The following is a 115343-nucleotide window of genomic DNA, read 5'->3' as shown; positions in this document are numbered from 1 at the left end:
CCGCCAGAAGCTCGGTGCGGCCTTTGGTTCCGGTTCGGGTGGTGGATCGGGCGAGGACAAGGCACTCAACCGCGCAATTGCAGGCCTGATCGTCCTGGTTCTGGCCAGCTTGTGGTTATACGCAGGCATCAACGTGCTCGATGCGCAGGAGCGCGCAGTGGTGCTTCGCTTCGGGCGTTTTCACGAGGTGCTCGAACCGGGCTTCAACTGGAATCCGAAGTGGGTCGATCAGGTGTTTCCGGTCAACGTCACGGCGGAGCGGCAATACAATTCCACGGGGGTGATGCTCACCCAGGACGAGAATATCGTCGAGCTGCCGATTGCGGTGCAGTACAACATCGCCGATATCAAGGCTTTCGTGCTCAACGTGAACAATCCGGAGAACAGTCTGCAACAGGCGACCGACAGTGCGCTGCGCCACGTTGTGGGCAGCAGCAAGCTCGATCAGGTCCTGTCCGAGGGGCGTGGGCAGATCGGTGACGATGTGCGCTTCAAATTGCAGAGCTATCTCGACAATTACGGCACCGGTATCCAGGTCGTGAAAGTTACGATCCAGGGTGCCAAGCCTCCCGGCGAGGTCAAGGCCGCTTTCGATGACGTGATCAAGGCCAAGGAAGACGAGGAGCGGCTGAAGAACGAGGCCAGTGCCTATGCGTTCAGCGTGGTGCCGGAGGCGCGTGGCCGGGCCCAGCGCGTGTTCGAGGAGGCAGCAGCGTACCGCGGCAAGGTGGTTGCGGAAGCGCAGGGTGAAGCGCAGCGTTTCGAGAAATTGCTTGGCCAGTACGAGAAGGCGCCGGAGGTGACCCGTGAGCGTCTTTACCTGGATGCGGTGCAGCGCGTCATGAGCAACAGCTCCAAGGTGCTGGTCGATGTGCCGGGCAGCAATAACGTGATGTACCTGCCGATCGACCGCCTTGGCCGGCAGCAGCCGGAGGCGGCGCCGCCAGTGGTGCGCAGCCCGCAGGTCGAGAATGACGATGCGGCGCGCGATGCGCTGGACCGGGCGCGCCGCGATCCTGGCAACCTGCGGCAAAGGGAGCGACGCTGATGAACGGACGCATGCTGGCATTTCTCGCCGCGCTGGGCCTTGCGCTGGTGGCGCTGCTCAATACGCTGTATGTGATCAAGGCAACCGAGTGCGCCGTGGTGTTGCGCTTCGGACGTCTGCTCGATGTCGACAGCGAGCCAGGGCTCCATTTCAAGATCCCGCTGGTCGACGAGGTGCGCAAATTCAATTCCCGGATCCTGACGCTCGACTCGGAGCCCGAGAGTTTCTACACGCTCGAGAAGAAACGGTTGATCGTGGATTCATTCACGAAATGGCGTATCGAGGATGTGAAGACCTATTACCGTGCGACGGGCGGGGTGCAGTCGATAGCCGAGACGCGCCTTGCACAACGGGCCAACGACGGCTTGCGCAACCAGTTCGGCAAACGACGTCTGCACGAGGTGGTGTCGGGCCAGCGCGAGGAGCTGATGTCCGAGATCACGGATGACCTGAACAGTGCCGTAACCCAATCTCTCGGCATCCGGGTGGTCGATGTGCGGGTCAAGAAAATCGATCTTCCCGAAGAAGTGAGTGATGCGGTATTCAAGCGCATGTCCGCGGAGCGTGAGAAACTTGCGCGCGAGTACCGTGCGCAGGGCAAGGAGCAGGCAGAGAAGATCCGTGCCGATGCTGACCGACAGGTCACCATCCTCGAGGCTGAGGCCTATCGTGACGCCGAGCTGGTGCGTGGTGACGGCGATGCCGAGGCGGCTGCGATCTACGCGGTTGCGTTCAACAAGGCACCCGAGTTCTATTCGTTCACCCGTAGTCTGCGCGCCTACGAGGAATCGTTCGCGAGTCCCCAGGACATGCTGGTGCTCGATCCGAAGAGTGATTTCTTTCGTTATCTGAACCAGTCAAAACCCGGTCGTTGAGCGGCGCAAACGCCTGGGTCGGGGCGCCGCGCTTGTGGTAGGATGCGCCGCGCCTGTCGCGGCGTTTTCACCGGGTTATAAAGCAGATGTGGCACGATCTGGCAGTCGCTTTCTGTCTCATGCTGGTTATCGAAGGGCTGACGCCGTTCCTGTCTCCGCGGGCCTGGCGCGGCATGATCGCGACCGCGGCTCAACTCGATGACGGCAGCCTGCGTCTGGCGGGTCTAGGCAGCATGCTGGTAGGCACGTTGCTGTTGTACATGGTCAACTGACACGTTGTTGCTGGGGATTTGCGATGTCCACAATCAGCTCGGCATTGCCTGGCGAGGAGCGCTGGCTGCTCCCGGAAGGCGTCGAGGAACTGCTCCCGGACCAGGCCGCGCGCGTCGAGGCGATGCGCCGCGAGTTGCTGGACCTGTATGGCCGCTGGGGCTATGAACTGGTCATCCCGCCGTTGATCGAATACACCGAATCGCTGCTGATCGGTCTCGGCAGGGATCTCGAGCGCCAGACGTTCCGGCTTACCGATCAGTTGAGCGGACGGATGCTGGGCATCCGCCCCGACATCACGCCACAGGCGGCGCGTATCGACGCTCACAGCCTGCGCCGCGATGGCCCGGTGCGCCTGTGTTATGCGGGCAGCGTGCTGCACACCCGTGCGCGCTCCCCGTTTGCCTCGCGCTGCCCCATTCAACTCGGAGCCGAACTTTATGGTGACGCGAGCCTCGACGCCGATATCGAGGTGCTCGGCCTGATGCTCGAGACGCTCGGACGCATCGGTATTCGCGAGGTTACGCTGGATCTCGGCCACGTCGGGATATTTCGTGCGCTGATGGACGACATGGCACTTGCCGAGGGCGTGCGAGCTGCGCTGTTCGAGGCTCTGCAGGACAAGTCCAGCGCGGCGATCAACGCGATCGTCGATGATGCCGGGCTGGACGGGCCGCGCTCCTCGATCCTGCGCGAACTCGCCGGTCTGAACGGTGATCGTCGAGTGCTCGGCGCGGCCAGGCGTCTGTTGCAGGATGCTCCGCCGGCGGTACACCAGGTGCTTTCAGCGCTCGAGCGGGTTGCCGATATCATTGAAGAGCGCTTTCCCGGGATCAATATTCATTTCGACCTGTGCGAGTTGCATGGTTATCACTATCACACGGGGCTGGTTTTCGCGGCCTACGTGCCTGGCCAGGGCGAGGCGGTGGCGAATGGCGGACGTTATGACGATATCGGGCGGGTGTTTGGCCGCGCGCGTCCGGCAACCGGTTTCAATATGGACCTGAAAACGCTGCTGACACTGGCACCCGCGCGTGCCGGCGGGGACAACGGCGGCATATTTGTTGCACCCGCAATTGCCGCGCTTGCGTGGGGCGAGATCCAGCGCCTGCGTGATGCGGGCGAGCGCGTCGTGGTTGGCTTGTCGGCCCAGGGCAGTAGCGCCTGCTGCGATCGAGAGTTGCGCCACGCCGGTGACGATTCGTGGCAAATCCACCAGTTGAATCAGGCGCGTGCCAATGGCTAAGAACGTAGTGGTACTCGGTACCCAATGGGGTGATGAAGGGAAAGGCAAGATCGTCGATCTGCTCACCGAGAACGTGACTGCGGTGGTGCGCTTCCAGGGCGGTCACAATGCCGGTCACACGCTGGTGATCGGGGGCGAGAAGACGGTGCTGCACCTGATCCCTTCGGGGGTGTTGCGTGCGGGCGTCCTGTGCCTGATCGGTAACGGCGTGGTGCTGTCGCCCGCAGCGCTGCTCGCCGAAATCGGCGCGCTCGAATCACGTGGTGTGCCGGTGCGCGAGCGGCTGCGGCTCAGTCCCGCCTGCCCGCTGATTCTCCCCTACCACGCGGCGCTGGACCTGGCGCGCGAACAGGCCCGCGGCGATGCCAAGATCGGTACTACCGGGCGCGGCATCGGGCCGGCCTATGAGGACAAGGCCGCACGGCGTGGCTTGCGTCTGGGCGATATGCGCAACCCCGAGCGATTTGCCGCCAAGTTGCGCGAGGTGATGGATTACCACAATTTCGTGCTGCAGGGATATTACGACTCGCCCGCCATCGATTACCAGCGCACGCTGGATGAGAGCCTGCAACACGGCGCGGCGTTGCTGCCGCTGATGGCCGATGTGCCGGCGATGCTGCACGAATACCGCCTGGCCGGTAAGCGCATTCTGTTCGAAGGGGCGCAAGGTGCACTGCTTGATATCGATCACGGGACCTACCCGTTCGTGACCTCGTCGAACACCACTGCCGGCGGCACTGCCACGGGCAGTGGATTCGGTCCGCTGTATCTCGATTACGTTCTGGGAATCACCAAGGCATACACCACGCGGGTTGGTTCCGGTCCCTTCCCGACGGAGTTGTTTGACGAAGTAGGTGCCCACCTTGCGCGGCGCGGCCATGAATTCGGCGCGACGACTGGCAGGCCGCGCCGTTGCGGCTGGTTCGATGCGCTATCGCTGCGCGAGGTGGTGCGTATCAACAGCATCAGCGGTCTGTGCCTGACCAAGCTCGATGTGCTCGACGGGCTGGAATCCATCAACCTGTGCATCGGTTACGAAGACCGCTCGGGCCAGATCGTCGGCACGCCGCGTGACAGTGCCGACTTCGAGAGCCTGGTGCCGATCTACGAAACCGTTGACGGCTGGAGCGAGTCGACCGTCGGCGTCACCGAATGGGCGCAACTGCCGCTCAATGCGCGCCGCTATATCGAACGCATCGCGGAAGCCGTGGGCGCGGGTGTCGATATCATATCGACGGGCCCCGAACGCAACGAGACCATCATCCTTCGTGATCCGTTCACGGCAGGATGAGCGCGTAAATCCGGGTTCACGATGCGCCTGCGGAACATCAAAATTCTTCTGCGGCAGGCTGCTTTAATGCTGGACCAGCGCCCCATGTTTTCGGGTAGAATGCGGCGACCGGGCTCTTGATACGCCCGGTTTGTGTTGGCGCCGCCGCTTTTTTTTGGTGTTGGGGTGGTGGAGCCGGGAGACTGTTCTCGACGCCAGGATGAAGAAACGAATGAATATCTACGTTGGAAACCTGCCCTACACCGTCCGGGACAATGACCTGCTTTCGATGTTCCAGGAATATGGCAATGTATCGTCAGCAAAAGTGGTCATGGATCGTGAAACCGATCGTTCCAAGGGCTTTGGTTTCGTTGAGATGCCGTCGGATGACGAAGGCAGCAACGCTATCAACAAGCTGAACGGTCATGAGATCAATGGTCGTGCGCTGCGCGTGAACGAAGCGCGCCCGCGCGAAGATCGTCGCCCCGGTGGTGGTGGTGGTCCTGGTGGCGGCGACCGTCGCCCCAAGCGCTGGTAAATAATCAAGGCGCACGGACGCGCTGCTGAAACGGGCTGCCGTGGAAGCCCACGGCAGCTGTTCCTGACAATCAGGGCGCTTCCTGCGCGCTGATCCTATCGGGTTTGCTGGCTGGTTTCCGGCCGGATAGTTTCGTTTTGCCCGAATACCCGTTTCCCTCGCGGTTCCAGCCGCGCCAGGCAAGTGTACTAACGGCGCGTCAATCCGATGGTGCGCATCCGAAGCTGTAGAAAGAAGCGATTTCCTGCCACGCCTGTTCCGCTGTCTCGACGTAGCGAAACAACTCGATATCTTCCTCGCCGATATTGCCCGATTCCACCAGGACGTCGAAATTGACCAGACCTCGCCAGAATTCCTCGCAGAACAGCAGCACCGGTACCCGCTGCGACTTTCCGGTCTGGATCAGGGCGAGTGTTTCGAACAACTCGTCGAGTGTGCCATAACCGCCGGGGAAGGCCACCAGGGCGCGGGCGCGCATCAGGAAATGCATCTTGCGCAGTGCAAAGTAGTGAAATCTGAAACACAGCTCGGGCGTGATGTAGGGGTTTGGCTCCTGCTCGGCGGGCAACACGATATTCAACCCGATGCTCTGTCCTCCGGATTCGTGCGCGCCACGATTTGCAGCCTCCATGATGCCGGGACCGCCGCCGGTTACCACCACCAGGCGACAGCCCTCGATCCGAGCGCTGTTTTCGGTCACCAGCGCACCGAGACGGCGCGCCTGCTCGTAGAATTTGCTGTTTCCGAGCACCGTCTCCGCGCGCTTCACCGCCGCCTTTGCCCTGCTGCTGCGTGGGCTGGCGGCCAGTTGCGCATGTGCTTCGTCGAGTTGTGCCTGTGCTTCGTCGCGTGACAGGTGGCGGGCGCTGCCAAAGATCACCACAGTGGAGTCGATGCCGTGCTCTTGCTGGATGAGGTCGGGTTTCAGCAATTCGAGCTGGAACCGCACCGGGCGTAATTCCTCGCGCAGCAGGAAGTCGGTGTCAGTAAACGCCAGCCGATAGGCGCTGCTGGTATATTGCGCGCTGCCCGACAACGATTTTGTCGCATCCTCGCGCGCACTGGGGAAAATCTTGGGTGGAAGTTTTTTGCTATTGGCCATTGCTGTTCCTCACAGGCTGATTGCAGGGCGGATTGCGTGCCGTTCGATCGGCGCCGCGGGGGGCGGACTTGATGGCTACACGCTTTCCGCGCCGTGCATCCAGCGTACCAATATGCCCGAAAGCAACCACAGCACGCCGGCGAACAGGAACAGGGTGGCAGCCAGCCCGCCAAATATCGCCATATCGCCAAGACTCTCGGCATAGGAGCCGATGATACCGGCGAGCCAGTTGGCGACGAAGTTGATCAGGAACCAGACACCCATCATCAACGAGGCGAGCCGCAGCGGCGCGAGCCGGGTGATCATCGACAGACCGACCGGCGATATGCACAGTTCGCCGGTGGTATGAAACAGGTAAGCGATGACCAGCCACCACATGCTGGCCTTGCCGCCATGGGCCTGGCCCATCACCGCGGCGATCATGGCGAGGAAGCCGACCGCGGTCAGTACCAGTCCCAATACCATCTTCTGCGGAGTCGGCGGGTTTCTGCCGATACTTCCCAGGCGGATCCATGCCGCCGAAAACAGCGGTGCCAGCAACACGATATAGAGCGGGTTGAGCGACTGGAACCAGCCCGCGGGTACTTCGAATTCTCCTATCATGCGGTCAGTCTTGTCGGCTGCGTAGAGATTCATCAGTCCCCCGGCCTGCTCGAACGCCGCCCAGAACAGCACGATGAAAACAAACAGCATGAAGATCACGCGTAGCCGGTCGAGCTCGATCGCGGTCAGCGGCTTCTTTACGCCGCCATCCAGCAGCAGCGAGCGTCGTGCGGATGGTGTCATCCCGATCTCCTGCAGAAAGCGCGGCCCCAGGGCAAGCTGGATGATCACCGACAGGATCATGCCGCAACCGGCCGCGAAATATCCGTAACGCCAGCCCAGTTCCGGGTTTTCTCCGAGCGTGGAGCACACCAGCGGAGCAAGAAATGCTCCGAGATTGATGCCCATGTAGAAAATCGTGAACGCGCCATCGAGACGGGCGTCGCCCTTCTGGTAGAGGTCGCCGACCATGGTCGAAATATTGGCCTTGAAAAACCCGTTGCCGATCACCAGCAGGAGCAGCCCGGAGTAGAACAGTTGCAGGTTGCCCGGGATCGACGCGGCGAGGATGAATTGACCGAGCGCCATGACCACGCCGCCAATGATCACCGAGCGACGCTGGCCGAGGTAGTTGTCGGCGAGCCAGCCCCCGATCAGTGGCGTGAAGTACACAAAACCCGTGAACAGCCCATACAGGCGCAACGCTTCGGCCGATGTCCAGCCAAAGCCCGGGTTGGCGGTTTCGGCCCCGGCCACCATCGACAATACCAGCAGCGCACGCATGCCGTAGTAGCTGAATCGCTCCCACATTTCGGTGGCGAACAGCAGAAACAGGCCCTTGGGGTGACCGAGGAGGGTATCGCCCCCGGGTATGGCCGTGGCAGGGTTGCTCATCCGGGTTTCCATTGTGCTTGCAGACGTCGCGGGGTGCGAGGCGCACCCGCCACGAATGATACACGCGATGCGTGCCGCCATTGCAGCAGTGAATGGGGAGCGCAACAAGAGACGCAGGACCACACCAGTGCAGGCCGGGCTGCGAACGGAGATTCGGGAATTGGTGCCCAGGAGAGGACTTGAACCTCCACTACCTTTCGATAACTAGCACCTGAAGCTAGCGCGTCTACCAGTTCCGCCACCTGGGCTTTAGGCAAGCGGGAGCGAGGCTCCCGCGGGCAGGCGGCGCACTGTACTCAGCGTCACCCCGGCTGTCAATCCCTGTGGCTATAATGCCCGCTCAGCTATCACGCGGCCAGGCCGCAGCAAGGAGAAATCCGTTGGTACCGAGGAAAAAGCCGGTCACTGCGCGCGAGCGCGATCCGCAGCTTGCGCGCGAGTCCGAGCGCTACGCGAACCCCATCGCGAGCCGCGAATACATTCTGGAGATCCTGGCGAAAGCAGGCGTCCCGCTGACCATCGACGAGATCGCCACGCGTCTCGATTTGCTCGACGAGGAGCCGCGCGAAGCGCTGCGCCGGCGCTTGCGGGCGATGGAGCGCGACGGGCAGCTGATGTGCAACCGCCGTGGCGCTTATTGCTCTGTCGCGCGCATGGACCTGGTGCGGGGCACGGTGCAGGCGAACCGCGAGGGTTACGGCTTCCTGATTCCTGCAGAAGGCGGCGAGGACCTGTATCTGCACGGGCGCCAGATGCGCCAGGTCTTTCATGGTGACGAGGTTCTGGCGCGTGCTACCGGCGAGGATCATCGCGGGCGCCGCGAGGCAACCATTGTCGAAGTGCTGAAGCGCAACACCACGCATATGGTCGGGCGCATGCGCCGCTCGCGCGGCGTGAATTACGTGGTTGCCGAGAATCCGCGGATCCAGCACGAAGTACTGGTGGCGGATGCCGATTGCGTGGCGGCACGCGAAGGACAGTACGTCAGCGTCGAGATACTCACGCCGCCGGCCGCCGATGGTCCACCCACCGGGCGGGTCGTGGAGGTGCTCGGCGAGCACATGGCACCGGGAATGGAAATCGAGGTGTCGCTGCGTATGCACGATATCCCTCATATCTGGCCGCAGGAAGTCGTCGAGCAGGCGGCGGCATTCGACTCCGAGCCGCGACGCGCGGACAAGGCCCGTCGTTTCGATCTGCGCGAGTTGCCGTTCGTCACCATCGACGGCGAGGACGCCAAGGACTTCGACGATGCGGTCTACTGCGAGCGGCGCCGGGGCGGAGGCTGGTTGCTGAGCGTCGCAATCGCGGACGTTTCGCACTATGTGATGCCCGGCACGGCGCTCGATGTGGAAGCCAGGCGCCGTGGCACCTCGGTGTATTTTCCGGGCCGGGTGGTGCCGATGCTGCCGGAGGAGTTGTCGAACGGATTGTGCTCGCTGAAGCCCGAGGTCGATCGCCTGGCGCTGGTCTGCGAGATGGAGATCGGGCGCAACGGCGCGCTTGGCCGCTACCGCTTCTGCGAAGCGGTGATCCGCTCGTCCGCGCGACTCACCTATACGCGCGTTGCGTTGACGCTCGACGGCGAGGATGCCGGGATCGACGACGCATTGGTGCCACACCTGAGAGAGCTCCACGCGCTCTACAAGGCACTGCGTGCCGCGCGCGAGGAGCGCGGTGCGATCGATTTCGAGACCACCGAGACACGCATCGTGTTTGGCGTCGATCGCAAGATCGAGGAGGTGGTGCCGGTGGAGCGCAACGAGGCGCACAAGCTGATCGAGGAGTGCATGCTCAGCGCGAACGTTGCAACCGCGCGCTTCCTGATGAAACACAAGTTGATCGGGTTGTACCGAGTGCACGAGGGGCCGAGCGGCGAAAAATTGCTGTCGTTGCGCCAGTTCCTCGGTGAGCTGGGCCTGTCATTGCGCGGCGGCGACAAGCCGCAGCCGGGCGATTATCAGCAGCTGCTGGGTTCGGTGCATGAGCGGCCTGACCGCCACGTGATTGAAACCGTGATGTTGCGTTCGCTCAGCCAGGCGCGCTATCAGCCCGTGAACGAGGGTCATTTTGGCCTCAACTACCCCGCTTATGCGCATTTCACCTCGCCGATCCGCCGCTATCCGGACCTGATGGTGCATCGCGCGCTACGTGCCGTGATCCGCTCGGCGGAAGACACTGGCCAGGTCCGGCGTGCCGAAGGGCTGAAGTCCGTGCCGCGCGAACGCTCCTACCCCTACGAACTCAAGGCAATGATCGAGCTCGGCGAACACTGTTCGATGGCCGAGCGCCGCGCCGACGAGGCCGTACGCGACGTGATGATCTGGCTGAAATGCGAGTACCTGCAGGATCGCGTCGGCGAGAGTTTCGATGGTGTGATAAGCGGAGTGACCGGTTTTGGCCTCTTTATCGAGATCCAGGAAATCTACGCCGATGGCCTGGTACATGTGTCCAGCCTGCAAAATGACTACTACCATTTCGACGCCTCCGGCAGGCGCCTGGTGGGTGAACGCACGCGGCGTGTCTACCGTCTGGGTGACCGGATCCGGGTGCGCATCCTTCGGGTCGATCTCGATGAGCGCAAGATAGACCTGCAGATAGATGAAGGCAGTGGAGAGGGCAATTCTCCGGTGCGGCGCGTGAAAGCGGGCGGCAGCAGCGGCGCAAGGAAGCCGTTGATGTCGGGCAAGCCGGAGAAAAAGAAGACTTCATCGTCGCGCAAGCGCGGCCGGCGACGCTGAGCTGACGCCGTGACGGAAGAGCAAAGCGTTCACGGGCTGCACCCGGTAGGTGCGCTGCTCAAGCGGGCACCGGAGCGCGTTCAGACGCTGTTCGTGCTGGGCGGGCGGCGTGATCGACGCCTGCAGGAACTGCTCGATTCCGCCGCGCGCCACGGTGTGAGTGTGCGCGAGCAAAGCCGCGAGGAGCTGGACCGCCGGGCACCGGGCGCGGTGCACCAGGGTGTGATCGCCGAAGTCAGGGCTGCCCAGGCGCTGGGCGAGGCCTTCCTGTTCGATCAACTGCTCACCGGGCTCGAGGGGCCGGCGCTGCTGCTGGTGCTCGATGGCGTCACCGACCCCCACAACCTCGGCGCCTGCCTGCGCTCGGCCGATGCGTTTGGCGCCCATGCGCTGATCGTGCCGCGTGACAATGCCGCGCCGCTGAACGCCACCGCCCGCAAGGTGGCCTCGGGCGCCGCGGAGGTCGTGCCGCTGGTGAGCGTCACCAATCTTGCGCGCACCTTGCGTGCCCTGCAGCAAGCCGGCGTGTGGATCGTGGGGGCCGCCGGGGACGCGGAACAGGACATCAGCCAGGTGGATCTGCGCGGGCCGGTCGCGCTGGTGATGGGCGCCGAAGGGGCCGGGATGCGCCGCCTGACGCGCGAGCATTGCGATTACCTGGCCTCGATTCCAATGGCCGGCGAGGTCAGCAGCCTCAATGTGTCGGTGGCGACCGGGGTGTTTCTCTATGAGACGTTTCGCCAGCGGCGCAGCAACAAATAGAGGCACGCGGGCGCTGTCGGCAGGCAAAACCCGCGTCCGGCGGTGAGCGCGGGGCAAATTCTGCACAAATACCGCGCTTGCGATTGCGCCGGGCGGTGCTCTTCTCTAGAATCCGCCCTCCCTCGCGCCAGCTGCCGGGGGAAACTCCTTGCCTTACCGCCCGTGCGGAAGGCTGCTCAATCCACGAGGAGCGACAATGAGACATTATGAAGTCGTGTTCCTGGTCCATCCGGACCAGAGCGAACAAGTGCCGGGCATGATCGAAAGATATACCCAGGCCGTGCAGAAAGACGGCGGAAAGATCCACCGGCTCGAAGACTGGGGGCGCCGCCAGCTTGCCCACCTGATCAACAAGGTCCACAAGGCGCACTACGTTCTGATGAACGTCGAGGCCTCCGACGCCGTGATGCAGGAGCTCGAAACGACGTTCCGCTACAACGACGCGATCCTGCGCCACCTGATCCTGCGCCGTGACGAGGCAATTACCGAGGAATCGCCGATCATGCGCGTGGAGCGCGAAGGGCGTGACCGTCGTGGCCGTGACGATTCGCGCGAGGGCCGTCGTCCGCGTCCGGATCGCAGCGAGGAGTCGTCCGAGGAAGAGACCGAGAACGAGAGCGCCGACTAGGCGGCTTTCCGTTTTCCGGACCCAGGAATCTGTTGAATCGAGGAGTAAGGACGATGGCACGCTATTTCCGTCGCCGCAAGTTTTGCCGTTTCACCGCCGAAGGCGTCAAGGAGATCGATTACAAGGATCTCGATGTGCTGCGCGAGTATGTGAACGAGACCGGTACCATCGTGCCGAGCCGGATCACGGGCACCAAGGCACATTATCAGCGCCAGCTGTCCACCGCGATCAAGCGCGCCCGTTTCCTCGCGCTGCTGCCCTACACGGACCAGCACCGCTGATGGTTGCCCGCTGTTCGGGCGGGCAGAGGTAGGACAGGATGCGCGGCGTTGCTGAATACGTGATGCGCGGGCGCAGGCAAGCCCTGCTCGTCGCGGTGATTACTGCTGCCATACCGATGTTTTCCTGGGTCAGCGCGGCGGTGGTTGGCCTGGTGGTCCTGCGGCGTGGTTTGCGTGACGGGCTGAACATCATGCTTGCCGCGCTGGTGCCCGGATTGCTCGTGGCGTATTACGGCGAAATCATGCCGGCCGCGGGATTGCTGAGTGTAACCGCCGTGGCGTGGCTGTTGCGCAGCACGGGCTCATGGAACCTGGCGCTGTGCGCCGCCGCTGCGATGGGCTTACTGCTGAGCGCCGGACTCCATACCGTCGGCAGCAATTACCTGGCCGGGGTCGAGACGCTGTTTGCGCAGGTGTTCCAGAGCATGCCAGTGCCTGCCGCGGAAAATGGCGCACCGGTGCTGATGCCGCCCGCAGCGGTGGATATTGCCGGCATGTTTGGCCTGGTGCACAGCGTGACGCTGGTGATCTGCCTGATCATCGCCCGCTGGTGGCAGGCGCAACTGTATAACGCGGGCGGTTTTCGCCTCGAGTTTCACGCGCTGCGGCTGAGCCCGGTGCAAGTGGTGGGCCTGATGCTGGTGGCCGCGTCGTTGCTGGCGATGGGCCCTGCATTCCGGTTGTGGGCCTGGCTGCCGCTGGTGCCGATGCTGTTTGCGGGCCTGGCGTTGACGCATGCCATGCTGACCGCGCGCGGTTGGGGCGGCTGGTTGGGGCTGTTTTACGCGGTATTGTTGTTGCTGCCGCCGATAAAGCAGTTTCTGGTGGTGCTGGCCGCGATGGACGGCTGGCTGGATTTTCGCCGACGCTGGCTCAAGCCGCCCGGCGGTTGAACTGACACCCGGAAACGGGAACCTGGAGAGGACGATAGCAATGGACGTCATTCTGCTTGAAAAGGTAGGTGGGCTCGGCAACCTTGGCGACAAGGTGAAAGTGAAAAGCGGCTTCGGCCGCAACTTCCTGGTCCCCTACGGCAAGGCGGTTTCGGCTACGGCCGAAAACGTGGCGCGTTTCGAGGCGCAGCGTGCCGAGCTCGAGAAGGTCGCCGCGGAGCGCACGGCCGAGGCGCAGGCACGTGCCGAAAAGCTCGCGGGGCTCAGGATAACGATCGCCGCCAATGCCGGTGACGAGGGCAAGCTGTTCGGTTCGGTGGGCACGCGCGATATCGCCGATGCCATTACTGCGGCCGGAAATGCGGTCAGCAAGAGTGAAGTGCGCATGCCAAATGGCGTGATCCGCACCATCGGTGACTTCGAGATCGCTCTGCATCTGCATTCGGATATCACGCAGACCATCACGGTTTCCGTGGTCCCGGGCTGAGGTTTCGGGTGGCGGCTTTCAGCCGCCACGTGCGGCCGAGGTTGACAGTCAAATTTGCATGGTGGGAACATCGCTCTCCCACCCTGCCCGGCGCGTGCAATGGCTGATCCACTGACCCAGCAGGCAAAGAGCCCTGGCCTGTCGCTGGATGTCAGCAGCCTGAAGGTTCCGCCACATTCCATCGAGGCCGAGCAATCGCTGCTCGGCGGACTCATGTTGTCCAACGAGGCATGGGACCGGGTGATGGAGCTGGTCACAGAGGCGGATTTCTACCGCCACGAACACCGGCTGATTTTTGCGGCGCTGGCGGCGCTTGCTGCCGCCAGCCATCCCTTCGATGTCATCACCCTTTCCGAATATCTGAACGGCAAGGACGAGCTCGACAGCGTCGGGGGGCTCCCCTATCTCGGTGACCTGGTGCGCAATACCCCGAGTGCGGCCAATGTGCAGGCCTACGCGCTGATCGTTCGCGAGCGCTCCACGATGCGCCAGCTGATCGCGGCGGCCACCGAGATCAGCACCCTCAACTTCAACCCCGAGGGGCGCACCGGCGCCGAGCTGCTCGAGGAAGCCGAGCGGCGCATCATGGAGATCGGCGAGAACCGCGTGCAGCGCGGCGGGCCGGAAGCGGTGAACGAATTGTTGCGCCGGGCGGTCGATCGCATCGACGAACTCTACGATTCCAAAAGCAAGATCACCGGGCAGAGTACCGGCTTCATCGATCTCGATGATCGCACCTCCGGTCTGCAGCGCGCGGACCTGGTGATCGTTGCCGGCCGCCCCTCGATGGGCAAGACCGCGTTTGCGATGAACCTGGTCGAGAACGCGGTGCTGAAACAGGACCGGCCGGTACTGGTGTTCAGCATGGAAATGCCCGCCGAATCACTGATCATCCGCATGCTGTCCTCGATCGGGCGCATCGATCAGCACCGGCTGCGCAACGGTCAATTGCTGCAGGAAGACTGGCCACGTCTGACCGCGGCGGTCAGCACCCTGAAGGACCGTCCCCTGTTCATCGACGACACGGCGGCGCTGTCGCCGGGCGAGCTGCGCTCGCGGGCGCGCCGGCTGAAGCGCGAACACGGTGATCTGGCGTTGATCATGGTCGATTATCTGCAGTTGATGCAGGTGCCGGGCTCCAAGGAGGGCCGCGTCAACGAAGTTTCCGAAATCTCGCGGACCCTGAAAGCGATCGCCAAGGAGTTCAATTGCCCGATGGTTGCGCTGTCGCAGCTGAATCGCGCCCTCGAGCAGCGCCCCAACAAGCGTCCGGTGATGTCGGACCTGCGCGAATCGGGTTCGATCGAACAGGATGCCGACGTGATAGCGTTCATCTACCGTGACGAGGTCTACCACGAGGATACCCCCGACAAGGGCGTGGCAGAGATCATCATCGGCAAGCAGCGTAACGGACCGATCGGCACCGTGCGTCTCGCCTTCATCAAGGAATTCACCCGCTTCGAGAATCTCGCGAATTCCTCCTACGCCTACGATCAATGATTTCCTGCCGGCGGCGCGCGACAACGGGAGAGACATGAGCACGCAAGCACGATTCGAGCGCCTCGATCCTGCCGTGCGCAAGGCACGCCTGGTGGAGGCGACGCTGGTTTGCCTGCAACGCTTCGGTTTCCAGGGCGCGTCGATCCGCCGGATCTGTGCCGAGGCGGGCGTATCCGTGGGACTCATCAACCATCATTACGCGAGCAAGGACGAGCTGGTTGCGGAGGCCTATCTCGCGATCACGCGCCGCCTCACCGAGCAGCTGCGCGCGGCCATCGACGGCGCCGCCCCGGATGCGCGCTCGCGATTGTCGGCGTTCTTCAGCGGCTCGTTTTCGGAAGAACTGCTCAACCCCCGGTTGCTCGATGCGTGGCTCGCGTTCTGGGTCGCGGTAAAGAGTGCCGACACCATCAGCCGAGCCCACGACCAATCCTACGCGGAGTATCGGGCCACGATCTCGCAGACCCTGATGCAACTCGCGCGCGAGAATCGCTGGCGCCGTTTCGACAGCGATCTCGCTGCCATCGCGCTCAGTGCACTGCTCGACGGTTTATGGCTGGAATACGGGCTCGATCCGAACACCTTCAGCCCGCAACAGGGTGTGCAGATCTGCGAAGCCTGGGTGGATGGATTGACTGGAGGCGGGTACCGGCGCTTTGCGCGCAGTGCCTGAAAAAGCTCGGCAGGGGAAATTGCGCGCCATGGACTGCAACCCGAACTACTCGATACTTTTCGAGCCGGTGAAAATCGGACCGGTAACCGCGCCCAACCGCTTCTACCAGGTACCCCACGCGAGTGGCATGACCGAGGCCAACCCGCGGGTGCGCGCCGCGTTTCGCGCCACCAAGGCCGAGGGCGGCTGGGGCGTGGTCACCACGGGGGCTGCCTCGATTCATCCCTCCTCGGATGACAGCCCGCTGCCGTTCGCGCGCCTGTGGGACGAGAACGATGTGCGTTCGCACGCGCTGATGACCGAGGCGGTACACGCACACGGCGCACTCGCCGCGATCGAACTCTGGCATGGCGGCGCGTCGGTAATGAACCGCAGTTCGCGCATCGCGCCCTATTCGCCCTCGGGTATTCCGTGGGCCGCGACCCACGTGGGATTCATGGGCAACCTGCGTCCGCGCATCATGGATGCGGGCGATATCCGTGATGTGATCCGCTGGCAGGTCGCGGCGGCAAAACGCGCGCGCCAAGCCGGTTTCGACATCGTCTATGTCTATGCCGGCATGGGCTATCTCGGCTATGAATTCCTGCTGCCCGAATACAACCAGCGCACCGATGCCTATGGTGGCAGCGTTGCCAACCGGGTGCGCTTCGTACGCGAAATGCTCGAGGCGACGCGGGATGCGGTGGGGGATACCTGTGCGGTGGCGTTGCGCATTTCGCTCGAGGAATTGCGCGCGAAAGCCAGCGACAACCATGCCTCGCAGGCCCACGAGGTGGTCACGCTGCTCAGCGACGTGCCCGATCTGTGGGATGTGAAAATGGATTCCAGCCCCACCGATTGCGGCGCTTCGCGTTTTCGTCCCGAAGGCGCGCACGAACCGGTCATCGAGTTCGTGCGCAAACTGACCACCAAGCCCGTCGTGGGTGTGGGGCGCTTCACCTCGCCCGATACCATGGTGTCGCAGATCCGCCGCGGCATTCTCGACCTGATCGGCGGTGCGCGGGCCTCGATTGCCGACCCCTTCCTGCCGGCGAAGATCCGCAGCGGGCGCGAGGACGAGATCCGCGAGTGCATCGGCTGCAATATCTGCATATCGAGCTGGCACGACGGGGTGCCGGTGCGTTGCACCCAGAACGCCACGGCCGGCGAGGAATGGCGGCGCGGCTGGCATCCGGAACGGTTCGCACCGGCGGCGAGCAATGACCGGATCCTGGTGGTCGGTGGCGGGCCGGCAGGACTCGAGGCGGCATTGATCGCCGCGCGCCGCGGCTACCAGGTCACGGTGGCGGAAAAGCACAGCGCCTTCGGGGGCCGCCTGCGTTTCGAGACCACCCTGCCGGGTCTCGGTGCCTGGGGGCGGGTGCGCGATTATCGTCTCTACGCCCTGCAGCGCATGGCGAACGTGAATCTCTACGCCGAGAGCGATCTCGGGGTCGATGACATCCTCGAACTCGGCGCCTCACGCGTGGCGATCGCCACCGGTGCACGCTGGACCCGCTCGCTCTATTCCTCGCTGGAAATACCGGTCGGCACGCTCGAGGGGCCGCAGGTATTCACGCCCGACGATCTCGCGGCAGGCGTGGTCCCGCAAGGCCCCGTGCTGGTCTATGACTTCGACAACTACTATCTCGGCGGCCTGGTCGCCGAGCATCTCGCGGCCAATGGCCGCGAGGTTCGCTACGCGACGCCCGCCGGGCATGCCTCGGCGTGGACCATCATGACCAACGAGTTGCCCTACGTGCACCAGGCATTGCACCGCCGTGGCGTGACGGTCGATACCATGAGTCTGCTGGCGGGTTTCGATGGCACTACCGCACTGCTGCAGAATATCTTCACCCGCCATGAAACCCCGCTCGCAGTACGCTCGGTGGTGATCGTCGGCCTGCGCCTGCCGAATGATGCGCTGTACCACGCGATGCGCGAGCGCAGCGCTGACTGGGCTGGCGCGGGGATCAAATCGGTGGATCGAATCGGTGACGCGCACGCGGCCGGTGCGCTGGTGCACGCGGTGTATTCCGGTCACGAGTACGCGCGCGCTCTCGATGCCAGCCCGGAGCTCTATCTGCGCGATCTGCCGATCACCGCCGATGCCCCGTCGCCGGCCTACACCGAGCGCCACTGAAAGCCCGCTTCGCGGTGCTCAGGATAAAATTCGGCGCCTATCGCGGCGATGGATACCGCGCCAACGCAGCCAGGAAGCGCGCTGGGTCACGCCTGCCTCGTAATAGCATATCGACTGCAACCCGCCGAAAAGGAGACCCCATGAGCACACAACCGGTCCGCAACCTCGAGGGAAAGGTGGTCATCGTCACAGGTGGCGCATCCGGGATCGGTGGTGCGGTCACGCGAGCGTTCGTCAAGCGTGGCGCGAAAGTTGTAGCGGTCGACCTCGATACGCAGGCCGGCGAGGCGCTCGCCTCCGAGCTGGGTGAGAGCGTGGCGTTCATGACTGGCGACGTTGCGAATCCCGCGGTTGCGCAGGCGGCGGTCGAGCGGGCCGTCGGGCGCTTCGGCAAGCTCGATGCCCTGGTCAACAACGCGCACGCCTCCAGCCAGGGAACGTTTCTGGAGCATACCCCGCAGATGTGGGAGCTCTCATTCAACACCGGTTTGTTTGCCACCCGGAACTTCATGCTGGCGGCCTACGCGGAGTTGAAGAAGTCGCGGGGGGCGGTGGTCAACTTTGGCTCTGGAGCCGGAATCGAAGGCCAGCCGACCCAGGCTTCCTACGCGGCGGCGAAGGAGGCCATCCGTGGCCTCAGCCGAGTTGTCGCGAACGAGTGGGCACTTGAGGGGATCAGGGTCAACGTGATCTGCCCGATAGCGATGACCGAGGGTGTCGCCCGCTGGAAGCAGAGCTACCCGGAGATGTTTGCGGAATCCGCGGCGAGGGTCCCGCTCGGCCGGTTCGGTGATCCCGAGACGGATGTCGCTCCGATCGTCGCGTTCCTGTGCTCCGATGACTCGCGGTACATGACCGGCCAGACAGTCATGGCCGATGGCGGGACGATGAAGCTACGCTGATCGGTGAAGCACGAACCGCGCTCGAACAACCGGCCCGATCCCTGGGCAACGCGTCGGCGCGAGGCCGCGCTGCCATAAAAGCACGGGAAATCTGCTGTTCGGAAATGTGCCGCAATTGTCCGCCTGGATCGTGGGCGATTGAAATCCTGCTTCATGGCTGGGTAGAATCGCTCCGGTACTGATCAGGCTGAATGCATCAGCACCAGAAAATCCTGCGGGTGTAGTTCAATGGCAGAACTGCAGCTTCCCAAGCTGCTAGCGTGGGGCTCGACAAATCGGCAGGACTGCCGATTTGGACGCCGAAGCGAAGCGTAGGCGCCCCGGAGGGGCGAGCGACACGGATGTCGCGAGTCATTCCCATCACGAGTGATGGGAATCTTTGATAAGGTAAAACGCGGGTGTAGTTCAATGGTAGAACTGCAGCTTCCCAAGCTGCTAGCGTGGGTTCGATTCCCATCACCCGCTCCAAACAAAGAAGGCCACTTGTAGTGGCCTTCTTTGTTTGGGGTGTGCGATAGGATGAGTGCCCACAACGGGTTCGACAAATCGGCAGGACTGCCGATTTGGACGGCGGAGCGAAGCGCAGGCGCCCGCCAGGGCGAGCGACAGGGATGTCGCGAGTCATTCCCATCACCTCCATGACCCTCCCCATAATGTCCCGCGCCATTTCCGGACATCGGTGGCGCTCTGTCGGTACATTCGCTGACATTAGCGGATAGACCAACAATGGCCACTGCCAAACCTTCCGATGTAGCGATCGAGAATGCCGGGCTGAATGACGCGGCGTGTCGCCTGGGCAGTCGCGGGCTGTAATACCAGCAACAGGACGAGCCTTGCGAGGCATCCTGGGGCATACTGGCAGACCCCCGCTAACTTCGGGGTCGGTGAGAAGTGTTTGCAGGGCACCGCCGTTCAGGTGAGTGCTGCTTTCCAGCCCGCTCCAGGGCAAGGACAGGGTCATCGTCTCCAGAGTCTTCAGTTTTTTTTCACGCGCGCGCAGTACGCGGATGCGCGACCACGACACCGAACTGCTGCGTTCGGAGCTGCTCAGCATCGAGCAGTTGAAGCGTCACGCCGTGACGCTGGCGGGCCAGCACCGGATTGATCCGGGTCCGGGCCCCGACAGGTTGTTGCCGCGGCTGGATGACAATGAACAGGTCCTGTTGGCAGCGTACGATATTGTCACAGCGACGGCGACGCCGGGACAACGGCCGGTACCGGCCGAGGCCTGGTTGCTCGACAATTTCTACCTGATCGAGCAACAGATCGGAATGGCGCGGCGGCATCTGCCACGCGGCTATAGCCGTCAATTGCCGCGGCTCGCCGATGGCATGGCGGCGGGTTTCCCGCGCATTTACGATCTCGCGCTGGAGTTGATCTCGCACACGGATGGACGTGTCGGTAGCGACAACTGCGCCCAATTCATCGCTGCCTACCAGACTGCCCATCCCCTGCTCCTGGGCGAGTTGTGGGCATTTCCGATCATGCTGCAGCTGGCGCTGTTCGAGAATCTTCGTCGCGTCGCGGTACGCATAGCCCGTCGTCGCGAGGAACGCGATGCGGCGATCCTCTGGGCGGACCGCATGCTCGAGGCCGCCGAGCGCGAACCCAAGCAACTGATCCAGTTGCTGGCCGCGTTCGCCAACGCCGACGTGCCGCTGACCGCGCCGTTCGTGGAAGAGTTCTACGCCAGGCTCCAGTCCCAGGGCGCCGCCATGGCGTTCGTCCAGACCTGGGTCGAGCAAAAGCTGCTGGAGCAGGGCGTGACCGCCGCCCAGTTGTCGGAAGTGGCCGGTCGAACGGCCGCGACCAACCAGATATCCATCGCGAACAGCATCGGCAGTCTGCGTTTCATCGGCAACATGGACTGGCGCAATTACGTCGAGTCGCTGAGCGTCGTCGAACAGACCTTGCGTGAGGACCCGGTGGCGATGCACGCCCGCCAGGATTTCGCCACTCGCGACCGCTGCCGGCATGCGGTCGAGGACCTGGCGCGAGGCTGTGCTTGCAGTGAAATCGGCGTGGCACGCGAGGCCATCGTTCTCGCGCAGTCGGCGGCTGAGCTGCGAGGAACCGGCGATCGCAGCGCGCACGTCGGGTATTACCTGATTGATCGCGGACGGCAGGAACTGGAGCGTGCCGTCAGTTGCCGTCTGTCGTGGAAAGCGCGGTTCGAATTGGCGAGCCGGCACATCCGGTTGTTTCTGTACCTCGGCCCCATCCTGTTGCTCACGGCGCTGGCGACCGCCGTCGTGCTGTTCTCGTTCGGCGGCCTCACGCCAGGTGACTGGCGGGCCTGGTTCTTCGCGCTCACTGGAGCTGTCGGCACCTCGGCGCTGGCGGTCGCGCTGGTCAACCGGGTCGTCACGCTGCTGCTGCCACCGCGTGCGTTGCCGCGTCTCGATTTTTCCAGGGGGATTCCGGATGGGCACCGCACCATGGTGGTCGTACCGACCTTGCTGGGCACGCTGCAGGATATCGATGATCTCCTCGAAGCCCTGGAGATCCGCTATCTCGGCAATCGCGATCCCAACCTGTACTTTGCGTTACTGACGGATTTTCGCGACGCGCCCGAGCAGACACAACCGGGCGACGAGGCGTTGCTTGCTCATGCACGGTCCGCAGTCGAGGCGCTCAACGCGACTTATTGCGAGGACCGCCCGTGCATTTTCTACCTGTTTCACCGTCCGCGCCTGTGGAATCCCGTCGAGCGGGTCTGGATGGGTTACGAGCGCAAGCGTGGCAAGCTGGAACAATTCAACTCCCGCCTGAGGGGCGGTGCGCAAACCGCCTTCTCGGACATCATCGGTGATGTCTCCATTCTCGGTTCCATCCGCTACGTGATAACTCTCGATACCGACACCCAACTGCCGCGTGACGCCGCGCGCACGCTGATCGGCAACCTCGCGCACCCGCTCAACCGGCCGGTCTTCGATGCCGCCAAAGGGCGCATTGTCGACGGCTACGCAATCCTGCAGCCCCGCGCCTCGATCGGCTTCAGCAGCGCGCGCCAGTCACGATTCACCCGGCTGTTCGCCGGTGACTCGGGTATCGATCCGTATACCCGCGAGGTCTCGGATGTCTACCAGGATGCTTTCGGGGAGGGCTCGTTCATCGGCAAGGGCATCTATGACGTTGATGCGTTTCGCCAGGCCGTGGATGGTCGGTTTCCGGAAGATCTCATTCTGAGTCACGACCTGCTGGAAAGCGGGTATGCGCGCTCGGCCCTGGTGAGCGATGTCGACCTCATCGAGGAGCATCCCGGCAGTTACATCGTCGAGGCCAGCCGGCGTCACCGGTGGATACGCGGTGACTGGCAGATTGCCGGGTGGCTCCTGCCGAGTGTGCCTGGAGCGGCAGGCTCAGGTGGCACCACGACCAGGCGTCAACCCAATCCTCTCTCGTGGCTGTCGCGGTGGAAGATTCTCGACAACCTCCGACGCAGTCTCGTATCGTTATCGCTGCTCGCCATGCTGGCAGGCGGATGGTTGTTCGGTCCGGGGCCGGCGTGGTTCTGGCTTCTCGTGGTCGCCGCGGTGGTGTGCGTGCCGCCGCTGCTGTCTGCCGTGATCGAACTCCTCCGCAAGCCCGCGCAGCGCAACTGGCTGGTGCACGCGGGCCTGACAGGAGGGTCCGTGCTCCGGCCGATAGTGCTTGCAGTGCTGAGCCTGGTCCTGTTGCCTTATGACGCGCTGATTTGTACGGATGCAATCCTGCGCTCGGGTGTGCGTATGCTGTTCACGCAACGCGGATTGTTGCTCTGGCAACTGCCGTCCTATGCGCGCCGCAACGAGCGTCGCACCCTGGCCGGATTCTTTGCCGAGATGTGGGCCGGGCCCGCTGTAGCTGCCGCGCTGGGGCTGGCATTGGTATGGCGAGCGAATGCCGCCGGCTCGGCGGAGTCGCTCGTCCTCGGTGCGCCGCTGCTGCTCCTCTGGCTGGCATCTCCGGTTGCGGGCTGGTGGATCAGCCGGCCGCTTGTGACGCCCGATCCCGAGCTGAGCGTGAAACAGCAGGCGTTTCTGCGTTCGGCGGCCCGGCGGACCTGGCGCTACTTCGCGGACTTCGTCGGTCCGACGGATAACTGGCTTCCACCCGACAACTATCAGGAGTATCCCGCACCCGCCATCGCGTCGCGCACTTCGCCTACCAATATGGGCATGTCGCTGCTGGCAGACCTTGCCGCGCACGATTTTGGCTATATCCCTGCCGGAGAATTCCTGCGGCGCGCCGCCAATACTCTCGCGACGATGGACAAGCTGGAACGCCACCGCGGTCATTTCTACAACTGGTACGACACGCGTACGCTGCAACCGCTCCACCCGCGATACGTCTCGTCGGTGGACAGCGGCAACCTGGCCGGCAGCCTGCTCACCTTGCAGGCGGGACTGGCCGAACTGAAAGACCAGCCCGTGTTGTCAGCCAACGCTTTTCAGGGTCTGCAGGACACACTGCAGGTGTTGTCCGAGCATGTGCCCGGGTTACCGGCCCCGGAGCTTGCCGGGAAAATACGGGCGCTGCAGGACACCCTTCGTCCATTCACGCCGCCCCAGACCGTGGCGGGTGTGCCGTCTCTGGCGGCAGCCACCAGCGTGCTCGACGCAATCCACGATGCGGGCAAGGGGCTGATCGCGTGGCTGCCCGCGGATATCGACATCGACGGCGAACTGTATTACTGGGCGCAGGCCTTTGACGGCCAATGCCGCGCGCTTCGCGACGAACTCGGGTTCCTGGTCCACGATCCGGAGCGCTTCGTTGGCATCCCCACGCTGGCGGAGCTGAGTACCCCGCCAGTGGGGACGCAGGCGCAGGCAGCGTCCGGGGCAGCACTGGCGCATTATCCGGGCGCCGTGGAGCGAATCGGAGCAATCGAAGAACTGATCAATCGATGCAGTGCGCTGGCGGAGATGGATTGCGAGTTTCTCTACGACGGCGCGAGTGGCTTGCTGAGCATTGGCTACGACGTGGACGAACGGCGCCGTGACCCGGCCTGCTACGATCTTCTGGCCTCCGAGGCACGCCTGGCCAGTTTTCTTCTCATCGCTCAGGGACAGCTGCCGCAGAAGCACTGGTTCGCGCTGGGCCGCCTGCTGACCAGCCATGGCGGTGAGTTGAGCCTGATCTCCTGGAGCGGGTCGATGTTCGAGTATCTCATGCCGCTGCTGCTCATGCCGGGTTACGAGAATACCCTGCTCGACCAGAGTTGCAGGGCCGCCGTGTCACGCCAGATCGAATACGGCCGGCAACGTGCCGTGCCATGGGGGATTTCGGAGTCCTGCTACAACGCCACCGATGTGCAACACGTCTATCAGTACCGGGCGTTCGGAGTCCCCGGGCTCGGTTTCAAGCGCGGGCTTGGCGACGACCTCGTCATCGCGCCCTACGCCAGCGCACTGGCGCTGATGGTGATGCCGAGGGAGGCCTGCCGGAATCTGCAAACACTGGCTGAACAGGGGTTCCTCGGCGCTTGTGGCTTCTACGAAGCGATCGACTACACCCCGACACGCGTGCCGAGGGGCAAGAATCACGCCGTCGTACGCGCATTCATGGCGCATCACCAGGGGATGAGTCTCCTCGCTTTTGCGCACGTGTTGCTGCAACAGCCGATGCAGCGCCGGTTCATGTCCGATCCGCTGGTACGCGCAACGGAATTGCTGCTGCAGGAGCGGGTGCCGAAGAAGGGTGCGACGCTGCACCCGCACGCGGCCGAGGTGAGCGCCGCTGCTCATCCAGCCGCCGCGGAAATCGGCGCGATAATGCGCGTGTTCACCGACGTCAACACGGCCATACCACAGGTTCACCTGCTGTCCAACGGGCGCTACCACGTCATGGCGACCCATGCGGGCGGCAGTTACAGCCGGTGGCACGAACTCGCGGTCACCCGCTGGCGGGAGGATGCCACGCGCGACTGCTGGGGCACATTCATTTACCTGCGCGACCGCGACAGCGGACACTATTGGTCCACTGCATATCAGCCGACGATGCGCCGCGCCGATCATTACGAGGCGATCTTCGTTCAGGCGCGGGCCGAATACCGGCGTCGTGACCAGGCGATAGAGGCGCACACCGAGATCAGCGTGTCACCGGAGGACGACGTCGAGATCCGCCGGGTAACGCTCGTCAACCACTCATCACGTACTCGTCGCATCGAGGTGACGAGTTACGCGGAGGTTGTGCTGGCGCCATTGAATGCCGACCTGGCGCATCGTTCTTTCAGCAATTTGTTCGTGCAAACCGAAATCCTGCAGGAGCGTCATGCGATCCTCTGCACCCGGCGACCGCGGACGCCGGGCGAGCGGACACCCTGGATGTTTCACCTGTTTGCGGCACCCGGTGCCGTTGTCGACGAACCGACATACGAGACCGACCGCGCCCGATTCATCGGGCGTGGGCGGACGGCAGCGAATCCGGAGGTGCTGGACGACGATGGCCCCGAGGCCCTGTCGAACACCGCGGGCGCGGTGCTCGATCCCATTGTGGCGATCCGCCGTACCCTGAGCCTGGCGCCCGACGAGGCGGTTACGGTACAGATTATCTCGGGTGTCGCGGAGACGCGCGAGGCCGCACTTGCCTTGATCGACAAGTACTGCGACCGGCATTTCGTCGAGCGCGCTTTCGAGATGGCGTGGTTTCAAAGCCAGGAGGTGCTGCGCCACCTCAGCGCGACCGAGGCCGATGCGCAGGTCTATGGGCAGCTGGCGTCCTCAATGATTTACGGCAACGACCTGCGCCGTGCCGCGCCCGGCATCATTGCCCGTAACCAGCGGGGGCAATCCGGGCTCTGGCGGTTTGCCATTTCGGGCGATTTGCCGATCATGCTGCTGCACATCGGCGACCTCGATCGCATCGGCGTGGTCAGGCAGGCGCTCCAGGCGCACGCCTATTGGCGCAGGAAAGGCCTGACAACGGACCTGGTGATCGTAAACGAGGATTTCTCCGGCTATCGGGCGCTGCTGCATGATCAGATCATGGGGTTGATCAATACGGGCCCCGAAGCGCAGCTTCTCGACAAGCCGGGCGGAGTATTCGTGCGCCGTGCCGAGGAACTCTCCGAGGACGAGCGGGTTCTGCTGCAGACCGTCGCGCGCATCGTTTTCAGCGATACGGTCAAAACGCTGGCCGAACTGCTCGATCGCAGGCGTCAGGGCGCGCGGCTGTCCGACCGCCTGGAGCCCCCGCAGGAAGCGTTGGCCGAACCGGTGTATCAGCTGCCTGCCCGCGAGCGAATTTTCAGCAATGGACTTGGCGGCTTCACGCCTGACGGGCGCGAGTATGTCATCACCCTCGAACCCGGGCAGGATACGCCGGCGCCCTGGGTCAACGTGATTGCCAGCCCGCTCATCGGTACGGTCGTCAGCGAGAGCGGCGGTGCGTACACCTGGGCTGGCAATGCCCACGAGTTCCGGCTCACCACCTGGCACAACGATCCTCTGAGTGATACCAGTGGCGAGGCGTTCTACATCCGCGACGAGGATTCGGGGGCATTCTGGTCGCCGACACCGCTGCCCGCGCGCGGGCGCTCCGGTTATGTGTGCCGGCATGGATTCGGATACAGCGCGTTCGAGCACTACGAAGCAGGCATTGACTCCGAACTGTTCACCTACGTCGCAATGGATGCGCCGGTCAAGTTTGTGGTGATCAAGCTGCGCAACGCCTCGAAACGCACCCGCAGCCTGTCCTTGACCGGATACTGGGAACTGGTGCTCGGCGAGTGGCGACATACCAACCTGATGCACGTGGTGACGGAAACCGATCCGCACAGCGGTGCGCTCTTTGCCCGCAATGCCTACGGCCGAGAATGCGCCAACCGGGTGGTCTTTGCGCACGTCAACGAACCGGATCGGTCCGTCAGCGGCAACCGCACCGAGTTCATCGGGCGCAACGGTTCGCTGGCGAGTCCGGCCGCGATGCGCTCCAAGCGCCTGTCGGGCAGGACAGGTGCCGGCTTCGATCCGTGTGCGGCAATACAGGCCCGGATCGATCTCGCCGCGGGCCAGGCACGCGAGATCGTGTTCGTTTTCGGCGCTGGCGCAGATGCGGAGGAGGCGCGGCATTTCGTCGCCCGATTTGGTGGACGCGTGGGTTCGCGGCAGGCGCTGGAGGCGGTGTGGGAGCACTGGAACCGCGCCCTCGGGGCGGTGAACGTGACGACGCCGGACCCCGCACTCGATATGCTGGCCAACGGCTGGCTGGTCTACCAGACGCTGTCCAGCAGGGTGTGGGGCCGCAGCGGCTATTACCAGTCCGGCGGCGCCTACGGTTTCCGTGACCAACTGCAGGACACCATGGCGCTGATCCATACCATGCCCTGGCTCGCACGCGAGCAGCTGATCCGCTGCGCCGAGCGCCAGTTCCTCCAGGGTGATGTGCAGCACTGGTGGCATCCGCCAAATGGCCAGGGTGTGCGCACGCATTTTTCCGACGACTACCTCTGGCTGCCGTACGCAGCCTGTCACTATGTGCGGGCAACCGGTGATATTGGCGTGCTCGACGAGACAATCCATTTCCTGGAGGGTCGCGAGCTGAATCCGCATGAGGAGTCGTATTACGACCAGCCCCAACGTTCGCCCGAGGCCGCCAGCCTCTACGAGCACTGTGTGCGTGCCATCAGGCGTGGCCTGCGCTTTGGCGCGCACGATCTGCCGCTGATGGGCTGCGGCGACTGGAACGACGGCATGAACCTGGTGGGGCGCGACGGCAGGGGCGAGAGCGTGTGGCTGGCATGGTTCCTGTACGAGAACCTCGTATCGTTCGCGGGGCTGGCGCGTGAGCGCGAGGACCAGGACGTTGCCGAGCTGTACAGCGGCGAGGCGGCGCGGCTGCGCGCCAACATCGAGACCCACGCCTGGGACGGCGCCTGGTATCGGCGCGCCTGGTTCGATGACGGGACTCCGCTCGGATCGTCCGTCAACGATGAGTGCCAGATCGACTCGATCAGCCAGAGTTGGGCGGTCATCTCCGGCGGCGGAGATCCCGTGCGTGCCGGCCAGGCGATGGCGGCGGTGGACGATCGTCTCGTGCGGCGCGATGCGCAACTGATCAAGCTGCTCGACCCGCCGTTCGATCGATCGGAAATGCAACCCGGTTACATCAGGGGCTATGTACCCGGCGTCCGCGAGAACGGCGGCCAATACACCCATGCGGCGATCTGGGCGACAATGGCCTTTGCCATGCGGGGTGACCGGGAGCGCGCGTGGGAACTGGTTGGCATGCTCAATCCCGTCAATCACGGCAGTACGCCGGATGCGATCGAGTGCTACAAGGTCGAGCCCTACGTCATGAGCGCGGATGTCTACGCGCGCTCGCCGCACGCCGGCCGCGGCGGCTGGACCTGGTACACCGGTGCCGCGGGCTGGATGTACCGGCTGATCGTGGAGACTCTGCTGGGCCTGCAGCTGGAAGTTGACTACCTGCGGATTGCGCCGTGCATCCCGGCGCACTGGGATACATACACGATCCGCTATCGCTACCGGGAGACGTACTACCAGATCACCGTGAGGTGCGACGGCACAACACCTGCGCGAGTGATCCGCCTGGTGCTGGATGGAACCGAGATCAACGGCGCCGGCGTCGAAGGGCCCGGCAGAGGGCGGTTCCGTCTCGTGGACGACCGCCGCGCGCATCAGGTCGAGGTGGAGCTGGGTTGAAGGCAGGTTCGATTCGCGGCTGCGATTCAGTGATCGACGCGGTGGTCGTCGACGCGCGGGATCCGCGCCGAGAGGAGAAAGTAGGTGCTGCTGTCGCCGAGCGCGGGCTGGCGCAGGCCTGAGCGGACCCAATTCGATTCAACATGGGAGGTGAATACGGTGTATCAAGTGAATCTGGAAGGCAAGGTGGCACTGGTCACCGGCGGCAGCCGGGGCCTGGGGCGGGCGATGGTGCTCGGCCTGGCACGCGCCGGCGCCGATGTGGTGATCGCCAGCCGCAAGCTGGCGGGCTGTGAGGCGGTGGCGGAGGAAGTGCGTGCGCTGGGGCGCCAGGCGCTGCCCGTCGCGGCCCACGCCGGACAGATGGAAAGCCTCGATGCGCTGCTGGAGGCGACCTACCAGCGCTTTGGCAGGCTGGACATCCTGATCAACAACGCCGGCACCAACCCGGTGACCGCGGGGCTCTCCGAGCACACGCCGGAACTGTTCCAGAAGGTGTTCGAGGTCAACACCAAGGGTCCGTGGTACCTCGCTTCGCGCGCAGCGCCGCGCATGGCGGCGCATGGCGGAGGCTCGATCATCAACGTGCTTTCGGTGAGTGCGCTGAAGCCGTCGCCTTACCAGGGTTTCTACGCTGCCACCAAGGCGGCGTTGCACGCGCTCACCAGTGTCATGGCGGCGGAATGGGCTGCTATGGGTATTCGGGTCAACGCCCTTGCTCCGGGCAGCTTCCACTCGGACATGTTCGACAATTCGGCCAAGGTCCTGCCCGGTTTCATGGAAGGTTCCATTGCGAAAACGCTGCAGAAACGCGTCGCGGAGACAGATGAAATCATCGGTTCGGTGATGTATCTGGCGAGCGATATGTCCAGCTACACCACGGGCTCCACGCTGGTGACCGACGGCGGCTACCTGGTGCTGTGAGATGAGCATGACAACCATCGCCTGCAATGAACTCGATGACGGTATCCTCGAGGTTCGTCTGAACCGGCCGGAGCGGCTCAACGCGATCAACCCCGCGCTGATAGGAGAATTGATCGAGGTGTTCCGTGGCTTGCAACGCGACCGCCAGATCCGTGTGGTGATCCTGACTGGTGCGGGAAAAGGATTTTGTGCGGGAGCCGACCTGCAGGAATTCGTTGCTCCGGGTGGAATTCCCGGGACCGCGGGCATGTCGCAACTGGGCTTCGTCTACAAGTTCCAGGAATACCTGGCCGAATTGATGCTGGCCATCCATGAATGCGACAAGCCGGTGATTGCCGCCGTGAACGGGGCCGCCGTGGGTGGCGGGCTGGCGATCGCGCTGGCCAGCGATATCCGCATCGCCTCGGACAGGGCCCGGTTCGGCGCCGTGTTCATCAAGACCGGGTTGTCGAGTTGCGATGTGGGTACCAGCTATTTCCTGCCGCGCCTGGTCGGGGCGGGTGTCGCCGCCGACCTGATGCTGAGCGGCCGGATCATCGACGCCGCCGAGGCGCGCGAAATTCGTCTCGTGTCGCGGGTGGTGACGTCGGCGGATCTGGCGAGCACTGCCATGGATGCGGCACGGTCCATCCGGGAAAATTCGGAGTACGGCGTGTGGATGACGAAGAAGGGTCTGTGGGCGAATGTCGATGCACCGAGCCTGCGTCATGCCATGGAGCTGGAGAACCGCACCCAGGTTCTGGGGAGTTTCACCGGCTGCATGGAGGAGTCCATGCAGGCATTCGGCGAGGGACGCAAACCGTCGTGGAAACCGCTGTGAGGTTTGATTCCTGCTGCCGCGGCGATGTGGCGGGGCCTCGATCGATGCGCGCCATTTGTTGCGATATTTCCCTGGCCCGTTAGCTGCCTTGCAATCCGCCGAACGGCGCGATGCAAAAAAGATCCCTGACATCCGGTGATCTCTGCAGGAAGAACCGTAGCCGGGTGCATTGCCGATATTTTTCCTTGCATTGTGCGTGAATGAAGCATACCCTCCTTGTGCGATCTACGTTTTGGCCTGTCTATCTATACTACCCGTCCGGTTCCCGGGCGTTCGGTTCAAGTCACCCACTACGCTAAGGTTGTTCGTTACTGCGCACGATTTGCGCCTGTTAATCATGTAATGGAGGCCATAATGGCTATCGGAACCGTAAAATTTTTCAACACGACGAAAGGCTTTGGATTCATCCAGCCGGAAGGCGGCGACAAGGACGTGTTCGTCCACATCAGCGCAGTCGAGCGCGCCGGCATGGGCACGCTGAGCGAAGGCCAGCGCGTCAGCTTTGAAGTTGTCTCGGAGCGCGGCAAGAACGCGGCTGACAACCTGAAGCCTGCCTGAATCCGGGCGTGGGGCACTCGTAGAGTGCCCTCCTGCCGGTAAATGAAAGCGGTCCCTCGGGGCCGCTTTTTTTATGCGCACTCAACCCCGCATGGCGGCGCGACGGGACGCGTGTTGCGCACGATGTTCCCGGTTATCATTGCGCATGCCGTCGTGCGGAATTCGGTCGCGAAATGCTCGCATTGCCCGCCCCAGCCGTTGCTTTGCCGCGTTTGCCACGCGTCGCAGGAGAATCAAGCAGATGAAGATTGCCGCAACAGCGTTCGCACTGGCTTGCCTGCTTGCCATTCGGCAACCGCGATCGATACGGCTATAGTTCCTGTTTTTGCGCCGCCTCATTACCGGATGCAGGGTGTGATTGACGTCGGATGAATTTCTACTCGGTTCAATTCCTGCCGTCGCTGATCGGTGCCGCCCTGGCGCTGTTCGTTGCGTTCATCGCCGAGCGGCATCGCCCCGGACCTGCATGGCGCTACATGGTCGCGCTGGGCATTGCAGTTGCCTGGTGGTGCGCGGTGGAGATCCTCTGGCTCGGCAGTGAAACGCCTGCGCAAGCATTGCTCGCGAACCGCATCCAGTACCCGGCGATCACACTGTCGCCGGTGCTGTGGCTGTTTGTGGCGCTTGCGCAGACCGGCAACCGGCAATGGTTGAACCCGACGCGTGCGTGGATATTCCTGGTGCCGCCGGTGATCACGATGATGCTGGGCATTGGCTGCGAGCCAAATGCCGACTCGCTGCTCTGGCGCGGATTTCTCGTGCCGCCGGAGGTTCCGGTACCCCAGACGCTCTACGGGCCGTTGTTCTGGGTGATGGTCGGCTGGGTCTACCTGGTTTTCCTCGCCGGCTGTCTGTTGTTGTTGAAGCATTATGCGCAATCGCCTTATTACCGTACCCAGCTCTATGTCACGGGAATCATCCCGATCGGATTGATCGGCGTGAACGTGGTGTTCCTTGCCGGTTACTGGCCACTGGATTCGGATCCGACACCGCTCGGTTTTGCCGGCTGCTTTGCCCTGCTGTTGTGGGCGATGCTGCGTCATCGCCTGCTCGATCTGTCCCCGATTGGTCGTGGAATCGCGTTTGACAGTCTGCTCGAAGGAGTGCTGATCCTGGACGCCCGCGAAAGGGTGGTGGATGTCAACACCGCGGCCTGCAAGCTGCTGCGACGCAGCGCCGATGCGGTCCTCGGCCGTTCGCTCGCCGAACTGTTGCCGAACGCGGCGCTGGCGATGCTGCTTGCCGAACCCCGCGAGCAGCAGCTGGTGTCGGCCACCGGCGCGACGCTGCTGGTGCAGATCAGGGCGGCGGCGATATCCGATGCGGAAGGTGGAATGGCCGGTGCCGTGGCGATCCTGCGCGATACCACCACCGAGCAGCACGCCCAGCGGACATTGCTCGAAACCCAGCAACGCCTGCAGGATGCGAATGCGGAACTCGAGCGCATGGCTCACACCGACGTGCTGACGGGTCTCGCCAACCGGCGTTTGTTGCTGTCGCGTCTGGAGGAAGAATACGCGCGTGCCCGCCGCCACGGCAGCTCGCTTGCGTTATTGATGATCGATCTCGATCATTTCAAGCAGGTGAACGATACCCGTGGTCACCTGTGCGGTGACCGGGTGCTGGAGACCATCGGCGTCTTGTTGCGCGCACTGAAACGCCCGGCCGATGTCGCGGCGCGCTACGGCGGCGAAGAGTTTGCATTGCTGCTCACCGATACCGACGAGGCGGGTGCCCATGCGGCGGCGAGGCGCGTGCACGAGACCCTGCGCAGCGTCGATCACAGCGATGCCGAAGGCAGGGAGTTTCGCGTCACCTCGAGCGTGGGTGTGGCGCTGCTGGAAGCGCAGGATGCCAACGGCGAGGCGTTGATCGCACGTGCCGACCAGGCGCTATACGCCGCCAAGGCGGCTGGTCGCGATCGGGTTTGCCGGGCCCGCTTTGACCGATTCGAGTTGGTCGTGGGCGGTTGAGAGCGTTCAGATCCCGGTATCGCTGCGCAAGCGCGCGAGTTGTGCGCGTTGTCGTTCGGGATCCGGTGCGTCCGCATGAGCCGCAACCGATTCACCGCGAGATGGCAGTGCCAGCGTGACACCCGCGGCGATCTGGTCGCACAGAGCGCGATAACAGCGCTCGAAGGCCGGAAATGATTTGCTTTCCGGGCTCGAGGCGAGCAGGAACCAGCCGGTTTCACGTCCCGCAAGATACACCGCGGGATGGCTCCAAGCCTGGGCCTGTTTCGGCTCCGGCGCCAGGCAGGCTTCGCGATAGGCCGCATGCACCTCGGGGAGGCCCTGCGCGTCGAGGCGCGCGCTGCGGCAACATTCGAGCATGCGGTGCAGGGTCGGCAGGTACTCCGAGGTTTCTATGCAGCGGCGGGCGCCGAGCAAAATCGTCTCGGCGCTGTGCGAAGCGAGGCTATCGAGCCACAGTTTCTTGACCTGGTTGAGCTGTGATCCGTCGCCGAAGGCGCTGTAATACTGGTTGTGATAGTTGAGCCGGAACAGCGCAAACACCTGGTTGATCGCGTCGACCAGTGCGCTGTCACCGCGTGCATCAGTCGGCCCAGCTGCGGTCCGTGAGGTCCTCGACGAGGCTGCGAGCCCGCGTGCTGCCTGTTGCGCCAGGTCCTTGCCGGTTTTCATTCGAGTGCCCTCCGTTCTTGCCCGGCTGGTGGCTACGGGCCCAATGGTGCTTGACGTGCTGCAGGAACTTGCTGTTCCACGACGGGTAGGCCTCGCCGCTGTCGCTCCAGTACATCTGGAACTCGGGCAGCAAGGCCAGCGCAAACGTCTCGTCGATGTTGGCCATGCGCAGAATGTCGTGTACATCCCCGCTCGGTTGCCAGTTTGCCGGGATGCGGCGCGGTTCGCTGTCGAGTTCCATGGTCGCGGTGTAGCGCGCCCATTGCCGTTTGACGTGCGCGACGAAGCGCGAATTCCAGGTCCGCGCCGCTTCACCGCGCTCGGTCCAGTACAGCACGAATTCGGGCACCGCATCCTCGATGAAGTGGCGGCTGACGCCGGCGCGCTGCAGGATCTCCAGGGCATCGGTATCCGGTTGCCAGTCGGGCCCGATACGACTCGGCAGATCATCGCGATCATCGCTGGCGGCCTGGTGTTCGCGCCAGCGGCGAATCACATGGCCGCGAAACTTCGCATTCCATGAAAAAGCCGGGTCGCCGCGATCGGACCAGTACATCACGAACTCATCGAGCTGAGCAGCGGCAAAGTCGCGCGAGATGCCATGCAGCGCAAGCTGGCGCAACAGTTCCTCGTCGGGCTGCCAGCGACCGGCGATCAGCGACTTGCCTGCGCTCGCCTTCGCCGCGCTCTGTTGCGGCACGCGCATGCGTGGCTGCGAGGCGTCGAGGCAAAAGCGCAGGGCGGCGCATTGCTCGAGCGGTGGTGAATCGATCCACAACACGCCCTTTTCGCGCAGGCTGGCCGATACGCGCTGGCAGTCTCGCTCGTTCCAGAACGGCAGCAGGCGCAGCAGTTCCTCCTTGGCGATTTCACGCCACTGCCCCTGGCCCGCGCCGGGCACGAGCTGGGTGAATTCGTGCAGGAATTGCAGCAACAGCGCCTCCTCGAGGCCGATGGTCGCGGCCAGGGTAGGGGAGATCACCAGCGGACGTTCGTGAATGAGACTGGATGCCATGCGCTCGTTTCGGGTGTGCCTGCCTTTGTCTTGGCGCCGTCACCCTGACACAATCGCCTCCAGCGCTCAAGGGAGCCAAGCCTAAGGATAGAGAGTGGCGAAGTCTAGAGTGGTTTTCGTCTGCCAGGACTGCGGTTCCGAGCAGAACAAGTGGGCGGGCCAGTGCCCGGACTGCAATGCGTGGAATACGCTCAGCCAGTTCGTGCAGGCCGGCGGTGCGCGGGCGCCCGCCAGGCGTGGCGGCTATGCGGGAGCGCCGGCCGAGGTGCAGACACTCGACCAGATCGACCTTGCCGAGGTGCCGAGGTTCTCGACCGGTTTCAGCGAGCTCGACCGGGTACTCGGCGGCGGAGTCGTGCCCGGCTCGGTGAACCTGATCGGCGGGCAGCCGGGTGCCGGCAAGAGCACGCTGCTGCTCCAGGCCATGTGCCAGCTGTCGCAGGGCATGGAATCGCTGTATGTCACCGGCGAGGAGTCCCTGCAGCAGGTCGCGCTGCGCGCTCATCGGCTTGGCCTGCCCACGGACAAGCTGAAGATGCTGGCCGAAACCAGTGTCGAGGCCATCACCAAGGCCGCGCAGCAGCTGGCGCCACGGGTGATGGTGATCGATTCGATCCAGGTGGTGCACTGCGAGGAAGTCCCGTCGGCGCCGGGTGGCGTCGCGCAGGTGCGCGAGAGCGCCGCGTATTTCACCCGTTTTGCCAAGGCGAGTGGCGCCGCGATGTTCCTGGTCGGTCACGTGACCAAGGACGGCACGCTGGCTGGACCCAAGGTGCTCGAGCACATCATCGATTGCTCGATCATGCTCGAGGCCGAAGGGGATTCCCGCTACCGCTCGCTGCGCGCCAGCAAGAACCGTTTCGGCGCGGTCAACGAACTCGGGGTGTTCGCGATGACCGATCGCGGCATGCGCGAGGTGCGCAATCCCTCGGCAATATTCCTGTCGCGGGGTGAGGAAGTCTCGCCGGGCAGCGTGGTGATGGTGGTTTGGGAGGGCACGCGCCCCTTGCTGGTCGAGATCCAGGCACTGGTCGACGATAGCATGGGCAGCAACCCGCGGCGGGTCGCGGTGGGTGTGGACCAGAACCGGCTGGCGATGCTGCTGGCGGTGCTGCACCGCCATGGCGGACTGCAGATCGGGGATCAGGACGTTTTTGCCAACGTGGTCGGTGGCATCAAGGTCGCCGAGACCAGCGCCGATCTGGCCCTGTTGCTGGCGATCGTGTCGAGCTACCGGGATCGTAGCCTGCCGGCCGAGCTGGTGAGTTTTGGAGAGGTCGGACTATCCGGTGAGATTCGACCCGTTCCCAGCGGCGGTGAGCGCCTGCTCGAGGCGGCCAAGCACGGCTTTCGCCGGGCCATCGTGCCGCTGGCCAACGTGCCCCGCAAACCCGTCGAGGGCATGGAGGTGGTTGGCGTCACCAGCCTGGCCCAGGCGCTGGAGGCGTTGTAGCCCGTCGCTCAGGCAAAGATTTCCTCGTAGAAATCAAGCAGTGCACACCACGAGCGGCGTGCGGCACGCGCATCGTAGAGTGTCCCCAGCTTGGGGTCGTTGGCGTCGGGCACGGTAAAGGCGTGCAGCACGCCGCCGTAGGCGTGGAGTTGCCAGTCGACCCCGGCATCGCTCATTTCGCGGCCAAAATCCACCACCTGCTGTGGTGGCACCATCGGGTCGGCGTAGCCGTGCAGGGCAAGCACGCGCGCCTTGATCGGGTGCGGCTCGAGGCCGGGTGGCACAAACAGCCCATGCAGTGACACCGCACCGCGGATATCGGCACCGCTGCGCGCCAGGTCGAGCGCACACAGCCCGCCAAAACAGTAGCCCATGATGGCAATGCGCCCGGTATCTACTCCGGGCTGTGCCCGCAGGCAATCCAGCCCCGCGGTGAGTCGATCGCGCAGCAGCGCGCGGTCGGCCAGCAACGGCGCCATCAATTGCGAGTTTTGTTCGGGCCCGCTGCCGAGCACTCCCTTGCCGTAGACATCGAGCGCGAATGCGGCATAGCCGAGGCCGGCGAGCGTGCGCGCCTTGTCGAGCACGAACTCGTCGCGCCCGCCCCAGGCATGCGCGATCAGAATGCCGGGCCTGCGGTCGTCACCATCGGGTCGCGCAAGGAAGCCCTGCAGTGCCTGGCCGGCATGCCCGTAATCGACGTGTTGCTGTTGCATGGAGGTTCCTCGCTCAGTGGCCACGGATCTTTGACTGGGTTTTCTCGGGATGACCCTCCAGGTGGAGCATGCGGTGGTGGGCAGCTTCCGCGAAGCGCCGCATGATGGCCGCGAGATCGGAATCCTCGAGCGCGCGGGCATAGGCAGGCTCGGTCTGCAGCCGCTGGCTCACCTGGTAATGGGCGTCGTCCGCGGAAAGGCTGATGTCTTCATAGTGCAGGGCGACGCTGTCGCCGAGCACCCGGCCGAGCAGTTCGCGGAGCGTGTAGGCGAAAAATTTCTTCACGTCTTCCGCCGATTCGGCGTGGTTGAGGTTGTTGCGGAACTTGTGGGCCAATTCGTTCTCGACCCGGGAATAAGACCTGAAATCCGTCATGGAATGGTACATCTCCTCTGCGCGGCGGGTTTGGCGGTGCGCGGGGCCACTGGCAAGCGGCCATTGGCGGGCGTGAGCCTCCATACTACCGTGCGGTTGCGGCGGCGGTAAACCGCTGGCTCCGGCTGCCTTTTGCAACCCGCGCGGACTCGGGGGTGCGCGGGTTTTGCTGCTATGATGCGCTGCTTTGCAGACCCTGCAGCGGACACAATGCGCAAGACCAAGATCATCTGCACCATCGGCCCGGCCACCAGTTCCTACGAGATGCTGGAGCGGCTCTACAACGCCGGAATGAATATCGTGCGGCTCAATATGTCTCACGGCGATCATGCCTCGCACGAGCGCATCATCAAGGCCATCCGCACCCTGAATCGCAAGGTCAAGTACACGATCCCGGTGATGCTCGACACCCAGGGACCGGAGATCCGCACCGGCCACCTGTCGGCCAGCCTCGACCTGCGCGAGGGCGAGGAAATCACGATCGTCGTGCGTGGCGCCGATGATGTCGAGGAGAGCTCGATACAGATCGATTATGCCGACATCATCCAGGCGGTGAGCGTGGGTGACAAGATCACGGTCGACAACGGACTGATCAATCTCGAGGTGCTGAGCAAGCAGGAGCGGGTGATGCGCTGCCGCGTGATCGACGGCGGTTTCCTGAAGAGCAAGAGTCACGTGAACCTGCCGGGAGTGCGGGTCAACCTGCCGGCCATCACCGAGAAAGACCGCCACGACATCGCCTTCGGAATGGAACAGGAGGTGGATTTCATCGCCCTGTCGTTCGTGCGCGAGGCCAAGGACGTGCGCGAGTTGCGCGAATTCCTCGGCGCGAAGGCCGGCAAGATCAAGATCATCGCCAAGATCGAGGACCAGGAGGGGGTGCGCAATCTCGACGAGATCGTGCGCGAGGCCGATGGCATCATGGTCGCGCGCGGGGATCTCGGTGTTGAAGTGAATTTCTACGAATTGCCCAATATCCAGCGCCGTATCGTGCGCGCTTGCGCCGAGCAGGGCAAGCGGGTGATCGTGGCCACGCACCTGCTCGAATCGATGATCCAGAACCCGGTGCCGACGCGCGCCGAGGTGACTGATGTGGCCAATGCGGTCTATGAAGAGGCGGACGCCGTCATGCTCTCGGGCGAGACCACCATCGGCAAGTATCCGGTCAAGTGCGTGGAATACCTCGATCGCATCTGCCAGGCCGTCGAGCCGCAGCGCGGGCTGCAGTTCACCGAAAAACTGGTGCTGACCGAGCAGAAGCAAAGCCTCGCGGCCAGCGCCGCACATCTCGCGGAGCTGGTCTCGGCACGCGGCATCGTGGTGATCACCCGCCGTGGCCGGATGGCAAGTTTCGTGACCAATTGCCACCCGTTCACCCCGACGGTGTTCGCTTTTTCCAATGACAGCCGCACCCGTCGGCAACTTGCGCTGAATCGCGGCGTATACGCGTTTCGCAGCAACTTCAGCAACAATCCGGAGAAGACCCTCGCCAATGCGTTCGCCATCCTGGTCGAGCGCGAGGGCTTCAGTGCCGGCGACAAGGTGGTGGTGATCTCGGATATTCTCGAGGGTGCCGGCGTCGAGGCGATCCATGTGCGGGAAGTGCCAGCGCTGGACGCTGCCATGCTGGCCGCGGCAAAAAAGGCGGATAGATGAGCCTGTTCCGGACAACCGCGCAGAAACAAGAAGCAACATTGCCATGAACGAGAATGTAGAAGTCAGCGTGCGCTGCGAGTTCCGCCCCGAGAGTTCCAAGCCGGCGGCGAAGCGTTACGCATTTGCCTACCACGTCACGATCAGCAACCGCGGTCCCGAGCATGCGCAGCTGATCAGCCGCCACTGGATCATCACCGATGGCAACCAGCGGCGCGAGGAGGTGCGTGGCCTCGGTGTGGTCGGCGAGCAGCCGCGGATCCCGCCCGGTCAGGCTTATCATTACTCGAGCGGCGCGGTGCTGGAAACCGCAGTCGGCACCATGGAAGGGAGTTATCGCATGGTGCGCGATGACGGGCGCGAGTTCAGTGTGCCGATTCCGGCGTTCCGCCTCGCCGTGCCGCATGCCGTCAACTGATCTGGCTGGCATCCACGCGTTCCTCGGTTGCCTGACGCCGGACGCCTGGATCGAAGCTGCGCTGCTGAACCAGTCGATTCTGTTGATCGATCACGCGAATTGCGAAAAAAAAGCGGCAAGCACCGCTCTGAACCTCATGTTTCGTTATGGCGGAGATTTCGCCTTTCTGGGTAGTTTCTCACGTCTGGCACGCGAGGAACTGCGCCATTTCGAGCAGGTCATCGCGCTGATGCAAAAGCGCGGCATCGATTATCGGCCGCTCGGTGCTGCCCGCTATGCGAGCGGCTTGCGTGACCTGGTGCGCACCCACGAACCGGCCCGCCTGGTCGATACCCTGATAGCCGGTGCCTTCATCGAAGCGCGCTCCTGCGAGCGCTTCGCCGCGCTTGCGCCGCACCTCGATGCCGAGCTGGCGCGGTTCTACACCTCGTTGCTGCGCTCCGAAGCGCGTCACTTCGAGGGCTACCTGGCAGCCGCACAAAAGGCCGCGGGAAAAACCGACATCGGTTCGCGCATTGCGCTGTTCGCGGAGCGCGAACGCACGCTGATCGAGGATGCAGACAGCGACTTTCGCTTCCACAGCGGCTGTCCGGCCTGAGTTCGGAAGAGGAGCCCGCCTGCGCGGGACCTCCGGTCTCAGGGCGTCTTGCACATCAACAGGGCGAGCGGTGATTGTGCGGTTACTTTCACCATGCCGACCAGGTACGTGAGAGCGATGGTGCCATCGAACGCCACCAGCGCATATTCCCATTGCTCCGACAGGCCGTGTGGCACGCCGTAGAGCACGCTGCAAACCGCGGTCAGACGCACCAGCCCCTGCCAGAAAATCACCGGCGCACGGTTGATCATGTCCTTCGATGCCCACATCAGGCAGGCTGCTGCCATCATCAGGAACATGCCGAGCGTCATCAGCGCAACGAACTGCCCGGGCCGGGGATCGGACAGTGCGCCATACCAGGTTCCGGCACCTACCAGAAAATCGAGCGCACCGGTGATGTAGACAAATTTTTGCAACATGAACAGGTTCTCACTGTGTTGTGATTATCAGACGTAGCCGTTGTCACGGTACCACTGAACGGCGTCCGCGAGTGCCGTTGCAACAGGAGTTTGCGGCATTCCGAGTTCATTGATCGCCTTGGCGGGATCCACGTAGACTCGCTGCATCGCAAACAGCGAGGTCTTGTAGGTGGTGATCGGCGGGCGCTTGGTGATGTCGGCCCACAGTTCCATGGCGCGCGCGACCGCCTTCATCACCCAGGGCGGCACCGGTTTGGTGGCGACGTCGGCAATGCCGGCAATCTTTCCTACCAGCCGCGCCAGCTCCTTTTGCTCCAGGTTGCCTTCCTTGTTGGCCAGCAGGTAGACCTCGCCAACGCGGCCCCTCTGCATTGCGAGCAGATGACCGCGTGCCACGTCGCGGACATCGACCACGCAGATGCCGCCATCGAAATAATTCTTCATTTCGCCCTTGAGTATCGAAATGATCAGTTTGCCGGTCGGCGTCGGGGCACGGTCGCCGGGACCGAAGGGCAGGCCGGGACAAACGATCGTGGCCGGGAGGCCCTTGCCGATCAGCCCCAGCACCAGGTGATGGCTCATGAACTTCGACAATACATAATCGCTGCCGCACTCCCAGGCATTGAACATCGTCTCCTCGTTGGCAAGTTCGCCTTCGCGGGGAATGCCGATTGCGGCGATGCTGCTGGTGAACACCACTTTTGTCACGCCCGCCTGCATGGCCGCGCGCATCATGTGGTTCGCGCCTTCGACGTTTATACGAAAATGCAAGGTGGGGTCGCGGGTCCACACCGCGAACAGCGCCGCAAGATGGTAGAGCCCCTCGACGCCCGCGACGCATTTTGCCAGCGATGCCGGGTCGAGCAGATTGCCCTCGACGAATTCCACGTCCATGCCGGCAAGCGGCGAGCGATCCTCGCCCGGCATCACCATCACGCGCACGTCGTCGCCCTGTTCCAGGCACATGCGTGCCACGTGATTGCCGATGAAACCGGTGGCACCGGTAACCAGTACTTTCATGTCCTGTTCTCCAGGTGCCGGCAGAAATCCGGGTCAGCGGCTGATGGGTTTGTAACGAATGCGGTGCGGTTTGGCCCCTTCCTCGCCGAGGCGCTTCTTCTTGTCGGCCTCGTATTCCTGGTAATTGCCCGCGAAAAAGCTCCATTGCGAGTCGCCTTCGGCGGCGAGAATATGGGTCGCTATACGATCGAGAAACCAGCGGTCGTGGCTGATCACCAGCACGCAGCCGGCAAATTCCAGCAGTGCATCCTCGAGTGCCCGCAACGTCTCGACATCGAGATCGTTCGAGGGCTCGTCGAGCAGCAGCACGTTGGCGCCGGTGATCAATGTCCGGGCGAGGTGCAAACGTCCGCGCTCGCCGCCGGAAAGATTGCCGACGATTTTCTGCTGGTCGCCGCCCTTGAAGTTGAAGCGCCCGAGGTAGGCCCGGCTCGGCATCGTGAACTTGCCGACGGTGAGGATATCGGCACCGCCCGAGATGGCCTCGAACACGCTTTTGTCATTGTCGAGACCTTCGCGCGACTGGTCGACGGAGGCGAGTTTCACGGTCGGGCCGATGCGTACCGTGCCCGAATCGGGCTGTTCCTTGCCCGTCAGCATGCGGAACAAGGTCGATTTGCCGGCGCCGTTCGGGCCGATGATGCCGACGATCGCACCCTGTGGCACGCTGAAACTCAGCTTGTCCATCAGCAGGCGTTCGCCGAAGGCCTTTGAAACCTTGTCGAGTTCGATCACCAGTTCGCCGAGACGCTCGCCCGGCGGGATGAATATCTCCTGGGTCTCGTTGCGGCGCTGGTAATCGGCGCTCGCGAGCTCCTCGAAGCGGTTGAGGCGCGCCTTGCTCTTGGCCTGGCGTGCCTTGGGATTGCTGCGCACCCATTCCAGTTCCTGCTTCATGGTCCTGATGCGCGCGGCCTCGCCCTTGGCTTCCTGCTCCAGGCGTGCCTCCTTCTGCTCCAGCCACGAGGAGTAGTTGCCTTTCCACGGAATCCCGTGACCGCGGTCGAGTTCGAGAATCCATTCCGCCGCGTTGTCGAGAAAGTAGCGATCGTGGGTGATCGCAACCACGGTGCCCGGGAAACGCGCCAGAAATTGCTCCAGCCAGTCCACCGATTCCGCATCGAGGTGGTTGGTGGGCTCGTCGAGCAGCAGCATGTCGGGTTTGGACAGCAGCAACTTGCACAGGGCGATGCGGCGCTTCTCGCCACCGGAGAGTTTTTCTATCGAGGCATCCCAGACCGGAAGGCGCAGTGCGTCAGCCGCAATTTCCATCTGCGTCTCGGTGTCCGAACCCGCCGCGGCCAGCACCGCTTCGTATTTGGCCTGCTGTTCGGCGAGCTTGTCGAAATCGGCCTCGGGTTCGGCATAGGCCGCGTAGATTTCCTCGAGCCTCTGACGCGCCTCGAGTATCTCGCCAAGCCCGGATTCCACCTCCTCGCGCACGGTCCTGGCGGGGTCGAGCAGCGGCTCCTGCGGCAGGTAGCCGATCTTGATTCCGGGCTGGGCACGCGCCTCGCCGAGGATATCGGTGTCGATGCCGGCCATGATGCGCAGCAGGCTCGATTTGCCCGAGCCGTTCACCCCGAGTACGCCGATCTTGGCACCCGGAAAGAAGGACAGCGATATATCCTTCAGGATCTCGCGCTTGGGTGGGACGATCTTGCCCACCCGGTTCATCGTGTAGACATACTGAGCCATGGCCGGTATCCGTTCGCAACGACAGGGCGGCGAAATTACCGCAGCGGCGCCTGGTTGGCAAACTTCCGTATATTTATTGCGATCACGCCCCTACCATCGCCACTGACCGATTTACCCGAGCGGGAGATTGCCGTGAAACTGCTTCGCCTGTTGTTGTGCATTCTTGTTTGCGGGGCGTCTGCGGCGAGTCATGCGCTGATTGACGACGTGGCCTGGGAGGCCACCCGCATCGTGCGGGTCGACGGGCGCGAGCTCGTTACCCGCGTCAACCACACACTGCTCAAGGAACGCATCAGCGCGGTGCTGGGCGGTATCGAAGTCACCGTGATCCTGCGCTCCGACCGCAATATCCTGTGGCAGCTGATGCCGATCCTGAACCTTGCCGGAGAGACCGACATCTCCGCCATGGACACGCCTGGCAACATCAAGGTTCTGAGCCGCGAACGGCTTGGCGAGGAACAGGTCGCGGGCCAGCCCGTGGTGAAATACCGCGCCCGCTTCGAAACCCGCAGCGGCAAGCGCCAGGATGGCTATTTCTGGCAGAACGCCGCTGGAGTGCACGTCAGGAGCCTGTTTCCGGTGGTGGACAACAATGGCACCCTGCGCGAGGTCGAGCTGGAATTGCGTGATCTGAAGGTGGGCCCGCAGGCCGCCGCGCTGTTCGAGGTGCCAGAGAGTTTCCGGCGCGTGCCGCTCGATGGCAGCGCGCTGCTTCAGGGCCTGCTCGGAATGTGAGCCGGGTTCCGGCCCGGGCGCTTAGCGGGTAGAATGCGCCGCTTTTCCGCCAGACTTCCCCCGGAGAATGCCATGTTCGACATGCAGATGAGCGTTGCCGATTTCGATCCCGAGTTGTGGACTGCGATCCAGGACGAGGAACGGCGCCAGGAAGAGCATATCGAGCTGATCGCCTCCGAGAACTACACCAGTCCGCGCGTCTTGCAGATGCAGGGCACGGTGCTCACCAACAAGTATGCCGAGGGCTACCCGGGCAAGCGTTACTACGGCGGTTGCGAATACGTGGATCGTGCCGAGCAACTGGCGATCGAGCGCGCCAAGCAGCTGTTTGGCGCGGATTTCGCCAATGTGCAGCCGCATTCGGGCTCGCAGGCCAACAGCGCGGTGTACCTGGCGTTGTGCAAACCGGGCGATGTGGTGCTTGGCATGAGCCTGGCCGATGGCGGACATCTCACCCATGGCGCCAAGCCAAATTTTTCCGGCAAACTCTACAACGCCGTCCAGTACGGCCTGGTTGCGGCGACCGGTGAGGTCGATTACGAGCAGGTCGAGCGCCTTGCGCTGGAGCACCGCCCGCGGATGATCGTGGCCGGGTTCTCGGCCTATTCGCGCGTCATGGACTGGGCGCGCTTTCGGGCGATTGCCGACAAGGTCGGTGCCTACCTGTTGATCGACATGGCCCACGTTGCCGGTTTGGTGGCCGCGGGCCTTTATCCGAACCCGGTGCCGCATGCCGATGTGGTCACCACCACCACCCACAAGACCCTGCGCGGACCGCGTGGCGGGCTGATCCTGGCGCGCAAGAACGATGAACTGACCAGGAAATTCAATTCCGCGGTCTTTCCGGGCGGGCAAGGTGGTCCGCTGATGCACGTGATTGCGGCCAAGGCAGTCAGCTTCAAGGAAGCGCTGGAGCCGGATTTTCGCGCATACCAGCAGCGCGTGGTGGACAACGCGCGCGCGATGGCGCGCACCTTCAACGAGCGCGGCATCGATATCGTCTCGGGTGGCACCGACAATCACCTGATGCTGGTCAACCTGATCGGCAAGCCCTACACCGGCGCGGATGCCGATGAGGCGCTCGGCAACGCCTTCATCACGGTGAACAAGAACGCGGTTCCGAACGATCCCCGCCCGCCGGCCGTGACCAGCGGATTGCGCGTGGGCACTCCGGCCATCACCACGCGCGGTTTCGGCGAAGCGGAAACGGTGCAGCTCACGCACTGGATGTGCGATGTGCTGGCGTCGCTGGAGGACGGCACCAGCGCTGCCGTGATCACCACGGTAAAGGGAAGGGTGCTGGATATCTGCGCGCGTTTCCCGGTGTACCAGCGCTGATCGGAAGCCCGCGCCCGGGTGTGCAGTCAGCAGATCAGCCGAAGAACGAGAAGCGAGTGAAGCGCCCGCCACCGCCGCCCCGATGGCGACGGGCCATGCGCTCGCGCATATTGTCGCGAATTTCCCGGCGTTTCGAATTCAGCCAGTCCTCACGCGAGATGTTCTTGCCGCTCAGGGATTCCTGCGAGCTGCGGAAACGGCAGAACTCTTCATAGGCGGAGATTTCATTCTGCATCTCGCGCACCACCAGCTCGATCATGATCGCGTCATCGAGCAACCCCAGTACCGGCAGGCTGTCATCGATCAGGTCCTTGGCATGGTAGAAATAGGCCAGCGCGCTGATCACGTCCTGGTGCTCGCTTTCGGCAAGCGGCCAGTCCGCGTCATCAAGCATGCTGATCAATGATTGCAGCCTTCCCAGTCGCTGCAGTACGAACTGCGGCGCTTTGACGTCGTTGCGAACCTCGTCCAGCATCGCCTGGGCGCGCTTGACCACGTCGATCTCGCTGAGCGATTCGGCGGCATCCTGCGCCTTGTTCATCACATCACGGAAATAGTCCAGATCCTGATCGTCGAGGGTAAACGTGACTTCGAGTGGCATCGCGGGCCTCCGTGCAAGAGAGTCGGTGTTATTCGGTGCGGCTTGACCGCCTGGCGCATCATAAATCAGCGGCATCGAGATTGCCAAAGACAAAAGCGCCGGAACGGCCTGAAAGGCAAATGACCATGCTGCGGGCGTGCTCGTGCTTGTCAGCCCCGCCGCGTTTGGTCCATGATGTGACAAGCGTGCACGATCGCTTGTTCCGGGGGCACCATGCCGACAGTCAAACAGATTCTCGCGGCCAAGTCCGCCGGCGTCAGAACCATCGAGGCCACGCATACCGTATACGCTGCGGTGACTCTTCTCGCAGCCTACGAGATCGGTGCGCTGGTGGTGGTCGAGGGCAGCCGCGCGGTGGGGATTTTTTCGGAACGCGATTATGCCCGCAAGGGCATTCTCAAGGCGCGTCGGGCGCACGAGACGCTGGTGAGCGAACTGATGAGCTCCCCGCTGATCACGGTGCTGCCCGATCAGCCAATGGAAGATTGCATGCAACTGATGACCGAGCGGCACATCCGCCATTTGCCGGTCATGGACGGCGAGGAACTGGTTGGCATGGTCACGATCGGGGACGTGGTGATGCACACCATCCGCCAGCAGCAGAGCACGATCGAGCAGCTCGAAGGCTACATCATCGGCAAGTACTGATGCACTTGCTCAGCGCAGCAGCTCGAGCAGCGGTTGTGGGTAAAGTCCGATCGCCAGCGTGAACGCCGCCAGCGCCAGGGTCAGGATCCCGCCCGAATGCTGGCCCCAGTCGCGTTCGGCATCCAGGCGCCGCCTGCCAGGTGGCGCAAGAAAAAGCGTCGTCATCACCCGCAGGTAGTAATAGATTCCGATTGCGCTGCCCACCACCAGCGCCGCGAGCAGCCACCACATGCTGGCCTTGAACGTGGTCGCAATCACATAGAACTTGGCGATGAATCCCGCGGTCAGTGGTATGCCTGCCAGCGACAGCACCGATACGGTCATCACCGCCGCCAGCAACGGGCGCTGCCAGAACAAGCCGCGCAGATCGCCAAGCCCCTGCGCATCATCGCCGCGATAGGGCGAGGAGAGCAGCGTCAGGACGCCGAAAGCGCCGAGCGTGGCCGCCATGTACGTGAGCAGGTAGAGCAATACTGCCTCGCGGCTGAGTTCGTTGCCGGCCACGATCGCGGCCAGCATATAGCCGAAGTGCGCGATGGAAGAATAGCCGAGCAGCCGTTTCAGGTTGTTCTGCTGCAACGCCAGCAGGTTGCCGCCGATGATCGATACCGCGGCAAGAACCGCAAGCATGGCGTGAAACAGCGGTGCGGCGGCGATTTCCATCGCGTTCCACCAGCGCAACAGCACCAGCATCACCGCGATCTTGCTGACCGTGGCCAGAAATGCGCCGACCGGGGCCGGTGCGCCGTGGTACACGTCAGGCGTCCACAGGTGAAACGGTACCAGCGAGAGCTTGAAGGCGATGCCGATCAGCATCATGGCCACACCCGTGGCGACCAGCGGCGCCTCGAGCTGCCCGCTGCCGTGCAGCGCGCGGAATTCGAGCGAGCCGGTGTGCGCGTAGATCAGTGCCATCCCGAACAACAGGAACGTGGATGCCCCGGCCGAAAGCACCAGGTATTTCAGGGCGGCCTCCAGCGAGCGCTTGTCACGGTAGATATACCCGACCATTCCATATATCGGGACCGACATCAGCTCGAGCCCGATGAAGAACGACATCAGGTGTTGCGCGCTGACCAGCACCAGTGCTCCGGAAGCCGCAATCAGCAGCATCAGGTACATCTCTTCGCGGTTGTCGTTCAGGCCCTCGAGGTAGGCATGGCACAGCGTGGCGCAGCCGAGCGTCGAAACCAGCACCGCGCAGGTGCCGAACAGTGAATACTGGTCGTGGACCAGGAGGCCGGTGATGGCCAGCGCGTCCGGTATCTGCTCGCGCGCGACAAAGGTTGCCAGCAGCGCGGCATTGAGTCCGACCACGGTCAGCGTGGCGTTGAAGAAATGGTGGCGGCGTACGGACACCGAGATCATGACCACGACCGCGGTCGCAACCGTGATCAACAGCGGTGACAGCGCCAGGAAATGCTGGGATCCGATCATCGTGGCACGCTCGCGTGGGTTTGGCTGGCGGGTGGCACATAGATCTGCTGCACCCGCGCCACCGGAGCGGAGGCCATGTCGAGTACCGGTTGCGGATAGATGCCAAGTGCGATGATGCCGCCGACCAGGCTGAGAAGCATCGCCAGTTCGCGCAGCGAGGGTCCGGTGACAGGCGCGTCCGAGCGTGCCGGTCCGAACATGCTGCGATGCACCAGGGCCAGCGAATAGGCCGAGGCGAATACCAGCCCGCCGGTGGCGAGCGCGACCACCAGCGGTGCCGCGGTGTAGCTGCCGGCGAGAATCAGGAATTCACCGATGAAATTGCCGGTGCCCGGCAGGCCGAGCGAGGCGGCGGCAAAGAACATCGCCATCGCGGGCAGCCATGGCAGGCGTGCCCACAGCCCGCCCATCTGGCGCATGTCGCGGGTATGCAGGCGTTCGTAGAGCTGGCCGCAGAGAATGAACAGTGCCGAGGCCGATAGGCCATGCGCGATCATCTGCACCACCGTGCCCTGCAGTGCCATCGCGCTACCGGCGTAAATTCCGATCAGCACATAGCCCATATGCGAGATCGATGTGTAGGCAACCATGCGTTTGATGTCGGTCTGCGCGAAGGCCTGAAACGCGCCATAGAAGATGCCGCCCAGACCCAGCCACATCGCGACCGGGGCAAAGCTGGCCGATGACTCCGGAAACAGTGGCAGCGCAAAACGCAGCAGTCCGTAGGCGGCAGTCTTCAGCAGCAGACCGGCCAGATCGACCGAGCCCGCGGTTGGTGCCTGGGAGTGCGCATCCGGCAGCCAGCCATGCAGCGGAACCACCGGCAGCTTGACCGCGAACGCGACAAAGAAACCGAGCATCAGCAGGAATTCGAACCCGGGCGCCAGGGACGTGCCGCGCAGCACCTCGTAATCGAAGCTCAGCACCCCGGTGATATCGGCGTGCGCAAACGCGAGTCCCAGAATCGACAACAGCATCACCAGTCCGGACGCCTGGGTGTAGATGAAAAACTTGGTTGCGGCCGAGATACGCGATTTTCCCGAGGAGGCGCGATGTCCCCACAGTGCAATCAGGAAATACATCGGCACCAGCATCATTTCCCAGAACAGGAAAAACAGGAACAGGTCGAGCGCGAGGAATACGCCGATCACGCCACCGAGAATCCACAGCAGGTTGAGGTGGAAGAAACCGGTGCTGCGCTGGATCTCGCGCCACGAGCACAGGATCGAGAGAATGCCGATAAACCCGGTGAGGATCACCAGGGCCAGCGACAGGCCGTCCACGCCAAGGTGCAGGCTGATGCCGAGGTGCGGAATCCACGCTTGCCTGAATTGCATCTGCCACTGGGGCGCATCGTGAATGCCACGTGCAAGGCTGTAGTCGCCGACCGACCACAGCCACAATGACAGCGCGAATACGGTGAGCATTGTCAGCAGCGCGATCCAGCGCGGCAGGTTGCCGAAACGATCGCTCTGCCAGCACAGCAGCCCGCCGATCAGGGGAATCAGAATCAGCCAGGCGAGCAGCATGTCCCTTGTGCTTCCTTATGAAAGGGTGATCACGACGGCGCCGAGTACCAGCACCGCGCCGATTGCCATGGAGGCGACGTACCAGCGCAGCTTGCCGGTTTGGGGCAGCACCACCATCCGGTTCAGCGCGCGCACCGCGGACGGTATCAGGGTCATCGTGCCGTCGAGCACATCACGTCGCCCCTGACGCGCCGCGAACAGGAACGGTCGCACCAGAATCAATCGGTACAGCGCATCGAAACCGAAGGCATGCAGCCACCAGTTGCCGATGAAGCGGCCGGCAGCGCTTTGCGCGATGGCGTTCACCAGTCGGCGCCGGCCGAGGAACAGCAACGCCGCGAGCGCTATGCCGCCGATGCCGACCACGGCGGATGCGAGCTCGACCGCATGCTTTGCTTCGCCGCCCGCGGCACCGGGCGAGGGCGGCAGCACCGTGCCAAGCGGCGGATGAATCAGCGCGCCGATCCCGGTGGACAGCACCAGCAGGCTCAGCAGGGGCAAATGATGCGCGATGCCATGGCCGGCGTGTGCCGCGGTTTTCTCCGCGCCGTGAAACACCGTGAAAATCAGCCTGAAGGTGTAGAGCGAGGTCAGCAGCGCGCCCGCCAGCCCGGCAAAAAACAGGTGGCGGTTGCCTCCGGCCCAGGCCGACCAGAGTATTTCGTCCTTGGAAAAGAAGCCTGCGGTCACGAAGGGCAGCGCGCACAGCGCGGAGCCGCCCACCAGGAAACAGGCGTATTCGAGCGGCAGTCGCTTGCGCAGGCCGCCCATCCGGAATATGTCCTGCTGGTGATGGCAGGCGACGATCACCGCGCCGGCCGACAGGAACAGCAGCGCCTTGAAGAACGCATGCGTCATCAGGTGAAAGATGGCCGCCGACCACGCGCCGGCGCCGAGCGCGAGGAACATGTAGCCGATCTGGCTCATCGTCGAGTAGGCGAGCACGCGCTTGATATCGGTCTGCACCAGCGCGCACAGACCCGCGATCAGCAGCGTCACCGCGCCGATGTTTCCGACCAGTGCGAGCACCGCGGGCGCAAGCAGGAACAGTCCGTGGGTGCGCGCGACCAGGTACACGCCGGCAGTCACCATGGTTGCGGCATGGATCAGCGCCGAGACCGGCGTGGGGCCGGCCATCGCATCCGCGAGCCAGGTTTGCAGCGGCAGCTGTGCCGATTTGCCCACCGCGCCGCCAAGCAGCAGCAAGGTGGCAAGAGTGATCAGGGTGTCGCCGCTGTGGAAGTGCAGTGGCGCGCGGACCATCAGCTCCTGTATGTCCAGGGTGCCGAGTTCGGCCAGCAGGATGAACATGCCGATGGCCATGAACACATCGCCGACCCGCGTGACGATGAAAGCCTTGATTGCCGCGTTGCCGTTGGCGACCGTACGGTAATAAAAGCCGATCAGCAGATAGGAGCACATCCCGACGCCTTCCCAGCCGAGATAGAGAAACACCAGGTTGTCGCCCAGCACCAGCATCACCATGCTGGAAACGAACAGGTTCATGTACGCGAAAAAGCGGGTGTAGCCCTCTTCGCCGCGCATGTACCAGGAGGCGAACAGATGGATCAGGAAACCGACACCGGTGATCACGCCGAGCATCGTGAGCGACAGACCATCGAGGTACAGTCCCAGCCGGGGAGCAAAGTCGCCGATCTCCATCCAGGTCCACAGTGTCTGGGTGTAGGGGCCGGAAAACCGCGCAGCCAGCAATGCCGTGGTGAGCGCGCTGATGCCGATCGAGCCGACACCGATAACGGCTGCTTTCGTCTCGGACAAGCGGCCGCGCGCGAACGCCAGTATCGTGTAGCCGATCAGCGGCGCAAGAAAGGTCAGGAACAGCAGGTTCATCCGTGCATCTCGCTGACGACGTCGACATCCAGGGTCTGGTAGCGGCGATAGAGTTGCAGCAGCAGCGCGAGCCCGATGGAGGCTTCGGCTGCGGCCAGGGTCAGAACCAGGATGAACATGATCTGCCCGTCGGCGTTCAGCCAGCGGCTGCCGCCGACCACGAAAGCCAGCGCCACCGCATTGGTCATGATTTCCAGGGACATCAGCATGAACAGGAAATTGCGGCGCACCATCAAGCCTGCGAGACCGGTGCAGAACAGCACTGCAGCCAGCATCAAGCCGTGTTCGAGCGGGATCGAGGCCGCTTCAATCATTGCTTTCTTCCCTGGGCAGCGATGCCTGTGGTGGCGTTCATCGCTGGTCGTCCCGTCCGAGATGATAGGCCACCACGAGTGCGCCGAGCAGCAGCAACGAGGCGAGCTCGACTGCCAGCAGGTAGGGACCGAACAGCGCGATGCCTACCTCCTTGGGACTCACCGTGCCAGACCCTATTGCTCCTTCCGCGCCGAGCATTGCATCGAGCAGCGCGGCCAGCACCAGTGCGGCGAGCAGCATCGGGCCGATCCATGCCGAGGGTTTCAGCCACTGCCGTTCGCGCTCGACGGTGTCGGGCCCCAGATTCAGCATCATCACCACGAACACGAACAGCACCAGGATCGCGCCCGCATAGACAATGATTTCGAGCGCGCCCGCGAACGGGGCGCCGAGTGCGAAGAAAATTCCGGATACCGCGAGCAATGACACGATCAGGTACAGCAGCGCATGCACCGGGTTGCGATTGCCGACCACCAGCAGCGTCGAGACGATCGCCACCAGCGCACAGGTATAAAACGTCAGTTCCACCTTGGAAACCTCCTACGGCAGCAGCGTGCGCACATCGATCGGCTGCGCCTCGCATTGTGCCGCCCCCTTGGGTTTGCCCGCGATCGAAAGCCCGGCCAGGCGATAGAAGTTGTAATCGGGATTCTTGCCGGTACCCGCAATCAGCAGATCGTGCTTTTCATAGACCAGGTCCTGGCGCTTGTACTCGGCGAGTTCGAAATCCGGAGTCAACTGGATTGCAGTGGTCGGGCAAGCCTCCTCGCACATGCCGCAAAAGATGCAGCGCGAGAAATTGATCCTGAAGAACTCGGGGTACCAGCGACCGTCATCGGTTTCGGCCTTCTGCAGCGAGATGCAACCGACCGGACAGGCTACCGCACACAGATTGCAGGCGACGCAGCGCTCATCGCCATCGGGGTCGCGCGTCAGGACGATCCGTCCGCGATAGCGGGGTGGCAGATACACCGCCTGCTCGGGATACTGGATCGTTGCGCGTTTGCGGAATGCGCGCATGAAGATCATCCACATGCTGCGCAGATTGGTCCCGAACCCGATGAGTATGCGCGCCGGTAGATTCATGGTTCAGCCCTTTGCCAGCAGCACGACGCCGGTGAGCAGCAGATTGAGCAGCGTGACCGGCAGGCACACCATCCACCCGGCCGCCATCAGGTGGTCGTAGCGCGGGCGTGGCAGTGCCGCGCGCAACAGGATGAACAGGGTCACGAAGAACAGGGTCTTGATCACGAACCAGAATACCGCCAGCCATTGCGGTCCCGGTCCCAGCCAGCCGCCGAGAAACAGCGTGGTGAGCAATGCCGAGACCACCACCACGCCCACGTATTCACCAACGAAAAACAGCGCCCATTTCATCCCCGCGTACTCGGTGTGATAGCCGGCGGCGAGTTCCTGCTCGGCTTCGGGCAGGTCGAAGGGGCTGCGGTGCGTCACCGCGACACCGGCCAGGGCAAAGGTGATGAAACCGAAAAACTGCGGCACGATGAACCACAGATCGCGTTGTGCCTCGACGATCGCGCGCATGTTGAACGAGCCGGCCTGTGCCACCACACCCATCAGCGCCAGCCCCATGAAGACTTCGTAGCTCACGGTCTGGGCCGCCGAGCGCAGGCCGCCGATCAACGCGTACTTGCTGTTGCTCGACCAGCCCGCGAACAGCACCGCGTATACCGCGAGCCCCGCCATCGCCATGAAAAACAGGATGCCGATATCGAAATCCGCGACCCCCCAGGTGGGAGTGATGGGCACGATGCAATAGGAGATCAGCAGTGCACTCATCGCGATCACCGGTGCGATCAGGAACGTGAGGCGGTCGGCGAAAGGCGGAATCCAGTCTTCCTTGAACAGCATCTTCACCACGTCGGCCGGCAGTTGCCAGATACCGAATGGCCCGACGCGGTTGGGTCCGTAGCGATCCTGCCACAATGCCAGCACTCGCCGCTCGATGAAACTCAGGTAGGCCGCAAACAACACCGAAACCAGCAGGATGATAACGGCCTTGGTGACGGCCCATGCGATGCTCAGCAGTGCCGGCGTGAACAGGCTCACGAATCACCCCCCCTGGCTACGCTGCCGGTGGCCGCGACGAACGCGAATGGAGCATCGGGCAAGCCGAACGGGATCCCGAGTGCGCCTTCGGCAAGATCCGGATGCAACGCCAGCGGCGCGTTGTAGCGAACCGCGCCGACGCGAACCGAAACCGTGTCGCCGTCCTTCAGTTCCAGCCGTTCGGCGTCGCGCGGGTTCAGCGCGACGTAGACGGCAGGAATGTTCGCAGTCGTCACGACGGCACGCGCCGACAATTCCTCGCTGCCGAAAATATGATACAGCGGCGCGACCTGCAGCCCCGGCCCGTGTGGTGCCGGTGCCGCCGCATAGGGACGCGTGCCGTCGGCCTCGATCAGGCGTTTGCCGGGATCGCCCGCGCTCAGCCGGCCGCCAACCTCGTCCTGGAACTTGTTCCAGGCCTGCGGCGAGTTCCAGCCGGGTGTCCAGGCAAACGGAATCAGTGCGCCGGGCTCCTCGGGTCCGCCATAACCCTCCATCGAGAACGCCAGCGCGCTGTCGACATCCTGCGGCGCCCGCACCTCGTGCACCGACACATTGGCACGCATCGCGGTGCGCCCCGAATAGCGGTTCGGCTGACGCGCGATGCGTTTGCCCTCCACGCGCTCGCCGGCACCCGGCGCGGCCTCGATGATGCCCGCCAGGTCGGGATGGGCCTGCGCGCAGGCGGCCGTGATCTGGTCGAGCGTGTCCCACGCCTGCGGTGCGCGGTGGGTGGCTCCCGCAAGCGCGCCGAGCCAGCGCCAGCTCTCGCGGATCTGGGTCGCGAGGTTGTAGTAGGCGGGGTCGTAGACCTGGAAGAAGCGTTGCGCGCGGCCTTCGCTGCTCACCAGGGTGCCATCGCCTTCGGCGAAACTCGCGGCCGGGAGTACCACGTGCGCCTGTCCGGCGGTGGCGCCGAGTTGATGATCGATGACCAGCACGCAGCGCGCTCGCGCCAGCGCCGCATCGACCAGCGCGTGCTCCGCGCGACGGTACAGATCGTTCTCGAGTACCACGACCACGCTCGACTCGTCGATCGATTGCAGCGCGGTGCTGACCGAGTGCCCGCCGAGCATCGCGATTCCGAGGCTGTTGGCCTCGGGCAACGCCAGTGACAGTGCCGGTTCGCTGCCGCGGGCCTTCAGGGCCCGGGCGATATTGGCGGCGGCATCGAGGATCGCAGCCGAGCGCAACCCGGTTCCGGTCACGATCAGCGGTTTGCGTGCCGCGCCCAGGGCCGTTGCGATGCGCTGCGCCAGTTCCGCGACACCGGCGTCGGCGTCGGCGTCGGCGCAGGACGGCGCCGCGGCATCGAGTGCGTGCGCGATAGCAAAACCCAGCGTGGCGATGCGCTCCGGAGTTCCCCGCCAACAAACGCTGGCGGCATCGTCAAGGCGCGTATGGTCGACGCTCGCGATGTAGAGCGGGTGCCGTTCGTGCTGGGCAATATTGGCGAGCGCCTCGGCCTGCCACGCGCATATTTTCTTGTCGGCTGCGAGTTCGGCGGCACGACCGCGCACCGCCTGGCGCAATGCGAGCGCAATGCGCGGTGCGGTCTGCGTGACGTCCTCCCCGAGCACCAGTATCGCGTCGTGATCCTCGATTTCGCGCAATGACGGAGTGCGGGCCGCGCCGTTACGCAGGATTTCCAGCGAACGGGCGAGCAGGGACGTCTCGGCCTCGTCCATGCCACAGCTGAAGCTGTCCGCGCCGACCAGCTGCAGGAGCGCGAAATTGGCTTCGATGCTGGCACGCGGAGAGCCGATTCCGACCAGGCGCGCGGCGTCGCGCACGGTATCCGCGAGGCGGTTCAGCTCGCCCTGTGCCGAGGCGGCCTCGTACTCGGTGCCGGCACGCGCCAGCATCTGGCGCGGACGGTCGGCGCGGTTGACGTAGCCATAACCGAAGCGGCCGCGATCGCACAGGAAGTAGTGATTCACTGCTCCGTTGTAGCGGTTCTCGATGCGGCGCAGTTCGCCGTAGCGTTCGCCCGGACTGGTGTTGCAGCCCACTGCGCATTGCTGGCAGACACTGGGCGCGAACTGCATATCCCATTTGCGGTTGTAGCGCGCGGAGTGGGTCTTGTCGGTGAACACGCCGGTCGGGCACACCTCGGTGAGGTTGCCCGAGAACTCGCTCTCGAGCTGGCCGTCCGCAACCCGTCCGAAATAGACGTTGTCATGCGCGCCGAACACGCCGAGATCGCCACCGTCCGCATAATCGTTGTAATAACGCACGCAGCGATAGCACGCTATGCAGCGGTTCATCTCGTGATTGACGAACGGCCCGAGTTCCTGGTTTTGGTGGGTACGTTTGGTGAAGCGGTAGCGGCGCGTGTTTTGCCCGGCCATCACCGTCATGTCCTGCAGATGGCAATGACCTCCTTCCTCGCACACCGGGCAATCGTGCGGATGATTGACCATCAGCCATTCGATCACGCTCTTGCGAAACTCCTTCGCCTCGGCGTCCGCGATCGAGATATAGGTGTTGTCAAAGGCCTGCGTCATGCACGACATGACCAGCCGTCCCTGCTGGTCGTCGGCGTCGCGGTACATCTTGACGGCACACTGGCGGCAGGCGCCCACCGAGCCCAGTGCCGGATGCCAGCAGAAATACGGCACGTCGAGACCGAGCGACAGGCAGGCATGCAGCAGGTTGTCGGCGCCGTCGACTTCGTAGCGCTTGCCGTCGATATGGATGATCGCCATCAGGCGTGACCCCCGCTGGCGACGCGGTGATCGTGGTGGCGGATGCCACGCTCGAACTCGCCGCGGAAAAAGCGGATCGCGCTCTGCAAGGGTTCCGCGGCCCCCGGCGCCAGTGCGCAGTAGGTCTTGCCCGGCCCCAGCAGGCGGCTGAGGTCCTCGAGCAATTCGATGTCGCCGGGCGCCCCCTCACCCCGTTCGATCGCGCGCAACAGTTTCTCGGCCCATGGCAGTCCGTCACGACAGGGGGTGCACCAGCCGCAGGATTCGCGCGCGAAAAATTCCTCGATATTGCGAACCACCGCAACCATGTCCTGCTTGTGATCCACCACCGTGATCAGGCCGGTACCCATGCGGCTGCGTGCCTTGGCGATGGTGTCATAGTCCATCGCGAGGTCGAGGTGTTCGGGCAACAGGAAATCGGTCGAGGCGCCACCGGGCAGCCAGGCTTTCAGGCGCAATCCGTCCTGCATTCCCCCGGCGTGTTCCTCGAGAATTTCCCGCGCCGTGGTCCCCATCGGCAGTTCCCACAACCCGGTGCGGCAGGCGCGCCCGGACACCCCGAACAGCTTGGTGCCGCCATCGGTGCTCCTGTTGCTGGAGAGGCCGGTGAACCAGTCGGCGCCATGAAGCACGATATCGGGGATATTGCACAGCGTTTCGACATTGTTGACGATGGTCGGCCTGCCCCAGGCGCCGGCGATCTGCGGAAACGGGGGCTTGGCGCGCGGGTTGGCACGGCGGCCCTCCAGCGCATTGATCAGGGCCGTCTCCTCGCCGCAGATGTAGCGTCCCGCACCAGTGTGCAGGAACAGATCGAAGTCCCAGCCCGATCCGCGAATGTTCGCGCCCAGGTAGCCGCGTTCGCGCGCTGCCGCCAGGGCGCGGGTCAGGCGCTCGGCAGCTTCTATATATTCGCCGCGCAGAAAGATGTATCCGCGGCTTGCCTGGATCGCGTAGGCTGCCACGATCATCGATTCGATCAGCAGATGCGGCAACTGCTCGAGCAGCATGCGGTCCTTGAAAGTTCCGGGTTCCATCTCGTCGGCATTGCACAGCAGGTATTTCACACCCGCATCGGGCCCCATCGGCACCAGGCTCCACTTGATGCCGGTCGGAAAGCCGGCGCCACCGCGCCCACGCAAACCCGAATCCTTCATCAGTTGTGTCACATCGCCCGGCTGCATGCTGCCCAGCGCCTTGCGTACGGCGGCATAACCGTCGAGCGCCTCGTAGGCGGCGATATCGAGCACCGGCGCGCCGTGCTGCAGCCGCCAGGTAAGCGGGTGCGTTTCGCGCTGCGGCCGGTAATCCGCGCTCATCGGTAACGCTCCAGCAACGCCGGCACCTGTTCGGGTGCAACCGGTCCGTGGGTGTCGTCATCGATCATCAGCGTCGGCCCCTTGTCGCAATTGCCGAGGCAGCATACCGGCAGCAGGGTGAAGCGTTCGTCCGTCGTGGTTGCACCATAACCGATGCCGGTGTGCGCGACGATGGCCTGCTTCAGCGCTTCCTGGCCGGTCAGGAAACAGGCGATGCTGTCGCATACCTTGATCACGTGACGCCCGACCGGCTGACGGAAGATCATGTTGTAGAACGTTGCCACGCCCTCGATATCGGCTGCGGAAATGCCGAGTACGGTGGCAAGCGCCTCGATCGCACCGTCGGCGACCCAGCCGTGGGCGGCCTGCACGATTTTCAGCGCCTCGATGGAGGCCGCGCGTGGGTCCTCGTAATGCCCCATCTCGTGATGGATGGCTGCGAGTTCGCCAGCCGACAGCGTGAAGCCGCCGTTGCTGCTCGCAATCAGGCTGCCCGCCCGCGGGGGTGAAGGTGTGCTATCTGTCGACATCGGCCATCACGAAATCAATGCTGGCGAGATAGGCTATCAGGTCCGCGATCAAGCTGCCCCGGATTACCGAGGGGATCTGCTGCAGGTGCGCGAAGCTTGGGGTGCGAATCCGCGTTCGGTAACTCATGGTGCCGCCATCCGAGTTCAGGTAGTAGCTGTTGATTCCCTTGGTGGCCTCGATCATCTGGCAGCACTCGCCGGCCGGAATCACCGGGCCCCAGGACACCCCGAGAAAATGGTTGATCAGCGTTTCGATGTGTACGAGCGTACGTTCCTTCGGCGGCGGAGTGGTCAGCGGGTGATCAGCCTTGTAGGCGCCGGCCGGCATGTTCTCGAGGCACTGGCGAATGATGCGCAGGCTCTGGCGCATTTCCTCGACGCGGATCGTGGCGCGGTCGTAGGCATCGCCGTTTTGCGTCAGCGGCACCTCGAATTCGAAGTTCTCGTAACCGGAGTAGGGCCGCGCCTTGCGCAGATCGAAGTCGACGCCGGTTGCCCGAAGGCCGCTGCCGGTAGTGCCCCATTCGATGGCCTGGGTGCTGTTGTAGGCCGCCACGCCGATGGTGCGCGAGCGCAGGATGCCGTTGCGCATTGCGGCCTTGTCGTACTCGTCGAGGCGTCCCGGCATCCAGTCGCAGAATTCGCGCACCAGGCGATCCCAGCCGGCGGGCAGGTCGTTCGTCACGCCGCCGATGCGATACCACGCCGGATGCATGCGCCCGCCGGTGATTGCCTCGATCACGTCGTAGGCTTTCATGCGGTCGGTGAAGATGAAGAAGATCGGCGACATGCCGCCCACGTCCTGGATGTAAGTGCCGAGGAACAGCAAGTGGCTGGTGATGCGGAACATTTCGGCAAGCATCACCCGGATGGTCTTCACCCGGTCCGGAACCTCGATGCCGGCGAGTTTCTCGACCGCGAGTACATAAGGGAGGTTGTTCATCACCCCGCCGAGATAGTCGATACGGTCGGTATAGGGGATATAGCTGTGCCAGGACTGGCGCTCGGCCATTTTCTCGGCACCGCGGTGGTGATAGCCGATATCCGGCACGCAGTCGACGATTTCCTCGCCGTTCAGTTGCAGCACGATGCGAAATGCGCCGTGTGCCGACGGGTGGTTGGGACCGAGGTTGAGGAACATGTAATCGGCGTGCGCCGAGTGCCGGCTCATGCCCCACTCCTCGGGTACGAAGCGCAGCGACTCCTGCTCCATGTCCTGCTTTGCGGCATCCAGCGCATACGGGTCGAATTCCGTGGCGCGCGCCGGGTAGTCCTTGCGTAACGGGTGTCCCTGCCAGGTGCGAGGCATCATGATGCGCTGCAGGTTCGGGTGACCGCTGAATTCGATTCCGAAAAGATCCCATACCTCGCGTTCGTACCAGTTCGCATTGGGCCAGATACCCGCCACGCTTGGTAACACGAGATCGGTTGCGGACAATGCCACCTTGATCCGCACATCGCGGTTTCGCTCCAGCGACAGCAGATGGTAGAACACGCTGTAATCCGCCTCCGGCAGCCCGTCGCGATGCACGCGCAGACGTTCGTCCGTGGCATGCAGGTCGTAGAGCATCGAAAAGGGTCGCGGCTGGCTGCGCAGGAACCGCAGTATCTCGGGCAACTGCTCGCGCGCCACCCAGGCGGTGGCCAGCCCGTCGGTGGTCGACTGGTAACAGAGGGCCTCGGCGCCAAAGTGCCGGTAGAGTTCGGCCATGACCTCCTGTTCGGCTCCCGGCAGCGAGGCCAGGGCTTCCCGGTGCTTCATGCGCGTGCTTGCCTGATCGATGATGGCACGTCGATTCCTCGGCTCAGATCCTGTCCGGTGTTCGAAGGGTGGTGGTTGCCATCCGCTTGTCGCGACGCAATTCCTTTTGCGAGGGCACTTCCAGCTTGTGGACGCCCTGGTCGCCAACCATCCAGGACAGCGGTCGGCGTTCGTTCGCGATCGAGTCCTGCAACAGCATCAGACCCTGCAGGAATGCCTCGGGGCGTGGCGGACAGCCCGGTATGTAAACATCGACCGGAAGAAACTTGTCGACGCCCTGTACTACCGAGTAGATATCGTACATGCCACCGGAATTGGCGCAGGAGCCCATCGAAATCACCCACCGCGGTTCCAGCATCTGCTCGTAGAGGCGCTGGATGACCGGTGCCATCTTGATGAAGCAGGTGCCGGCAATCACCATGAAGTCAGCCTGGCGCGGCGAGGCGCGTATCACCTCGGCGCCGAAACGCGCCACGTCATGCGGAGCGGTGAATGCGGTCGCCATCTCGACGTAGCAGCAGGACAGCCCAAAGTTGTAGGGCCAGAGCGAGTTCTTGCGGCCCCAACTCACCGCCTTCTGCAGCGTGTCTTCCAGCTTGCCCATGAAGACGCTGCGGTGCACCTGCTGGGCGAGCGGGTCACCCGCTTGCTCTGCCGTGCTCGGGAGCGGTGCGTCGGTGGCGATCGGTGTCAAGGTGTATTGCATCGTGACCTCAGCGCTCCGGCGGCCGGCGCCGTGTAACCGGCGCCCAGCGCAATGCGCCGATCCGCCACAGGTAGACCAGTCCCGCCAGCAAAATGAAAATGAAGGTTGCCGCCTCGATCAGGCCGGGCCAGCTGTTCTCGCGCAGCGACACGGCCCAGGCGTAGAGGTAAAGCGCCTCGACGTCGAAAATCACGAAGAACATCGCAACCAGGTAGAACTTCGCCGAAAGACGCAGATGCGCGCTCCCGACGGATACGATGCCTGACTCGAACGGCTCGATCTTGGCGCGTCCGCGGGTACGCCCGCCGAGCAGGGCTGAAATGCCCAGCATGGCGCCACACACAAAAAGAATTGCGAGCACGAAAATTGCAACGGCCCAGTTATGTGCGAGCGAATCGAGATTCTGGCTCATAAATACTGCCTGCAATTCCGGGCGAGTGGCGTGGAACCGCGCGCCGGACCTCCGTGGCTTGCCGATAGCGCGCCAGTATAGGGCACCAGAAGATTTCGCGAAAAGCAATTTTTATTCGGCCTTCGGTCGTGCCGTCATGTATGGTTTTTGATACATGTCATTTAATTAATTAATTGCTTGCCAGCCGCAAATCGCTCAATTACAGTAGGTCCCGCTGTCGTAGGCGCGAGCGGCTGACCCGCGCCTCAGAAGAAAATTAATGAAGGCCCCGGAATGTCGTTAAACCCGTTGTTTTCCATGGTTCCCGCAGAGTCGGACTCTTTGATCAGGAGGCGCTACCCGTCATGACCCCTTCCAACCACAGGATCACGAGGGCCCTGGCTCTTTTGATGTTTGCCGGCGCAGTGACTGCCCTCGCTGTCCCCGCAAATGCCCAGACGCTCGACAAGGCGCTGGCCGTGCAGGGCCAGGCCGACAAGGCAGCGGCTGAATCGCAGAAACGGATCAACGAGATCCGGGACCGCACGCAGGATGCTGCGAGCCGCTATGCGACCGCGCTCGCAGACTCCGAGAGTCTCGAGAAATACAACAAGCAGCTCGACAAGCAGGTCAGCGCGCAACGCGAGGAGATGACCTCGATCGAGGCTCAGCTGCTGCAGATCGAGACGACCAACCGTGAAGTCCAGCCGCTGATGCAGCGGATGGTCAACACGCTCGAGCGCTTCGTGGGGCTGGATGTGCCGTTCCTGCTGGCGGAGCGCACGCAGCGCGTGAAGACGCTGCAGGAAATCATGCCGCGCGCCGACGTGACGATCTCGGAGAAATACCGCCGTATCATCGAGGCCTACCAGATCGAGCTCGAGTACGGTCGCACGCTCGATACCTACGAAGGCCTGATCGGCACTGGAGCCGATACGCGTACCGTCTCGTTCGTGCGCCTGGGTCGCGTCGCGCTGATGTACCAGTCGCTCGATGGCGAGGAAACGGCCTACTGGGATGCGAAGAACAAGTCCTGGGTGGTTGACAACAGTTACGCCGACGCTGTCGCCGAGGCGCGCCGCGTAGCCAGGAAGGACGGGCCGCCCGAACTGCTGACCGTTCCTGTTCCCGCCCCCCAGGAGATACGGTCGTGAGCAAGTTGAGCAAGGTTTTCACCCATGTCGCGGCGCTGGTCCTGCTGCAGGCGGGAGCGTCCGCCATCGCCCAGGACACCCTGGATTCCCTGATGCAGGAAGTGGCGACGGTACGCGCCTCCGAGCAGCAGGTGTTCCAGGACCGTGCCGCCAAGTTCAATGCAGCCGCACCCGCGGAACAGCAAAGCATGCTGAATGAAGCGCAGGCCCGGCGCGAGACGCTGGCAGCGGCATCGGACGCCCTGTCCGCGAAGTTTTCCGCCAACGAGCTGAAGATCAACGAACTCGACAAGCAACTGCGCGAGAAGGCTTCCGCCCTTGGCCTCTCCGAGGTTTTCGGCCTGGCACGACAGGTCGCGGGCGATACCGCCACCGTGCTCGAGCAATCGCTGATCTCCACGCAGTTCCCCGCGGTCGAGGGTCAGCTCGACCGCGACGACTGGCTGCGCGCTTTTGCCACCTCCGCGGAAATTCCCACTACTTCCGACCTCGAACGGATGTGGTTCGAATTGCAGCGCGAGATGGTCGCGGGCGGGCAGGTCGCGAAGTACCAGACAAAAATCGTGGAGCCGGGTGGACAGTCGGTTGATGCCGAGGTGATCCGGATCGGTCCGTTCTCGGTTACCACGGGCGACAGGTTCCTCCAATATCTGCCGTCGCTGCAGTCGCTCAACGTCTACCCGCGCCAGCCACCGTCGGATATACGGCAGTACGCATCCGCGATTTCGTCGGCGAGCGATGGTTATGTGCAGGCGATCGTCGATTCTTCCCGTGGCGTGCTGATGGCGCTCTATGTGGAGCGCCCGACCTGGGGGCAGCGCATCGAGAACGGCGAGGACATCAACTACGTGATCCTGCTGGTGGGGTTCGTGGCCTTCCTGTGCTTCCTGGTCCAGCTTGTTTACCTGGTCGTGGTTCGCGTCGGCGTATCGGCACAGTTGAAGCATCTTGACAAACCGACCGCGAACAATCCGCTTGGTCGCGTGCTGCTTGCGTTCAAGGGCGATCCGAACAATATCGAACAGGACGCCGACGTTGCCGAGTTGCGAATCTCCGAGGCGGTTTTCCGCGAGGTGCCGAAGCTCGAGCGTTATCAGGCGCTGTTGCGGCTTTCGGTTGCCGCCGGCCCGCTGCTCGGCCTGATCGGTACGGTAATGGGCATGATCATGACCTTCCAGGCCATCACGGAGTCCGGTTCGAGCGATCCGAAGCTGATGGCCGAGGGTATCGGCGCGGCGATGATCGCGACGGTTCTGGGTCTTGGCATTGCGATACCGCTGTTGTTCGCCAATGCCCTGCTCACTTCCCTGTCCAAGGGAGTGACCCAGGTCATCGAGGAGCAGGCGGCCGGCATGCTGGCCGAGAGCATCGAGAGGCAGCGTCGTGGTTGAAAACATCCCGTTGTTGCGCGGCGTCATCCATCTGGTGGGAGATGGTGGTCCGTACGTCGCGTGGATTTTCGCGTCCGGCGTGCTGATGTGGGCGATGGTGATCGAGCGTTACTGGTATTTCCGCCGCATCCTGCCGCAGCAGGCCATGGAAATGCAGGCGCAGTGGAATGCGCGTACCGATCACAGTTCCTGGTGTGCCCGCCAGATCCGCCAGACGATGATCTCGCGGCTCAATGCGTCGATGACGGTGGGCTTCCCGGTATTGCAGGTGCTGGTGCCGATGTCACCCCTGCTCGGACTGATCGGTACCGTTACCGGCATGCTTGGCGTGTTCGATTCGATGGCGCTGCGCGGAAACGCGGATGCGCGCAGCATGGCGAGTGGCGTTTCGCAGGCGATGATCTGCACGATGACGGGGCTGGCGGTGAGCATCACCGGCCTTTACCCAGTGCATTATTTTCGCACCCGCGCCAGTCATGAAACTGAACTTCTAGCAGACAGGTTGCCATTGTAATCATGCGCCTAAAACGCCGCGTAAATGCCGAACACGAATCGTCCCATGGGATCGACCTCGCGCCCATGCTCGATTTTGTCATCAATCTGCTGATTTTCTTCATTATCACCGCGGTGTTCGTGAAAGCGACCGCGGTGGAAGTGAGCCGGCCGACCGGCTTCGAGCAACCGAATGAAGACGATTCGAAAAGCATCCAGATCCAGGTGCTCGACAACGGTGAGGTCTGGGTCGACAACCGTGCCGTCGATGTTCGAGCCATTCGCGCCAACGTAGAACGCATGAGCGCGGTGAATGCGGACAGCGGCGTGCTGATACTGGCCAACGAGATGGCGCCCACCGGGGTCGTGGTGTCGGTGGTGGACCAGGTTCACCTCGGTGGCATCTACAACATCACCTTCACGACCAGCAAATAGATCCGGGAATCGGACAGGGCGGCACCATGCAGGCGAAACGACATTCGGCGGAGAGCGAGGACCACGGCATCGATCTGGCGCCGATGCTCGATTTCACGATCAACCTGTTGATTTTTTTCATTATCACGACCTCGTTCATCAAGGAACCGGGCGTGACGGTATTCCAGCCGGAAGCGGTTACCGCGGAATCGCGCGAATCGGGCAACCTGTTGATCGCCATCCGCGAGAACGGCGATATCTGGATGGACAGGCAGTCGGTGGACATGCGCCAGCTGCGCGCGATGATCGAGCGATTGCATATCGAAAGACCGGACGACAGCGTCGTGATCATGGCTGACAAGGCGTCACGCGCGGGTATGGTCGCCAAGGTGATGGATGAAGTACGCCTGGGCGGTATCAAGGAGATAGCCATCGCTGCAGATACGGGCAGCGACGGTTGAATCGGGGCTCTGGGAGAACGCTGTTTTGTTGATCATAAGGATTCCATTCGCGCTTATCCTGGGCAGCCTGCTCTCGCTCGGCATGTTCTGGGTGCTGTGGGTGCTCATCAGCGCGCCGATCGATGCTGCAGGCATGCGTGAGGCGACCCGCATAGAATTCACGCGCATGCGCAAGGACACTGACGTGGCCAGCAAGCGCGAGGAGAAGGTCGAGCGCGAGCGTCCTCCGCCCGCGCCGGAGGTGCCGAAAATGGCATTCCAGACCGGGAGTGTCGACAGCAACGTGGCGCAACTCAACCCGAATCTCGATGCGCGCGGTGCGATGTCCAAGCTGTCGATGAGCGCGGGCTCCGACCGCGACACGATTCCGCTGGTCCGCATTCCTCCCGACTATCCACAGCGCGCCATCAGCCGCGGCATCACGGGTTGGGTGCAGGTGCAGTTCACCATCACCGGAACCGGCGCAGTCAAGGACGCCATCGTGGTCGATTCGCAACCCAAGCGCATTTTTGACGAGGCCGCGCTGAAGGCGATCATGCGCTGGCGCTACAATCCCAGAGTCGTAGACGGTGTGGCGGTCGAGCGCGTCGGCGTGCAGACCATCATCCGCTTTGATTTGGAGAATTAAGAGCATGTGCAATACCCGGCTCCTGCTCCGCATCATTCCCGCATTCCTGCTCGCCGCGGTACTTGGCGGCTCCCCTGTGCAGGCAGCGGACAAGGACGACAAGCCGCCGCCAAATTCCGGTTCGATCGATGCGGCTACCGGCAAAATCCTTACCGAGGCCATCGAGGCGCTGAACGCCGAGAATTATCCGCTTGCGAAGCAGGCAATTTCCAAGCTCTCGCTCGACAAGCTGAGCCCCTATGAACGCAGTCGAACCGAGCAGATCCTGGCTACCATTGCCTCGGCACAGGATAACTACGACTCCGCGCGCAACCACCTGCAGGCAGCCATAGCCGCCGGTGGCCTGAACGAAAAGGAAATTTCGGACACGCGGTACCAGATCGCGCAGATGTTTCTTGCGCAGGAAAAATGGAAAGAGGGTGCGGCCTCGCTCGAGGACTGGTTCCGTACCGCGCAGAACCCGAACTCCGCCGCTTATTACCTGCTGGCGGTCGCGTACTACCAGCAAAGCGATTACAAGCGTGCGATCACGCCGGCCAAGAAAGCGGTCGAATTGGCCGACAAGCCGCAGGAAAGCTGGATCCAGCTGGTTCTGGCCCTTCATCTTCAGCAGGACCAGTTCCGCGAGGCGATTCCCTATCTCAAGCAGCTGATCGGCATTGCGCCGGACAAAAAGACGTATTGGCAGCAGCTGTCATCGGTTTACGGGCAGCTCGAGGACTACCGCAATTCGCTCGGCGTGCTGCAGGTCGCGTACAACGGCGGCATCATCACCGACGATTCGGACATCCGCCGCCTGGCTGACCTGCAATTGTTCAACGACGCACCGTATCGTTGCGGCCTTACCATCGACGAGGCCGTCAGCAAAAAATTGGTGAAGGTCGATTTCAAGCTCTACGAAAAGCAGGCCAATTGCTGGATCGCCGCGCGCGATTTCGCGAAAGCCATTGGTCCGCTCGGCCGTGCCGCCGAAATGGCCGGCAACGGTGACCTGTACGTGCGTCTCGGCGAAGTCCAGATCCAGCGCAGCGAGTGGGGCGCGGCCGCGGAGGCGCTGCAGCGCGGCGTGCGCAAGGGCGGGCTGAGAGACACGGGGAATGCGCACCTGCTGATGGGTATCGCGCAGTTCAACCAGAAGAACTATGCGGGTGCGAAGGAATCGTTTGGTCGCGCGCGTAATTTCGACAAACATCGCAAGATGGCCGATGGATATCTGCAACTGATCAAAGTGCAGACCGGTTGATGAGAGAGACGGATGCCCACCATGATGCGTGACAGACAGAATTTCAAATTGATGCGCGGTGCCGCGTGTCTTGCGATTGCGGTGCTGCTCGGCGGTGCCTGCTCGCTCGCTGTCGCGCAGGACGCAGGTACGCGTTATGCGCGGCTGGTGGCGGATTCCGAGAGTCTTGCAAACTACAACAAGTTGATCGAGGGCCAGCTCCAGTCCCAGCAGCAGCGGCTCGCGGCCATCGAATCACAGCTTGCCGGACTCGACGTAACGGGCGCCGATATCAACGGGCTGGTCGCGAAAATGTACGATGAACTGGTCAAGTTCTTTGCCACTGACCTGCCGTTCATCGATCCCGTATCGGACCGCCACGAGCGCATGGAACGGTTGCGTGCCCTGATGGAAAGCGAGGAAGCCAGCGTCTCCGAGCGCTACCGTCGCCTGCTCGAAGCCTACCAGATCGAGATCGAATACGGACGCAACATCGAGACCTACAGCTCGAAGCTCGAAGATGGCCGCGATGCCGACTTTGTGCGCGTGGGCAGGGTTGCCCTGTTGTATCGCACCGCGGATGGCATGGAAACCGCCTACTGGGACAAGAACGAGAACAAATGGATCATCGACCTGAGTTACGAATCCGCAGTGCTCGATGCGCTGCGCATCGCCAGGAAGGAAGTCGCACCGGACCTGATCGCGGTGCCGGTGCCTGCGCCGCAGGAGGTACGGTCGTGAAGTGCATACGCAACATCGTACTCGGACTTGCCGCGCTGCTGGTGACACTGCCGGCGGCTCCGAGCCAGGCGGCCGTATCGATGGCGGAACTTGCCCAGAAATCCGCGCAAATGCGCGATCGCGAGGCAAAGATCTGGAAGCAGCGCGAAGCCGAGCAGCGCACGGAACTGCAGAAGCAGGAGCAACTCGCACGTGACGCGCTGGCGCGCCGCAACAAAGCCGAGGCGCGCAGCAAGGCGCTCGATGGCGAATGGTCGCAGAACGAGATCCGTATCACCGATCTGAAGGCGTTACTGCGCCAGCACGAGGGCAATCTTGGCGAACTGTTCGGCGTGACGCGACAGATTGCCGGCGACGCGGCAACGGTGCTGCAGCAGTCGCTGATCACCAAGCAATTCCCGGTGGCGGAAGGAAAGGAGTCGCGTGATGAATTCCTGCGCCGCCTGGCTGGGGCCAAGGCGCTGCCGTCGATCGAGGATCTGGAGCGGATGTGGTTCGAACTGCACCGCGAAATGACCGAGAGCGGCAAGGTCATGCGCTTCACGACCGACGTGGTCCAGCTTGACAAGTCGGTCGCGCCGACGGAAATCGTGCGGGTCGGTCCTTTCACGGCAAGCGCAGCCGGCCAGTTCCTGATCTACACCACCGGGGACAAGAGTCTGAGCGTACTGCCGCGACAACTCGGCCCGCGCCTGCGCAACATCGCAAAAGACCTGCAGAGCGCACCGGAAGGCACGTTCCACAAGGCTGTCGTGGATCCGGCGCGTGGTCCGTTGCTGGTGATGTCGGCAGAGCGTCCGAATATCATCGAGCGGATCCAGCATGGCGAGGTCGTGGGCTATGTGATCGTTGCCGTGGGCGTGCTTGGCGTGTTGCTGGCAATGTTCCAGTACGTGTACCTGATCGTGACCAGGCTCGCGGTAACGAAACAGCTGCGCGATCTGTCCAAGCCCAATCCGAACAATCCGCTCGGACGCGTACTGATTGCATTCCGCGGAGATGGGCTGCGCCCGGAGAATCCCGAAATCGCGGAGTTGCGGCTTTCCGAGGCGGTGCTGCGCGAAACGCCCGCGCTGCAGCGCTTTCAGGCCTTTCTGCGGCTCGCGGTGGCCGCCGGTCCGCTGCTTGGCCTGATCGGAACCGTGATCGGGATGATCATCACCTTTCATGCCATCGTGGCATCGGGATCGAGCGATCCGAAGTTGATGGCGCATGGTATCGGGCAGGCGATGATCGCGACGGTGCTGGGTTTGGGCATCGCGATTCCGTTGCTGTTCATCAACTCGGGAATGACGGCCTTGTCGAACAAGGTGACCCAGGTGCTCGACGAGCAGAGCCAGGCGCTTTTGGCGGATGAATTGATCGACCGCAACCCCTTCCTGACGCGCGAACTCGACAGCGCGCGGCAGAAAGACAAGCAATAGTTTTGATGACGTGGTGTGTTTCCGGCCATTGCGGCCGGGAACACAGAGCCCGCACGCACGCTCCAGAACCGTCGGTACCCGGCGGTTTTTTTTGTTCCGGGGATCGTCTGATTGCTGCGCTTGGGTGCGGCACCCGCAACCGGCGCAGCGACCGCGGCGCGGCCCATCCTCCGCTCCGGATCAGTATACTGTCAGCCATCGATCATCAGGCCGCTTGCCATGCATTGTCCGTTCTGTTCTGCCGCAGACACCAAAGTCATTGATTCGCGACTGGTCGCCGATGGCGATCAGGTGCGCCGTCGGCGCGAGTGTCTCGGTTGTGCGGAGCGGTTCACCACCTACGAAAGCGCCGAATTGTTGCTGCCGCGAGTGATCAAGCAAAGTGGCGTGCGCGAGCCCTTCAACGAAACGAAGATGCGCCAGGGCATCCTGCGTGCTCTCGAGAAACGCCCGGTCAGCATGGAGCGCATCGAGGCGATGCTGAGCCAGATCAAGCATGCGCTGCAGGCGTCCGGCGAGCGCGAAGTGCCTTCCCGGGTGGTGGGGGAGGAGGTGATGAGGCAACTCAAGGCAGTCGATCATGTGGCGTTCGTGCGCTTTGCGTCCGTCTACCGCAGCTTCCAGGATCTGAATGAATTCCGTGCCGAGATCGAGCGTCTCGCGGAAGAAGAGCTCGTTGCGCCGCAAGGCTGACCCATGCGCGGGAGCAGCGAAGACCAGAGGATGATGGCCGAGGCAATCCGCCTCGCGGCATTGGGCCTTTACTCGACCGCCCCCAACCCGCGGGTAGGTTGCGTGATCGCGCGTGATGGCGCGATCATCGCCAGCGGTTATCACCGTCGCGCCGGCGGTGCGCATGCCGAGATCGATGCGCTGGCTGGTGCCGGAAACGGAATCGCCGCAAGCACGGTGTATGTCACGCTGGAGCCCTGCAGTCATCACGGGCGCACGCCGCCGTGCGCGGATGCGCTGGTCGAGGCCGCGGTTGCCAGGGTGGTGGTGGCGAGCGAAGATCCCAACCCGCTGGTTGCGGGTGAGGGCATGCGTCGTTTGCGCGCGGCCGGGATAAGGGTGGAGCAGGGTCTGCTCGAACATCAGGCACGCGCGCTGAACCCGGGCTTTTTCAAGCGCATGCAAACGGGCATGCCGTGGGTGCGCTGCAAGCTGGCAATGAGCCTCGATGGGCGCACCGCGATGGGCTGTGGTGACAGCAAGTGGATCACCGGGGAAGCGGCACGGCAGGATGTGCAGCGCCTCAGGGCACGCAGCTGTGCAGTGCTCAGTGGCATCGACACGGTGCTGCAGGATGATCCGCGCCTCGATGTGCGCATGGATCCGCTCGATGGATTGCCGGTTGGGCGCCAACCGGTGCGGGTGATCGTCGATTCGAAGCTGCGTCTGCCCGCCACCGCGCGCCTGCTTGGTACCACGGGAGAGGTGATTGTCGCGACCGCGACCCGCGATCAGGCGCGCGAGCAGGCGCTCGCTGCGGTCGGTGTTACGGTGGTGTATCTGCCGGGTGCGAACGGACGGGTGGATCTGGCGGCGCTGCTGGCGCATCTGGCGAGCGCGCAGTGTAATGAAATCCTGATCGAGGCGGGCGCCACGCTTGCGGGAGCGGTGCTCGATGCGGGGCTGGTCGATGAACTGGTGATCTACATGGCACCGCTGTTGATGGGCAATGCCGCTCGACCCCTGTTGCAATTGCCGATCGCGACGATGGCGCAGGCGCGTGCGCTCGAGATTCGTGATATTCGCGCGGTCGGTGCCGACTGGCGGATCACGGCAATACCGGGCCAGGAGGCTACGGAACACCATGTTTACAGGCATCATTGAAGCAACCGGCGCGGTACGGCGCCTCGAGCCGCGGGGTGGCGATGTGCGTTTGCATCTCGCCACCGGCAAGCTCGATATGCGCGATGTACGCGCCGGCGACAGCATCGCCACCAGTGGCGTCTGCCTGACCGTGGTCGAGTATGGCAGCGACTGGTTCAGTGCCGATGTATCGCTGGAGACACTGTCGCTCACCACGCTGGGCGCGCTGGGAAGCGGCTCGCGGGTAAATCTCGAAAAGGCCATGGCGGTCGGTGATCGTCTCGGCGGGCATATCGTCAGCGGTCACGTCGATGGGGTCGGCGAGGTGGTGTCGATGCAAGCCGATGCGCGCTCCACCCGCTATCGCTTGCGTGCGCCGGTGACGCTTGCCCGTTACATCGCCCACAAGGGATCGATCACGGTCGACGGCGTGAGCCTCACGGTAAACGATGTCGACGGCGCACTGTTCGATCTGAACATCATTCCGGTGACTCAGGCAGAGACGCTGTTCGGCGAGTACCGGGTCGGCGCTCGGGTCAATCTCGAAGTCGATATCATCGCCCGTTACCTCGAGCGGCTGCTGCTTGGCGAGCGGGCCGCGCAGTCGCAGGGCACCGTACTCAGCCGCGAATTTCTTGCGCAACATGGATTTCCCTCGTCATGACCTTCGATACCGCGCAGCAACTGATCGACAGCTTCCGCCATGGCGCCATGGTGGTGCTGGTCGATGACGATGACGAACAGTTCGGGGGCGCGCTTCTGGCGGCGGCCGAAGACATCAGCGCCGAGAAAATCAATTTCATGGCCCGCCAGGCGCGCGGCCTGATCTGTCTCAGCCTGACCCCGGAGCGTTGCGAGCAATTGCGTCTGCCGTTGATGGTCGGTGAATCCGTGAGCCGCCATGGCAGCCGCTTCACGGTATCGATCGAAGCGGCCGAGGGCATCAGCACCGGTATTTCGGCAGCTGATCGCGCCCACACGGTGCGCACCGCGGTCGCTCGCGGCACGCATGCCCGTGACATCGTGCAACCCGGACACGTGTTTCCGCTGCGTGCGGAATCCGGTGGGGTGTTGAAGCGTGCCGGTCATACCGAGGGAGGCTGCGATATCGCGCGCCTCGCCGGGTTCGCACCCGCCGCGGTGCTCGCCGACGTGCTCGACGAGGACGGCAACCTGGCTACTGGCGCACGGCTGCGTGACTTTGCCGCGCGCCATGATCTGCGCATCGGCACCATTGCGGATCTGATCCAGTTCCGGCTGCTGAACGAGACCACGGTGCACCGCGTGCGGCGGGGCGAAGTACAGACGGCCTACGGAATATTCGAGCTGCATCAGTTCCGCGATGCCGATGACGGACGGGTGCATCTCGCGCTGAGCCATGGCGTGGTGGAACCCGCCACCCCGACCCCGGTCCGGGTGCACGTGGCGGCGGCGTTGCGCGATCTGTTGTGGACGGATGTGCCCGGGCAGAGCCGCAACTGGAATATCGCGCGCTGTCTGGAGCACATCCAGAGCGAGGGACACGGGGTGCTGGTGCTGCTCAACCAGGCCGAGAGCGAGCAACACCTGCTGGCGAGCATTGATGTGGCACTGGGCATGCAAAACGTGCCCGAGCCCGGTGCCGATGCCATCCGCAATGTGCACAGCCTGGTCGGTGTGGGCTCGCAGATCCTGCGCCAGCTCGGTGTGGGTCGGATGCGCCTGATGGGCCCGCCGGCACGTTATAACGCGATTTCCGGTTTCGGACTGGAGGTCGTGGAATACCTGACGTATTGATATCGGGTTCTCCCGGCGATGGCCCGCATGACGGTTTAATGGCAGAATTGGCGCCCTTGCGCAGCTTGAGACGGACGGAACCATGGCGGACTTGACAACCATTGAAGGTGTTCTTGCGGCGGGCGAGGCGCGTTTCGCGCTGGTCGCGAGCCGGTTCAACAGTTTTGTCGTGGAGAGCCTGATAGCGGGTGCGGTGGATACGCTGCGTCGCCACGGGGTCGCAAACGATCGCATCACGCTGGTGCGTGCGCCAGGCGCCTACGAGCTGCCGCTGGTCATTCAGAAGGTCGCCGCCAGTGGCAAATACGATTCGATAATCGCGCTCGGCGCGGTGATCCGCGGCGGCACGCCGCACTTCGAGTATGTCGCGGGCGAGTGCACCAAGGGTATCGCGATGGTGTCGTTGCAGAGCGGGATACCCGTGGCGTTCGGAGTGCTCACTGTCGATACCATCGAGCAGGCCATCGAGCGCTCCGGCACCAAAGCCGGCAACAAGGGTGCCGAGGCCGCGATGTCGGCACTCGAGATGGTCAGTCTGTTGGGCAAGCTGTGAACTCCGCCAAGGACGCATGGATCAGCGATGCCCCCGAGGCCGAGCGTCGGCAGATTTCCGCTGCCCGGCGCAAGGCGCGTCATTACGCGGTGCAGGCTCTCTACCAGTGGGCAGTCTCCGGGACGGCCCTCTCGGCCATCGAACAGCAGTTTCGCGAGGATTTCGATTTTCGTGGCACGGACCTGGAATATTTCCAGTCGCTGTTGCACGGAGTGCCGGCGCAGGTGTCGGATCTCGAGGAGTTGTTCGCGCCCTATCTCGATATTCCACTCGCCAAGCTCGGCCCGGTGGAACGTGCGGTGCTGCGCATCGCGACCTTCGAGCTGAGTGAGCGCATCGACATTCCCTGTCGCGTGGTGCTCAACGAGGCGATCGCATTGACCAAGAAGTTCGGTGCCGCCGAGAGTCATCGCTTCGTCAACGGAGTTCTCGACAAGGTCGCCCGCGAGCTTCGCGAGACGGAAATCAACAGGCCCCGCTGAGCGCGGCCCCGCCCATGGCGCTCACCGAGTTCGGTTTGATCACACGTTATTTCGCGGCGCCGCAGTTCGCCGTGACGCCGGGTTGCGGAGTGGTGCTGGGCATAGGCGACGATGCCGCGATCCTGCGCCCGCCGCCCGATCAGGACCTGGTGGTATCGATCGATACCCTGGTTGCCGGAGTGCACTTCCCGCCCGCCATGGCGCCCGAGCATATCGGGCATCGGGCGCTCGCGGTCAACCTCAGCGACCTCGCGGCAATGGGTGCCAATCCGCTCTGGTTCACACTGGCGCTGACGCTGCCGCAGGCCGACGAAGCCTGGCTGGACGACTTCAGCCGCGGACTGGCGGCGCTGGCGCAGCGTTTCGCCATTGCCCTGGTCGGGGGCGACACCACACGCGGCCCGCTCAGCATCACGGTCCAGGTACATGGCAGCGTGACACGGGGCATGGCGCTGCGCCGCGACGGTGCACGGCCCGGTGATGAGGTCTACGTCAGCGGCGTGCCCGGTTCGGCAGCGCTTGGCCTGCAGCGTGTCCTTGCCGGCCACGGGTCCGAGGATGCACTGGCACGGGTGTTTCTCAACCCGGAGCCGCGTATTGCACTTGGGCTGCGGTTGCGCGGTATTGCCTCGGCGGCGATCGATGTGTCGGACGGCCTGCTCGCCGATGCCGGGCACATTGCCACCCGCAGCGGGGTCCGGATCGTGCTCGCGAGCGAGCGTTTGCCGCTGTGCGCGGTGAGCGAGTCGCAGTCGGCATTGGATCTGTGCCTGGCGGGCGGCGATGACTACGAGCTGTGTTTCACCGCCTCGCCCGTGCAGCGCGGCACGATTGCCGGTATCGCGAGTGCACTCGGGCTGCGCTGTACGCGCATCGGCGCGGTGCTGCAGGGTGAGGGCGTTGAATGCGACGGGCACCGTGCGGCGCGCGGTTACCAGCATTTCGGGGGCTGAAAGAGGTGACACACAGGCGATTGCTGCTGGCGATGATGTTCGTGCCGCTGTGCGCCACGGCAATCGCGCAGGATCTGTACGTTACCGCGAATGCGCTGTTCGAGGGGCGGGCGATGCTCAGTGTCGATGGCACGCCACGCATGCTGCGCGTTGGCGAGACCTCGCCCGAGGGCGTGCGCCTGATGGCGGCGAGCGCGTCCCAGGCGGTAATCGACATTGGCGGGCATCGCCGGACGTTGGCGCCGGGCCGCGATGCAGGTGCCGGTTTTGCGCAGCCGGTGCGCACTGAAGTCCCGGTTTCGCGCAATGCGCGCAACGAGTACCTGGTGGTCGGGACCATCAACTCCCGTCAGCTGAGTCTCCTGGTCGATACCGGTGCCAACGTGATCGCGATGAACAGCACGGATGCGCGGCGACTCGGCATCGATTACCGCCTGCACGGTGAGCCAGGACGGGTGCAGACTGCAAGCGGGGAGGTGGATGCATGGACGCTGGTGCTCGAACGCGTGGAACTCTCCGGCATCGTGGTGCGCAATGTACGGGCCAGCGTGCTGGAAGGTGCCTACCCGACCCGTGCGCTGCTTGGCATGTCGTGGCTCGGTCGTGTCTCGATGCGGGAAGAGAACGGTGTGCTCTATCTGCGCGAGAAATGAGACGCTGACGCACGGAAATTGCGGCTGATCGCCGCGCGACGGTGCAACTGTTAGAATCGCCCACTCCTCGAGCCCCGGAGACTCTCTTGTCAGTCCGTTATGCCGCCTCCTCGCAGCTGCCCACCCCATGGGGGGTGTTTGACATGCATGGTTTCGAGGACATTGAAAACGAGAAAGAGCATGTGGTGTTGACGCTCGGGGACGTGCGTGACGGCGCCCCGGTACTGGCACGCATCCATTCCGAGTGCCTGACCGGAGATGCGCTGTTCAGCATGCGCTGCGATTGCGGCGCGCAACTTCGCACCTCGCTGGAGCGTATTTCACGCGAGGGCCGCGGAGCGCTGTTCTATCTGCGCCAGGAAGGGCGTGGCATTGGTCTGTTGAACAAGATCAAGGCCTACCACCTGCAGGACGCGGGTGCCGATACCGTCGAGGCCAACGAGCAACTCGGCTTTGGCGCCGATGTGCGTGATTACAGTATCTGTCGCGTGATGCTGGCGCGTCTCGGTATCAGCTCGTTGCGGCTGATGACCAATAATCCACGCAAGGTGGCCGCGATCGAGGCGCTGGGGGTAAAAGTGGTGGAGCGCATCGCGATCCGCACCGGGCAGAATCCGCACAACCTGCGTTATCTGGAAACCAAGGCCGGCAAGCTCGGGCACTGGATGGGCGCCGAAGACCCGGGCTGAGCGCCTCAGCAGGCGGCCTGACGTGATCCGGCGCTCAATTGCAGTCGGTCACGAATCGAGTTCTCGATGCCGGCGGCGTCGAGGCCCGCATCGCGCAGCATGTCCTGTGGTTTGCCGTGCTCCAGGAAACGGTCCGGCAGGCCGAGGTGCAGCAGCGGCATCTCGATTCCGCGTTCGCTCAGGAATTCCGCGACCGCGGTACCCGCTCCTCCGGCCACGACGTTTTCTTCCACGGTCACCAGCAAGCGGTGCGACGCGCACAACTCCTCGATCAGGCTCTCGTCGAGCGGCTTCACGAAGCGCATGTCCGCAACACTCGCATCGAGCGAAGCGGCGGCAGCGAGCGCGGGCGCGACCATGGTGCCGAATGCCAGGATCGCCACATCGCATCCCCTGCGGCGCAGTAGGCCCTTGCCGATCGGCACCGCCTCGAGCGATGGGTCGATGCTGACGCCGGTGCCGGTGCCCCGCGGGTAGCGCACCGCGGCCGGTCCGCAGTGGTGGAATCCGGTGCAGAGCAGCTTGCGGGTCTCGTCTTCGTCGGACGGTGCCATCACCAGCATGTTCGGCACGCAGCGCAGAAAGCTCAGATCGAAGCTGCCGGCATGGGTCGGACCGTCCTCGCCGACCAGCCCGGCGCGGTCGATTGCAAAAAGTACATCGAGGTTCTGCAACGCAACATCGTGGATCAGCTGGTCATAGGCACGTTGCAGGAAGGTGGAGTAGATCGCCACCACCGGCTTCATGCCTTCGCAGGCGAGCCCGGCGGCAAGCGTGACCGCATGCTGCTCGGCAATCGCCACATCATGGAAGCGATCCGGGAAGCGGCGCGCGAACTCCACCATCCCGGAGCCTTCGCACATTGCCGGGGTGATGCCGATCAGCCATTGCTCCCGCTCGGCCATGTCACAGAGCCAGTCACCGAATACCTCCTGGTACTTGGGCCGCACCGGTTTTGGCTTGCTGCCGGCGAGGCGCGGTGCCGGCTCGATCTTGTTGATCGCGTGGTAGCCGACCGGGTCGTGTTCCGCGGGTGCGAAGCCTTTGCCTTTCACGGTCATCACATGCAGCAGCTGGGCGCCTTTGAGGTCACGCACGTTGCCCAGCGTCTGCAGCAGCGAGGGCAGGTCATGGCCATCGATCGGGCCGATATAATTGAAGCCCAACTCCTCGAACAGGGTGCCCGGCGCGACCATGCCCTTCATATGCTCTTCGGTCCGCCGTGCAATCTCGAACGCCGGTCCCGGCAGGCGCGACAGAACGCGTTTGCCGCCCTCGCGCACGTTGTTGTAGAGCGGGCTTGCCCAGAGGCGCGCGAAATAAGAGGCGAGCCCACCCTCGTTGCGCGAGATCGACATCTGGTTGTCGTTCAGGATAACCAGCAGGTTCGCGCTGGTGTGCGCGGCATGGTTCAGCGCCTCGAAAGCCATGCCCGCGGTCATTGCGCCGTCGCCGATCACCGCCACTACCTTGCGCTCCTCGTGGCGCAGGCGCGCAGCCAGCGCCATGCCGAGCGCGGCGCTGATACTGGTGCTCGAATGACCAACACCGAAACAGTCGTATTCGCTTTCGCCGCGGTTGTTGAACGCCGCCAGCCCGCCGGCCCGGCGGATACTGAGCATTGCCTCGCGCCGGCCACTGAGAATCTTGTGCGGATAGCTCTGGTGACCGACATCCCAGACCAGCCGGTCATGAGGGGTGTCGAACAGGTAATGAAGCGCGATGGTGAGTTCCACGACGCCCAGGCCGGCGCCGAAATGGCCACCTGTCTGGCCCACCGTGTACAGCAGGTATTCGCGCAACTCATTGGCCAGCCCGGGCAAGCTGGCCTCGTCCATGGCACGCAGGTCCGCCGGCAGCCCGATGCGATCCAGCAGCGGCGTGGCCGGCCGGGTGCGGGGGATCTCCTGAAACAGCTTCATGATGCGATCGGTTGTCCTGCAGGTGGGGCCGGTTGCCAGCGGCTCGAGGGGCGCAATTCTACCTCATGGCGCGGTTGCGCCGTTATCAGCGGTCGCGGCTGACCACAAAGTGCGCCAATTCCCGGAGCGGTGCGGCCCGGGTACCGAGCGGGGCGAGTTCCAGCAGAGCTGCGTCGCGCAGTTCGGTACCCAGGCGCTGGGCTCCGTCTGCCCCCAGCAGCGTGGCGTAGGTTGGCTTGGCCAGGGCGGCATCCGAGCCCGGCTGCTTGCCGAGTGCCGCGGCATCGCCGCACAGATCGAGAATATCGTCCTGGACCTGGAATGCGAGGCCGAGATGGCGCGCGAAGCGATCGAGACGCGCCAGGTTCTCTTCCCCGGCGCCAGCGAGCAAGGCGCCGATGCGTACCGCGGCGCGGATCAGTGCCCCGGTTTTCATGCCATGCATCATCTCGAGGGTCGTGATCTCGATATCGCGCCCAACATGCGCCAGATCGATTGCCTGGCCGCCGACCATGCCGCGGCTGCCGCTGGCGAGCGCCAGCGTCTCGATCAGCTGCAAGCGCACCGTGGCGCCGACTGACGGGGCGTCGCAAAGCAGCTCGAACGCGAGCGTGTGCAGGGCATCGCCGGCAAGGATTGCGCTTGCCTCGCCGAAGGCCTTGTGACAGGTCGGCATGCCGCGACGCAGATCGTCATCGTCCATGGCCGGCAGATCGTCATGGATCAGCGAGTAGGTGTGCAGACATTCGATGGCGCAGGCGGCGCGATCGCAATCCGCGGCATCGGCCCGTGCCCCGCCGAGCGCATCGCTGGCCGCATAGACCAGCACCGGGCGCAGACGCTTGCCGCCCGCCAGCAGGCTGTAGCGCATGGCCTGCGCCAGGTGCGTATCCGCACGGCCGATCATATCGCCCGCGACGAGGGCTTCCAGCGCCAGTTCCGCACGCCTGCGATAGGCCTCCAGGGACGTGGACGAGGGGCTCATCGGCGGCTCTCTCAGCAATTGGGCTCTGTCGCGTCCGGTTGGTCCTCGGTCTCGTCGAATTCCCGGGGTTCGTCCTCGCCCTGCATCAGGATCTGCACGCGTTGCTGAGCCCTGGTCAGTGCCTGCTGGCAGTGCTGCGTCAGGCGAATACCGTTCTCGAACGCCTTGAGAGAATCCTCGAGGCTCATTTCGCCTTCCTCCATACGCTCGACCAGCGCTTCGAGTTCGCTGAGGGATTTCTCGAAATTCGGTGTTTTTCGGGGTGTGGACACGGCGCTTCCAGGCAGACGGCAAACGGAACGCGTGACAGTAGCCTGAGCACCGGAACAAATCAACGCCACCATGAAGCCGCGGCGAATCCTGCCGATAACCACCACTCGGGGGCAGGCGATTGATGCCCAATGACAGCTAGAATGTGCGACTCGAAGGACGTCGGGAGATGTCTGCGCATGCTCACCAAGTCAGCTAGGGGGGGGGATTCCGGCGGTGGATCTGGCAACGATCATCGGTCTCGTGGGGGCGTTTTTCATCGTTTGCGTCGCAATTTTCCTCGGCGGCAGCGTCGCGATGTTCCTCGATCTTCCGTCGGCGCTGATCGTGCTCGGCGGTACGACCTTCGTGGTGATGAGCAAGTTCGGCATGGCGCAGTTCGCGAGCGCCTTCAGAATCGCCGGCAAAGCGTTCCTGTTCCGTATCGACGACGCGAGCGAGACGATCACCCGCATTGTCGAGCTGGCCAATATCGCCCGCAAGGGAGGACTGCTGGCGCTCGAGAGCCAGGAGATTTCCAACGGCTTTCTGGCCGAAGGCGTCAAGCTGCTGATCGATGGGCACGACCCGGATGTGGTCAAGGCCGCGTTGCACAAGGATCGCGGATTGGCCATGGAGCGCCACGAATGGGGGCAGCGCATCTTTCTCGCGCTGGCCGATGTCGGACCCGCCATGGGCATGATCGGCACGCTGATCGGGCTGGTACAGATGCTGGCCAACATGGATGACCCCAAATCCATCGGTCCGGCCATGGCCGTGGCCTTGCTGACCACGCTCTACGGGTCCTTGCTCGCCAACGTGGTGTGCATGCCGATCGCCGACAAGCTCAAGCTGCGCGGCAGCGAAGAAGGGCTGCTGCAGGCGCTGGTCATCGACGGATTGTTGTCCATACAGGCCGGGCAGAACCCGCGCGTGATCCAGGGCTTGCTGGAGCGCTACCTGCCCGAAAGCAAGCGCGTCGCACCGGCCTGACGAGCGAGCAGCGCGCGATGGACGAAGAGGGCGAGAGCAAAAGCTCCAACGAGGGGCCCGGCATTCCCAAGTGGTTGCCGACATTCGCCGACATGATGACCCTGCTGATGTGCTTCTTCGTGCTCCTGCTGACTTTCGCGGAGATGGACGTCAAGCGCTACCAGCAGATTGCCGGCTCGATGTCCTCGGCCTTTGGCGTGCAGCGTGAGGTGAAGGCGGACCAGATTCCGATGGGCACCAGCGTGATTGCCCAGGAATTCTCTCCGGGCCGGCCCCAGCCGACCCCGATCAGCGAGATCTACCAGCAGCGCACCGAGTTGCCGCCCCTCGATGCGGAGGCTGTGGAGAATACGGAGTCCGTGCCGGCCGCGGATCTTACCGAGCAGATGAAGGAAAACATTCAGGCCCTGATTCACCAGACCGAGGATGCTGCCGCGGCCCTTGCCGGGCAGTTGCAGGCCGAGATAAGCAAGGGCGAGGTGGAAATAGAAACCCGCGGACGCACCATCGTGCTGCGTATTCGCGAGCGGGGATCGTTTGGTTCCGGCTCGGCTGAGCTGGTGCCGCAATACCGGACGCTGATGCGCCAGATGCGTGATCTTCTGGCGACCCAGCCTGGTGCGATCCGTATCCAGGGGCACACCGACGATGTGCCGATCGCGACTTCGCGTTTTCGTTCCAACTGGGAGCTCTCGACTGCCCGTGCGGTATCCGTTGCCGAGGAATTGCTCGCCGACAACATCCTTGACCCGCATCGATTCACGGTATCCGGCTACGCCGATACGCGTCCCCTGGCGCCGAACGACAGCGCGACGAATCGCGCTCGCAATCGCCGCGTGGAAATCGTGATCAACCAGGGGTTGGATCAGAAGGTGCGCGAGCAGCTCGATGCGCTGAAGATCGAGGATCCCGCGTATTATGAGTCGCTCGGGATCGATGATCAGAGCGGAATGCGCGCCGAGGAGGTTTTCTGAGATGCAGCGCGATTCGAGGCCAGCCCAATGAGCGCCAATGACCGGCGACGTTTTTTTCGCATCGATGACCGGCTGCTGCTCAGCATCCGGCGGCTGTCGGACGAGCAGACCATGCCGCAAAGCGCCGGCGTTCTGCGTGGTTCCGCACGCATGCTCGAGATCGAGCGGCGCATCACCGCGATCATCAATGCCGCGCGCCTGCAGGCGCCTGCGGTCGCCGAACTGGGCGAGCTTCTCAATCGCAAGCTCGACCAGGTGATCGATACCCTGCAACTCAGTGAAGACCTGGTGCAGAGGGCATCGTTTCGCGAGCACGATGTGAACCTGAGTGCCTGTGGGCTGGCCATGAGTTCGCAGGATTGCTACGAGAACGGCGAGCAGCTGGTGGTGGTGATGGGCTTTCTGCCGGCGGAAACGCGTCTGCAGGTGCTGGCGCGCGTGGTGAGCTGCACGGCCGGCGAACAAGGAAACTATCTGCTGCATCTCGATTTTGTCGGTATCAGCAATGAAGACCAGGAGTTCCTGATCCAGTATATCGTGCGCCGCCAGAGCAGCTTTCTGCAGAAGTTGCGTGAGGAGCGTGACTCGCGCGGCGCCCTGCGCAACCCCCCCAACCATTGAACAGCCGAGGTTAACGATGCGCTTTGGAATCTGTCTGCCGTACATGGAGCGCGATTATGATCGCGCAACGATCCTTGCCTGGTGCCGGCGCGCCGACGCGGGCCCGTTCTACAGTCTTTCCTGCGGTGAGCGCATCACCGGGTACACCTTCGAGATGCGGGTACTGCTCGCCGCCGCTGCCGCGGTCACCGAGCGGGTGCGGATCGTGCCCTCGCTGTATGTGCTGCCGATGCATTCCGCGGTTTGGGCGGCCAAGGAGATCGCGACTCTGGATGTGCTGTCGGAGGGGCGCGTCACGATGACCGTCGGCGTCGGCGGACGCGAGAAGGATTACCGCGCCGTGGGTGCCTCGTTCGAGCGGCGGCACCAGCGAATGGACCAGCAGGTCGATGAAATGCGTCGCATATGGGCCGGCGAGCCGCCGTTCGAAGGCGCCGATCCGGTTGGCCCGGAGCCGATTCAGCATGGCGGACCGCCGTTGCTGCTGGGTGCCATGGGGCCAAAGAGCATGCAGCGTGGAGCACGCTGGGCGCAGGGTACCTACGCCTTTTCGATGAACGGCGAGGGCAGTGAAATCCGTCATATGCTGGAAATGGCCGATAAAGCCTGGGAAGCAGAAGGGCGGGCGGACCGTCCCTACCGGATGGCGGGATTCTGGTGTTCGCTCGCCGACAACGCCGCACCGCGTTTGCGCCAGTATGTTTTCGACTACCTGAAGATCATGGGCGATGACGCCGCGCATGCGGTGTCATCGATGATGACGCGCTCGAGTGTCGCTGCGATCCGCGAGTCGATCGACAGCTACAGCCAGCTCGGCGTCGACGAGATCATGTTCGTGCCCGCTACCGCGGATCTTGCCGAAATCGACCGGCTTGCGGACCTACTCGCGCGATTGTGAAGGTGCGCGCTGGCCGCGCCGCCCGATCTGGCTATAATGGCCGCTCTCCTTGGGGGTGGGTAGCACCTGAGACACCGGTAAGTCGGTGAACCCCTTTAACCTGATCCGGATAATGCCGGCGTAGGGATAGGAAGCACGCGAGCCGCATCGCCTCACTTCAGTTATCCAATCGTCGCCGTAATCCCGGATCCTCGGAACCAGGGGCGAAGATGGGTCGTGCGCGGGGTCGGTGGATGGGTGCAGCCGTGCTGTTGCTGACGCTGCCGGCTGCGGGGTTCGGCGAAGGTATCGAGGAAGTGCTGGTCACGGCGCGGCTGCGCGAGCAGCCGCTCGACAGCGTGGCCGCGAGCATCAGCGTATTGCCTGCGGCATTGATCGAGCGCCGCCAGGCCAACCATTTCGAGGAGATCCTCAATACCGCGCCGAACGTCAATTTCAGCGCCGGAGCCTCGCGCGGACGCTTTGTGCAGATTCGCGGCATCGGTGAGCGCAGTGAATTCGTCGACCCGCTCGATTCCTCGGTCGGCCTGTATATCGATGACATCGACTTCAGCGGCATGGGCAATGCCGGCACGCTGTTCGATGCCGAGCAGGTCGAGATATTACGCGGGCCGCAGGGCACCGCGTTTGGCGCCAGCGCGATGGCCGGGTTGATCAATATCCGTTCCGCACTACCCACCGCGGAACGCGAGGCCCGCCTGGAGGCGGGCGTTTCCGAGTACGGCGGCAGCACGCTGGGGGCGGTGCTGAGCGGGCCGCTCGGGCAGACCTTGGGCGCGCGGCTCGCGCTGCACCGCAACCGTGCCGATGGCTTCATGAAAAACGATTTTCTCGGGCGCGACGACACCAACGCCATTGACGAGAGCACCGCCCGCGCGCGTCTCGACTGGCAGGTCGGCGAGAGGCTGGAACTCGGGCTCACCGCGCTGCACCTCGACGCAGACAACGGTTATGACGCGTTCTCGCTCGACAATGACCGTCATACCCTGTCCGACCAGCCGGGGCGCGACCGCCAGCAAAGCAATGCGCTGGCGCTGCGCGCGAACTGGCAGGCGAATACAGCGTTCGAGGTGCAGGCCCGCGTGACCTGGAGTGCTTCGGACCGCGATTACGGTTACGACGAGGACTGGTCCCATCCCGGCTTGTGCACGGGCACCCCGTGCGAGGGCTGGGAGTATTCCTCCACCGATCGCTATATCCGCGATGTCGATGCGGGCAGTATCGATCTGCGCCTGGTTTCGCATGCCGCGGGTACGCTCGACTGGGTTGGCGGTGTATATATCGCCGAGCGCGATACGGCGCTCGAACGGCGTTTTTTCGATTTCGATGCCGACGCCGCGGCGCGATTCGACAGCGATTACCAGAGTACCCGCGGTGCGGCCTACGGCGAGCTGAGTTGGCAGGCGGCACCCCGCTGGACCGTGGTGACGGGATTGCGCGCGGAGCGCTTCGATGCCGATTACGATGACAGTCTCGCGGTGCGCGCCCGCCCGGGCGAGAACCTCTGGGGCGGGCAACTGAGCATCCAGTTTGCGCCGACAGAGGACGCGATGCTGTACGCGTTGCTGGCGCGCGGCTACAAGGCCGGCGGCGTCAACGGCGACGCGATCGGCAAGGCGCGGCAATCCGGGCTCGATCCCTCGATCATCGCGTTCCTGCAGACGCGGCTCGAATTCGACACCGAGACGCTCTGCAACTACGAGCTCGGCTACAAGGCGGCGCTGGCCGATGCCGCGTTGCGTTTGCGCGTCGCACTGTTCTGGATGGAGCGGCAGGATGTGCAACTCAAGGCCTGGTATAACGAGGGGCCGCAATTCGTCGGTTACACCGACAACGCTGCCAGCGGCCGCAACCGGGGACTCGAGCTCGAGGCCGACTGGCAGCCGCTGTCACGGCTCGGCTTCAACTTCTCGCTCGGGCTGCTCGATACCCGGATCGAGGATTTCGTGGCCAATGACCCCGACGCGGGTTTTGTCGACAAGAGCGGTCGCGACCAGGCCCAGGCGCCAAACTGGCAGTTCAGCGCGGCCGCGGAGTTCGCGTTCAGCGAGCACGCCTGGGCGCGGCTCGAGGTCGAGGGAAAGGACGGCTACTACCTGTCCGATTCCGACGATCAGCGTTCCTCTTCGTACCAGTTGCTGCATGCCACGGCAGGTTATCGCCTGGGATCGCTGGAGGCAACGCTGTGGGTGCACAACCTGCTCGACGAGGACTACGTGGTGCACGGATTCTACTTTGGCAATGATCCGCGCAACTTCTACGCGAATGAAGCCTACTACCAGTTCGGAGCGCCGCGTGTCGCGGGCCTGACGCTGGTCTATCAACTGTGAGTCGACGGAGCAACGAAGCATGAAAATCTCGGTGGATATCAGTCTCTACCCGCTGCACGAGGATTACATACCGGTGATCATCGATTTCATTCATCGTGTCGAGCTGCACGAGGGAATCGACATGGTGCGCAACCAGATGAGCACCCAGCTGTTCGGCGAGTACGATCGTGTCATGAAGGTGCTCACCGAGGAATTGCGCCACAGTTTCGAGACTCATGGCAAGGCGGTGATCGTGGCCAAGATCGTCAATGGCGATGTGCGCGCCGCGCCCTGAATGGACGCTCTGATCAGCGTGTTACCGGGCTGGCTGCAGCAGGTGAACGGGTGGGAAATACTGGCGGTTTTGCTGGGCCTTGCCTATCTGCTGCTGGCGATGCGCGAAAGTATCTGGTGCTGGTACGCCGCATTCCTCAGCACGCTGATCTACCTGTTCCTGTTCCGGCAGGTGGGCCTGTTGATGGAGTCGGGGCTTCAGGTCTATTACCTGGTGATGGCGGTGTATGGCTGGTGGCACTGGAAGAGCGCTGGCGCGGCACCCGGCCAGGCGCTCGAAGTACAGATCTGGCCGCTCGCGTTTCACCTGCGGGCGATCGTGCTGGTGCTGGTGCTTGCGGGAGTTTCGGGGATGCTGCTGTCGCAGCTGAGTTTTGCCCGGTGGCCTTATCTTGATTCGTTCACTACCTGGGGCAGCGTGCTGACGACCTGGATGGTGGCGCGCAAGCTGCTCGAGAACTGGCTCTACTGGTTCGTGATCGACAGCGTTTCGCTGTGCCTGTATCTTGACCGCGGGCTGTATCTGACCGCGCTGTTGTTCGCGCTCTATCTGCTCATCGTGGTATTCGGCTTCCTGAAGTGGCAACGTCATTTTCGTGAACAAAATGCAGGCTCCCCTGCCAAAAGCGCTGGCTGAACTGTTTCGCCACTGGCAACCCGATGGCGAAACGGGCGTGCCGGAGGTCGAGGCGGTGTTCAGCGCCGGGCACAGCAACCGCAATTTCCTGGTGCGACAGGGCGCGCTGCGTTTCGTGGTGCGGCTGCCCGAGGGCGATGGCAGGCGTCTTGGCATCGATCGCGAGGTCGAGCGCCAGGTGCTGGAGCGGGCCGAGAGTATCGGGCTGGGAGCCCCGGTGCTGTTCTGTGATCCTCGGCGGGGCACGCTGGTCACTTCCTGGCTCGAATCGCGGCCGTTGCGGGTCGAAGGCGTTGCCGCCGATCTGATGATCGATCGACTCGCGGCCGCGCTGCGCAAGCTGCATGCCCAGAAGCTCGATGTTCCGGTACTCAATATCGTCGATCGCATCCGCAGCTACGCGCGCGATGTGCAATCCGACGATTCGCGCAACTGGCCGCGCGCGCGCCGCTGGCTCTCCGGCACACGACAGGTGCTCGAGCAATACCGCTTTGCGCGCTGGCGTGATGTGCTCTGCCACAATGACCTGGTGGCGCAGAACATTCTCGATGTGGATGGGCGCATCCATTTCATCGACTGGGAATATGCCGCGCGCGGCGATCCCTATTTCGATCTCGCCACGCTGGCCGAAGACAACGGCTTCGAGCGCCTCGACCGCAGCCGCCTGCTGCTCGCCTACGGCGAGTTCGGGGATGCCGCGAGCGAGCGTCTCTACCGCGCACGGGTGCTCTACCGCCTGCTGAGCGTTCTCTGGTACCTGATGCGTTTGCGGGGCGCGAACAACGAATGGTTGCCCGCGCTGGCGCGCCAGGAGCAGGCGCTCGAAACGCTGCTGCGCAACGGGGTGGAAGACTAGGTGCCGCGGCGCGAGCGGGTAACGCAGCTGCTGTATCTGGTGTTGGGCAGCGCGCTGGGCGCAGCCCTGGTGCTGGCGCTCGATACCGGCTCCAGCGGCGCCATTCTGTTCGACGGGCTGCGCGACTGGTGGGGGGGGCGCGAGTCGGCGCCGGCCATCATCCTGCGCGAAATACGCCTGCCACGCGCACTCAGTGCGTTGGCGGTGGGCGCGACACTCGGCATGGCCGGTGCCGCGCTGCAGGGCATGCTGCGCAATCCCCTGGCCGAGCCCGGTCTGGTCGGCGCATCCAACTGTGCCGCGCTCGGCGCGGTGATCGTGTTCTATTTCGGTTTCGCCGGCCTGCACCCGCTGCTGTTGCCCGCAGCCGGCATTTTCGGTGCCATCATGGCCCTGCTGCTGCTGCGCGTGCTGGTCGGTGACTACGCGCGCGTCGCCACCCTGATCCTCGCCGGGGTGGCGCTCAATGCCTTTGCCGGCGCCGCGATCGCACTGGCGCTGAATCTTGCGCCGAGCCCTTACGCGATGCACGAGATCGTCTACTGGCTGATGGGTTCCGTGGCCAACCGCAGTTATGCGGAGCTCGCGTTCAGCCTGCCGTTCATGATCGTCGCCGCCGGCTTGCTGCTGTCGACACGAAGCTACCTCGAGGCGCTGAGTCTCGGCGAGGATATTGCGCACTCGCTGGGCTTTGGCGCGCGTTCGCTGCCCTGGCGAGTGATGGGGGGCGTGGCGGTCGGTGTCGGGGCCGCGGTGGCGATAAGCGGCAGCATCGCATTCGTCGGGCTTGTGGTGCCGCATCTGCTTCGGCCCTTTGTCGCCAATCGTCCCGGACAGCTGTTGTTGCCGAGCGCGCTTGGTGGTGCGCTGCTGGTGCTGATGGCCGATATCCTGGTGCAATCGCTGCCGGGTGATACCGAGCTCAAGCTCGGCGTGGTCACTGCGCTGCTCGGTGCGCCGTTTTTTCTGGCGATCGTGATCGGTTCGCGGAGCCGCATCGCATGAGCCTGCTGACGCTGGTCGATGTTGCAGTGCATCTCGGAGGACGCGCGGTACTGCAGCAGGCATCGTTTGCGCTCCACGAAGCGGAGGTCGTCGGGATCATCGGCCCCAACGGCGCTGGCAAGAGCAGCCTGATGCGTGCAATGGCGGGCCTGATCGAGCCGGCCACCGGGCGCGTCAGCCTGGATGGACGGGCGCTGGCGGACTGGCCGGGCATGGAGCGTGCGCGCGAGCTCGCTTACCTGCCGCAATCGGCACCGGTGCATTGGCCGCTGTCGGTGCGCGCGGTGGTCGAACTCGGGAGGCTGCCGTTTCGGCGCGGCTGGTTTGCCACCGATGGCGGTGCCGCCGCGGCGGTACGTGCCGCCATGGCCGAGACCGAAGTCGAGAAGCTGCAGGATCGATTGCTCACCGAGCTCTCCGGCGGTGAGCGTACTCGCGTGATGATCGCGCGCCTGCTGGCCGCGCAGCCGCGGGTGATCCTGGCCGACGAACCGGTTGCCGCGCTCGATGCTTACCACCAGTTGCATGTGATGGAATTGTTGTCGGGCCGCGCCGCCAGCGGTGCGGCGGTCGCGGTGGTATTGCACGATCTGGGTCTGGCGGCGCGCTTCTGCACCCGTATCCTGTTGCTCGACAAGGGCCGCATCGTCGCCGACGGCACGCCGGGCGAAGTGCTGCGGCCCGCGTTGCTCGAGCCGGTCTACGGGGTGCGGATGCGTATCATCGAGGACCAGGGCATCACCATCGTCGTGCCGTGGCAGCGCTCGGTATGAGGCGGTCTGGAGTCTGCCAGCGAGGCTTGCGATGAACCGCGCACGGCTTTTGATCTGACGCCGTGAAAACGCTGCTACTCACCACTGCGGCCGTTTTCCTGGTCTCCCTGCTCGTGTCCCCGACACTGGGCGCGGGCTGGTTCTGGGATCTGGGCAACGGCTTCGGCTTTGCGGCGTTCTCCGGGCTGTTGTACCTGTCGCTGGCGAGCGCCAGGGCAATGCATCATGCAGCGCATCGCCGTCTCGCCTACGCGGTGCTGTTGCTCGCCGCGCTGCACGTGTTCTGGCTCCTGCTCGGTGACGCGGTCGTGGTCGAATACCTGGTACCAGGCGCCCCGCTGTACATGTGGGCCGGGCTGGCGGGTTTCGCGTTGCTGAACCTGCTGATGCTCGCGGCGCTGCCGAGGTACCGGCCGCGTATACACGGGAGCCGGGCAGACTTTCGTCGCTGGCACAGGGCTCTCGCCATCGCGGTCACTGCCGGATCGGCCTGGCATATCCTGGTGGCGGGGCATTATCTGCGCTCGCCACTCCAGTGGCTGGCATTCGCGGCGCTCGCGGCTTTCGCTTCTTTCGCGTACCGGTTTGGCCGGGACAACAACGATCTCGACCGACGCGCCTCGCGTCGCTACCTCGTGGTGGCGGCGGTGGCGGTTGCGCTGTTCACGCTGGTGCGGAATACGCCCTCGTGAGGCTCGCCGCACTGTTGTTCATCACGCTGATCGTGTTGGCGCTGTGGCGCGGTACCCCGTTGCCGGTGAGCCATCCGCAGAAGGCTCGGTACTGGGACGCACCGCAGGCGCTGCTGCCGATGAGTTTCGCCCACGATGATCACGGCGGCGAGAATTGCACGGTGTGTCACCACAACTTCGTGGACGACACCGGCGCCGATACCTGTATGCGCTGCCACGTGAATGACACGAGAGTTGCGGCCTCGCTCGAGCAGCAGTTTCATGGACTGTGCATGGGCTGTCATGTCGAGCGTCAGTTGGCCGGCGAAAAGCACGGACCGGTCCGCCATTGCAGTGATTGCCACCTCCAGGACGAGCGGCCGTGATTTCAGGCCGGTGGGAAAAAATTCATGGCCACCCCGCCAATCCGCATAGGCGCCGTCAAAGTGCATGATCGCCACCTGCCCGGCCGGCCCGCCAAAACTGATGAAACCCAGCGTGAACCAGAAGCGCAGCGCTTCGCGAAAACTCACTGCCGGTGGTTCCTGCATATGGAAACTCTCGTGGGACGGTCCACAGGCAAACGATAACCCGGATGGCTGGCTGCCGTGACACACGGCTCATACAAAAAGCCCCCAACCGCGAACGGCAAGGGGGTTTGGATATTGAAAGAACCTCTGGATTGCGGAGTCGCGATCCATGCCGATCATGAAATCCCGCAGATCGACGAGGCGCTCGGGGGCAGTCCACTCAAACAATATCATCTCCAGAAAACCCGGGGCGATTCGCTCGCCATCGAACATCGTTTGTTGCGTGAACTGTTGCCGAATCTCGCCGTCGTCGGCGGCGGCGACCGCCGCCACGTTGGGGCAACGTGCGCGGGACTGCTCGCGGCAGCTGCCTTGCGGGCGCAACGAGCGCTAAAATGAGACCATCAGGAGCCCTGCGCATGTCCGTTCCGGCCGTTCTCGTTATTGCTTTTTCCGCGCCGCAGCCGGCCGGCCGCGCGCTTGCCGGACGGACGTCGCGGCGGCCCGACGCTCGGTACGGTTGCCCCCGCCGATGCCTACGCCCCTGATTCTCACCCCCGAGCAGACCGCCTTCCTGCAAGGCCCGCTATCGCTGAACGTCGGTGCGGTGGGGCGTGACGGCTGGCCGTGCGTATGCCGGGCGCAAGGTGTGGTCGTGGCGCGTGACCGGCGTTCGCTGACGGTGCTGCTGTCGGCATCGCACGGGCGCGCGGTGCTGGAGGCGCTGGACACGGGCAGCGCCATCACGCTGGTCGTGAGCCGACCGGCTACGCACGCGACGCTGCAGCTGAAGGCGACGCGTGCCGTGCGCGTGGGGGTGAGCACGGCGCACCGCGCGACAAGCGCACGCTGCGTCGCCGCATTCGGCGGCGAGCTGGAGACGCTCGGCTATGGGACCGAGCTGAAAACCACGCTGGCGTCGGTTGTGCCGGCCGACGACCTGGTGGCCTTGCGCTTCGTGCCGGAAATCGTCTTCGATCAAACCCCGGGGCCGGATGCCGGCCGGGTGCTGGCCCGCACATGAACATTGCGCTCGAATCGCTGCGACCCTGTCTCGATGGCGCCGTCCCGGCGGTGGTGGCGACCGCCTCGCCCGACGGCACGCCCAACGTGGCCTACGCCTCGCAGGTGCATTATGTCGACCCTGAACACGTGGCGCTGTCGTTCCAGTTTTTCAGCAAGACGCGCGAGAACGTGCTGGCCCATCCCTACGCCCAGGTACAGGTGATCGAGCCGGTGAGCTTTCGCCACTTTCGCTTGAAGGTCCATTATCTGCGCACGGAAACGTCCGGCCCGCTGTTCGAATACATGAAGGCGCAACTCGCGGGCATCGCCGCACGCACCGGCATGGCCAAGGTGTTTGAGCTGCGCGGCGCGGACGTGTACCGCGTGCTCGACATCGAGAACGTCAATCCGCGCCTGCTGTCGGCGCCGGCACCGCCCGACGCACTGCTGAAACTGCGCGGAACGCTCGACTACCTGGGCGCATGCGACGATCTTGCACAGCTGGCGGATCGCGCGCTCGCCGCGCTGGCACGGGGCTTTGGTATCCGCCACGCACTGCTGGCCATGCTTGACGAAAGCGGCGGTGCGCTCTACATGCTGGCCAGCCTGGGCTACCCGGCTTCTGGCGTCGGCGCCGAGGTGGCGCTGGGCGAGGGTCTCATCGGCGTCGCTGCGCGCGAGGCCATTGCGGTGCGCATCAATCACCATACCGGCGACTATATCTACCACGCCGCACTCCAAGTGGCCGACCCGGCGTCGCCGCGCATTCCGCTGCCGGTGCTGGTCAACCCGCACAGCCAGATCGCGGTGCCGCTGATGCACGGCGCGCGCCTGGTCGGCGTCCTCTACGCGGAAAGCGAGCAGAACGCCTTTTTCAGTCACGCCGATGAGGATGCGCTGGTTGTCTACGGCCGTCACCTCGGTGCGCTGGTCGTCCAACTCGCCGCACTGCCCGACGACGCCGAGCCCGCGCGCGCCCCACCCACGCCCAGGCCCTCCGGTGCACCGCTCGCGGTGCGCTACTTCGCCCACGACCACAGCGTGTTCATCGACAACGACTACCTCATCAAGGGTGTGGCGGGCAGCATCCTGTGGACCTTGCTCAACGAACACGCTGCGAGCGGCCGGCGCGACTTCTGCAATCGCGAACTGCGGCGCGACCCGCGTCTGCCGCTGCCGGATTTCGGCGACAACCTGGAGGCACGGCTTATCCTGCTGCAGCGTCGGCTCACCGAACGCTGTCCCCAGATCGCGCTGGCAAAGACCGGCCGCGGCCGGTTCCGGCTGGAACTGGAGCGACCACTGCTTCTCAACGCCGTCTAAACCGGCGGCTAGCGCTGCCTCGGGCTGTCTCCGTTCGCCAGCCAGTGCGCGCACTCCGCACCCAGCTCGCGCTCGGCACGTGCCTCGTATTCGGCGCAGTCCGCACGAGTCAGGGTGCCGGCCCAGCGGCCGTTGACGCCCTTGTTGATGAAGGTTTCCGCGCCGCCGTCCCAGAATGCACCACCGAGCGGCGCGCTATATGTCGCGTTTTTCTTCATCCAGTCGAAGCCGCAGTATTCGACGATGGCCGGCCAGCGCGCTTCGTCGACGGAAATATCGAGAAAACCGGCAATGCGCCGCATCTGCCCAGGCATGTCGCGCTTGAGATTGGCAAAGTGCAGCAGCATTACATTCGGCAGCGTGCGGATCGCCCACCAGCTGCGAACGTTTTCCCAGAACGGCCAGAAGGGGTGGCCGTCAAGGTCCAGCCAATCGCGCCAGTACTGGCGGATGTCGGAGGGCGGGGGCTCGATCGGCGCACCGACTCGCCCCGGCGTGTCGTTCAGCGCCATATACCACGCGGCGTTGGCATGGGCGTGATGGTTGTACAGGCTCCACACCACGTCGCGCGCGTCGCGGACGATGTAGAGATACCTGGCGCGCGGCGAGAACACCAATGCGTCGACCGGAAGATGGGTTTTGAGGATGCGGCGATGCGTCTGCGCCTCCACTGCCGACAGCTTGACCGCCTTGGGCGGCACGCGCAGATCGAGCCAGGGCGAAAGTTCGGCCACTGGCAGCGCCGGATCACCGCCAAACAGCAACTGCGCGACGATCTGCTGCGTCCATGTGGTGCCGGATTTGGCATAGGTGGCGATGACGATGTCGTCGTCGCGAAAGGAGAATTCGTTCCAGATGCTGGAATCGAAGTGATGGTTGCGCAGCTCGCGGGTCTTGCGCGGCCAGATTTCGGTCATATTCATGCCAGCCTCCTGATCGAGCGTGTGGTGGTGGCTTATTTGCCCGCCACTTCCGGCAGGTTCTTCGGCGCCATATCGAAAAACGGCGTCGCTACCTTGCCGTGCGGCGGCACGTAGGCCGGCGCGGGCTGGCCTTTCACGCCCAGGCTTGTCACGTAGCGGTAGATCGCCCTGAGATCGTCATCGCTCATGGCACGCAGTGAGGGCGACGGCATCGGCGGCCGCATCGGCTGGCGTGCCCTGGCGAGCCAGGTCATTTCGTCCATCTGGCGAAACAGCAAGCGCAGGTTGGCCGGGTAAGTCGTGCCCCACGGTCCCCGCCAGCCCAAGGTGTCGCCAGTCAGCCAATCGGCCTCGGGTACGTGGCCGTCTTTCAGCATGTAGCCGGCCGTGTGGCAATCGTTGCAGCCGGAGGTCTGGATCAAATAACGGCCGTGGCGGATGTCGGCCTCGCCGGCCCAGGCAGCGGCGGCAGTGAGGCTCAGTGCCAGCACGCCCGCACAGTTCAAATTGGCTTTCATGTTTGCTCCTTTGTTCAGCCGGGTGCACTACCCGGGTCGAACGCAGCCTAGCGAGACATGCCCGTGTGTGTTGATAAGTCTTTGCTAGAGAAAAACTAAATTTTTCCTAAGGCTGCGGCTAAAATTTCGCCGCGACTCGACGGTTTCTGTTTGCCAAAGGGACTTATCAGGCAGTCTGTTGCGATGCCACTTGGGCAGGGCTGCACGGCGGAAGAGCAGATCTCTGGCGCCGCACAGCATGGCGGCATCCAGATCATCGTTTACCCGATGAAACGAGATCACGATGAAGAGATTTTGAAGCGGAGCGCCCGGGTTGTCGATGCAGATGTCTGTTACAGTCTTTCCACCCCTTGCGAGTCGGCGTCAATGGGCTCGGCGCGTGGTGGGCTGATGCGGCAGGAGATCTATGAAGACGAGTACGGCTACGACGCGTGGGACATAACCAAGCCCAGCCGCTGCTTTGGTCTCATCCTCAGCAGCGCCCAGTGGGCGATCGCTACCGGCAAGCCTGGGCCGGGATAGCAGCCTTAGGTGGCCGACCGGACCAGGCTGCACCATGCAGTAATTCAACGCGTGCAGGAAACGCTTTTCGCTGATCCAGCGTCGACGCTCCACGAGTTCGGTATGCATGATCGCGATCTGCCCGGCCAGCCCGCCAAAACTGACGAAGCCGAGCGCGAACCAGAAGCGCAGCGCTTCGCGAAAACTCGCTGCCGGTGGTTCGTGCATATGGAGGTCTCGGCGGTCGGTCTACAGGCAAACGATAACCCGTATGGCGGGCAGCCGTGATCCACGGTACATACAAAAACCCCAATCGCGAACGCCAGGGGGTTCGGATATTGGAGGAAGCTCTGGATTGCGGGGCCACCGCCGGCAAAAATGTGCGAAAAGAATTGACACTACCCTTGATAGTCCGAGACGCGAACTTCCTGCACAGGTGTTTTTTTGTAAAAACGCGTATCTCTTTGCATGAATACTCAGGCGAAGGGCGCGCTGGCCCTGTGCTGTCAATACCGCCAAGAGTCAAAGCTTGAGTTGCTGTCTTACCGCGCTAATCACCCGCTCCGCATTGGGATAGAGCGCCAACTCCATCTCCGGAGCAAAGGGGATCTGGGTATCGGGGGTGGTAATGCGCACCGGCGCCGTTTTCAGGCTCTCGAATGCATGCTCCATTACCAGCGTGCAAATCTCGGAAGCCGCACTGCAGGTCTTGTGGGCAGGATCGATAACAACCAGATTGCCGGTCTTGGTAACCGAGTTCACGATGGTGTCGATATCCAGTGGCACCAGGGTGCGTGGATCCACCACCTCGGCGGAAACCCCCAGCTTGGCCAGAGCTTCAGCCGCCTGCAGCGCTACCCGTACTCCGCCTGAGATTCCGACCAAGGTCACATCGGTGCCGCGACGTTTGATATCGGCCACTCCCAGCGGAACAACATAGTCCTCGGTTGGCACATGCTCACTCGTCATCCAGACCTGGGCATCTTCAAAACACAGCACCGGGTTATCATCCCGGATCGCGGCCTTCAACAGGCCTTTGGCATCGAAGGGTGACGAAGGCGCGATGATTTTCAGACCGGGAACATTCATGAACATCGGATAGGGACGGTCCGAATGATGTGCGCCGATCGCCATGCCATACATCATCGAGGCGCGGTAGGTCACCGGCAGCGTGGCCTGGCCACCGAACATGTAGCGGCTCTTGGCGGCCTGATTGACAAGCTGGTCCATGGCCACATAGAGAAAACTGGCGATGGTCATATCCACCACGGGACGCATGCCGGTCATCGCCGCACCGATGGCCGCGCCACTGAAGCCGACCTCCGACAGCGGGGTATCGAATACCCGCTGCTTGCTGAACTCGGCAGCAAAGCGGGTGCCGCCCCATAAATTGGAGCGCACATCCTCACCAAACACGATCACCGAGGGGTCGCGGTCGAGTTCCTCGTGCTGGGCCTCGTTGATCGCCGTCAGATAGATGATCTCGCGTTTTACCTCCGGTTCCGGGCGATCGACAGTGAAGGTGCGGATGACATTGCCCGCAACCGGTGTTTCACAGTACAGATCGTCGAAGGCGTCGGCAGCTGCCGGCCGTGGACTGTTATGGCCGAACGCGATGGCAGCGGCGATTTCAGCGCGCACCCCGTCAATGATCTGCTGCGACTGCTCGGCGCCAATGACTCCATTTTCGATCAAGAACTGCGGGAAGTTCTTCACCGGATCACGATGTTGCATCCACTCGTTAACCTCTTCTTCGCTGCGATAGGGATCGGCGATGAAGAGCATCTCGGCATGCTCACGAAAACGGTAAGTCTTGCACTCGACAAAGGTCGGGCCTTCACCGGCACGGGCGCGTTCGCAGGCTGCATGCACGGCTTCATAAACCGCGATCGGGTCCTGGCCGTCGACAATCACCCCCGGCACATTGTAGCCAGCGGCGCGCTCGGCCATATTGTGCAGATTGCACACCTCGCTGGTGGGGGTGGTCACCCCGTAAAGATTGTTTTCACAGACATAGACCACCGGCAGTTTCCAGGCTGCGGCCATATTGAGCGACTCGTGAAAGGCCCCCATGGCAGTGGTGGCATCGCCGAAGAAGGCCAGCGTCACTTCGTCGCTGGCCCCGCGCAGCTTGGAGCTAAGCCCGGCACCCGCGGCCATGGGAAGATTGCCGCCAACAATACCGGACTCGCCGAGACTCCCGACAGAAAAATCAGCCAGATGCAAAGAACCGCCCTTGGCCTTGCAGACACCGGTGGTGCGAGCCATCAACTCGGCCATCAGCTGGTTGAGGCGGCCGCCCTTGGCGATGGGATGGCCGTGGGAACGATGACTGCCGGTCATATAGCTGTTGTCACCGCTGGCCATGCAGGCACCGACGAGGGTGGCTTCGTGACCAATGCACAGGTGAGTGCCACCGGGGACTTCAGCCTTTTTTTTCAGATCAATAATCGCTTCTTCGAAGTAACGGATACGCAGTATGCGCTTCATCATTTCCATCAATGTTTCATTGCTGTGATTCACAGGTTTTGCTCCCACGCAGACAGGCCCACCGTCAATCATCAGAATATTCCATCCGAGTGCGTTTCATCCCCATAAATTTTATCCACAATTGCTGGCTCGCGTGCCGATGGCATCGACGAATTCGCCGTGGGATACTGTGCCTCCTCCGGCGCTGCGCTTCGTTTTGGAGCGCCCGGTTCCATTTTCGACGGAGACCCGATCATCATGCAGGAGTTCAGCAACAAGATAGCCGTCGTGACCGGCGCCTCGAGTGGCATCGGCCGCGCGCTGGCACTGGAGTCCGCACGCCAGGGGATGCGGGTCGTGATCGCGGACGTGGACGAAGCGGGTCTCGACGAGACGGCGCGCCTGCTCGAAGACCTCGGCAGCCCGGCGCTTTGCGTACCCACGGACGTCACCCGGCCCGAGTCCGTCGATGCTTTGGCCGATGCGGCCTACGAGCGTTTCGGGGCTGTCCACCTGCTGTGCAACAATGCGGGCGTCATCGTCGGGGGAGCGTCGTGGGAAATCCCGATCGAGGATTACCAATGGATACTCGGCGTCAACACGTTCGGTGTCGTTCACGGAGTGAAGAGCTTCGTGCCGCGCATGCTCGCCCAGGATTGCGCGGGCCACATCGTCAACACGGCCTCGATGGCGGCCGTGACCTCGCTCCCGTTTACGGCGGCTTATCACATGAGCAAGCACGCCGTGCTGGCGCTGAGTGAGTGCCTCTACCACGAACTCACGCAGACGCAGACCAAGCTTCGCGTCTCGGTCCTGTGCCCGGAACTGATCAACACCGGGATCCACCGTTCCGAGCGCAGCCGCCCCGCTCACCTGGCTCTTCAGGACCCCGACGCCAGGCAGTCGGCCTCCGCCGCGCTCGTGATGCAGGCGCTCAGTGAGGGAATGCAGCGAGGACTCGCTCCCGAGGTGATGGCTGATCGCGTGTTTGCGGCCGTGCGCGACGAGCGTTTCTACATCCTCAGCGAGGAGAGCTGGCGCGACATCTGCAACACGCGCCTTGAAGACATCCGTCTCGGCCGCAACCCGACTTTCTGTGTCCCCGCGACCTGAGCTGCGAGAGCGACAGGCTGGAGCAACCGCGATGGTGAAAGACCCGCCGCAGGCTGCTGAGCGGCATGCTTGCGGCCTCGAGACACGCGCGGTGAAAGCTCGAGCCCCTGCAACCCGATATCGCACCAAGCCGAATGGATTCACGACCGCCTTCGCGTCCGGACGTTAAGTTATTGCTTGAATAACTGCAGCAGCACCGATTGCGGTTTTTGCCCTGATCGAGGCGCGCATTGTTTACCAGGCAGTAAAACCGCCATCCATCACCAGGTCATGTCCGGTCGTGAAACTGGCGGCATCGGATGCCAGATAGATCACGCCACCGACCATTTCCTCTGCCCTGCCCTGACGCTGCATCGGTGTCAGGCCATTTTCCTGCTCCAGCAATTCCGGGTAGTCGAGAATAAATGCGGTGGTGGAGGTGGTGATGAAACCCGGACTGATCGAGTTTACCCGTATATTGTGTTGAGCCCACTCCACCGCCAACGCCTTGGTGAGTTGTTTTACCCCGGCCTTGGCTGCACAGTAGCCAGCCATCCCCACACCCATGGGCAGCAATTCATAGGGGATATTGGGCACTGCGGTAGCCGCTGACGAAGCGGTATTGATGATGCGTCCACCACCTTGGGAATCATCAATTTGGCCTGCTCGTGACAACAATAAAACACGGACAGCAGATCCAGCTCAACCACCTGACGGAATAACTGCGGGGCGCCGTCATCGGCGCTTTTCGCGCCGCCGACACCACCACCGGCATTGTTATGGGCAATGTCCAGCCGACCAAATCGTTCATATACGGCCTTTACCGTCGCGCCCACCTGGGAGTGATCAGTCACATTGCAGTGCAGGTAAAAAGCCTCCCGGCCCAACTCGCGAATGTCCGCGGCAACCTGTTCACCCAATTCATCCTGGATATCAATCACCGCCACATCGGCACCGGCTTTGGCCAGTCCCAGCGCACAGGCTTTGCCCAGCCCTGCGGCGGCACCGGTGACCATGGCTTTCTTGCCGTTCAAATCGAATGGTTTGTAGCTCATTACACTCACCTTCAGCATTCATTGGTCGTCAATTCACTGCGGCATCCAGCGGTTCGGCAGTTATTCCGGTGAATCATGTTCCGGTAACCCAAACACCAGAAAAACAATCGTCTCCAGGCCACCGGCGCTGATACTGCCACCATGGCCGGAACTAATAAACAACATCCCATCAGCCACTATCGCTCCACCCGCATCCCAAATGCCGCCTTGCCAGGCTGTTGATGTCCTGGTCGTCCGGCACGCGGAACAGACCCCGCTCTCGAATGACGGCGTGATTGCGGTCGACGATTACCCGTTTGCAATGAAACCGCTGGATTCCCGGTCGCTGTGGTAGCGTTGAGGTTTCACGACAGCGACCGGGGACACCGATCATGATGACTGCCGCAAACCATCGTCCGGACGGCGGAGAACTGTTGGCGCGCACCCTCGCCGAGGCGGGCGTGGAGCATATTTTCGCCCTGCACGGCGGGCATCTCGAATCATTCTGGCAGGGTTGCCTGAGGCACGGGTTGCAGCTCACGGATTTCCGCCATGAGGCATCCGCCGGCCACGCCGCCGATGCCTATGCGCGTACCACCGGCCGTCTCGGCGTGTGCGCGATCACCTCGGGTCCGGGCTTCACGAATGCGATCACCGCGATCGCCAACGCGTTTCTCGACGGCATCCCGGCGCTGTTCATCGTCGGTTCGCCGCCCTTGCGTGACGTCGAGACGAACCCGCTGCAGGGCGGGATCGACCAGATCGCCATGGTCACGCCGAGCGTGAAGTGGGCGCACCGGGTGACGCACACCGAACGCATTCCCGAACTCACCGCGCAGGCGGTCCGCACCTGCCTGAACGGGCGCCCCGGGCCCGTGCTGCTCGAAATCCCGATCGACGTGCTGCACATTCCCGTCGACGAAAGCCTGGTGCACCCGCCGACGGGGCTCGGGGTCCGCACCACCCCGGCGCCGGCACCGCGGGACGTGGCCGCGATCATCGCGATGCTGCGTGCGGCCGAGCGTCCAGCTCTGTTCGTCGGCAATGGCATCCGCCTCGCCGCAGCCGAGGCCGAGCTGCTGCGCTTCGCCGAGGCGAGCGGCATTCCGGTCTTCTGCGGCGGTCATGGTTATGGCGCTCTGCCGTATGACCATCCCCTGTACGGCAAGGATCTCGCGCTGCTGTCGCTGCTTGGCATGATGGGGCAGCCGGGAGTGGACGCACTGCTGGTGGTCGGGGCGCGTTTCGGCCTGTTCACCGGCGGACGCCATGGTACGCCGGTCGCGCCCGGTGTTCCGGTCGCGCAGATCGATCTGCACGCACCCGAGTTCGGACGTCTGCGCGAGGTGCGCATACCGGTGCTCGCCGATGCGCGCGAGGCCTTGCACGCGCTTGCCGACGCGGCCGTCGGCATCGACTGGCCGGACCGCTCGACATGGGCAGCGACCGCCACCGGACTCAAGCACCTCGCCGGTTCGCTCTACGGTGCGCCCGATCCCGCGGCGACGCCGGTACACCCATACCACGCGGTGGCTGCGATCGCCGCTGCCGCGCCGCCGGAGACGATCTACGTGGTCGACGGCGGCGAGGCGTCGGCGTGGAGCCACATGGTGCTGCGCGCCAGCGCATCGTGGCAGTTGATCGGAGCCGGTTATCACGGCTGCCTCGGCGTGGGGCCGGGAATGGCGATCGGCGCCGCGATCGCGCACCCCGACAAGCGGGTGCTGCAGATCACCGGCGACGGCGCGATCGGCTTTCACATCCAGGAATTCGAGACGATGGCGCGCCACGGTCTGCCGGTGGTCACGGTGATCCTGAACAACCGGCTCTGGGGCATGTCGGCGCATGGGCAGGATCTGGTGTACGGGCGTGAGCAGCGCGTGATCTGCTCGCTGCCGGACACACCGTACGAAACCGTCGCGGCCGCGTTCGGCTGTCATGCCGAGCGGGTCGAACGCCTCGCCGAGCTGGCCCCGGCGCTGCGTCGTGCACTCGACTCGGGCCGGCCCGCGTGCATCAACGTGCTGATCGACCCGGACGAGATGCACCCGAGCATGCCGGCGATGGTCGGCGCCGACAATCCGGCGGAGAACGAGATCATGATCCCGTATTACGACAACATCCGCCTCTGAGGCGTCACGGTTTCGATCCGACTATGGATACCACGCAGGCGGCGTTGGGGAATACCTCGCCCATTCGCCAAATGGCCGGTTTGCGGTCACAACGGTTGGCTTGAGTTCGTAGCGGCGGTTGACGGTGTTGAACAGCAAATCCGCGTGTCGGTTGCCGTTGGTGGCGCGGAAACTGCCGAAGTCCTGGGGCTCGGTGTGGAAGGGCACCCCGGCTGCCAGCAGCCGCTGGTACTCCGCGTCGATGCGGTCGACATTGAAACACAGGTGGGTCAGGCCCAGCTCATGCACTTCGCGCGGTCCATATCGCGTACCGACAGCGCCACATGGTGGAGAGCGTGGATCACCGGCGATGCCGCTTAACGGGTCTGCTCATCGGCAATGATCACCGCGGGCGGCGCGCTCATCAGGAAATGCACGGTGCTGGTATTCAGCATGTACTGCACATCGGGCACCACCATGCTCGCCTGCTCCGGCTCCTCGAGGGAGGCGACAAACGTATCCAGAGACTCGAACCACTGTTCCGTGACGCCGTCGTAGGTGCGCTCCGGCGCCATCGCGTAGTCCTCGTCCAGGCGTGGATTCTGATCGTAGGCCAGGATGTCCTTGTTCAGGGACGGCACGTTCTGAAACAGGCCGCCGTGGTTCTCGTGCCAGTGCTTGCGGAAGGTTGCGCGGTCGAGCCGGGGGTTGCGCTGGAAGATCGACAGCAGTTTGGCCTGGGCACGAGCGCGACCGCCGGGCTTGTCGACGATGACCTGTTCGGGCCCGGCGATCAGCCAGCAGGTGGCGGCGGTGTCCAGCAGGGTGCGTTCGTCGGGCGTCACCTGCGCCTTGTACAGCGAGTCGGTGACCATGGCATGAAAATCCTCCAGGCGGTCGTACCACAGCACGGTCACGCCGTCGAAGCCGGCATCCGCGACCTCACTGCCGCGCCGCGCCCGGTCATAGTCGGCGGGCAGGCGGGGGTTCTGTTCGTAGCGACGGATATGTCGGCGCAGCGGCGTATCCGCAAACAGCGGCGCGTGGACCTCGCGCCAATGGCGGTGGAATTGCTCGGCGCTGAGCGCGGGATTGCGTTTCAGAAAGCAGATTGCTTTTATCATGACGGAGGGGTCTCGCAGCTCAGGTGTACCCGGAGTCTAAGTTGCGCGGTGTGCCCTGTCACGGTCCAGTTTCAGCCGGAATACGCAATCTGCGAACGCGAGAGCAATATCTCACGCAGCTGCCCGGCAGCCGCTGCTACACCGATCTTTTCGCCCAACGCAAGCGCCTCGGCTTTGTACTCGTTGGAGTATCGATTGCGCGACGCGCCGCCTTTTCTTCTTTGCCACACTTGTCATGATTCACCTCTGCTGTGGAGCTTATGCCTACCATTTCACTGCGGCGCAATCGCAAATCCTTCGGGAGAAATTACGTTTGCGTCATCCTCAACGATTTGGTTTGACGTCACAGTTGGTGCGGCATATAAGTTCAAACAAGATCGGATGCGCCGCACACCGCACTCGGAGATTTCTTCAGATGCTGCATCACTTCGAAGTCGTTGACGAAGACTGCATCGGCTGCGGGCTGTGCCTGGAACGCGCTCCAGGGAACATCGAGATTCCCGACGGCAGTGACACCGCCCGTGTGTTCAAACAGCCAGAGACTCCCGCGGAAATGGAAGCGTGTCTCGAGGCTTCCGACTACTGTCCCCTGGGTGGACTCCGCCCAGGCACACCCGATCTCTCGCCCGCCGATTCCTCGGCGGGCGACACTCGCGCCCCGTCCATACCGGCTGGAGACGCCACGCCGGGTGAGCTTATCCCAACCAACTTGGAGATCTAGACCATGAGTTTTGAAACGATCGATGCCACCGTCCAGGTACTCTGGCGCTACGACTACGAATCGAACATCAAGCCACTGCGTGATCTATACGAGGTAGCCAAGAAAGAGCAGTGGAACGCGGCCACTGACATTCCCTGGGAGATCAAGACCGATCCGGCTGCGGTCGGAGACATGAGCGCTCCGAATGCCGAACCCTTCGACTTCGTGAAGGCGCTCTCGAAGGAGAACCAGATTGAACTCGCCAAACGGAAGTCGGCCCATCTGCTGTCCACTTTTCTGCACGGCGAGCAGGGTGCGATGATGATCTGCGGACAGCTCGTAGAGGTCGTGCCGGACATGGACGCCAAGCTCTACGCTTCCACCCAGGTGATTGACGAGGCCCGTCACGTCGAGGTTTTCCACCGATACATCCAACGCCTGGACCGTGTCTATCCGATCATGCACGGGCTCAAGGCGCTACTCAACGCCGTGCTCCAGGCGGATCTCTGGCAGATGAAATGCGTTGGCATGCAGATCATCGCGGAGAGCATCGCGATGGGTAGTTTCAAGACCATGGCGAAGCTCACCCACGATGAGGTCTTCCGCAGGGTGGTCGAGCTCACCGCACAGGACGAGGCGCGGCACGTGTCCTACGGGCTGATCTACATGAAAGACGAGATCCCGAAGATGAACGAGCGTGATCGTGATCGTCTGGAGGATTTTGCCTGGACGGCGATGACACTCCTCGCGACGACTCCGCAGCTGCGCGAGGGCCAGAAGGAGGTCGACCCGATGGCAGTGATCTACGAGGGTCTCGGAATCGACATGGTGAAGGCGCAGTCCGAAATGCTCTCGAAGATGAGTGAACCGGAATTCGTCAAGGCGCAGCCCAATCCCTTCCGTGACTATGCCTATCCGCAACTTCAGCGAATCGGCCTGATCACCGACCGCACCTTGTCGAAGTATCAAGCGGTGGGCTTGGCAGCCTGACCCGGCCGATCTTTGGCGCTGGAGAGGCAGCCATTTCCTGGCTCGCCTCTCCATCGAGCGCCACGTGCCGGGCGAGATTTCATTGCCGTGGGAGACTCCTGCTCTGATGGGGAGCTTCGAATTCGTCCTCTCCCGCAGTGGCAGAGGAGCGGCTGCCGTTTCCCGGTCGTGGTGCTCGACTCGCGCAGCGGCTGACTGCGCGCACTGTAATTCCCCGGTAATGAAGCGCCAGCTCATTCGAGGCATCGCGGCCTTATACTCCAGCGCGCCGGCGGTGCGCGCCGGTGTGCGCGGAGCATGCGAACAATGAAGTGGGACGAAGAAGTTGACTGGCTGGTCGTCGGTTCCGGAGCAGCCGGGATGACGTCTGCCCTGCGTGCGGCCGATCTCGGCGTCCGCACACTGGTGATCGAGAAATCGACTTGCTTCGGCGGTTCCACCGCGATGTCCGGTGGCGCGATCTGGGTGCCCGCGAACCCGGGAATGGCGGCGCTCGGAATCCGTGATTCGCGTGACGAGGGCTTGCGATACCTCGAACACATTGTCGCCGGTCGCGTGCCCGGCCCACGCCTTGCGGCCTATGTCGACGCCGCGCCGCGGATGGTCGAGTATCTTGCCGCGCGCAGTCACGTGGCATTCGAACCGGTACCGACCTACTCCGACTACTACGCCGAGGCGCCGGGTGGAAAACCCGGAGCGCGAACCATCGAACCCCCCGAGTTCGAAGCGATGCAGCTGGGAGCCGAGCGCACGCGCCAGCGTCTGGGTTTCGAACACAGCCGCCCGCTGCCGTTCATGAGCATCAAGGCATCCGACGTCCCCGCGTTGCTGCTCGGCGGGCCGCAGCGCTTGGCGCTGGTCGCCCGGCGTGCCGCCGCTTACTACCTCAACCTGAGTGCACGGCTCGCCGGCGCCGGCAATACCTGTTACACGCTCGGAGCCTCGTTGGTCGCAAGGCTGCGTCTGTCGCTGGTTGATCGCGATGTACCCTTGTGGCTGGATTCCCCATTGCATGAACTGGTGCTCGAGGACGGGCGGGTCACTGGAGCGGTGGTTGGACACGACGGACGCAGCGTGCGCGTGCGGGTCGTGCGCGGCGTGCTGCTCGCGGCGGGCGGGTTCGAGAAGAATGCCGCGATGCGCCAGCGTTATCAGGAGATGCCGATCGGAGCCGATTGGGCGGCCGGGTGTCCGGACAACGAGGGTGACGCGATCCGTATCGCCGAGGAAGCGGGTGCGGCACTGGACCTGATGGACCAGGCGTGGTGGTGCCCGGTGTTCAAGGTTCCGGGTGATCCCAATCCGCGTGTGATCGTGATGGAAAAAGGCATGCCGGGGTCGATGCTGGTCGATCGCGCGGGTCGGCGCTTCGTCAATGAATCGTCGTCGTACAACGATTTCGTAAAAGGGATGTACGCTGCGCACCGCAGCGGCACCCCGGCAATCCCGGCGCAGCTGGTGTTCGATGCGACGTTCCGCCGTCGCTACCCGGTGGGCCCGGTGCGCCCCGGTTCGATCCAGCCCGATGCTGCGTTGCCGGCATCGATTCGTGATGGCTTCCTGGTGCGCGCCGAATCGCTGGCGGAACTCGCGCGCGCGATCGACGTCGATCCCGCGGGACTCGCGGCGAGTGTCGCGCGCTTCAACGGTTTCGCGCGCAGCGGTCGCGACCAGGACTTCGGACGTGGTGAGACAATCTCGGACCGCTACTACAGCGATCCGCAGGTAACTCCGAACCCCTGTCTTGCACCGATCGAGAAGCCGCCGTTCTATGCGGTGAAGGTCTATCCGGGCGATCTGGGAACCAAGGGTGGCGTGGTGACGGATCCGCAGGGGCGCGCACTCGATACCGCCGGGCGACCTATCCCCGGACTGTATGCGGCCGGCAACTGTTCGGCGTCGATGATGGGTGAAACCTATCCCGGTGCCGGAGGGACGATCGGTCCGGCGATGGTGTTCGGTTTCCTGGCGGCGGAGCACGCCTGTGACGGCGCGCGCCACCCGGGCGCGACTTGAGGTAAACCTGAGCTCCAGAAAAGCCTTCGGCTTTCGAACCTTCCACACCATGGAAATCGCCTTGCATCATGCGTGCGGCGTTCTATCCGAGCCGAAATTTACCCATGGATTCTGCTGACGAGGCCAAGCTTTTCACCGAACAGCAGCGATCGATCAAACTCATTGCTTGTTGGCGGTAAATCGATCGTATCCTGTCGCGCGCTCGCACCGGTCGAGTTCGTCGCCATGGATGGCATCGGGTACTGGGCGACCGTGATTTGACAGATCCAGACGGACTTTCGTCGTGCGACGGATTCAACAAGACGCACCGGAAATTCAGCTTCCCCGTGCCCCGATACGATTCGCACATGTGCGATCGGGCTGGGACAATCCACGCAAGCACAACCGACTCATCGCCATGCGCGCCGCCAATCCACTGACAGGGTCGGGTATCCGGATTTGCGTTTTCATAATGCGAAAAAAAATTACGTTTGCTTCATGTTTTGCGCTTCCATGATGCGAAAACAATTACGTTTGCGTCATGCGCATCGATTTGGTTTGACGTCATAGTTGGTGCGGCATATAAGTTCAAACAAGATCGGATGCGCCGCACACCGCACTCGGAGATTTCTTCAGATGCTGCATCACTTCGAAGTTGTTGACGAAGACTGCATCGGCTGCGGGCTGTGCCTGGAACGCGCTCCAGGGAACATCGAGATTCCCGACGGCAGTGACACCGCCCGTGTGTTCAAACAGCCAGAGACTCCCGCGGAAATGGAAGCGTGTCTCGAGGCTTCCGACTACTGTCCCCTGGGTGGACTCCGCCCGGGCACACCGGATCTCTCGCCCGCCGATTCCTCGGCGGGCGACACTCGCGCCCCGTCCATGCCGGCTGGAGACTCCACGCCGGGTGAGTTCATCCCAACCAACCTGGAGATCTAGAACATGAGTTTTGAAATGATCGATACCGCTGTCCAAGTACTCTGGCGCTACGACTACGAATCGAACATCAAGCCACTGCGTGATCTATATGAGGTAGCCAAGAAAGAGCAGTGGAACGCGGCCACTGACATTCCCTGGGAGATAAAGACCGATCCGGCTGCGGTCGGAGACATGAGCGCTCCGAATGCCGAACCCTTCGACTTCGTGAAGGCACTCTCGAAGGAGAACCAGATTGAACTCGCCAAACGGAAGTCGGCCCACCTGCTGTCCAATTTCCTGCACGGCGAGCAGGGTGCGATGATGATCTGCGGACAGCTCGTAGAGGTCGTGCCGGACATGGACGCCAAGCTCTACGCTTCCACCCAGGTGATTGACGAGGCCCGTCACGTCGAGGTTTTCCACCGATACATCCAACGCCTGGACCGTGTCTATCCGATCATGCACGGGCTCAAGGCGCTACTCAACGCCGTGCTCCAGGCGGATCTCTGGCAGATGAAATGCGTTGGCATGCAAGTCATCGCGGAGAGCATCGCGATGGGTGGGTTCAAGACCATGGCGAAGCTCACCCACGATGAGGTCTTCCGCAGGGTGGTCGAGCTCACCGCACAGGACGAGGCGCGGCACGTGTCCTACGGGCTGATCTACATGAAAGACGAGATCCCGAAGATGAACGAGCGTGATCGCGATCGTCTGGAGGATTTTGCCTGGACGGCGATGACACTCCTCGCGACGACTCCGCAGCTGCGCGAGGGCCAGAAGGGGGTCGATCCGATGGCAGTGATCTACGAGGGTCTCGGAATCGACATGGCGAAGGCGGAGTCCGAAATGCTCTCGAAGATGAGTGAACCGGAATTCGTCAAGGCGCAGCCCAATCCCTTCCGTGACTATGCCTATCCGCAACTTCAGCGAATCGGCCTGATCACCGACCGCACCTTGTCGAAGTATCAAGCGGTGGGCTTGGCAGCCTGACCCGGCCGATCTTTGGCGCTGGAGAGGCAGCCATTTCCTGGCTCGCCTCTCCATCGAGCGCCACGTGCCGGGCGAGGTTTCATCGCCGTGGGAGACCACCGTTGAGGTGTTGTCTCTTGATCATGGATTGTCACCCGCAAGCTTGCTCATTTGATAAGCATCAAGCCCGCGCCTGTAAGTAATACCATCCGTGCCATATTGTGTCCCACCCGGGACGTCCGGTTGGCTTGGTATCGGTAAATCCGGCCTGCTTCGTGACTACCAGACGGGTCCAGCGGATCAATGGTGTGCGCAGATGACGCCGACCGGAATTTCTTCCGGTCATCGTCCGCCGTAGTCGAGCGGATTATGGATCGATTTCGTATTAAACTTTGCAGCGGGTCAATCCGGACCCCGTAACTTCATCAAAGCTCCGAGTGTCTGACCCGAGAATCACAGCCCATGTTTTCAAGCAAATCATCCCAGTACACGCTTGCCCAGGTGCTGCACTGGATCGCCGGTGTGCTCATCGCCTTCAATCTCATGTCGGGATGGCGGATCGCAACCTTCGAACTGGATGTCAGACAGATACTCATGTCGATCCATTCGGGCGTCGGGCTCACGATACTCACCCTGATGCTCATCCGCTGGTGGTGGCGCAAGAAGAACAAGCTCTACACGCCGTCAAACTGGTGGAAGCGCCCGCCGATCGTGCTGCAGTGGATCTTCTATCCCTTGTTGCTGGTACAACCCGCGCTCGGTTTTTTTGTGGCGATGTATAACGACTATGACGTCAAGGCCTTCGGGTTTCTGGATATTTCCGCACTTGGGGAAAGTAACCCGGCATTGCGGTCGCTGTTCTTCGACCTGCATACCTGGATGGCCGTCCTGCTTATCGTCCTCGTTCTGCTGCACGGCGCCGACCGGCTGAAAAAGCTGTTCACCTGAACACAGGATTCGTCATCGACACCGATACCGACAGACGCAACATTCCCGTTGATGGACGCCTTCTGATTGCGTGCTTGACGTCAGCCACTTGAGGTATCCATCAGCGATGGTAGCCCTCGGGTCAGGAGACGGGAACGTCCATTTCTTTATTTCGCATCGTGGAGCTCAGATTGTATATTTCTTCCCCTCGCTATAAGATAGTAATCAATTACTATCTTATAGCGAGGGGTAATCATGCAAACCCACCCAAAGCATCTTCCGGCCGATGAACGTCGTGCCGTGACCGTCGAGTCCGTCGTGGAGCTTGCTGGTTCACAAAACCCCGGTGAGATAACCACAGCGGCCATCGCCAAGCACATGAACCTGACCCAAGGGGCGCTGTTTCGGCACTTCCCGAACAAGGAAGCCATTTGGAAGGCGGTCATGGAGTGGGTGGCGGAGCGCCTGCTGGCCCGAATTGATCGGTCCGCACAAGGAATCGAGTCGCCCTTGGCCGCGATGGAGGCGATGTTCATGAGTCATATCGAATTCGTGGCCGAGCACCCTGGCGTGCCCAGGATGATGTTCAGCGAGCTCCAGCGTGGCGAATCGACGCCGGCCAAGCGCATGGTGCAGACCTTGATCCAGCGCTACGGCCAACGCTTGCATGGTCTCATCGAGAAAGGCAAGGCAAGCGGTGAGTTGTCTCCCTCGCTGGACAACGAGGCGGCGGTGACGCTGTTCATCGGCACTATTCAAGGGCTGGTCATGCAGTCGCTCCTGGCCGGAGACGTAGAGCGCATACGCCACGATGCGCCACGGGTCTTTGCAATTTATCGGCGCGGTATCGGGAGTGCGCAATGAAAAGGCTGCCCCTGCAAGGTCGCACCCTGGCGCTGTTGGCCGTCATGGTCCCGTTGCTGGGACTGTTCGTCTACGTTGGTCTTCGCTCCGGTCCGCTGGCCCCGGTCGCCGTCACGGTCGTGACCGTGGAATCGCGCGCAGTCACGCCGGCGCTGTTCGGCATCGGCACCGTGGAAGCCCGCTACACCTACAAGATCGGGCCGACCTTTGCCGGGCGCGTCAAACGCCTGGAGGTGCATGTGGGTGATCGAGTCAAGGCCGGACAGGTACTTGGCGAGATGGATCCGGTCGATCTGGATGATCGGGTGCGCTCGCAGGAATTTGCATTCAAGAGTGCGCAAGCCGCTCTGCGCGAGGCGCAAGCCCGGCAAGACTATGCGCAAACCCAGGCACGCCGCTATGAGCAGTTGTTTGTGGTGCGATCGATCAGCGAGGAAGCCCTTGCCACGAAGCGACAGGAGCTGCAGATCGCCGATGCCGCACTATCCGCAGCCGGGGAGGATCTCGCACGTGCCCGTGCCGATCGCGAAGGACTGGTAGCACAGCGAAGCAACCTGCGCCTGATCGCGCCGGTCGATGGCGTGGTCACTGTGCGCGATGCCGATCCCGGCACGACCATCGTCGCCGGCCAGGCCGCGGTGGAGATCATCGACCCCGGCAGCCTGTGGATCAACGTGCGTTTTGACCAGATCAGCGCAGCGGGGCTGGCTGTGGACCTGCCGGCTCATATCGTCCTGCGCTCGAGTGGTGGCCAAATGCTGCAAGGCCGCGTGCTGCGGGTGGAACCCAAGGCCGATGCGGTGACCGAGGAAACGCTGGCCAAAGTGCTCTTCGATGCCATCCCGCAGCGGCTGCCGCCGGTGGGTGAACTGGCCGAAGTCACGGTTGACTTGGCGGTGCTCCCGGCTGCTCCGCTGATCCCCAACGCCGCCGTCCGGCGCGAGGGCGACAAAATCGGTGTCTGGCAAATCGTGAAGGGGGATCTGCGTTTCTCCCCGGTCAAGCTCGGTGCTTCCGATCTCAATGGTCATGTGCAGGTGCGCGAAGGGCTCGGCAATGGGGACCAGGTTGTGGCCTATAGCGAAAAGGCACTGACCGCGAAGAGCCGCATCCACGTGGTTGACCGTATTCCGGGAACCTCACGATGATCAGCTTGGCGGGCCGCGACATTCTCCATGCTTGGGGAAAGTTCATCTTCACCGGCATCGGACTGGGCTTGCTGATCGGCGTCACCCTGGTCATGGCCGGGGTCTACCGCGGCATGGTGGATGACGGTAAAGCCTTGCTCGACAACAGTGGCGCCGACCTCTGGGTGGTGCAGAGAGACACGCTGGGTCCTTATGCGGAGTCGTCCAGTCTCAACGATGACCTGTATCGCGCCATCCTCGCCATGCCGGGAGTCGCCCAGGCGGCGAACGTGACCTACCTGACCATGCAGGTACGCAAGGGCGAGAACGATGTCCGCACCATGGTGGTCGGTATCGCGCCAGGCCGCCTGGGGGCCACACCCGGATGGCCTCCTTATCTCGTTGCCGGACGTCAGATCACGCGCGGTCATTACGAGGCGGTGGCCGATATCGCCACCGGCTTCAAGCTCGGTGACGTGCTGAAAATCCGCCGCAATCAACACACCGTTGTGGGGCTGACCCGGCGCATGGTGTCGTCCAGCGGCGACCCGATGGTATTCATTCCGCTCAAGGATGCCCAAGGGGCCCAGTTCCTCAAGGACAACGACGCCATCTGGCAAAGCCGGCGTCGCACCGAAGCCAACCCGGCTTTCAATCGACCCGGTGTTCCCGGGTTGCTGGATGCCGTGATTGCCTCACAGAGCACCAACGCGTTCGTCAATGCCGTGCTGGTCACGCTAAAGCCTGGCCATGCGCCGGACGAGGTGGCCGAATCGATCCGGCGCTGGAAGCGTTTGACTGTGTATACCCGGGTCCAGATGGAAGGCATCCTGGTCGGCAAGCTCATCGCTACCTCGGCCAAGCAGATCGGCATGTTCCTGGTGATTCTGGCCGTCGTCAGTGCGGCTATCGTGGCCTTCATCATCTATTCGTTGACGATGGACAAGATTCGCGAGATCGCGGTACTGAAGCTCATCGGTACACGTAACCGGACCATCGCCGCGATGATCATGCAGCAGGCACTCGCGCTGGGCGTGATTGGTTTCGTGGTCGGCAAGATCACGGCCACTTTCTCGGCGCCCCTGTTTCCCAAGTACGTGTTGCTGATGCCGTTCGACACCATCGTCGGCTTTTTTGCTGTACTCATGATCTGCGTACTGGCCAGCATCGTCGCCATTCGCATGGCGCTCAAGGTCGATCCGGCCGAAGCCATTGGATAGTGAAATGGGTACAAAAGGCATCCGTATCGAGAATCTGAGCAAGCGCTTTGGCAAAGGCGACACCGCTTTTTTCGCCTTGAAAGACGTGAATATGCGGGTGACGCCCGGGGAAGTGGTTGGCCTGATCGGCCCGTCCGGATCGGGGAAGAGCACCCTGCTCAAATGCCTGGGCGCAGTGATCGATCCCACGGCCGGGCGCATGATTCTCGACGACTCGGTGATCTACGACGATGGCTGGAAGGTGCGCGATCTGCGCGCCTTGCGCCGTGACAAGATCGGCTTCGTGTTCCAGGCGCCCTACCTGATTCCGTTTCTCGATGTGACCGACAACGTTGCACTGCTGCCGATGCTGGCCGGCGTGCGCAACGACGAGGCGCGAGAGCGTGCGCTGGAACTGCTCACCTCGCTGGACGTGCAGCACCGTGCTCAAGCCATGCCCTCGCAGTTGTCAGGCGGCGAGCAGCAGCGCGTGGCCATCGCCCGTGGCCTGGTCAACCGGCCGCCGGTGATTCTGGCCGACGAGCCCACTGCGCCGCTGGATTCCGAGCGCGCCATGGCGGTGATCCGCATCCTCAATGACATGGCATGCAAGTTCGAGACGGCCATCATCGTCGTCACGCATGACGAAAAGATCATCCCGACTTTCAAGCGCATCTACCACATCCGCGACGGCGTGACCCATGAGGAAGCCGGCGAAGGGCGGGCATTCGATTGAAAGAACGATTGAATTGCAGGCAAGGACGACGCGACACCGTGCGTTTGCGCCAACAAGCCGTTGGCGTTCGTGCACAAGATCATTCATCGTCTCGAGCGCGCGCCGCTTGCACCGTGATATTGCTTGCAAGCCCGGGGTCAGTCGGGCGGAGACTGGCGTCCCGATCCGATCCGATCCGATCCGATTGCGTATTCCGGCCTATCGTGTGCGTGAACGCCGGATTGGTAGAATTCTGTATGCCGGTTCAATTGAGGAGGTGGGATATGGCTGAAACACCGGTCGAGCGGGCCTTCGCGCGTCATGTCACCGCGGTCGAGAGCAAGGATCGTGAAGCATTCCTCGCGAACTTTTCCGATGACGCCATTATCGAGGATCCGGTGGGTCCATCGCCGCTCGATCCTTCGGGCAGGGGCCATCGCGGGCGAGCGGCGATCGGAGCGTTCTGGGACGCCATGATCGGTCCAGGTTCGGTTCGCTTCGTGATCGAGCGCGCCTACGTCTGCGGTGCCGAGATCGCGAATGTCGGGGCGGTCCACAACAGGCTTGCCGGGTCGGACCGAGAGATCGCGGCGCACGGTGTTTTCGTCTATCGGGTTGACGGTGAAGGCAGGATCGCGTCGCTCAAGGCCTACTGGGATTACGACAAGACGATGCGCGACGCAGATTGAGAGAGTGATGCCCGATGTGTGGACATTGCTGCGGTCGCTCTCGCCCCGGTCCGGGTTGTGAGCCAGCGATGAGCCGCGCGCACCGTGCTGGCGAATCTCGAAAGGACTGAACCTGGTCTTTTCATGGTCTCTTATGACGACGAGCTTGGATTGGCGTCGCTGTTCCCGTGAAGAAGTTGTTCAAGGCGGTTGCCAAGCCATTGGAAGCCGATGTGTTCCTGCTCCAGCCGCAGTCGCGCGCGCATGCGGTTGTCGCGCAGATCGTCGTAGAGGCCTCGCTCTTCTGGTGTCAACCGGTGCAAGTCCGCTGACAGGGGCTTGTCTTCGTACCCCCAGACGGAGGCATGTGCATCGAGGGTGCTCCTGTCCATCAGGAACGAATCCACGTGCCCAAAGTAGCCGCGTAATTGGTCCAGGATGCCGAAGCCATGGGTGTCGATATCGCCCCAGTAATGGATTGAGCAGTGCTGCAACCAACGACTGCGTGCCAGTGCCTCCCAGCCGTAACCCGCGCCAAAAACAACGATGGCATCACGAACCTTCGGGAAAGCCAGGAAGTTGGTCTCGTTCTCGGTGATGAATACGCGCTTCACCGCGAGTTCCAGACGGCTGAAGCTGTCGGCATCCAGGCTCAGGTCGGGGCATGCCGAACCAGGCACGACCTGAATTGCCGGATCGAGCATCCGCAAGCGAATGCGCGCAGGCTTTTCGAGAAAGCCGTAACGGGCGGCAAACTGGCTGATACCGGTTTTGGTGATGTCCACAGCGTCAACGGGAAGCGCCAAGTCGAGCAACTCGGTCAGCACACTGCGATGCGCTTCGATGAATTTGCTGTGTACGCCCGGCAAGTCCACCTGACGCAGGTAGATGCCCGGGCGAGGATGCTCGACAAGCCAGGCCACCACGTCCAGCAATCGGGGCCATTCGGCGGACAGTTCCAGCGCCCGCAGGGGGCGCTTTTCCAGCCAGGGCAGCAAGACGGGGCGTTTTTGCCGGGTCATGGAGACCTGAGCTGAAAAGCGATCCCACTCCCGGCGCTTGCCCAGCCAGGTCAACGCATCCTCCATGGTCTCGATCCAGGCGCTTACGGGCAGTTTTTGTGTCCCCTGGACGCGGTGGCGAACCTCCTGCCATTCGAGACTCACCAAAGCCATGGCTGCCAGTTCCGCGGCCCACGCGCGAACGGCATCAAAACGATCCGTGATATCGGCTGAACCCGGGCATTTGAGTGTCAGGCGCAGGGGAAATCGCGTATTGCCCGTCACTGTATCTCTCAGGAGTTCACCGCGCTCCCACAGTCGCAGTAGTTGCGCCTTCAACTCCTTCGGGCCGCTCCAGGTGACCGACGCCGTCCGTGGCACCGGCCCTGCGGGCGCTCCGTGTGCGTCCGGATTCGTGCGCGACGCATTTGTCACTGTGCCAGCTCCTGCGTGGCGGGCAGTGCCATCGTCGCTTTTTGTTCCCGGTATTCCTCGATCGACAGGTTGCGCAGCTTGGACGCCCGTCCGCCCTCGTTGTGCACGAAACCCACGCTGGAGACAAATGGCTCGATGATGTGGATCTTCTGCAGGGGAGTGACGATCAGCAGCTGCAGGCTGAGTTGGCGGAACAGCTTCAGGCCGTACTGGGCGGATTCATCCGACCCGCGACCAAAGGCCTCGTCGATCACCACGAAGCGGAAAGAGCGCGAGCGCACCGCGCCCCATTCCAGTCCGAACTGGTATGCCAGGCTGGCGGCCAGGATGGTATAGGCCAGCTTCTCCTTCTGTCCGCCCGATTTACCACCGGAGTCCGAGTAGTGCTCGAATTCGCTGTTGTCTTCCCGCCATCGCTCGCTGGCGGCGAACAGGAACCAGTTGCGCACATCCGTGACTTTGGCGGTCCAGCGGCGATCCTGTTCGGACAGACCTTCGCGCCCCCGGAAGCGGTCAATGATGGCCTTGACCTGCAGGAACTTCGCCTCGGAATACTGGGCATCGTCCGACCCGGTTACAGCGCCTTCGGTACAGGCGCGCAACTCCTGCTGGAAGTCGCGGATCTCGGCATCCGGGCTGGTCTGCGACTCCAGCACGATGTAGCGCCCGGGGTTGTAGTCGATCTCGCCAAGCGACTTGTTGATGTGCGCGATCCGCTCCCTGATCGTTTCGCGCTCGCGGGCCAGCTGGGCATTGAAGTTGGCGATTTCGTTGATCGTGTTGACGTTGAGCAGCTCCTTGAACCGCGCGACAAAGCGTGGCAGGTCATCGCGGTTCAATTGCGTCAGCAGGTTTGCGTACTCAAAGGCGGCCTCGAGGCTGGCATCCATCTCGGCTGTCTCGAGCTTGAACGCCTCTTTGAACGAAGCCATGGCCTTGATGATTTTCTCGGCCAGATTACGAATTTTCCGATCTTCCGCATCGATTCGGGCCTGCAGCCAGGCACGCACGTCCTGCTCGCGGTTGTCGCAGGATTCCACGCTCAATTGATGCTCGCCCAGCGCCTCGGCCCGCATGGATTCGAGCTTTGTCTCCAGGGCATCATCGATGACAGCGCCTTGAAGCAATGTCGCGGTTTGTTCACGGAGCTCCTGAGCGTCCGAGCGGCGCTGTTCCACCTTGGCCCGCTTTTCACGTGCAATTTGCAGTCCGGTCCCGGTTTCCTTCTGTGCCCTTTGCAACTCGCGCAGGTTTTCGTTCAACTGCTTGAGGACATCCGAGGCCGATTCCAGCCGACCGCGCTCATCGCTCAGGTGCGCGATCTCGGTGGCGATGCTGGCCCAATCCAGTTCGTCGAACGCCGTGAACTCCTCAAGGCGAGTCAACGCATCGAGACGGCTCGCGAGTTTGTTGCGCTCTTGCTGGATTTCACCGATCGTGCTGCCGACATCAGCCAGCCGCGTTTCGAGCTGCTGGCGCTTGTTTTCCAGCG

General features: G+C 63.1%; 110 protein-coding genes, 2 tRNA genes, 2 pseudogenes and 1 riboswitch (2 of these 115 running past the window's edge). Of the genes and pseudogenes, 75 read left to right on the top strand and 39 right to left on the bottom strand.

Translation table 11 applies throughout. The annotated features are described in order from the left end of the window. From hflK to IPF49_08745, 6 genes are all read left to right on the top strand, one after another. Positions 1 to 1048, top strand: partial view of an FtsH protease activity modulator HflK gene (gene hflK, locus IPF49_08770; GenBank protein MBK6287702.1) — the 3' portion only. The gene continues 95 nt to the left of window position 1, outside the view; the window shows 1048 of its 1143 coding nt (coding positions 96-1143); its start codon lies beyond the left edge, outside the window; its stop codon occupies positions 1046 to 1048. Continuing rightward, the gene (gene hflC / locus IPF49_08765) at positions 1048 to 1923 is read left to right on the top strand and encodes a protease modulator HflC (GenBank protein ID MBK6287701.1); all 876 of its coding nucleotides are present in this window, start codon (positions 1048 to 1050) and stop codon (positions 1921 to 1923) included. Before hflK ends, hflC begins: the two co-directional genes overlap by 1 nt. An 86-nt stretch (positions 1924 to 2009) precedes the next feature. Then, entirely contained in the window at positions 2010 to 2195 is a 186-nt protein-coding gene (locus IPF49_08760; protein MBK6287700.1) for a DUF2065 domain-containing protein, read from the top strand. Positions 2196 to 2239: 44 nt separating this feature from the next. Beyond that, entirely contained in the window at positions 2240 to 3439 is a 1200-nt protein-coding gene (locus IPF49_08755; protein MBK6287699.1) for an ATP phosphoribosyltransferase regulatory subunit, read from the top strand. After that, on the top strand, positions 3432 to 4730 hold the full coding sequence (locus IPF49_08750) for an adenylosuccinate synthase (protein MBK6287698.1): 1299 nt from the start codon (positions 3432 to 3434) through the stop codon (positions 4728 to 4730). The genes IPF49_08755 and IPF49_08750 overlap by 8 nt, the downstream gene beginning before the upstream one ends. A 211-nt stretch (positions 4731 to 4941) precedes the next feature. Next, complete coding sequence (locus tag IPF49_08745) at positions 4942 to 5247, top strand: RNA-binding protein (protein ID MBK6287697.1); 306 nt, start codon at positions 4942 to 4944, stop codon at positions 5245 to 5247. Between the two features lie 199 nt (positions 5248 to 5446). Here IPF49_08745 and IPF49_08740 read toward each other — a convergent pair whose 3' ends face one another. The 3 genes from IPF49_08740 to IPF49_08730 form a co-directional block, all read right to left on the bottom strand. Then, the gene (locus IPF49_08740; protein ID MBK6287696.1) at positions 5447 to 6349 is read right to left on the bottom strand and encodes a TIGR00730 family Rossman fold protein; all 903 of its coding nucleotides are present in this window, start codon (positions 6347 to 6349) and stop codon (positions 5447 to 5449) included. Positions 6350 to 6424: 75 nt separating this feature from the next. Continuing rightward, the gene (locus IPF49_08735; protein MBK6287695.1) at positions 6425 to 7786 is read right to left on the bottom strand and encodes a peptide MFS transporter; all 1362 of its coding nucleotides are present in this window, start codon (positions 7784 to 7786) and stop codon (positions 6425 to 6427) included. 161 nt (positions 7787 to 7947) lie between these two features. Further along, positions 7948 to 8034 (bottom strand) — tRNA-Leu (locus IPF49_08730). A gap of 84 nt (positions 8035 to 8118) precedes the next feature. On the opposite strand from IPF49_08730, the gene rnr reads away from it, so the two are divergent. From rnr to IPF49_08650, 16 genes are all read left to right on the top strand, one after another. Beyond that, a complete protein-coding gene (gene rnr, locus IPF49_08725; protein ID MBK6287694.1) occupies positions 8119 to 10527 on the top strand; it encodes a ribonuclease R in 2409 nt (802 codons plus the stop codon). Between the two features lie 9 nt (positions 10528 to 10536). Further along, a complete protein-coding gene (gene rlmB / locus IPF49_08720) occupies positions 10537 to 11289 on the top strand; it encodes a 23S rRNA (guanosine(2251)-2'-O)-methyltransferase RlmB (protein MBK6287693.1) in 753 nt (250 codons plus the stop codon). A gap of 196 nt (positions 11290 to 11485) precedes the next feature. After that, positions 11486 to 11917 (top strand): 30S ribosomal protein S6, encoded by a 432-nt coding sequence (gene rpsF, locus IPF49_08715; GenBank protein ID MBK6287692.1) that lies wholly within the window; start codon positions 11486 to 11488, stop codon positions 11915 to 11917. Between the two features lie 53 nt (positions 11918 to 11970). Next, on the top strand, positions 11971 to 12198 hold the full coding sequence (locus IPF49_08710) for a 30S ribosomal protein S18 (GenBank protein MBK6287691.1): 228 nt from the start codon (positions 11971 to 11973) through the stop codon (positions 12196 to 12198). Positions 12199 to 12236: 38 nt separating this feature from the next. Continuing rightward, positions 12237 to 13091 (top strand): hypothetical protein, encoded by an 855-nt coding sequence (locus IPF49_08705; GenBank protein MBK6287690.1) that lies wholly within the window; start codon positions 12237 to 12239, stop codon positions 13089 to 13091. Positions 13092 to 13131: 40 nt separating this feature from the next. Beyond that, complete coding sequence (rplI, locus tag IPF49_08700; GenBank protein ID MBK6287689.1) at positions 13132 to 13578, top strand: 50S ribosomal protein L9; 447 nt, start codon at positions 13132 to 13134, stop codon at positions 13576 to 13578. Between the two features lie 99 nt (positions 13579 to 13677). Next, positions 13678 to 15078, top strand: a complete 1401-nt coding sequence (gene dnaB, locus IPF49_08695; GenBank protein ID MBK6287688.1) for a replicative DNA helicase — start codon at positions 13678 to 13680, stop codon at positions 15076 to 15078. 34 nt (positions 15079 to 15112) lie between these two features. Further along, positions 15113 to 15751 (top strand): TetR family transcriptional regulator C-terminal domain-containing protein, encoded by a 639-nt coding sequence (locus tag IPF49_08690; protein MBK6287687.1) that lies wholly within the window; start codon positions 15113 to 15115, stop codon positions 15749 to 15751. Between the two features lie 28 nt (positions 15752 to 15779). Continuing rightward, positions 15780 to 17873: an NAD(P)-binding protein gene (locus IPF49_08685; protein ID MBK6287686.1), complete on the top strand. Its 2094-nt coding sequence runs from the start codon at positions 15780 to 15782 to the stop codon at positions 17871 to 17873. 140 nt (positions 17874 to 18013) lie between these two features. Next, the gene (locus tag IPF49_08680; GenBank protein MBK6287685.1) at positions 18014 to 18775 is read left to right on the top strand and encodes an SDR family oxidoreductase; all 762 of its coding nucleotides are present in this window, start codon (positions 18014 to 18016) and stop codon (positions 18773 to 18775) included. A gap of 394 nt (positions 18776 to 19169) precedes the next feature. Beyond that, positions 19170 to 19243, top strand: a tRNA-Gly gene (locus tag IPF49_08675). Between the two features lie 560 nt (positions 19244 to 19803). Further along, entirely contained in the window at positions 19804 to 28422 is an 8619-nt protein-coding gene (locus IPF49_08670) for a cyclic beta 1-2 glucan synthetase (GenBank protein MBK6287684.1), read from the top strand. Positions 28423 to 28581: 159 nt separating this feature from the next. Continuing rightward, positions 28582 to 29346: a glucose 1-dehydrogenase gene (locus IPF49_08665; GenBank protein ID MBK6287683.1), complete on the top strand. Its 765-nt coding sequence runs from the start codon at positions 28582 to 28584 to the stop codon at positions 29344 to 29346. A 7-nt stretch (positions 29347 to 29353) separates the two neighbouring features. Next, positions 29354 to 30166 carry an enoyl-CoA hydratase/isomerase family protein gene (locus IPF49_08660; protein ID MBK6287682.1) on the top strand — a complete coding sequence of 271 codons (813 nt, stop codon included), beginning with the start codon at positions 29354 to 29356 and terminating at the stop codon, positions 30164 to 30166. 354 nt (positions 30167 to 30520) lie between these two features. Continuing rightward, entirely contained in the window at positions 30521 to 30724 is a 204-nt protein-coding gene (locus IPF49_08655; GenBank protein MBK6287681.1) for a cold-shock protein, read from the top strand. 368 nt (positions 30725 to 31092) lie between these two features. Beyond that, positions 31093 to 32697, top strand: coding sequence for a diguanylate cyclase (locus IPF49_08650; GenBank protein ID MBK6287680.1), 1605 nt, complete (start codon positions 31093 to 31095; stop codon positions 32695 to 32697). Between the two features lie 6 nt (positions 32698 to 32703). Here the strand turns inward: IPF49_08650 and IPF49_08645 are convergent, their stop codons facing one another. Beyond that, positions 32704 to 33261 (bottom strand): hypothetical protein, encoded by a 558-nt coding sequence (locus tag IPF49_08645; protein ID MBK6287679.1) that lies wholly within the window; start codon positions 33259 to 33261, stop codon positions 32704 to 32706. A 19-nt stretch (positions 33262 to 33280) separates the two neighbouring features. Then, a complete protein-coding gene (locus IPF49_08640) occupies positions 33281 to 34384 on the bottom strand; it encodes a hypothetical protein (GenBank protein ID MBK6287678.1) in 1104 nt (367 codons plus the stop codon). A 94-nt stretch (positions 34385 to 34478) separates the two neighbouring features. Between IPF49_08640 and radA the strand changes: the two genes are divergently transcribed. Beyond that, entirely contained in the window at positions 34479 to 35837 is a 1359-nt protein-coding gene (gene radA / locus IPF49_08635) for a DNA repair protein RadA (protein MBK6287677.1), read from the top strand. Positions 35838 to 35845: 8 nt separating this feature from the next. Here radA and IPF49_08630 read toward each other — a convergent pair whose 3' ends face one another. Both IPF49_08630 and IPF49_08625 read right to left on the bottom strand, forming a co-directional pair. Next, complete coding sequence (locus IPF49_08630; protein MBK6287676.1) at positions 35846 to 36553, bottom strand: dienelactone hydrolase family protein; 708 nt, start codon at positions 36551 to 36553, stop codon at positions 35846 to 35848. 13 nt (positions 36554 to 36566) lie between these two features. Further along, the gene (locus IPF49_08625) at positions 36567 to 36929 is read right to left on the bottom strand and encodes a hypothetical protein (GenBank protein MBK6287675.1); all 363 of its coding nucleotides are present in this window, start codon (positions 36927 to 36929) and stop codon (positions 36567 to 36569) included. A gap of 210 nt (positions 36930 to 37139) precedes the next feature. Here IPF49_08625 and pyk point away from each other — a divergent pair, with 210 nt between their 5' ends. The 3 genes from pyk to IPF49_08610 are packed head-to-tail and all read left to right on the top strand — an operon-like array spanning position 37140 to position 39598. After that, positions 37140 to 38585 (top strand): pyruvate kinase, encoded by a 1446-nt coding sequence (gene pyk, locus IPF49_08620; protein MBK6287674.1) that lies wholly within the window; start codon positions 37140 to 37142, stop codon positions 38583 to 38585. Between the two features lie 43 nt (positions 38586 to 38628). Next, positions 38629 to 39000, top strand: a complete 372-nt coding sequence (gene apaG, locus IPF49_08615; GenBank protein MBK6287673.1) for a Co2+/Mg2+ efflux protein ApaG — start codon at positions 38629 to 38631, stop codon at positions 38998 to 39000. Beyond that, positions 38987 to 39598, top strand: a complete 612-nt coding sequence (locus IPF49_08610) for a tRNA-(ms[2]io[6]A)-hydroxylase (GenBank protein ID MBK6287672.1) — start codon at positions 38987 to 38989, stop codon at positions 39596 to 39598. Before apaG ends, IPF49_08610 begins: the two co-directional genes overlap by 14 nt. Before the next feature lie 38 nt (positions 39599 to 39636). On the opposite strand, the gene IPF49_08605 is transcribed toward IPF49_08610, so the two are convergent. Genes IPF49_08605 through ettA form a run of 3 tightly spaced genes read right to left on the bottom strand, consistent with a single transcriptional unit; the run spans position 39637 to position 42735 of the window. Beyond that, positions 39637 to 40017 carry a hypothetical protein gene (locus tag IPF49_08605; GenBank protein ID MBK6287671.1) on the bottom strand — a complete coding sequence of 127 codons (381 nt, stop codon included), beginning with the start codon at positions 40015 to 40017 and terminating at the stop codon, positions 39637 to 39639. Positions 40018 to 40044: 27 nt separating this feature from the next. Beyond that, a complete protein-coding gene (locus tag IPF49_08600; protein ID MBK6287670.1) occupies positions 40045 to 41037 on the bottom strand; it encodes an SDR family oxidoreductase in 993 nt (330 codons plus the stop codon). 33 nt (positions 41038 to 41070) lie between these two features. Next, the gene (gene ettA, locus IPF49_08595; GenBank protein ID MBK6287669.1) at positions 41071 to 42735 is read right to left on the bottom strand and encodes an energy-dependent translational throttle protein EttA; all 1665 of its coding nucleotides are present in this window, start codon (positions 42733 to 42735) and stop codon (positions 41071 to 41073) included. A gap of 132 nt (positions 42736 to 42867) precedes the next feature. Between ettA and IPF49_08590 the strand changes: the two genes are divergently transcribed. Next, positions 42868 to 43470, top strand: coding sequence for a hypothetical protein (locus tag IPF49_08590; protein ID MBK6287668.1), 603 nt, complete (start codon positions 42868 to 42870; stop codon positions 43468 to 43470). 72 nt (positions 43471 to 43542) lie between these two features. After that, positions 43543 to 44808, top strand: coding sequence for a serine hydroxymethyltransferase (locus IPF49_08585; GenBank protein ID MBK6287667.1), 1266 nt, complete (start codon positions 43543 to 43545; stop codon positions 44806 to 44808). Positions 44809 to 44842: 34 nt separating this feature from the next. Here the strand turns inward: IPF49_08585 and IPF49_08580 are convergent, their stop codons facing one another. Continuing rightward, entirely contained in the window at positions 44843 to 45409 is a 567-nt protein-coding gene (locus IPF49_08580; GenBank protein ID MBK6287666.1) for a DUF1232 domain-containing protein, read from the bottom strand. A 213-nt stretch (positions 45410 to 45622) separates the two neighbouring features. Here IPF49_08580 and IPF49_08575 point away from each other — a divergent pair, with 213 nt between their 5' ends. After that, positions 45623 to 46057, top strand: coding sequence for a CBS domain-containing protein (locus IPF49_08575; GenBank protein MBK6287665.1), 435 nt, complete (start codon positions 45623 to 45625; stop codon positions 46055 to 46057). A gap of 9 nt (positions 46058 to 46066) precedes the next feature. Here the strand turns inward: IPF49_08575 and nuoN are convergent, their stop codons facing one another. The 13 genes from nuoN to IPF49_08510 are packed head-to-tail and all read right to left on the bottom strand — an operon-like array spanning position 46067 to position 60696. After that, on the bottom strand, positions 46067 to 47494 hold the full coding sequence (gene nuoN, locus IPF49_08570) for an NADH-quinone oxidoreductase subunit NuoN (GenBank protein MBK6287664.1): 1428 nt from the start codon (positions 47492 to 47494) through the stop codon (positions 46067 to 46069). Next, the gene (gene nuoM, locus IPF49_08565; GenBank protein ID MBK6287663.1) at positions 47491 to 49023 is read right to left on the bottom strand and encodes an NADH-quinone oxidoreductase subunit M; all 1533 of its coding nucleotides are present in this window, start codon (positions 49021 to 49023) and stop codon (positions 47491 to 47493) included. The genes nuoN and nuoM overlap by 4 nt, the downstream gene beginning before the upstream one ends. 15 nt (positions 49024 to 49038) lie before the next feature. Further along, positions 49039 to 50874 (bottom strand): NADH-quinone oxidoreductase subunit L, encoded by a 1836-nt coding sequence (nuoL, locus tag IPF49_08560; protein MBK6287662.1) that lies wholly within the window; start codon positions 50872 to 50874, stop codon positions 49039 to 49041. Then, positions 50871 to 51188 carry an NADH-quinone oxidoreductase subunit NuoK gene (nuoK, locus tag IPF49_08555; protein MBK6287661.1) on the bottom strand — a complete coding sequence of 106 codons (318 nt, stop codon included), beginning with the start codon at positions 51186 to 51188 and terminating at the stop codon, positions 50871 to 50873. Before nuoK ends, nuoL begins: the two co-directional genes overlap by 4 nt. A 37-nt stretch (positions 51189 to 51225) precedes the next feature. Continuing rightward, on the bottom strand, positions 51226 to 51717 hold the full coding sequence (nuoJ, locus tag IPF49_08550) for an NADH-quinone oxidoreductase subunit J (GenBank protein ID MBK6287660.1): 492 nt from the start codon (positions 51715 to 51717) through the stop codon (positions 51226 to 51228). 12 nt (positions 51718 to 51729) lie between these two features. Further along, the gene (nuoI, locus tag IPF49_08545) at positions 51730 to 52275 is read right to left on the bottom strand and encodes an NADH-quinone oxidoreductase subunit NuoI (GenBank protein ID MBK6287659.1); all 546 of its coding nucleotides are present in this window, start codon (positions 52273 to 52275) and stop codon (positions 51730 to 51732) included. 3 nt (positions 52276 to 52278) lie between these two features. Then, positions 52279 to 53259: an NADH-quinone oxidoreductase subunit NuoH gene (gene nuoH / locus IPF49_08540; protein MBK6287658.1), complete on the bottom strand. Its 981-nt coding sequence runs from the start codon at positions 53257 to 53259 to the stop codon at positions 52279 to 52281. Further along, the gene (gene nuoG / locus IPF49_08535) at positions 53256 to 55967 is read right to left on the bottom strand and encodes an NADH-quinone oxidoreductase subunit NuoG (protein ID MBK6287657.1); all 2712 of its coding nucleotides are present in this window, start codon (positions 55965 to 55967) and stop codon (positions 53256 to 53258) included. The genes nuoH and nuoG overlap by 4 nt, the downstream gene beginning before the upstream one ends. Beyond that, positions 55967 to 57286 carry an NADH-quinone oxidoreductase subunit NuoF gene (gene nuoF, locus IPF49_08530; GenBank protein MBK6287656.1) on the bottom strand — a complete coding sequence of 440 codons (1320 nt, stop codon included), beginning with the start codon at positions 57284 to 57286 and terminating at the stop codon, positions 55967 to 55969. Before nuoF ends, nuoG begins: the two co-directional genes overlap by 1 nt. Beyond that, positions 57283 to 57816 (bottom strand): NADH-quinone oxidoreductase subunit NuoE, encoded by a 534-nt coding sequence (gene nuoE / locus IPF49_08525; protein ID MBK6287655.1) that lies wholly within the window; start codon positions 57814 to 57816, stop codon positions 57283 to 57285. The genes nuoF and nuoE overlap by 4 nt, the downstream gene beginning before the upstream one ends. Beyond that, entirely contained in the window at positions 57803 to 59578 is a 1776-nt protein-coding gene (nuoC, locus tag IPF49_08520) for an NADH-quinone oxidoreductase subunit C/D (GenBank protein ID MBK6287654.1), read from the bottom strand. Before nuoC ends, nuoE begins: the two co-directional genes overlap by 14 nt. Positions 59579 to 59621: 43 nt before the next feature. Next, positions 59622 to 60284, bottom strand: coding sequence for an NADH-quinone oxidoreductase subunit B (locus tag IPF49_08515; GenBank protein ID MBK6287653.1), 663 nt, complete (start codon positions 60282 to 60284; stop codon positions 59622 to 59624). Between the two features lie 7 nt (positions 60285 to 60291). Then, positions 60292 to 60696 (bottom strand): NADH-quinone oxidoreductase subunit A, encoded by a 405-nt coding sequence (locus IPF49_08510; protein ID MBK6287652.1) that lies wholly within the window; start codon positions 60694 to 60696, stop codon positions 60292 to 60294. 389 nt (positions 60697 to 61085) lie between these two features. Between IPF49_08510 and IPF49_08505 the strand changes: the two genes are divergently transcribed. The 18 genes from IPF49_08505 (at position 61086) to ribA (ending at position 75523) form a co-directional block, all read left to right on the top strand. Further along, complete coding sequence (locus tag IPF49_08505; protein ID MBK6287651.1) at positions 61086 to 61829, top strand: DUF3450 domain-containing protein; 744 nt, start codon at positions 61086 to 61088, stop codon at positions 61827 to 61829. Further along, positions 61826 to 63220, top strand: coding sequence for a MotA/TolQ/ExbB proton channel family protein (locus IPF49_08500; protein ID MBK6287650.1), 1395 nt, complete (start codon positions 61826 to 61828; stop codon positions 63218 to 63220). The genes IPF49_08505 and IPF49_08500 overlap by 4 nt, the downstream gene beginning before the upstream one ends. Before the next feature lie 85 nt (positions 63221 to 63305). Further along, the gene (locus tag IPF49_08495; protein MBK6287649.1) at positions 63306 to 63734 is read left to right on the top strand and encodes a MotA/TolQ/ExbB proton channel family protein; all 429 of its coding nucleotides are present in this window, start codon (positions 63306 to 63308) and stop codon (positions 63732 to 63734) included. 2 nt (positions 63735 to 63736) lie between these two features. Further along, the gene (locus IPF49_08490) at positions 63737 to 64147 is read left to right on the top strand and encodes a biopolymer transporter ExbD (GenBank protein MBK6287648.1); all 411 of its coding nucleotides are present in this window, start codon (positions 63737 to 63739) and stop codon (positions 64145 to 64147) included. Positions 64148 to 64173: 26 nt separating this feature from the next. Beyond that, complete coding sequence (locus IPF49_08485; protein ID MBK6287647.1) at positions 64174 to 64587, top strand: biopolymer transporter ExbD; 414 nt, start codon at positions 64174 to 64176, stop codon at positions 64585 to 64587. 184 nt (positions 64588 to 64771) lie between these two features. Next, positions 64772 to 65215: an energy transducer TonB gene (locus IPF49_08480; GenBank protein ID MBK6287646.1), complete on the top strand. Its 444-nt coding sequence runs from the start codon at positions 64772 to 64774 to the stop codon at positions 65213 to 65215. 4 nt (positions 65216 to 65219) lie between these two features. Continuing rightward, positions 65220 to 66458, top strand: coding sequence for a tetratricopeptide repeat protein (locus tag IPF49_08475; GenBank protein MBK6287645.1), 1239 nt, complete (start codon positions 65220 to 65222; stop codon positions 66456 to 66458). Between the two features lie 21 nt (positions 66459 to 66479). Beyond that, positions 66480 to 67178 carry a DUF3450 domain-containing protein gene (locus IPF49_08470; protein MBK6287644.1) on the top strand — a complete coding sequence of 233 codons (699 nt, stop codon included), beginning with the start codon at positions 66480 to 66482 and terminating at the stop codon, positions 67176 to 67178. Next, complete coding sequence (locus tag IPF49_08465) at positions 67175 to 68602, top strand: MotA/TolQ/ExbB proton channel family protein (GenBank protein ID MBK6287643.1); 1428 nt, start codon at positions 67175 to 67177, stop codon at positions 68600 to 68602. The genes IPF49_08470 and IPF49_08465 overlap by 4 nt, the downstream gene beginning before the upstream one ends. A gap of 219 nt (positions 68603 to 68821) precedes the next feature. After that, complete coding sequence (gene nrdR, locus IPF49_08460) at positions 68822 to 69295, top strand: transcriptional regulator NrdR (GenBank protein ID MBK6287642.1); 474 nt, start codon at positions 68822 to 68824, stop codon at positions 69293 to 69295. Positions 69296 to 69298: 3 nt separating this feature from the next. Continuing rightward, positions 69299 to 70438, top strand: coding sequence for a bifunctional diaminohydroxyphosphoribosylaminopyrimidine deaminase/5-amino-6-(5-phosphoribosylamino)uracil reductase RibD (ribD, locus tag IPF49_08455; protein ID MBK6287641.1), 1140 nt, complete (start codon positions 69299 to 69301; stop codon positions 70436 to 70438). Next, positions 70419 to 71081 carry a riboflavin synthase gene (locus IPF49_08450; protein MBK6287640.1) on the top strand — a complete coding sequence of 221 codons (663 nt, stop codon included), beginning with the start codon at positions 70419 to 70421 and terminating at the stop codon, positions 71079 to 71081. Before ribD ends, IPF49_08450 begins: the two co-directional genes overlap by 20 nt. Next, positions 71078 to 72193 (top strand): 3,4-dihydroxy-2-butanone-4-phosphate synthase, encoded by a 1116-nt coding sequence (ribB, locus tag IPF49_08445; protein ID MBK6287639.1) that lies wholly within the window; start codon positions 71078 to 71080, stop codon positions 72191 to 72193. Before IPF49_08450 ends, ribB begins: the two co-directional genes overlap by 4 nt. 82 nt (positions 72194 to 72275) lie before the next feature. Then, a complete protein-coding gene (ribE, locus tag IPF49_08440; GenBank protein ID MBK6287638.1) occupies positions 72276 to 72746 on the top strand; it encodes a 6,7-dimethyl-8-ribityllumazine synthase in 471 nt (156 codons plus the stop codon). Positions 72747 to 72766: 20 nt separating this feature from the next. Next, positions 72767 to 73228 carry a transcription antitermination factor NusB gene (gene nusB, locus IPF49_08435; GenBank protein MBK6287637.1) on the top strand — a complete coding sequence of 154 codons (462 nt, stop codon included), beginning with the start codon at positions 72767 to 72769 and terminating at the stop codon, positions 73226 to 73228. A 14-nt stretch (positions 73229 to 73242) separates the two neighbouring features. Continuing rightward, entirely contained in the window at positions 73243 to 74181 is a 939-nt protein-coding gene (gene thiL, locus IPF49_08430; protein MBK6287636.1) for a thiamine-phosphate kinase, read from the top strand. Positions 74182 to 74186: 5 nt separating this feature from the next. Then, positions 74187 to 74834 carry a TIGR02281 family clan AA aspartic protease gene (locus tag IPF49_08425; protein MBK6287635.1) on the top strand — a complete coding sequence of 216 codons (648 nt, stop codon included), beginning with the start codon at positions 74187 to 74189 and terminating at the stop codon, positions 74832 to 74834. A gap of 86 nt (positions 74835 to 74920) precedes the next feature. Continuing rightward, positions 74921 to 75523: a GTP cyclohydrolase II gene (gene ribA, locus IPF49_08420; protein MBK6287634.1), complete on the top strand. Its 603-nt coding sequence runs from the start codon at positions 74921 to 74923 to the stop codon at positions 75521 to 75523. Between the two features lie 5 nt (positions 75524 to 75528). Here the strand turns inward: ribA and dxs are convergent, their stop codons facing one another. From dxs to IPF49_08405, 3 genes are all read right to left on the bottom strand, one after another. Further along, the gene (gene dxs, locus IPF49_08415) at positions 75529 to 77445 is read right to left on the bottom strand and encodes a 1-deoxy-D-xylulose-5-phosphate synthase (protein ID MBK6287633.1); all 1917 of its coding nucleotides are present in this window, start codon (positions 77443 to 77445) and stop codon (positions 75529 to 75531) included. 85 nt (positions 77446 to 77530) lie between these two features. After that, complete coding sequence (locus tag IPF49_08410) at positions 77531 to 78430, bottom strand: polyprenyl synthetase family protein (protein MBK6287632.1); 900 nt, start codon at positions 78428 to 78430, stop codon at positions 77531 to 77533. Between the two features lie 11 nt (positions 78431 to 78441). Further along, positions 78442 to 78774, bottom strand: coding sequence for an exodeoxyribonuclease VII small subunit (locus IPF49_08405; protein ID MBK6287631.1), 333 nt, complete (start codon positions 78772 to 78774; stop codon positions 78442 to 78444). A 142-nt stretch (positions 78775 to 78916) separates the two neighbouring features. Between IPF49_08405 and pomA the strand changes: the two genes are divergently transcribed. From pomA to IPF49_08345, 12 genes are all read left to right on the top strand, one after another. Then, entirely contained in the window at positions 78917 to 79672 is a 756-nt protein-coding gene (gene pomA, locus IPF49_08400) for a flagellar motor protein PomA (GenBank protein MBK6287630.1), read from the top strand. Between the two features lie 17 nt (positions 79673 to 79689). Beyond that, the gene (locus tag IPF49_08395) at positions 79690 to 80646 is read left to right on the top strand and encodes a flagellar motor protein MotB (protein ID MBK6287629.1); all 957 of its coding nucleotides are present in this window, start codon (positions 79690 to 79692) and stop codon (positions 80644 to 80646) included. Positions 80647 to 80673: 27 nt separating this feature from the next. Beyond that, positions 80674 to 81267 carry a PilZ domain-containing protein gene (locus IPF49_08390; GenBank protein ID MBK6287628.1) on the top strand — a complete coding sequence of 198 codons (594 nt, stop codon included), beginning with the start codon at positions 80674 to 80676 and terminating at the stop codon, positions 81265 to 81267. A 16-nt stretch (positions 81268 to 81283) separates the two neighbouring features. Continuing rightward, the gene (locus IPF49_08385; protein MBK6287627.1) at positions 81284 to 82165 is read left to right on the top strand and encodes an LLM class flavin-dependent oxidoreductase; all 882 of its coding nucleotides are present in this window, start codon (positions 81284 to 81286) and stop codon (positions 82163 to 82165) included. Positions 82166 to 82206: 41 nt separating this feature from the next. Next, a riboswitch (TPP riboswitch) is annotated at positions 82207 to 82309 on the top strand. Between the two features lie 89 nt (positions 82310 to 82398). Beyond that, complete coding sequence (locus IPF49_08380; GenBank protein ID MBK6287626.1) at positions 82399 to 84495, top strand: TonB-dependent receptor; 2097 nt, start codon at positions 82399 to 82401, stop codon at positions 84493 to 84495. A 19-nt stretch (positions 84496 to 84514) separates the two neighbouring features. Further along, on the top strand, positions 84515 to 84769 hold the full coding sequence (locus IPF49_08375) for a hypothetical protein (GenBank protein MBK6287625.1): 255 nt from the start codon (positions 84515 to 84517) through the stop codon (positions 84767 to 84769). Then, positions 84770 to 85405: a nicotinamide mononucleotide transporter gene (locus IPF49_08370; protein ID MBK6287624.1), complete on the top strand. Its 636-nt coding sequence runs from the start codon at positions 84770 to 84772 to the stop codon at positions 85403 to 85405. Continuing rightward, entirely contained in the window at positions 85365 to 86261 is an 897-nt protein-coding gene (locus IPF49_08365; protein MBK6287623.1) for a phosphotransferase, read from the top strand. Before IPF49_08370 ends, IPF49_08365 begins: the two co-directional genes overlap by 41 nt. Beyond that, positions 86262 to 87266, top strand: a complete 1005-nt coding sequence (locus tag IPF49_08360; GenBank protein MBK6287622.1) for an iron ABC transporter permease — start codon at positions 86262 to 86264, stop codon at positions 87264 to 87266. It abuts the gene before it with no gap. Further along, positions 87263 to 88039 carry an ABC transporter ATP-binding protein gene (locus tag IPF49_08355; protein MBK6287621.1) on the top strand — a complete coding sequence of 259 codons (777 nt, stop codon included), beginning with the start codon at positions 87263 to 87265 and terminating at the stop codon, positions 88037 to 88039. Before IPF49_08360 ends, IPF49_08355 begins: the two co-directional genes overlap by 4 nt. 62 nt (positions 88040 to 88101) lie before the next feature. Next, on the top strand, positions 88102 to 88731 hold the full coding sequence (locus IPF49_08350) for a hypothetical protein (GenBank protein MBK6287620.1): 630 nt from the start codon (positions 88102 to 88104) through the stop codon (positions 88729 to 88731). Then, a complete protein-coding gene (locus IPF49_08345) occupies positions 88728 to 89096 on the top strand; it encodes a cytochrome c3 family protein (protein MBK6287619.1) in 369 nt (122 codons plus the stop codon). The genes IPF49_08350 and IPF49_08345 overlap by 4 nt, the downstream gene beginning before the upstream one ends. Positions 89097 to 89330: 234 nt before the next feature. Here IPF49_08345 and IPF49_08340 read toward each other — a convergent pair whose 3' ends face one another. Next, positions 89331 to 89573: a hypothetical protein gene (locus IPF49_08340; protein MBK6287618.1), complete on the bottom strand. Its 243-nt coding sequence runs from the start codon at positions 89571 to 89573 to the stop codon at positions 89331 to 89333. Between the two features lie 199 nt (positions 89574 to 89772). Here IPF49_08340 and IPF49_08335 point away from each other — a divergent pair, with 199 nt between their 5' ends. Both IPF49_08335 and IPF49_08330 read left to right on the top strand, forming a co-directional pair. Then, positions 89773 to 90264 carry a hypothetical protein gene (locus IPF49_08335; GenBank protein ID MBK6287617.1) on the top strand — a complete coding sequence of 164 codons (492 nt, stop codon included), beginning with the start codon at positions 89773 to 89775 and terminating at the stop codon, positions 90262 to 90264. Beyond that, positions 90261 to 91568 carry a GAF domain-containing protein gene (locus IPF49_08330; protein MBK6287616.1) on the top strand — a complete coding sequence of 436 codons (1308 nt, stop codon included), beginning with the start codon at positions 90261 to 90263 and terminating at the stop codon, positions 91566 to 91568. The genes IPF49_08335 and IPF49_08330 overlap by 4 nt, the downstream gene beginning before the upstream one ends. 8 nt (positions 91569 to 91576) lie before the next feature. On the opposite strand, the gene IPF49_08325 is transcribed toward IPF49_08330, so the two are convergent. Then, entirely contained in the window at positions 91577 to 92485 is a 909-nt protein-coding gene (locus IPF49_08325) for a sulfotransferase domain-containing protein (GenBank protein ID MBK6287615.1), read from the bottom strand. Between the two features lie 38 nt (positions 92486 to 92523). Continuing rightward, on the bottom strand, positions 92524 to 93009 hold the full coding sequence (locus tag IPF49_08320) for a cytochrome C (protein ID MBK6287614.1): 486 nt from the start codon (positions 93007 to 93009) through the stop codon (positions 92524 to 92526). A gap of 183 nt (positions 93010 to 93192) precedes the next feature. Between IPF49_08320 and IPF49_08315 the strand changes: the two genes are divergently transcribed. Continuing rightward, positions 93193 to 93531 carry a hypothetical protein gene (locus IPF49_08315; GenBank protein MBK6287613.1) on the top strand — a complete coding sequence of 113 codons (339 nt, stop codon included), beginning with the start codon at positions 93193 to 93195 and terminating at the stop codon, positions 93529 to 93531. A gap of 18 nt (positions 93532 to 93549) precedes the next feature. Here IPF49_08315 and IPF49_08310 read toward each other — a convergent pair. Next, positions 93550 to 93738 (bottom strand): annotated as a pseudogene (locus tag IPF49_08310) (chromate transporter). A gap of 294 nt (positions 93739 to 94032) precedes the next feature. Then, complete coding sequence (locus IPF49_08305; GenBank protein MBK6287612.1) at positions 94033 to 96072, bottom strand: dehydrogenase; 2040 nt, start codon at positions 96070 to 96072, stop codon at positions 94033 to 94035. Between the two features lie 165 nt (positions 96073 to 96237). Here IPF49_08305 and IPF49_08300 point away from each other — a divergent pair, with 165 nt between their 5' ends. Then, on the top strand, positions 96238 to 97092 hold the full coding sequence (locus tag IPF49_08300; GenBank protein ID MBK6287611.1) for an SDR family NAD(P)-dependent oxidoreductase: 855 nt from the start codon (positions 96238 to 96240) through the stop codon (positions 97090 to 97092). 234 nt (positions 97093 to 97326) lie between these two features. Here IPF49_08300 and IPF49_08295 read toward each other — a convergent pair whose 3' ends face one another. Together IPF49_08295 and IPF49_08290 are read right to left on the bottom strand one after the other, a co-directional pair. Next, positions 97327 to 97626, bottom strand: coding sequence for an SDR family oxidoreductase (locus tag IPF49_08295; protein MBK6287610.1), 300 nt, complete (start codon positions 97624 to 97626; stop codon positions 97327 to 97329). Then, complete coding sequence (locus IPF49_08290; protein MBK6287609.1) at positions 97593 to 98126, bottom strand: SDR family NAD(P)-dependent oxidoreductase; 534 nt, start codon at positions 98124 to 98126, stop codon at positions 97593 to 97595. Before IPF49_08290 ends, IPF49_08295 begins: the two co-directional genes overlap by 34 nt. Positions 98127 to 98500: 374 nt before the next feature. Here IPF49_08290 and IPF49_08285 point away from each other — a divergent pair, with 374 nt between their 5' ends. Then, a complete protein-coding gene (locus IPF49_08285) occupies positions 98501 to 100237 on the top strand; it encodes a thiamine pyrophosphate-binding protein (protein MBK6287608.1) in 1737 nt (578 codons plus the stop codon). 19 nt (positions 100238 to 100256) lie between these two features. Here IPF49_08285 and IPF49_08280 read toward each other — a convergent pair. Then, positions 100257 to 100390: pseudogene (locus IPF49_08280) on the bottom strand (ATP-binding protein). A gap of 203 nt (positions 100391 to 100593) precedes the next feature. Beyond that, positions 100594 to 101340 carry an EthD domain-containing protein gene (locus IPF49_08275; protein MBK6287607.1) on the bottom strand — a complete coding sequence of 249 codons (747 nt, stop codon included), beginning with the start codon at positions 101338 to 101340 and terminating at the stop codon, positions 100594 to 100596. A gap of 415 nt (positions 101341 to 101755) precedes the next feature. Between IPF49_08275 and IPF49_08270 the strand changes: the two genes are divergently transcribed. From IPF49_08270 to IPF49_08250, 5 genes are all read left to right on the top strand, one after another. After that, a complete protein-coding gene (locus tag IPF49_08270) occupies positions 101756 to 102061 on the top strand; it encodes a ferredoxin (GenBank protein MBK6287606.1) in 306 nt (101 codons plus the stop codon). Between the two features lie 3 nt (positions 102062 to 102064). Further along, positions 102065 to 103030 (top strand): ferritin-like domain-containing protein, encoded by a 966-nt coding sequence (locus IPF49_08265; GenBank protein MBK6287605.1) that lies wholly within the window; start codon positions 102065 to 102067, stop codon positions 103028 to 103030. A 306-nt stretch (positions 103031 to 103336) separates the two neighbouring features. Next, complete coding sequence (locus tag IPF49_08260; protein ID MBK6287604.1) at positions 103337 to 105046, top strand: FAD-binding protein; 1710 nt, start codon at positions 103337 to 103339, stop codon at positions 105044 to 105046. Between the two features lie 615 nt (positions 105047 to 105661). Beyond that, positions 105662 to 105967, top strand: coding sequence for a ferredoxin (locus IPF49_08255; GenBank protein MBK6287603.1), 306 nt, complete (start codon positions 105662 to 105664; stop codon positions 105965 to 105967). Between the two features lie 15 nt (positions 105968 to 105982). Continuing rightward, positions 105983 to 106936 carry a ferritin-like domain-containing protein gene (locus tag IPF49_08250; GenBank protein ID MBK6287602.1) on the top strand — a complete coding sequence of 318 codons (954 nt, stop codon included), beginning with the start codon at positions 105983 to 105985 and terminating at the stop codon, positions 106934 to 106936. A 160-nt stretch (positions 106937 to 107096) separates the two neighbouring features. On the opposite strand, the gene IPF49_08245 is transcribed toward IPF49_08250, so the two are convergent. Further along, on the bottom strand, positions 107097 to 107261 hold the full coding sequence (locus IPF49_08245) for a hypothetical protein (GenBank protein MBK6287601.1): 165 nt from the start codon (positions 107259 to 107261) through the stop codon (positions 107097 to 107099). Between the two features lie 155 nt (positions 107262 to 107416). Between IPF49_08245 and IPF49_08240 the strand changes: the two genes are divergently transcribed. The 6 genes from IPF49_08240 to IPF49_08215 all read left to right on the top strand — a co-directional run bounded on the left by IPF49_08240 (position 107417) and on the right by IPF49_08215 (position 112436). Next, on the top strand, positions 107417 to 107863 hold the full coding sequence (locus IPF49_08240; GenBank protein MBK6287600.1) for a cytochrome b/b6 domain-containing protein: 447 nt from the start codon (positions 107417 to 107419) through the stop codon (positions 107861 to 107863). A 234-nt stretch (positions 107864 to 108097) separates the two neighbouring features. Then, positions 108098 to 108706 carry a TetR/AcrR family transcriptional regulator gene (locus tag IPF49_08235; protein MBK6287599.1) on the top strand — a complete coding sequence of 203 codons (609 nt, stop codon included), beginning with the start codon at positions 108098 to 108100 and terminating at the stop codon, positions 108704 to 108706. Beyond that, positions 108703 to 109854, top strand: a complete 1152-nt coding sequence (locus tag IPF49_08230; protein MBK6287598.1) for an efflux RND transporter periplasmic adaptor subunit — start codon at positions 108703 to 108705, stop codon at positions 109852 to 109854. Before IPF49_08235 ends, IPF49_08230 begins: the two co-directional genes overlap by 4 nt. Then, positions 109851 to 111053: an ABC transporter permease gene (locus tag IPF49_08225; GenBank protein MBK6287597.1), complete on the top strand. Its 1203-nt coding sequence runs from the start codon at positions 109851 to 109853 to the stop codon at positions 111051 to 111053. The genes IPF49_08230 and IPF49_08225 overlap by 4 nt, the downstream gene beginning before the upstream one ends. 4 nt (positions 111054 to 111057) lie before the next feature. Further along, positions 111058 to 111768, top strand: a complete 711-nt coding sequence (locus IPF49_08220) for an ABC transporter ATP-binding protein (GenBank protein ID MBK6287596.1) — start codon at positions 111058 to 111060, stop codon at positions 111766 to 111768. Positions 111769 to 112031: 263 nt separating this feature from the next. Next, a complete protein-coding gene (locus tag IPF49_08215; GenBank protein MBK6287595.1) occupies positions 112032 to 112436 on the top strand; it encodes a nuclear transport factor 2 family protein in 405 nt (134 codons plus the stop codon). Positions 112437 to 112567: 131 nt separating this feature from the next. Here the strand turns inward: IPF49_08215 and IPF49_08210 are convergent, their stop codons facing one another. Next, positions 112568 to 113797, bottom strand: a complete 1230-nt coding sequence (locus IPF49_08210) for a hypothetical protein (GenBank protein MBK6287594.1) — start codon at positions 113795 to 113797, stop codon at positions 112568 to 112570. Positions 113798 to 113847: 50 nt separating this feature from the next. Further along, positions 113848 to 115343 carry the 3' end of an ATP-dependent exonuclease SbcCD, C subunit-like protein gene (locus tag IPF49_08205; protein MBK6287593.1) on the bottom strand. Its footprint extends 1897 nt past the window's final position, so only the last 1496 of its 3393 coding nucleotides appear in the window; its start codon lies off the right edge, out of view — the gene reads right to left on this strand; its stop codon occupies positions 113848 to 113850.

It is taken from the genome of Gammaproteobacteria bacterium, from assembly GCA_016705365.1.
Classification (GTDB): Bacteria; Pseudomonadota; Gammaproteobacteria; order Pseudomonadales; family UBA5518; genus UBA5518.
This window is presented reverse-complemented; position numbering and strand designations above follow the sequence as displayed.

Bases quoted from the DNA above. Each gene is read 5' to 3' on its own strand.
- hflC (MBK6287701.1), top strand. From the start codon at position 1,048: ATGAACGGACGCATGCTGGCATTTCTCGCCGCGCTGGGCCTTGCGCTG.
- IPF49_08760 (MBK6287700.1), top strand. From the start codon at position 2,010: ATGTGGCACGATCTGGCAGTCGCTTTCTGTCTCATGCTGGTTATCGAA.
- IPF49_08750 (MBK6287698.1), top strand. From the start codon at position 3,432: ATGGCTAAGAACGTAGTGGTACTCGGTACCCAATGGGGTGATGAAGGG.
- IPF49_08745 (MBK6287697.1), top strand. From the start codon at position 4,942: ATGAATATCTACGTTGGAAACCTGCCCTACACCGTCCGGGACAATGAC.
- IPF49_08740 (MBK6287696.1), bottom strand. From the start codon at position 6,349: ATGGCCAATAGCAAAAAACTTCCACCCAAGATTTTCCCCAGTGCGCGC.
- IPF49_08735 (MBK6287695.1), bottom strand. From the start codon at position 7,786: ATGAGCAACCCTGCCACGGCCATACCCGGGGGCGATACCCTCCTCGGT.
- rnr (MBK6287694.1), top strand. From the start codon at position 8,119: ATGCCCGCTCAGCTATCACGCGGCCAGGCCGCAGCAAGGAGAAATCCG.
- rpsF (MBK6287692.1), top strand. From the start codon at position 11,486: ATGAGACATTATGAAGTCGTGTTCCTGGTCCATCCGGACCAGAGCGAA.
- IPF49_08710 (MBK6287691.1), top strand. From the start codon at position 11,971: ATGGCACGCTATTTCCGTCGCCGCAAGTTTTGCCGTTTCACCGCCGAA.
- IPF49_08705 (MBK6287690.1), top strand. From the start codon at position 12,237: ATGCGCGGCGTTGCTGAATACGTGATGCGCGGGCGCAGGCAAGCCCTG.
- rplI (MBK6287689.1), top strand. From the start codon at position 13,132: ATGGACGTCATTCTGCTTGAAAAGGTAGGTGGGCTCGGCAACCTTGGC.
- dnaB (MBK6287688.1), top strand. From the start codon at position 13,678: ATGGCTGATCCACTGACCCAGCAGGCAAAGAGCCCTGGCCTGTCGCTG.
- IPF49_08690 (MBK6287687.1), top strand. From the start codon at position 15,113: ATGAGCACGCAAGCACGATTCGAGCGCCTCGATCCTGCCGTGCGCAAG.
- IPF49_08685 (MBK6287686.1), top strand. From the start codon at position 15,780: ATGGACTGCAACCCGAACTACTCGATACTTTTCGAGCCGGTGAAAATC.
- IPF49_08680 (MBK6287685.1), top strand. From the start codon at position 18,014: ATGAGCACACAACCGGTCCGCAACCTCGAGGGAAAGGTGGTCATCGTC.
- IPF49_08660 (MBK6287682.1), top strand. From the start codon at position 29,354: ATGACAACCATCGCCTGCAATGAACTCGATGACGGTATCCTCGAGGTT.
- IPF49_08655 (MBK6287681.1), top strand. From the start codon at position 30,521: ATGGCTATCGGAACCGTAAAATTTTTCAACACGACGAAAGGCTTTGGA.
- IPF49_08650 (MBK6287680.1), top strand. From the start codon at position 31,093: ATGAATTTCTACTCGGTTCAATTCCTGCCGTCGCTGATCGGTGCCGCC.
- IPF49_08640 (MBK6287678.1), bottom strand. From the start codon at position 34,384: ATGGCATCCAGTCTCATTCACGAACGTCCGCTGGTGATCTCCCCTACC.
- IPF49_08630 (MBK6287676.1), bottom strand. From the start codon at position 36,553: ATGCAACAGCAACACGTCGATTACGGGCATGCCGGCCAGGCACTGCAG.
- IPF49_08625 (MBK6287675.1), bottom strand. From the start codon at position 36,929: ATGACGGATTTCAGGTCTTATTCCCGGGTCGAGAACGAATTGGCCCAC.
- pyk (MBK6287674.1), top strand. From the start codon at position 37,140: ATGCGCAAGACCAAGATCATCTGCACCATCGGCCCGGCCACCAGTTCC.
- apaG (MBK6287673.1), top strand. From the start codon at position 38,629: ATGAACGAGAATGTAGAAGTCAGCGTGCGCTGCGAGTTCCGCCCCGAG.
- IPF49_08610 (MBK6287672.1), top strand. From the start codon at position 38,987: ATGCCGTCAACTGATCTGGCTGGCATCCACGCGTTCCTCGGTTGCCTG.
- IPF49_08605 (MBK6287671.1), bottom strand. From the start codon at position 40,017: ATGTTGCAAAAATTTGTCTACATCACCGGTGCGCTCGATTTTCTGGTA.
- IPF49_08600 (MBK6287670.1), bottom strand. From the start codon at position 41,037: ATGAAAGTACTGGTTACCGGTGCCACCGGTTTCATCGGCAATCACGTG.
- ettA (MBK6287669.1), bottom strand. From the start codon at position 42,735: ATGGCTCAGTATGTCTACACGATGAACCGGGTGGGCAAGATCGTCCCA.
- IPF49_08585 (MBK6287667.1), top strand. From the start codon at position 43,543: ATGTTCGACATGCAGATGAGCGTTGCCGATTTCGATCCCGAGTTGTGG.
- IPF49_08580 (MBK6287666.1), bottom strand. From the start codon at position 45,409: ATGCCACTCGAAGTCACGTTTACCCTCGACGATCAGGATCTGGACTAT.
- IPF49_08575 (MBK6287665.1), top strand. From the start codon at position 45,623: ATGCCGACAGTCAAACAGATTCTCGCGGCCAAGTCCGCCGGCGTCAGA.
- nuoN (MBK6287664.1), bottom strand. From the start codon at position 47,494: ATGATCGGATCCCAGCATTTCCTGGCGCTGTCACCGCTGTTGATCACG.
- nuoM (MBK6287663.1), bottom strand. From the start codon at position 49,023: ATGCTGCTCGCCTGGCTGATTCTGATTCCCCTGATCGGCGGGCTGCTG.
- nuoL (MBK6287662.1), bottom strand. From the start codon at position 50,874: ATGAACCTGCTGTTCCTGACCTTTCTTGCGCCGCTGATCGGCTACACG.
- nuoK (MBK6287661.1), bottom strand. From the start codon at position 51,188: ATGATTGAAGCGGCCTCGATCCCGCTCGAACACGGCTTGATGCTGGCT.
- nuoI (MBK6287659.1), bottom strand. From the start codon at position 52,275: ATGAATCTACCGGCGCGCATACTCATCGGGTTCGGGACCAATCTGCGC.
- nuoG (MBK6287657.1), bottom strand. From the start codon at position 55,967: ATGGCGATCATCCATATCGACGGCAAGCGCTACGAAGTCGACGGCGCC.
- nuoF (MBK6287656.1), bottom strand. From the start codon at position 57,286: ATGAGCGCGGATTACCGGCCGCAGCGCGAAACGCACCCGCTTACCTGG.
- nuoE (MBK6287655.1), bottom strand. From the start codon at position 57,816: ATGTCGACAGATAGCACACCTTCACCCCCGCGGGCGGGCAGCCTGATT.
- nuoC (MBK6287654.1), bottom strand. From the start codon at position 59,578: ATGAAGCACCGGGAAGCCCTGGCCTCGCTGCCGGGAGCCGAACAGGAG.
- IPF49_08515 (MBK6287653.1), bottom strand. From the start codon at position 60,284: ATGCAATACACCTTGACACCGATCGCCACCGACGCACCGCTCCCGAGC.
- IPF49_08510 (MBK6287652.1), bottom strand. From the start codon at position 60,696: ATGAGCCAGAATCTCGATTCGCTCGCACATAACTGGGCCGTTGCAATT.
- IPF49_08505 (MBK6287651.1), top strand. From the start codon at position 61,086: ATGTTTGCCGGCGCAGTGACTGCCCTCGCTGTCCCCGCAAATGCCCAG.
- IPF49_08495 (MBK6287649.1), top strand. From the start codon at position 63,306: ATGTGGGCGATGGTGATCGAGCGTTACTGGTATTTCCGCCGCATCCTG.
- IPF49_08490 (MBK6287648.1), top strand. From the start codon at position 63,737: ATGCGCCTAAAACGCCGCGTAAATGCCGAACACGAATCGTCCCATGGG.
- IPF49_08485 (MBK6287647.1), top strand. From the start codon at position 64,174: ATGCAGGCGAAACGACATTCGGCGGAGAGCGAGGACCACGGCATCGAT.
- IPF49_08475 (MBK6287645.1), top strand. From the start codon at position 65,220: ATGTGCAATACCCGGCTCCTGCTCCGCATCATTCCCGCATTCCTGCTC.
- IPF49_08470 (MBK6287644.1), top strand. From the start codon at position 66,480: ATGATGCGTGACAGACAGAATTTCAAATTGATGCGCGGTGCCGCGTGT.
- nrdR (MBK6287642.1), top strand. From the start codon at position 68,822: ATGCATTGTCCGTTCTGTTCTGCCGCAGACACCAAAGTCATTGATTCG.
- ribD (MBK6287641.1), top strand. From the start codon at position 69,299: ATGCGCGGGAGCAGCGAAGACCAGAGGATGATGGCCGAGGCAATCCGC.
- IPF49_08450 (MBK6287640.1), top strand. From the start codon at position 70,419: ATGTTTACAGGCATCATTGAAGCAACCGGCGCGGTACGGCGCCTCGAG.
- ribB (MBK6287639.1), top strand. From the start codon at position 71,078: ATGACCTTCGATACCGCGCAGCAACTGATCGACAGCTTCCGCCATGGC.
- ribE (MBK6287638.1), top strand. From the start codon at position 72,276: ATGGCGGACTTGACAACCATTGAAGGTGTTCTTGCGGCGGGCGAGGCG.
- thiL (MBK6287636.1), top strand. From the start codon at position 73,243: ATGGCGCTCACCGAGTTCGGTTTGATCACACGTTATTTCGCGGCGCCG.
- dxs (MBK6287633.1), bottom strand. From the start codon at position 77,445: ATGAAGCTGTTTCAGGAGATCCCCCGCACCCGGCCGGCCACGCCGCTG.
- IPF49_08410 (MBK6287632.1), bottom strand. From the start codon at position 78,430: ATGAGCCCCTCGTCCACGTCCCTGGAGGCCTATCGCAGGCGTGCGGAA.
- IPF49_08405 (MBK6287631.1), bottom strand. From the start codon at position 78,774: ATGGTGGCGTTGATTTGTTCCGGTGCTCAGGCTACTGTCACGCGTTCC.
- IPF49_08395 (MBK6287629.1), top strand. From the start codon at position 79,690: ATGGACGAAGAGGGCGAGAGCAAAAGCTCCAACGAGGGGCCCGGCATT.
- IPF49_08390 (MBK6287628.1), top strand. From the start codon at position 80,674: ATGAGCGCCAATGACCGGCGACGTTTTTTTCGCATCGATGACCGGCTG.
- IPF49_08385 (MBK6287627.1), top strand. From the start codon at position 81,284: ATGCGCTTTGGAATCTGTCTGCCGTACATGGAGCGCGATTATGATCGC.
- IPF49_08380 (MBK6287626.1), top strand. From the start codon at position 82,399: ATGGGTGCAGCCGTGCTGTTGCTGACGCTGCCGGCTGCGGGGTTCGGC.
- IPF49_08375 (MBK6287625.1), top strand. From the start codon at position 84,515: ATGAAAATCTCGGTGGATATCAGTCTCTACCCGCTGCACGAGGATTAC.
- IPF49_08370 (MBK6287624.1), top strand. From the start codon at position 84,770: ATGGACGCTCTGATCAGCGTGTTACCGGGCTGGCTGCAGCAGGTGAAC.
- IPF49_08355 (MBK6287621.1), top strand. From the start codon at position 87,263: ATGAGCCTGCTGACGCTGGTCGATGTTGCAGTGCATCTCGGAGGACGC.
- IPF49_08335 (MBK6287617.1), top strand. From the start codon at position 89,773: ATGCCTACGCCCCTGATTCTCACCCCCGAGCAGACCGCCTTCCTGCAA.
- IPF49_08330 (MBK6287616.1), top strand. From the start codon at position 90,261: ATGAACATTGCGCTCGAATCGCTGCGACCCTGTCTCGATGGCGCCGTC.
- IPF49_08325 (MBK6287615.1), bottom strand. From the start codon at position 92,485: ATGACCGAAATCTGGCCGCGCAAGACCCGCGAGCTGCGCAACCATCAC.
- IPF49_08320 (MBK6287614.1), bottom strand. From the start codon at position 93,009: ATGAAAGCCAATTTGAACTGTGCGGGCGTGCTGGCACTGAGCCTCACT.
- IPF49_08315 (MBK6287613.1), top strand. From the start codon at position 93,193: ATGCCACTTGGGCAGGGCTGCACGGCGGAAGAGCAGATCTCTGGCGCC.
- IPF49_08305 (MBK6287612.1), bottom strand. From the start codon at position 96,072: ATGATTGACGGTGGGCCTGTCTGCGTGGGAGCAAAACCTGTGAATCAC.
- IPF49_08300 (MBK6287611.1), top strand. From the start codon at position 96,238: ATGCAGGAGTTCAGCAACAAGATAGCCGTCGTGACCGGCGCCTCGAGT.
- IPF49_08295 (MBK6287610.1), bottom strand. From the start codon at position 97,626: ATGGCTGGCTACTGTGCAGCCAAGGCCGGGGTAAAACAACTCACCAAG.
- IPF49_08290 (MBK6287609.1), bottom strand. From the start codon at position 98,126: ATGAGCTACAAACCATTCGATTTGAACGGCAAGAAAGCCATGGTCACC.
- IPF49_08285 (MBK6287608.1), top strand. From the start codon at position 98,501: ATGACTGCCGCAAACCATCGTCCGGACGGCGGAGAACTGTTGGCGCGC.
- IPF49_08275 (MBK6287607.1), bottom strand. From the start codon at position 101,340: ATGATAAAAGCAATCTGCTTTCTGAAACGCAATCCCGCGCTCAGCGCC.
- IPF49_08270 (MBK6287606.1), top strand. From the start codon at position 101,756: ATGCTGCATCACTTCGAAGTCGTTGACGAAGACTGCATCGGCTGCGGG.
- IPF49_08265 (MBK6287605.1), top strand. From the start codon at position 102,065: ATGAGTTTTGAAACGATCGATGCCACCGTCCAGGTACTCTGGCGCTAC.
- IPF49_08260 (MBK6287604.1), top strand. From the start codon at position 103,337: ATGAAGTGGGACGAAGAAGTTGACTGGCTGGTCGTCGGTTCCGGAGCA.
- IPF49_08255 (MBK6287603.1), top strand. From the start codon at position 105,662: ATGCTGCATCACTTCGAAGTTGTTGACGAAGACTGCATCGGCTGCGGG.
- IPF49_08250 (MBK6287602.1), top strand. From the start codon at position 105,983: ATGATCGATACCGCTGTCCAAGTACTCTGGCGCTACGACTACGAATCG.
- IPF49_08245 (MBK6287601.1), bottom strand. From the start codon at position 107,261: ATGACCGGAAGAAATTCCGGTCGGCGTCATCTGCGCACACCATTGATC.
- IPF49_08235 (MBK6287599.1), top strand. From the start codon at position 108,098: ATGCAAACCCACCCAAAGCATCTTCCGGCCGATGAACGTCGTGCCGTG.
- IPF49_08230 (MBK6287598.1), top strand. From the start codon at position 108,703: ATGAAAAGGCTGCCCCTGCAAGGTCGCACCCTGGCGCTGTTGGCCGTC.
- IPF49_08225 (MBK6287597.1), top strand. From the start codon at position 109,851: ATGATCAGCTTGGCGGGCCGCGACATTCTCCATGCTTGGGGAAAGTTC.
- IPF49_08220 (MBK6287596.1), top strand. From the start codon at position 111,058: ATGGGTACAAAAGGCATCCGTATCGAGAATCTGAGCAAGCGCTTTGGC.
- IPF49_08215 (MBK6287595.1), top strand. From the start codon at position 112,032: ATGGCTGAAACACCGGTCGAGCGGGCCTTCGCGCGTCATGTCACCGCG.